General features: G+C 58.8%; 103 protein-coding genes, 4 pseudogenes and 1 riboswitch (2 of these 108 only partly in view). Of the genes and pseudogenes, 48 read left to right on the top strand and 59 right to left on the bottom strand.

The window, feature by feature from the left end:
- A protein-coding gene (locus tag DA792_RS01890) for a LysR family transcriptional regulator (protein WP_107717919.1) crosses the window boundary here: on the bottom strand, positions 1 to 286 show its start. 629 nt of this gene lie to the left of the window's left edge; 286 of the gene's 915 nt are visible here — the first part of the coding sequence; the start codon lies at positions 284 to 286; its stop codon lies off the left edge, out of view.
- A gap of 126 nt (positions 287 to 412) precedes the next feature.
- Between DA792_RS01890 and DA792_RS01885 the strand changes: the two are divergent.
- Positions 413 to 2,106 (top strand): annotated as a pseudogene (locus DA792_RS01885) (FAD-dependent oxidoreductase).
- Between the two features lie 2 nt (positions 2,107 to 2,108).
- On the top strand, positions 2,109 to 2,909 hold the full coding sequence (locus DA792_RS01880) for a sugar phosphate isomerase/epimerase family protein (protein ID WP_107717917.1): 801 nt from the start codon (positions 2,109 to 2,111) through the stop codon (positions 2,907 to 2,909).
- Positions 2,910 to 2,928: 19 nt separating this feature from the next.
- Here the strand turns inward: DA792_RS01880 and DA792_RS01875 are convergent, their stop codons facing one another.
- From DA792_RS01875 to DA792_RS01835, 9 genes are all read right to left on the bottom strand, one after another.
- The gene (locus DA792_RS01875; RefSeq protein WP_107717915.1) at positions 2,929 to 3,945 is read right to left on the bottom strand and encodes a YeiH family protein; all 1,017 of its coding nucleotides are present in this window, start codon (positions 3,943 to 3,945) and stop codon (positions 2,929 to 2,931) included.
- Between the two features lie 6 nt (positions 3,946 to 3,951).
- Positions 3,952 to 5,127 carry a cystathionine beta-lyase gene (gene metC, locus DA792_RS01870; protein WP_107717913.1) on the bottom strand — a complete coding sequence of 392 codons (1,176 nt, stop codon included), beginning with the start codon at positions 5,125 to 5,127 and terminating at the stop codon, positions 3,952 to 3,954.
- 1 nt (position 5,128) lies between these two features.
- The gene (locus DA792_RS01865; protein ID WP_107717911.1) at positions 5,129 to 6,721 is read right to left on the bottom strand and encodes a rhodanese-like domain-containing protein; all 1,593 of its coding nucleotides are present in this window, start codon (positions 6,719 to 6,721) and stop codon (positions 5,129 to 5,131) included.
- 10 nt (positions 6,722 to 6,731) lie between these two features.
- A complete protein-coding gene (locus DA792_RS01860; protein WP_107717909.1) occupies positions 6,732 to 7,337 on the bottom strand; it encodes a cysteine dioxygenase family protein in 606 nt (201 codons plus the stop codon).
- Between the two features lie 35 nt (positions 7,338 to 7,372).
- On the bottom strand, positions 7,373 to 8,926 hold the full coding sequence (locus tag DA792_RS01855; RefSeq protein WP_107717906.1) for a tripartite tricarboxylate transporter permease: 1,554 nt from the start codon (positions 8,924 to 8,926) through the stop codon (positions 7,373 to 7,375).
- A gap of 2 nt (positions 8,927 to 8,928) precedes the next feature.
- Entirely contained in the window at positions 8,929 to 9,414 is a 486-nt protein-coding gene (locus DA792_RS01850; RefSeq protein ID WP_107717904.1) for a tripartite tricarboxylate transporter TctB family protein, read from the bottom strand.
- 96 nt (positions 9,415 to 9,510) lie between these two features.
- Positions 9,511 to 10,461, bottom strand: coding sequence for a Bug family tripartite tricarboxylate transporter substrate binding protein (locus DA792_RS01845; RefSeq protein WP_107717901.1), 951 nt, complete (start codon positions 10,459 to 10,461; stop codon positions 9,511 to 9,513).
- Positions 10,462 to 10,698: 237 nt separating this feature from the next.
- Entirely contained in the window at positions 10,699 to 11,832 is a 1,134-nt protein-coding gene (locus DA792_RS01840; protein WP_159075135.1) for a sialate O-acetylesterase, read from the bottom strand.
- Between the two features lie 7 nt (positions 11,833 to 11,839).
- Positions 11,840 to 12,853: a LysR family transcriptional regulator gene (locus DA792_RS01835; RefSeq protein WP_107717897.1), complete on the bottom strand. Its 1,014-nt coding sequence runs from the start codon at positions 12,851 to 12,853 to the stop codon at positions 11,840 to 11,842.
- A gap of 396 nt (positions 12,854 to 13,249) precedes the next feature.
- Here DA792_RS01835 and DA792_RS01830 point away from each other — a divergent pair, with 396 nt between their 5' ends.
- Both DA792_RS01830 and DA792_RS01825 read left to right on the top strand, forming a co-directional pair.
- Entirely contained in the window at positions 13,250 to 14,737 is a 1,488-nt protein-coding gene (locus DA792_RS01830) for an MFS transporter (protein ID WP_107717895.1), read from the top strand.
- Between the two features lie 65 nt (positions 14,738 to 14,802).
- Positions 14,803 to 16,014 carry an acyltransferase family protein gene (locus DA792_RS01825; RefSeq protein WP_107717893.1) on the top strand — a complete coding sequence of 404 codons (1,212 nt, stop codon included), beginning with the start codon at positions 14,803 to 14,805 and terminating at the stop codon, positions 16,012 to 16,014.
- A 68-nt stretch (positions 16,015 to 16,082) separates the two neighbouring features.
- On the opposite strand, the gene DA792_RS01820 is transcribed toward DA792_RS01825, so the two are convergent.
- On the bottom strand, positions 16,083 to 17,012 hold the full coding sequence (locus tag DA792_RS01820) for a LysR family transcriptional regulator (protein ID WP_107717891.1): 930 nt from the start codon (positions 17,010 to 17,012) through the stop codon (positions 16,083 to 16,085).
- Between the two features lie 99 nt (positions 17,013 to 17,111).
- Here DA792_RS01820 and DA792_RS01815 point away from each other — a divergent pair, with 99 nt between their 5' ends.
- The 17 genes from DA792_RS01815 (at position 17,112) to DA792_RS01735 (ending at position 37,465) form a co-directional block, all read left to right on the top strand.
- Positions 17,112 to 18,269 (top strand): MFS transporter, encoded by a 1,158-nt coding sequence (locus DA792_RS01815; RefSeq protein ID WP_107717889.1) that lies wholly within the window; start codon positions 17,112 to 17,114, stop codon positions 18,267 to 18,269.
- A 26-nt stretch (positions 18,270 to 18,295) separates the two neighbouring features.
- Complete coding sequence (locus DA792_RS01810; protein ID WP_107717887.1) at positions 18,296 to 19,336, top strand: aldo/keto reductase; 1,041 nt, start codon at positions 18,296 to 18,298, stop codon at positions 19,334 to 19,336.
- 96 nt (positions 19,337 to 19,432) lie between these two features.
- Positions 19,433 to 19,852: a glyoxalase gene (locus DA792_RS01805; RefSeq protein WP_107717885.1), complete on the top strand. Its 420-nt coding sequence runs from the start codon at positions 19,433 to 19,435 to the stop codon at positions 19,850 to 19,852.
- Positions 19,853 to 20,024: 172 nt separating this feature from the next.
- The gene (locus DA792_RS01800) at positions 20,025 to 21,698 is read left to right on the top strand and encodes an FAD-binding protein (protein ID WP_107717883.1); all 1,674 of its coding nucleotides are present in this window, start codon (positions 20,025 to 20,027) and stop codon (positions 21,696 to 21,698) included.
- Positions 21,699 to 21,793: 95 nt separating this feature from the next.
- Complete coding sequence (gene wecB, locus DA792_RS01795; protein WP_254679191.1) at positions 21,794 to 23,041, top strand: non-hydrolyzing UDP-N-acetylglucosamine 2-epimerase; 1,248 nt, start codon at positions 21,794 to 21,796, stop codon at positions 23,039 to 23,041.
- 58 nt (positions 23,042 to 23,099) lie between these two features.
- On the top strand, positions 23,100 to 23,921 hold the full coding sequence (locus DA792_RS01790) for a hypothetical protein (RefSeq protein WP_107717882.1): 822 nt from the start codon (positions 23,100 to 23,102) through the stop codon (positions 23,919 to 23,921).
- Between the two features lie 14 nt (positions 23,922 to 23,935).
- A complete protein-coding gene (locus DA792_RS01785; protein WP_254679190.1) occupies positions 23,936 to 25,240 on the top strand; it encodes an FG-GAP repeat domain-containing protein in 1,305 nt (434 codons plus the stop codon).
- A 380-nt stretch (positions 25,241 to 25,620) separates the two neighbouring features.
- Positions 25,621 to 27,309 carry a glycerol-3-phosphate dehydrogenase/oxidase gene (locus DA792_RS01780; protein ID WP_254679189.1) on the top strand — a complete coding sequence of 563 codons (1,689 nt, stop codon included), beginning with the start codon at positions 25,621 to 25,623 and terminating at the stop codon, positions 27,307 to 27,309.
- Positions 27,306 to 28,790, top strand: coding sequence for an FGGY-family carbohydrate kinase (locus tag DA792_RS01775; RefSeq protein WP_107717880.1), 1,485 nt, complete (start codon positions 27,306 to 27,308; stop codon positions 28,788 to 28,790). Before DA792_RS01780 ends, DA792_RS01775 begins: the two co-directional genes overlap by 4 nt.
- A 42-nt stretch (positions 28,791 to 28,832) precedes the next feature.
- Positions 28,833 to 30,110, top strand: a complete 1,278-nt coding sequence (locus tag DA792_RS01770) for an ABC transporter substrate-binding protein (RefSeq protein WP_107717878.1) — start codon at positions 28,833 to 28,835, stop codon at positions 30,108 to 30,110.
- Between the two features lie 165 nt (positions 30,111 to 30,275).
- Positions 30,276 to 31,148, top strand: a complete 873-nt coding sequence (locus tag DA792_RS01765) for a carbohydrate ABC transporter permease (RefSeq protein WP_107717874.1) — start codon at positions 30,276 to 30,278, stop codon at positions 31,146 to 31,148.
- A complete protein-coding gene (locus DA792_RS01760) occupies positions 31,136 to 31,951 on the top strand; it encodes a carbohydrate ABC transporter permease (RefSeq protein WP_107717872.1) in 816 nt (271 codons plus the stop codon). The genes DA792_RS01765 and DA792_RS01760 overlap by 13 nt, the downstream gene beginning before the upstream one ends.
- Positions 31,952 to 31,960: 9 nt before the next feature.
- The gene (locus DA792_RS01755) at positions 31,961 to 33,040 is read left to right on the top strand and encodes an ABC transporter ATP-binding protein (RefSeq protein WP_107717870.1); all 1,080 of its coding nucleotides are present in this window, start codon (positions 31,961 to 31,963) and stop codon (positions 33,038 to 33,040) included.
- A gap of 4 nt (positions 33,041 to 33,044) precedes the next feature.
- Complete coding sequence (locus DA792_RS01750) at positions 33,045 to 34,052, top strand: hypothetical protein (protein ID WP_107717867.1); 1,008 nt, start codon at positions 33,045 to 33,047, stop codon at positions 34,050 to 34,052.
- Between the two features lie 38 nt (positions 34,053 to 34,090).
- A complete protein-coding gene (locus DA792_RS01745; protein WP_254679188.1) occupies positions 34,091 to 34,981 on the top strand; it encodes a sugar-binding transcriptional regulator in 891 nt (296 codons plus the stop codon).
- A gap of 359 nt (positions 34,982 to 35,340) precedes the next feature.
- Positions 35,341 to 35,757 (top strand): universal stress protein, encoded by a 417-nt coding sequence (locus DA792_RS01740; protein ID WP_107717865.1) that lies wholly within the window; start codon positions 35,341 to 35,343, stop codon positions 35,755 to 35,757.
- 49 nt (positions 35,758 to 35,806) lie between these two features.
- Complete coding sequence (locus tag DA792_RS01735; RefSeq protein ID WP_107717863.1) at positions 35,807 to 37,465, top strand: BCCT family transporter; 1,659 nt, start codon at positions 35,807 to 35,809, stop codon at positions 37,463 to 37,465.
- 191 nt (positions 37,466 to 37,656) lie between these two features.
- Here DA792_RS01735 and DA792_RS01730 read toward each other — a convergent pair whose 3' ends face one another.
- From DA792_RS01730 to DA792_RS01710, 5 genes are all read right to left on the bottom strand, one after another.
- Positions 37,657 to 40,218, bottom strand: a complete 2,562-nt coding sequence (locus tag DA792_RS01730; RefSeq protein WP_107717861.1) for a GcvT family protein — start codon at positions 40,216 to 40,218, stop codon at positions 37,657 to 37,659.
- Positions 40,219 to 40,384: 166 nt separating this feature from the next.
- Positions 40,385 to 41,272 carry a bifunctional methylenetetrahydrofolate dehydrogenase/methenyltetrahydrofolate cyclohydrolase FolD gene (gene folD / locus DA792_RS01725; RefSeq protein WP_107717859.1) on the bottom strand — a complete coding sequence of 296 codons (888 nt, stop codon included), beginning with the start codon at positions 41,270 to 41,272 and terminating at the stop codon, positions 40,385 to 40,387.
- A 61-nt stretch (positions 41,273 to 41,333) separates the two neighbouring features.
- Complete coding sequence (purU, locus tag DA792_RS01720; RefSeq protein ID WP_107717857.1) at positions 41,334 to 42,191, bottom strand: formyltetrahydrofolate deformylase; 858 nt, start codon at positions 42,189 to 42,191, stop codon at positions 41,334 to 41,336.
- A 38-nt stretch (positions 42,192 to 42,229) separates the two neighbouring features.
- Complete coding sequence (locus DA792_RS01715) at positions 42,230 to 43,162, bottom strand: electron transfer flavoprotein subunit alpha/FixB family protein (protein WP_107717855.1); 933 nt, start codon at positions 43,160 to 43,162, stop codon at positions 42,230 to 42,232.
- A 19-nt stretch (positions 43,163 to 43,181) separates the two neighbouring features.
- Positions 43,182 to 43,931: an electron transfer flavoprotein subunit beta/FixA family protein gene (locus DA792_RS01710; protein WP_107717853.1), complete on the bottom strand. Its 750-nt coding sequence runs from the start codon at positions 43,929 to 43,931 to the stop codon at positions 43,182 to 43,184.
- Between the two features lie 411 nt (positions 43,932 to 44,342).
- On the opposite strand from DA792_RS01710, the pseudogene DA792_RS01700 reads away from it, so the two are divergent.
- From DA792_RS01700 to fdhA, 6 genes and pseudogenes are all read left to right on the top strand, one after another.
- A pseudogene (locus tag DA792_RS01700) lies at positions 44,343 to 45,388 on the top strand (GlxA family transcriptional regulator).
- 238 nt (positions 45,389 to 45,626) lie between these two features.
- Entirely contained in the window at positions 45,627 to 46,727 is a 1,101-nt protein-coding gene (locus tag DA792_RS01695; protein ID WP_009572627.1) for an ABC transporter ATP-binding protein, read from the top strand.
- An 87-nt stretch (positions 46,728 to 46,814) separates the two neighbouring features.
- A complete protein-coding gene (locus tag DA792_RS01690; protein ID WP_107717849.1) occupies positions 46,815 to 47,900 on the top strand; it encodes an ABC transporter substrate-binding protein in 1,086 nt (361 codons plus the stop codon).
- 168 nt (positions 47,901 to 48,068) lie between these two features.
- On the top strand, positions 48,069 to 49,316 hold the full coding sequence (locus DA792_RS01685) for an ABC transporter permease (protein ID WP_107717846.1): 1,248 nt from the start codon (positions 48,069 to 48,071) through the stop codon (positions 49,314 to 49,316).
- A 12-nt stretch (positions 49,317 to 49,328) separates the two neighbouring features.
- Positions 49,329 to 50,267, top strand: coding sequence for an ABC transporter permease (locus DA792_RS01680; RefSeq protein WP_107717844.1), 939 nt, complete (start codon positions 49,329 to 49,331; stop codon positions 50,265 to 50,267).
- Positions 50,268 to 50,544: 277 nt separating this feature from the next.
- On the top strand, positions 50,545 to 51,732 hold the full coding sequence (fdhA, locus tag DA792_RS01675) for a formaldehyde dehydrogenase, glutathione-independent (RefSeq protein WP_107717841.1): 1,188 nt from the start codon (positions 50,545 to 50,547) through the stop codon (positions 51,730 to 51,732).
- Positions 51,733 to 51,866: 134 nt separating this feature from the next.
- Here fdhA and DA792_RS01670 read toward each other — a convergent pair whose 3' ends face one another.
- The 10 genes and pseudogenes from DA792_RS01670 to DA792_RS01625 form a co-directional block, all read right to left on the bottom strand.
- The gene (locus DA792_RS01670; protein ID WP_107717839.1) at positions 51,867 to 53,276 is read right to left on the bottom strand and encodes an L-serine ammonia-lyase; all 1,410 of its coding nucleotides are present in this window, start codon (positions 53,274 to 53,276) and stop codon (positions 51,867 to 51,869) included.
- A gap of 126 nt (positions 53,277 to 53,402) precedes the next feature.
- Positions 53,403 to 54,671, bottom strand: coding sequence for a serine hydroxymethyltransferase (gene glyA / locus DA792_RS01665; RefSeq protein WP_107717836.1), 1,269 nt, complete (start codon positions 54,669 to 54,671; stop codon positions 53,403 to 53,405).
- A gap of 18 nt (positions 54,672 to 54,689) precedes the next feature.
- A complete protein-coding gene (locus DA792_RS01660) occupies positions 54,690 to 55,244 on the bottom strand; it encodes a sarcosine oxidase subunit gamma (RefSeq protein ID WP_107717834.1) in 555 nt (184 codons plus the stop codon).
- A gap of 13 nt (positions 55,245 to 55,257) precedes the next feature.
- Positions 55,258 to 58,247 (bottom strand): annotated as a pseudogene (locus tag DA792_RS01655) (sarcosine oxidase subunit alpha).
- Complete coding sequence (locus DA792_RS01650) at positions 58,244 to 58,546, bottom strand: sarcosine oxidase subunit delta (RefSeq protein WP_107717832.1); 303 nt, start codon at positions 58,544 to 58,546, stop codon at positions 58,244 to 58,246. Before DA792_RS01650 ends, DA792_RS01655 begins: the two are co-directional and overlap by 4 nt.
- A 13-nt stretch (positions 58,547 to 58,559) precedes the next feature.
- The gene (locus DA792_RS01645; protein WP_107717830.1) at positions 58,560 to 59,813 is read right to left on the bottom strand and encodes a sarcosine oxidase subunit beta family protein; all 1,254 of its coding nucleotides are present in this window, start codon (positions 59,811 to 59,813) and stop codon (positions 58,560 to 58,562) included.
- 361 nt (positions 59,814 to 60,174) lie between these two features.
- Positions 60,175 to 60,537: a dihydroneopterin aldolase gene (gene folB, locus DA792_RS01640; protein ID WP_107717828.1), complete on the bottom strand. Its 363-nt coding sequence runs from the start codon at positions 60,535 to 60,537 to the stop codon at positions 60,175 to 60,177.
- Between the two features lie 90 nt (positions 60,538 to 60,627).
- The gene (locus DA792_RS01635) at positions 60,628 to 62,268 is read right to left on the bottom strand and encodes a BCCT family transporter (protein ID WP_107717825.1); all 1,641 of its coding nucleotides are present in this window, start codon (positions 62,266 to 62,268) and stop codon (positions 60,628 to 60,630) included.
- A 129-nt stretch (positions 62,269 to 62,397) separates the two neighbouring features.
- On the bottom strand, positions 62,398 to 63,492 hold the full coding sequence (locus DA792_RS01630; protein ID WP_107717823.1) for a hybrid-cluster NAD(P)-dependent oxidoreductase: 1,095 nt from the start codon (positions 63,490 to 63,492) through the stop codon (positions 62,398 to 62,400).
- Positions 63,489 to 64,763 carry an aromatic ring-hydroxylating oxygenase subunit alpha gene (locus tag DA792_RS01625; RefSeq protein WP_107717821.1) on the bottom strand — a complete coding sequence of 425 codons (1,275 nt, stop codon included), beginning with the start codon at positions 64,761 to 64,763 and terminating at the stop codon, positions 63,489 to 63,491. The genes DA792_RS01630 and DA792_RS01625 overlap by 4 nt, the downstream gene beginning before the upstream one ends.
- Positions 64,764 to 65,721: 958 nt before the next feature.
- On the opposite strand from DA792_RS01625, the gene DA792_RS01620 reads away from it, so the two are divergent.
- The 16 genes from DA792_RS01620 to DA792_RS01545 all read left to right on the top strand — a co-directional run bounded on the left by DA792_RS01620 (position 65,722) and on the right by DA792_RS01545 (position 79,409).
- Positions 65,722 to 66,135: a DUF2946 family protein gene (locus tag DA792_RS01620; RefSeq protein WP_159075134.1), complete on the top strand. Its 414-nt coding sequence runs from the start codon at positions 65,722 to 65,724 to the stop codon at positions 66,133 to 66,135.
- 116 nt (positions 66,136 to 66,251) lie between these two features.
- Positions 66,252 to 68,309: a TonB-dependent receptor domain-containing protein gene (locus tag DA792_RS01615; RefSeq protein ID WP_107717817.1), complete on the top strand. Its 2,058-nt coding sequence runs from the start codon at positions 66,252 to 66,254 to the stop codon at positions 68,307 to 68,309.
- Between the two features lie 60 nt (positions 68,310 to 68,369).
- Positions 68,370 to 69,026, top strand: coding sequence for a MotA/TolQ/ExbB proton channel family protein (locus DA792_RS01610; protein ID WP_107717815.1), 657 nt, complete (start codon positions 68,370 to 68,372; stop codon positions 69,024 to 69,026).
- On the top strand, positions 69,023 to 69,412 hold the full coding sequence (locus DA792_RS01605; protein ID WP_107717813.1) for an ExbD/TolR family protein: 390 nt from the start codon (positions 69,023 to 69,025) through the stop codon (positions 69,410 to 69,412). Before DA792_RS01610 ends, DA792_RS01605 begins: the two co-directional genes overlap by 4 nt.
- A gap of 3 nt (positions 69,413 to 69,415) precedes the next feature.
- Positions 69,416 to 69,859, top strand: a complete 444-nt coding sequence (locus DA792_RS01600) for an ExbD/TolR family protein (RefSeq protein ID WP_159075133.1) — start codon at positions 69,416 to 69,418, stop codon at positions 69,857 to 69,859.
- Complete coding sequence (locus tag DA792_RS23015) at positions 69,856 to 70,695, top strand: energy transducer TonB family protein (protein WP_107717811.1); 840 nt, start codon at positions 69,856 to 69,858, stop codon at positions 70,693 to 70,695. The genes DA792_RS01600 and DA792_RS23015 overlap by 4 nt, the downstream gene beginning before the upstream one ends.
- 135 nt (positions 70,696 to 70,830) lie before the next feature.
- Complete coding sequence (locus tag DA792_RS01590; RefSeq protein ID WP_107717809.1) at positions 70,831 to 72,888, top strand: TonB-dependent receptor domain-containing protein; 2,058 nt, start codon at positions 70,831 to 70,833, stop codon at positions 72,886 to 72,888.
- 80 nt (positions 72,889 to 72,968) lie between these two features.
- On the top strand, positions 72,969 to 74,030 hold the full coding sequence (locus tag DA792_RS01585) for a hemin-degrading factor (protein ID WP_107717807.1): 1,062 nt from the start codon (positions 72,969 to 72,971) through the stop codon (positions 74,028 to 74,030).
- Positions 74,027 to 74,893 carry a heme/hemin ABC transporter substrate-binding protein gene (locus DA792_RS01580; RefSeq protein ID WP_107717804.1) on the top strand — a complete coding sequence of 289 codons (867 nt, stop codon included), beginning with the start codon at positions 74,027 to 74,029 and terminating at the stop codon, positions 74,891 to 74,893. Before DA792_RS01585 ends, DA792_RS01580 begins: the two co-directional genes overlap by 4 nt.
- A 3-nt stretch (positions 74,894 to 74,896) precedes the next feature.
- On the top strand, positions 74,897 to 75,988 hold the full coding sequence (locus DA792_RS01575; protein WP_107717802.1) for a FecCD family ABC transporter permease: 1,092 nt from the start codon (positions 74,897 to 74,899) through the stop codon (positions 75,986 to 75,988).
- A gap of 2 nt (positions 75,989 to 75,990) precedes the next feature.
- Positions 75,991 to 76,824 (top strand): heme ABC transporter ATP-binding protein, encoded by an 834-nt coding sequence (locus DA792_RS01570; RefSeq protein WP_107717800.1) that lies wholly within the window; start codon positions 75,991 to 75,993, stop codon positions 76,822 to 76,824.
- A gap of 15 nt (positions 76,825 to 76,839) precedes the next feature.
- On the top strand, positions 76,840 to 77,253 hold the full coding sequence (locus tag DA792_RS01565) for a hypothetical protein (protein WP_107717798.1): 414 nt from the start codon (positions 76,840 to 76,842) through the stop codon (positions 77,251 to 77,253).
- Positions 77,250 to 77,861, top strand: a complete 612-nt coding sequence (locus DA792_RS01560) for a MotA/TolQ/ExbB proton channel family protein (RefSeq protein WP_107717796.1) — start codon at positions 77,250 to 77,252, stop codon at positions 77,859 to 77,861. Before DA792_RS01565 ends, DA792_RS01560 begins: the two co-directional genes overlap by 4 nt.
- Entirely contained in the window at positions 77,851 to 78,234 is a 384-nt protein-coding gene (locus DA792_RS01555) for a biopolymer transporter ExbD (protein ID WP_107717794.1), read from the top strand. The genes DA792_RS01560 and DA792_RS01555 overlap by 11 nt, the downstream gene beginning before the upstream one ends.
- Before the next feature lie 3 nt (positions 78,235 to 78,237).
- Entirely contained in the window at positions 78,238 to 78,639 is a 402-nt protein-coding gene (locus tag DA792_RS01550) for an ExbD/TolR family protein (protein WP_107717792.1), read from the top strand.
- On the top strand, positions 78,636 to 79,409 hold the full coding sequence (locus DA792_RS01545; RefSeq protein WP_107717791.1) for a TonB family protein: 774 nt from the start codon (positions 78,636 to 78,638) through the stop codon (positions 79,407 to 79,409). Before DA792_RS01550 ends, DA792_RS01545 begins: the two co-directional genes overlap by 4 nt.
- Positions 79,410 to 79,446: 37 nt before the next feature.
- On the opposite strand, the gene DA792_RS01540 is transcribed toward DA792_RS01545, so the two are convergent.
- The 32 genes from DA792_RS01540 to DA792_RS01390 form a co-directional block, all read right to left on the bottom strand.
- Positions 79,447 to 79,962, bottom strand: coding sequence for a DUF3299 domain-containing protein (locus DA792_RS01540; protein WP_107717788.1), 516 nt, complete (start codon positions 79,960 to 79,962; stop codon positions 79,447 to 79,449).
- On the bottom strand, positions 79,959 to 81,206 hold the full coding sequence (locus DA792_RS01535) for an ABC transporter permease (RefSeq protein WP_107717786.1): 1,248 nt from the start codon (positions 81,204 to 81,206) through the stop codon (positions 79,959 to 79,961). The genes DA792_RS01540 and DA792_RS01535 overlap by 4 nt, the downstream gene beginning before the upstream one ends.
- Positions 81,203 to 81,898, bottom strand: a complete 696-nt coding sequence (locus DA792_RS01530; RefSeq protein ID WP_107717784.1) for an ABC transporter ATP-binding protein — start codon at positions 81,896 to 81,898, stop codon at positions 81,203 to 81,205. Before DA792_RS01530 ends, DA792_RS01535 begins: the two co-directional genes overlap by 4 nt.
- 2 nt (positions 81,899 to 81,900) lie before the next feature.
- Positions 81,901 to 82,488, bottom strand: coding sequence for a DUF2796 domain-containing protein (locus DA792_RS01525; RefSeq protein ID WP_107717782.1), 588 nt, complete (start codon positions 82,486 to 82,488; stop codon positions 81,901 to 81,903).
- 40 nt (positions 82,489 to 82,528) lie between these two features.
- The gene (locus DA792_RS01520; protein ID WP_368074455.1) at positions 82,529 to 83,530 is read right to left on the bottom strand and encodes an ATP-binding cassette domain-containing protein; all 1,002 of its coding nucleotides are present in this window, start codon (positions 83,528 to 83,530) and stop codon (positions 82,529 to 82,531) included.
- Positions 83,476 to 83,988 (bottom strand): ATP-binding cassette domain-containing protein, encoded by a 513-nt coding sequence (locus tag DA792_RS23125; RefSeq protein ID WP_368074454.1) that lies wholly within the window; start codon positions 83,986 to 83,988, stop codon positions 83,476 to 83,478. Before DA792_RS23125 ends, DA792_RS01520 begins: the two co-directional genes overlap by 55 nt.
- On the bottom strand, positions 83,985 to 84,803 hold the full coding sequence (locus DA792_RS01515) for an ABC transporter permease (RefSeq protein ID WP_107717780.1): 819 nt from the start codon (positions 84,801 to 84,803) through the stop codon (positions 83,985 to 83,987). Before DA792_RS01515 ends, DA792_RS23125 begins: the two co-directional genes overlap by 4 nt.
- Positions 84,800 to 85,729, bottom strand: a complete 930-nt coding sequence (locus tag DA792_RS01510; RefSeq protein ID WP_107717778.1) for an ABC transporter permease — start codon at positions 85,727 to 85,729, stop codon at positions 84,800 to 84,802. The genes DA792_RS01515 and DA792_RS01510 overlap by 4 nt, the downstream gene beginning before the upstream one ends.
- Positions 85,726 to 87,084 (bottom strand): ABC transporter substrate-binding protein, encoded by a 1,359-nt coding sequence (locus DA792_RS01505; protein WP_107717776.1) that lies wholly within the window; start codon positions 87,082 to 87,084, stop codon positions 85,726 to 85,728. The genes DA792_RS01510 and DA792_RS01505 overlap by 4 nt, the downstream gene beginning before the upstream one ends.
- A 142-nt stretch (positions 87,085 to 87,226) precedes the next feature.
- Positions 87,227 to 87,529, bottom strand: a complete 303-nt coding sequence (locus DA792_RS01500; protein WP_107717774.1) for a DUF6525 family protein — start codon at positions 87,527 to 87,529, stop codon at positions 87,227 to 87,229.
- Positions 87,530 to 87,569: 40 nt separating this feature from the next.
- Positions 87,570 to 88,781 (bottom strand): zinc metallochaperone GTPase ZigA, encoded by a 1,212-nt coding sequence (gene zigA / locus DA792_RS01495; protein WP_107717772.1) that lies wholly within the window; start codon positions 88,779 to 88,781, stop codon positions 87,570 to 87,572.
- 279 nt (positions 88,782 to 89,060) lie between these two features.
- Positions 89,061 to 89,720 carry an adenosylcobinamide amidohydrolase gene (locus DA792_RS01490; protein WP_107717770.1) on the bottom strand — a complete coding sequence of 220 codons (660 nt, stop codon included), beginning with the start codon at positions 89,718 to 89,720 and terminating at the stop codon, positions 89,061 to 89,063.
- Complete coding sequence (locus DA792_RS01485) at positions 89,717 to 90,499, bottom strand: ABC transporter ATP-binding protein (protein ID WP_107717768.1); 783 nt, start codon at positions 90,497 to 90,499, stop codon at positions 89,717 to 89,719. The genes DA792_RS01490 and DA792_RS01485 overlap by 4 nt, the downstream gene beginning before the upstream one ends.
- Positions 90,496 to 91,473, bottom strand: coding sequence for a FecCD family ABC transporter permease (locus tag DA792_RS01480; protein ID WP_107717766.1), 978 nt, complete (start codon positions 91,471 to 91,473; stop codon positions 90,496 to 90,498). Before DA792_RS01480 ends, DA792_RS01485 begins: the two co-directional genes overlap by 4 nt.
- Positions 91,473 to 92,324: an ABC transporter substrate-binding protein gene (locus DA792_RS01475; protein WP_439099355.1), complete on the bottom strand. Its 852-nt coding sequence runs from the start codon at positions 92,322 to 92,324 to the stop codon at positions 91,473 to 91,475. The genes DA792_RS01480 and DA792_RS01475 overlap by 1 nt, the downstream gene beginning before the upstream one ends.
- Positions 92,311 to 94,170, bottom strand: a complete 1,860-nt coding sequence (locus DA792_RS01470) for a TonB-dependent receptor plug domain-containing protein (RefSeq protein WP_107717761.1) — start codon at positions 94,168 to 94,170, stop codon at positions 92,311 to 92,313. The genes DA792_RS01475 and DA792_RS01470 overlap by 14 nt, the downstream gene beginning before the upstream one ends.
- 130 nt (positions 94,171 to 94,300) lie before the next feature.
- Positions 94,301 to 94,514, bottom strand: a riboswitch (cobalamin riboswitch).
- Positions 94,515 to 94,630: 116 nt separating this feature from the next.
- Entirely contained in the window at positions 94,631 to 95,230 is a 600-nt protein-coding gene (locus DA792_RS01465; protein WP_107717759.1) for a glutathione S-transferase family protein, read from the bottom strand.
- Between the two features lie 119 nt (positions 95,231 to 95,349).
- Positions 95,350 to 96,147 (bottom strand): DNA-binding transcriptional regulator, encoded by a 798-nt coding sequence (locus DA792_RS01460; protein ID WP_107717757.1) that lies wholly within the window; start codon positions 96,145 to 96,147, stop codon positions 95,350 to 95,352.
- Between the two features lie 38 nt (positions 96,148 to 96,185).
- Positions 96,186 to 97,028: a fumarylacetoacetate hydrolase family protein gene (locus tag DA792_RS01455; protein ID WP_107717755.1), complete on the bottom strand. Its 843-nt coding sequence runs from the start codon at positions 97,026 to 97,028 to the stop codon at positions 96,186 to 96,188.
- 4 nt (positions 97,029 to 97,032) lie between these two features.
- Positions 97,033 to 98,526, bottom strand: a complete 1,494-nt coding sequence (gene mhpA / locus DA792_RS01450) for a bifunctional 3-(3-hydroxy-phenyl)propionate/3-hydroxycinnamic acid hydroxylase MhpA (RefSeq protein ID WP_107717752.1) — start codon at positions 98,524 to 98,526, stop codon at positions 97,033 to 97,035.
- 2 nt (positions 98,527 to 98,528) lie between these two features.
- Complete coding sequence (locus tag DA792_RS01445) at positions 98,529 to 99,509, bottom strand: VOC family protein (RefSeq protein ID WP_107717964.1); 981 nt, start codon at positions 99,507 to 99,509, stop codon at positions 98,529 to 98,531.
- 106 nt (positions 99,510 to 99,615) lie between these two features.
- On the bottom strand, positions 99,616 to 100,626 hold the full coding sequence (locus DA792_RS01440) for a TRAP transporter substrate-binding protein (RefSeq protein ID WP_107717750.1): 1,011 nt from the start codon (positions 100,624 to 100,626) through the stop codon (positions 99,616 to 99,618).
- 21 nt (positions 100,627 to 100,647) lie between these two features.
- On the bottom strand, positions 100,648 to 101,949 hold the full coding sequence (locus DA792_RS01435; protein ID WP_107717749.1) for a TRAP transporter large permease: 1,302 nt from the start codon (positions 101,947 to 101,949) through the stop codon (positions 100,648 to 100,650).
- Positions 101,949 to 102,434, bottom strand: coding sequence for a TRAP transporter small permease (locus tag DA792_RS01430; protein WP_107717747.1), 486 nt, complete (start codon positions 102,432 to 102,434; stop codon positions 101,949 to 101,951). The genes DA792_RS01435 and DA792_RS01430 overlap by 1 nt, the downstream gene beginning before the upstream one ends.
- Positions 102,435 to 102,668: 234 nt before the next feature.
- Entirely contained in the window at positions 102,669 to 104,303 is a 1,635-nt protein-coding gene (locus tag DA792_RS01425; protein ID WP_107717745.1) for an AMP-binding protein, read from the bottom strand.
- Between the two features lie 81 nt (positions 104,304 to 104,384).
- Entirely contained in the window at positions 104,385 to 105,158 is a 774-nt protein-coding gene (locus DA792_RS01420; RefSeq protein ID WP_107717743.1) for a transporter, read from the bottom strand.
- A gap of 146 nt (positions 105,159 to 105,304) precedes the next feature.
- Positions 105,305 to 105,835 (bottom strand): flavin reductase family protein, encoded by a 531-nt coding sequence (locus DA792_RS01415; RefSeq protein ID WP_199908049.1) that lies wholly within the window; start codon positions 105,833 to 105,835, stop codon positions 105,305 to 105,307.
- 11 nt (positions 105,836 to 105,846) lie between these two features.
- Positions 105,847 to 106,623, bottom strand: coding sequence for a hypothetical protein (locus DA792_RS01410; RefSeq protein ID WP_159075132.1), 777 nt, complete (start codon positions 106,621 to 106,623; stop codon positions 105,847 to 105,849).
- The gene (locus DA792_RS01405) at positions 106,599 to 107,276 is read right to left on the bottom strand and encodes a carboxylesterase family protein (protein WP_159075131.1); all 678 of its coding nucleotides are present in this window, start codon (positions 107,274 to 107,276) and stop codon (positions 106,599 to 106,601) included. Before DA792_RS01405 ends, DA792_RS01410 begins: the two co-directional genes overlap by 25 nt.
- 10 nt (positions 107,277 to 107,286) lie before the next feature.
- The gene (locus DA792_RS01400; protein ID WP_107717734.1) at positions 107,287 to 108,474 is read right to left on the bottom strand and encodes an acyl-CoA dehydrogenase; all 1,188 of its coding nucleotides are present in this window, start codon (positions 108,472 to 108,474) and stop codon (positions 107,287 to 107,289) included.
- Positions 108,471 to 108,887, bottom strand: a complete 417-nt coding sequence (locus DA792_RS01395) for a nuclear transport factor 2 family protein (RefSeq protein WP_107717732.1) — start codon at positions 108,885 to 108,887, stop codon at positions 108,471 to 108,473. Before DA792_RS01395 ends, DA792_RS01400 begins: the two co-directional genes overlap by 4 nt.
- A gap of 152 nt (positions 108,888 to 109,039) precedes the next feature.
- Positions 109,040 to 109,468, bottom strand: coding sequence for a cupin domain-containing protein (locus tag DA792_RS01390; protein ID WP_107717730.1), 429 nt, complete (start codon positions 109,466 to 109,468; stop codon positions 109,040 to 109,042).
- A gap of 227 nt (positions 109,469 to 109,695) precedes the next feature.
- Here DA792_RS01390 and DA792_RS01385 point away from each other — a divergent pair, with 227 nt between their 5' ends.
- Positions 109,696 to 110,700, top strand: coding sequence for an AraC family transcriptional regulator (locus DA792_RS01385; RefSeq protein WP_107717728.1), 1,005 nt, complete (start codon positions 109,696 to 109,698; stop codon positions 110,698 to 110,700).
- Positions 110,701 to 110,775: 75 nt separating this feature from the next.
- On the opposite strand, the gene DA792_RS01380 is transcribed toward DA792_RS01385, so the two are convergent.
- The gene (locus tag DA792_RS01380; protein ID WP_107717726.1) at positions 110,776 to 111,195 is read right to left on the bottom strand and encodes an acyl-CoA thioesterase; all 420 of its coding nucleotides are present in this window, start codon (positions 111,193 to 111,195) and stop codon (positions 110,776 to 110,778) included.
- 391 nt (positions 111,196 to 111,586) lie between these two features.
- Here DA792_RS01380 and DA792_RS01375 point away from each other — a divergent pair.
- The 4 genes and pseudogenes from DA792_RS01375 to DA792_RS01360 form a co-directional block, all read left to right on the top strand.
- Positions 111,587 to 113,868 (top strand): annotated as a pseudogene (locus DA792_RS01375) (bifunctional salicylyl-CoA 5-hydroxylase/oxidoreductase).
- Positions 113,865 to 114,608 (top strand): SDR family NAD(P)-dependent oxidoreductase, encoded by a 744-nt coding sequence (locus DA792_RS01370; protein WP_107717724.1) that lies wholly within the window; start codon positions 113,865 to 113,867, stop codon positions 114,606 to 114,608. Before DA792_RS01375 ends, DA792_RS01370 begins: the two are co-directional and overlap by 4 nt.
- A complete protein-coding gene (locus DA792_RS01365) occupies positions 114,605 to 115,045 on the top strand; it encodes an acyl-CoA thioesterase (RefSeq protein ID WP_107717722.1) in 441 nt (146 codons plus the stop codon). Before DA792_RS01370 ends, DA792_RS01365 begins: the two co-directional genes overlap by 4 nt.
- 14 nt (positions 115,046 to 115,059) lie before the next feature.
- Positions 115,060 to 115,343: the 5' portion of a RidA family protein gene (locus tag DA792_RS01360; protein WP_107717720.1), read on the top strand. The gene runs 145 nt beyond the window's last position; 284 of the gene's 429 nt are visible here — the first part of the coding sequence; the start codon lies at positions 115,060 to 115,062; its stop codon lies beyond the right edge, outside the window.

The raw sequence follows: 115,343 nt of genomic DNA, 5'->3' as shown, positions 1-115,343 counted from the left end.
GTTGAACGTTTTCGCCTTTTTGCAGGCTCTCAAGAGACAGTTGCAGGTTTTCAACGCCTTTATATACGGCGCGGATTTGGTCGAACACGGTCTGCGCCTCGACGGAGGGGACAAAAAGCCCGGAGCGGCGTTCAAACAGCCGCAGGTTCAGCGTTTCTTCGGTGTGTTTGATCAACCGGCTGACGCCCGGTGCCGACACGCCGAGGTACTCCGCCGCGCCCATAATCGTGCCGCGCAACATGACGGCGCGAATGACTTCGATTTGTCTCAGGGTGATATCACGCATGGATGGGTCCTCATCGGGTGCTGACGCTAGGCTATGAATAACACAATGTTAATGTTGAAATATACATGATACTTGACGTTAATTCATGCAAGTATGAAAAGTCTTTCCAGTTTGGAGGAAAATATCATGACTGCTCACGCGATCCCTTCCCAAGAGACCTTCGATTTGATCGTGATCGGGTCCGGTGCGGGCGGGCTGAGTGCCGCCGTGACCGCCGCGCACATGGGGCGCTCCGTTGTCGTGCTTGAGAAAGAGCCCGTGATGGGCGGGACCTCGGCCTGGTCTGGCGGATGGATTTTTGCACCCCGTAATCCGGTGGCACAACGCGCGGGCATCGTCGAAGATATCGACGCGCCGCGTCAATATATTAAGGCCGTCACGGGCAACTATTACAAAGAGGAAAAGGTCGAGGCCTTTCTTGATGCAGCGCCGAAAATGGTCGCCTTTTTCGAAGACAACACCGCCCTGCAATTTGACGGCGGCTTGGTTATCCCCGACACCTATGGCCATCAGCCGGGTGCGGGCATGGGCGGGCGATCGGTGATTGCCAAACCCTTTGATGCGCGGGCTTTGGGCGCGAGCGTGAACATCCTGCGCAAGCCTCTTAAAGAGACCTCGTTCAAGGGCATGACGATTCAATCCGGCCCTGATCTTAAGGCCTTTATGACCATGACGCGCTCCGTCAAATCCTTTGCCTATGTGACTGGCCGGGTGTTGCGACATTTTCGCGATCTCGCGCTTTACAAACGCGGCATGGATCTGCGCAATGGGGCGGCTTTGATTGGACGCTTGATGAAATCGGCCAAGGATGCAGGGGTCGATCTTCGCGTGTCTCAATCCGTCTCTGATTTGGTTTTTGAAGGGGGCGCATCACAGGCGTGCGCCTGAAGGATGGGCCAATACTGATCAGCAAATGTGGTGTCGTTCTGGCCTGTGGCGGTTACGGTCACGATCTGGCGCGTCGCGCGGAAACCTTTGAGCGCAATGACGAAAACCTGACCCTCGCCGTGCCCGCGGCAACGGGCGACGGGCTGCGGCTTGGCGAAGCTGTCGGCGCCGTGATGGATCTCAATCTGGCCAGCGCCACCGCCTATTGTCCGGTTTCGCATGTTGTGTGGCCGGACGGGTCCAAAGGCCCGTTTCCGCATATCATTGATCGCGGAAAGCCCGGTGTGATCGGGGTGTTGGCCAATGGCAACCGGTTTTGCAACGAGGGCCTTGGCTATCATGATTATGTGACATCCATGATGGATGCGGTCGCGGCCGATGCCCCGGCGCGCTCTTGGCTGGTCTGTGATCATCGTTTCTTGCGTCGTTTCGGGCTAGGTGTCGTGCGGCCTGCGCCGGTGCCCTTTGGCTATTGGGTCAAATCCGGCTACCTCAAAACGGGCAAGACGATTGCCAGCTTGGCCAAAGCCTGTGGCATTGATCCGTCCGGGTTGGAAACAACGGTGACGCAGTGGAATGAGGGCGCGCAGCGTGGCGAAGATCTGGCCTTTGGGCGCGGCAGCACCGCCTATATGCGCCTTCAGGGCGATCCCGAATACACCCCAAATCCGAATGTCGCCCCGATCAAGCAGGGTCCGTTTTATGCGGTGGAGGTTGTGCCGGGCAGCTTTGGCACTTTTGCTGGCCTGAGCACCGATGGATCAGCCCGCGTGTTGGACGCGCAGGGGCAGGTCATCACGGGGCTTTACGCGGCAGGCACGGACAATGCGAATGTGTTTGGAGGGTTTTATCCGGCGGGTGGGATCAACCTTGGGCCTGCCATGACCTTTGGTTTTGTGGCCGGGCGTCATGCCGCCACACAGGAGATTTGATCATGCCCCGTCCCTTAAATGCCGCCCATCTTACCGCCATCGACCTTGACCCGCCGCATTTCATCGAAGCCGCCGCCAAAGCCGGGTTTGATGGCGTGGGACTGCGGTTGTTGCGCGTGACGGACACCTCCCCCGGCTATCCGCTGTATGACGATCTCGCAATGCTGCGTGCCACCAAGGCTGCGATGGCGGCCACTGGGCTCACGGTCGGGGACATCGAGTTTCTTAAGGTGACGCCCGACACGCGGGTTGCGGACTATGAGTGGTTGTTTGACGTGGGGGCGGACCTTGGGGCGCATCACCTGATCACTGCCCCTTATGACCCTGATCTGTCGCGATTGTCCGACACGCTGTCTGCGCTGGCGGAGGCGGGTACATCGCGCGGCGTGGCGATCATTCATGAGTTTTTCCCTTGGACCAATGTGCCCGATCTCGCCACCGCGTTGCGGGTGGTGGAGGCGGCCGGACCTGAGGTCCATCTCCTGGTCGACAGTTTGCACTTTGACCGCTCAGGCTCCTCGCTTGCTCAGCTTGCGGCGATTTCGCCCGAGCGTCTTCCCTTTGCGCATCTGTGTGATGCGCTTGTGGCCGAGCACTATACAACCGATGAGTTGCTGTTCACTGCGCGTGAAGCACGGCTTGCGCCGGGCGAGGGCCAGATTGATCTACGCGCTTTTGTGGAGGCTTTGCCTGACGATCTGCCACTGTCGCTTGAGGTGCCTATGGTCTCTGCGGACGGGCCGGAGGCGGTTTTGGGCCATGTGTGCGAAGTCACACGGAATTGGCTGGCTCAGGGAGCCTGATTTATCAGGGGCGGCCAGGTTAGAGGCACATCACCACGCCCAGCACGAAAAGTGCGAGGAAAACGGTTTCGGCCACGATCATCATGATGGCGGTGCCTCCCACGGCGATGATGCTACGCGGTGAGGTTTTTATCCCGACGGCCGCAATGGCAACCAAAAGCGCCCAGCCGGACAGTTGGGTCAAAAGCGAGCGCAGCACGTCTGGGATCACGCCAAGGGAGTTGAGCAAGGCCAGTACGGCAAATCCGATCAAAAACCCCGGCAGAACTTGTGGTCGATGTTTCTCGCCTGAGGCCAACGCCTGACGCACGCGCAGGGCCAGCAAAAGCACCACCGGCGCGAGCATGGAAACGCGGATCAGTTTGACCAAAACGGCCACTTCCCCGGCCTCATCAGAGACGGAAAACCCGGCGCCGACGACTTGGGCGACATCGTGGATGGAGGCCCCAAGGAAAATCCCGGCGGTCTCGGCATCAAAGCCAAAGAGCTCGACCAAAACCGGGTAGAGGATCATCGCCAAAGTGCTCAGCACCGTGACGCCCAAAACGGTAAAGGTCAGATCGCGGTCATCGTTGTCACGTGCGGGCAAAACGGCGGCAATCGCCATTGCGGCAGAGGCCCCGCAAATGGCAACCGACCCGCCGGTCAACAGACCGAAATCCGTGTTGCGCCCGAGAAGTTGCGCCAAAAGCATGCCAAAACCGATGGTGAGAAACACGCCCAGAATGACACAGGCGATCACCCCCGGTCCCAGATCGCGCAACATTTCCCAACTCACGCGCACACCCAAAAGCGCCACACCAAGGCGCAGCACAGTGCGGGCGGTGAAATGAATCCCGGCATGGGTGCGCGGATCATCGGAGAGAAAATTCATCGCGATCCCAAGCAAAAGCGCCAAAAGCATGGCGGGGGCACCGTAATGTTCGGACAGGAATTTTGCGGCCACAGCGACAAGGGCTGACACCAGAAAGCCTTTTATATTCGCTTTGAAAAACGTTGAGAGGGTCACAGAGGCCTTAGAAGATCTGAGCTGCATCCGAGTTTACCCTTTTGCCGTCGTCGCGGTGAGCGCCATGGTGAGCGCCATGTCCAAATCTGCGATCAAATCGTCCACATGCTCAAGCCCCGCATGAAAGCGGACGATCTGAGCCTCGTGGGGCAGTCCGGCCAAAGAGGCGCGGTTGCGCTCCGGCGCGATTGGCATGGCGAGGCTTTCAAACCCGCCCCAACTGCTGCCGATACTAAACAAAGTCAAGGTGTTGAGCAGGGCGTCGGTGTCGATCCCCGGCGCAAAGACCACGCTCAGCAACCCATTGGACCCGCAGGCATCGCGTGCCCAGATGTCGTGCCCCGGATGATCAGGCAAGCTGGGATGCAAAACACGCAACACCTCAGGACGGTGGGAGAACCAGCCCGCAAGCGCGCGTGCATTGTGGTCATGTCGGTCCAGTCGCAAAGGCAACGTACGCATGCCGCGCAGCGTGGCATAGGCGTCATCAGGGGCGAGAATTTGCCCGGTGAGGTGGCTGGCTTTGCGCAGTTTTGCGGCGGCATCGCCTCGCGCGCTGACCGCGCCCATCATCACATCGGCATGTCCGCCTAGATATTTTGTGCCAGCAATGATCGACACATCGCACCCCAGTTCCAGCGGGCGATACAGCCAGCCGGAGCCATAGGTGTTGTCCGCAACAACGACGAGACCGGCGGCATGGGCTGTGTCGCACAGCGCGGGCAAGTCCATGATTTCATAGGTTTGCGATCCGGGGGATTCGACGAAAACGAGACGGGTGTTGTCTTGGATATAAGGTGTGACATCCCTGGTGCCGGAGGGAAAGAGATCATAGCTTACGCCAAATTCTGACAAGATCTCGTCGCAGAGGGTTTTCGTCGCGCCAAAGATCGTATCGACCAACAAAAGATGATCGCCGGGGCGCAACAGCGCCATCAGAGTGGCGGAAATCGCGGCCACGCCGGTCGGATAAAGCCACGCTCCGTCGCCGCCTTCAAGATCGGCGATCGCCTCCATCAACACATGGGCCGTGGTCGTGCCACGTCGCCCATAGGACAGCACAGAGTCGTCGGTGTCCCGTGCCTTTTTGGTGGCGCGGTAGCTTTCGACCGTATCGTGCAAAATGGTTGAGGCGCGTACAACGGGCGGGTTTGCCGGGGTCGGGCGGGCGGTTTGCCCGTAGTGGCAGAGTTTTGTTTCGCGTTTCATATCACACGGCCTCCGGTTCTGTCGCCATCAACGGATTAAGCGCAGCTCGTTCTTGATCGTCGAGTTGGCCCAGCAGGTTTAGCTCCCACGCAAGATACTGGCGTGCGGATTCAAGATTGTCGTTGTGGCGATCATGCACAAAGAACAAAAAGTCGATGCAGGCCGCTTCTTCTGGGATGTAGGGCGTGGACACCACTGTGTACCCTGCCGCGTGCCATTGTTCCGGCGTGCTCACACAGCCAGAGACATCCGTCGCACCAAGTTCGGTCAACCGCTGCATCACGCCGAACACGAGATCGGTGCTTTGCCCGATGACGATGATCGGGGCGGTGCCTGCGTCTGTTGCGCTCAGGCGCGCCCGCGTCACCCATGTCGACCCCTCAATATGGGCCTCGCGATAGCTCATCCCACGGGAGGCATCATAGAGCCGCGCACCTTGTGACACCGCCTGTGCCACATCGGTCAGGGCAATCTGTTGGGACAACGACACAGTCGGGCGGGGTTCTGGTCCGGCCTCAGAGCCTGAGCGCGCATCGGCATCCAAGAGATAGACCTCATGCCCCATGCCCATCAGCCAGACCGCAGTGCCCGCCGCGCGCAGACCGTTATCATCGCTGAGCACGATCCGGGCCTTGCGCGTGCCAAAGACCTCATCGGTGGCCTGCACCAACTGTCCACCCGGCGCATGGCGTGCGCCCGCCCAATGCGCGCTCAGATACTCCTCTTCGGTGCGCACATCTAAGAGAGCGGTGGTGCGGGTTCTATCCCGGCACATGGCATCAAAATCAGAGGGTGACACCGTGGTCAGGTTGAACCGCTGGATCAATGTTTTGGCCCGCTCTGCGGCCAGCGCCTCGGCATCTGCGCTCAGGGCGGGCTGTGGCTGTGGCACTTTGCCGTGACACAGATCTAACCCCGCCAAACGCCAACCTTGGGTGCCATTGCGCAGGGCAAACACAGGGTTTTTTAAGCCGATATTGCGCAAAGACTGCGCGCCGATGATCGAACGGGTCCGCCCGGCACAGTTGATCACAACCGGCGTGCTGTCATCCGGGACAAATTCCGGCAAACGATAGGCCAGTTCGGCATTGGGACAGGAGTGCGCCCCCGGCAAAGACATTTTGTGAAACTCTTTTGGGCTGCGGCCATCGAGCACAACCAAAGGCGCGCCCGCCGCCTGCATCTGGCGCAGCTCTTCGGCGGATATGGAGGGGGTCTCATTGGCGTGTTCGACCAATTCGCCAAAGCTTTTGGACGGGACATTGACGCCTTTGAACATCGTATATCCCGCCGCCGACCATCCCGGCGCCCCGCCATCGAGCACCCGCAGGTTGCTATAGCCCATCTGCACCATCCGCGCATGAACCAGGTCGGCCACACCATCGCCGTCATCCATCAAAATGCAAAGGACGTCGCGGCGCGGCACCAACACCGGCGCGCATGTTTCGATCACGCTATAGGGCGCATTCACACAGAAAAACGGGTGGCCTTCACCATATTGCCCATGTTCACGAACATCGAGAAAGGCATATTCTTCTGAGCCCGCTAAAATTGCTTTTAGCGCGGTGGCGGAAATCATTTCAATTGGCATCATCTGTTCCTGATCAGGTCCGTGTTTTCACGCCAACGGCCATGATTTTGTAAGTGTTGTTGTCCAAATCAAAGGCTTTGCGCTCTGACAGGGTCTCAAGCGGGCGACCATAGAAATGCAGGTGACGGATGATCTGATCCCCTTGGATTTCAACGCTGTGAATGTCATCGGGCATCAGCGCCACAGAGGTGCCGGGGCGGATCTCGACGATCTCGCGCACGGCGAGTTCGGCATGGCCTTCGGTGCCGCCATCATCCAAACGATCATACAGCGTGTTGTGTTCGCTGCCTTGCACGGCGGCCACACAAGCCCAAGTGGTGTGATCGTGCGGCGGGATTTTTTTGCCGGACCGCATGACGTTGAGATAGAGCGAGATGCCCGTGCCTTCTTCGGCACCGATCAAATAGCGCGCCTGACGTTCATCGCCCTCGGGCGGGGCATAGGTGGGGTCGGTCCAGAACGCGGTTTGCGCGGCCAGATCCGCCACATCTTGCCGGATGTGATCAAGCAGATCGCGGGTCAAATCTCCGCCCTCAAGGCGCGCGCGGGTGGTCGCGATGAGCGCGCGCACCGCCTCTGCACGCGTGGTGGCAAGATCAGGGTTGGGTGTGATGGACATGAAAGGTCCTCCTTGAATAGAAATAGAGTGCGGCGTCAGGAACGCTGTCCTTTGGCGAAGCGGTTGGCGCGCATGTGGCGCAGACCGCGCAGCGCGGGGGCGACCCACATCAACAGAGCGGCCAGCAACATGATTGCGCTGATCGGGTGATTGACCGGGTCGATAAAGACGAACCAATCGCCACGAGAGATGGAGAGTGAATTGGCGATGGAGGCTTCCATCTGTCCGCCCAAAACAAGGCCAAGAATGGCGGGGCCAAGCGGGATGTTCGCGATCTTCATGAGATAGGCGACGGTGCCTGCGCCAAGGGCAACCCAGATGTTGAACAGGTTGTTGCCATCGGAGTAGGCCCCAAGCAAACAGAGCAAAACGATGACGCCGACCATGACATTTTTAGGGATGGAAAAGATCACCCGCGACACGGTGCGGATCACGATATAAGCGGCGGGGCCCATGATGATGTTGCAGGCCAAAAAGGCGACCATGATCATCCAGGCAATGTCGGCGTGTTGGGTGAACAGCAGGGGACCGGGCACCAGACCGTGCAACGCCATTGCGCCAATAAACAGCGCCGAGGTCGAGTTGCCCGGAATGCCCAGCGACAAAAGCGGCACCATGGAACTGGCGGTGACGGCATTGTTGGCGGCTTCGGGCGCGGCGATGCCTTCGGGCGCGCCTTCATCCCAATTGGCTTCGCCCTTGCGGCCCGCGAAATGTTTGCGAAACCGCCGACCGGCCTGATCATAGGCGATGTAAATGGCCATCAGCATCCCGGCACCGGGCAAAACCCCAATAAAGTTGCCGATTGCCGCACTGGTCAGCCATGTCGGAATAAGGCGGCGGATCAATCCACGCCCAAGGCGCATCGACCCGATCGCGGGCAATTTTTCGGCCTCGGTCTTGTCGCGGCGCTCTTTTGCCTGATCGCGCAGAAGGTCGAACACAGCCGCCACACCAAAAAGGCCAACGAGCATCGGCACGAAGGGAATGCCTTCGATGAGGTTGATGCTGCCAAAGGTGTAGCGCGGATAGCCCGTCACCTGACTGTAGCCGATGGTGGAAATCAAAAGGCCCAGCATGGCGGAAATCACGCCCTTAAGGACATTTCCGGACAGAAGACCCACCACACTGGACAGCCCCAAAATGGTCAGAGCCGCGTTTTCGACATAGCCAAAGCGCAGGGCGATCTTGGCCAAAGCAGGGGCAAACACCAAAAGCACCAAGGCGCTTAAAATCCCGCCAACCACAGAAGACACCATCGCAATCGACAGCGCCTGACCGGCTTGTCCTTTGCGGGCCATGGCATTGCCGTTGATCGTGGTCAAAAGGGCAGAAGCCGTGCCGGGCACACGGATCATGATCGCGGGGATCGCCCCCCCGGCGGCGGCGGCGCAGTAAATCCCAACCATCAAGGCCAAGGCTTGTTCTGCCGGAAGGTTAAAGGAAAACGGGATAAAGACTGCGAAAGCAATATTGTCATTCACACCGGGGATGGAGCCGACGACCAGACCGGCGAAGACGCCGATGGTCAGCATCATCAAAACGGCAGGCTGCAAAAGTTCGGAGAAGCCGAGAGCAATCTGATCCATGGTTAAAGCCCCGGCGCGATAAAGGAGAGGAAAGACGGCGGAAGATGCACGTTCAGCACCATCACAAACAGGCCATAGGCCACAGCCGCGATCACAGAGGAAATCACCAAGGCCCGCAGCGGGGTTCTCAGCCCAGACAGCCACAGCATCGCCATCATCAACGCGATCGTGGACAGCAAAAAGCCCAAACCAAATGCCAGCCCCAGTCCCCAGAGCACGATGGCAATCACAGCCAAACCGATGGTGCCGAATTCATGCAGCGGCAGGGGGCGGTGTTCGTGGGACGAGAGGGCCTGTAAAAAGACGCCGCCGCCCGCGAGCATCATGATGATCGAGACCACCAAAGGAAAGGTTCGGGAGCTGGGATCAAAGCCTATGGCGAGATATGCAGCCCCCGCCCCGAAGGCAAACAGAACGGCCCCCGTCCAAACATAGACGTCGCTCAGGACACGCCGTGTGGCCCTTTCGGATTTGACAGAAGTCGGCATGACTACCTCAACACAAAGTTTCAAGACGCCAATCACGTCCGCCGCTCGGTTGGGCGGACGTGATCAGCATAAGCAGGATAGGTGTTTTAGCCTGCGTTATTTCGCGAGGCCGTTGTCCTCAATGATCGGCACAACCTGATTGGAATAGGCGGTGATGATCGTCTGGAAACTTGCCGCATCGCGATAGATCGCATCAAAACCGGCCGCTGCCATCTTTTCTTGGTAGGTGTCGTCTTCAAACACCTTTTTGAGAAGATCGGACAAGAAAGACACGGTGTCGTCCGAGGTGCCCGCAGGTACAGCCCAGCCTCGGAAGGTCGCCCAGATCGGGATGTTCAACCCGGCTTCTTCAAAGGTCGGCACATCTGGGAAATTCGGATCGCGTGCATCCGAGGCAATGGCCAGAATGCGCACAGTGCCCGCTTCGGCGTGGACCATCGCTTCGCCCATTGGCCAGAATGCGCCATCGGCATGACCGCCGACAACTGCTTGAAGCTGTTCGCCAAAGCCATTCGCGGGGATGTAGTTGAACTCAAGACCCGCTGCAGAGGTCAGCGCGAGACCGGCCATATGGTGCGACGTGCCGATCCCGGCCACGGTGATGTTCAACGGGCGCTCTTTGGTGGCGGCAACAAAATCGTCAATGGTTTTATACGGAGACGAGGCCGGGATGGCGATCACTTCCGGGTCGAGATTATAGGCAGCAACCGGCGTGAAATCTTCGATTTTATAGGGCGCGCCTTTGAGTTGAGGATTGGTCACAACCGAGCTGGTCATGGCCAAAACCGTGTAGCCATCCGGCTTGGCCCTTGAGACAAAGCTCTGCCCCACAACGCCGCCACCACCGGCACGGTTTGACACGACAACACTCACGCCATCGAGGTATTTGTTTGCAGCTTCCGCAAGCAAGCGGGAGGTGACATCGACACTTCCGCCCGGATCGAACGGCACGACGAGATCAATGTCCTGCGTCGGATAATCCTGTGCCGATGCAGAGGCGAGCAGGCTGGTTCCAAGCGCGGCACCGAGAAGTAGAGATTTGAGCATGTGGAGTCTCCCATTGGTTTGAGGCCTTATGTCTTACGGTCCCCTTATCGAGAAGACGTTAGGTCGGAAAAATCATTAGGTATATTTAGAAATTATACAAAATACATAAGAGATACTAATGTATTGAGGGACCGTCGCGCATCGGTCCTCGCAGCCGTCGCGCAATATTTCAACGCTCAGGAGGATGATAAATTCGACAGTAAAGCTAGGGTGGCCATCGTGGCATCGTCAGGGCCGTTACCCGGACCGATCCCGATCATGGTGATCCCAGTTGATGGGGAGATCAAAGGCCACGGACCAGTTGAAAAGTGGCCACCCATCGAGGGCGCACCGCTCCGTATCAGAATCCCGCAGGCACCCACGCGCCCCATCAAGCCGACCTGACAGTCCGGGTGTACCGTTGTAAAGCGCGTAGCTGACCCGTGCACTGCGCGCGGCAGGACGGTCAAGCACGAGACGGATGCGGCTTGGCCCAGCGGGTTCCACTGCGATGATATGGCTGTGTGGGTCATGGAGCGAAAACCCATACTGGCCGGGATCGCACACATGCTCGGTATCAAAACACAGCGGTTCCACGGGCACGTCAAAGTCGATCAAAACGGTGCTGTCCATCTGGGTCAATCGGCGCGGTTGAAGCGGGTGCCAGTCTTTGCCCTCCTGCGCCAACCGACGATAGGCTTTGGCAAAAAGGGCACCATGCCGACGGGTCGAGGCGGCATCAATATGGGCCCAATCTATGTAGTCATACTGATATTTTGGCCCCACCAGAACAAGTTGAGGATGGGTCAGCGCGGCCTGAAATTGCATCTGGGGCGTGCGAAAATGGCGTCGATCCCCGCTGCAATAACCAGAAATGCTTGAGGTCTGACATATCAGCATGGGCATTGGTTCGGCTGTGTCAAAGATGTCCGCGAGCGCAGAGGCAAAATCCTGATGCCATTGCGTCAGGATGCGGTCGTAGTCCGCGGTGCCTTGCGCCCCGTCGGTTTCACCATGCAGCACCAAAATTGCGCCAAACTGGGCGTCCGGCACATGAGTTTTGGCCGTCTGGGCTTGGGCGATCAGCTGTTCAAAGACGTGGCTTGGCCCGCCTTTGCGCAGCACGGCATAGGGCTGACCGGCCCAGCCTTGCCCGGCGAGAATGAGCGGGTCAGACGAGGTCTGTAAGAGCTGAGCGGCAAAGCCGCTGGCGATGGTTTCCGTCCCGGTTTCGCGCAGAGGACCAAGACGCGCGGTCAGCGGTTGACCCTGCCCGCCGACAGGGCCGCCGCCAAAACACAGAGCCTGCTCCTGCGCCACGGGATCAACCGTCATCGCAGGAGCACGCCCTGTCGCAAGGCTCTGGCCCGTGATCAAAAACAAATGCGTCACTTGGATCTCACGGCAGAGGGCGGGTTGATTTTGCCGTCCGCGCCGCGTTCTCGGTGGCGCTGAACACGGTGGCTTTGGGGCAGGCGGGTTCTCTCAAAAAGGCTTTTTCAAGCACTTTGGCCTGCACTCCGAGATAATGCACGAAGGCTTTCAAAAGCGGCGTTTGATAGGTGCGGGACGGGTAGACCGCATAAATTTTACGTTCCGGGGAGCGCCAGTCTGGCAGGACATTGACGATGTGACCAGCATCAAGTTCGGCCCGTGCGCTCCAGATCGAGGAATAGGCAAGGCCTGCATCGGCCATTGCGGCGGCTGTTGTGGCATCCCCGGAGCGGGTGGAAATGCGCCATTTCACCGGGATGGTGACGGTGTCTTGCCCGTTCGAAAGCCGCCAGTCTGTGATCGGGGGAGTGCCAAAAACCACACATTCATGGGCGGAAATATCCTGGGGGCGCGCAATCGCAGGCGCGTTGCTCAGATAGCCGGGAGAGGCGCACACAATCCGATAATCCGTTGCGATCGCCACCGCGATCAGGGAAGAATTCGGCAAAACCGCCTGACGAATGGCGAGGTCAACACCGGAATCAATCAGGCTGACGATGCCATCGTCATCAAGCAAATGGATGGACACATTGGGGTGTAACGCCTGAAAGCCAAAAACGATTTTGGCCAGAAACAAGCGGGCAAAAGAGGTGGACGATGTGATCGTGAGAGACCCGGAAATTTCATCTTTGCGCGATTGAATGCTGTTTTCGGCGCGTTGTATTCCCTCAAGAATGACCCGGCATTGTTCGTAAAAATCCTGTCCGCTCTCGGTCACCGACAAGCTTCGGGTTGAGCGCGTGATCAGGCGCACCCCCAATAGATCTTCAAGCTTTGACAGTCGTTTGGAGACCAAAGCGAGGGAGAGGTTGAGGTCGCGTGCCGCCTGCGACAGCGACCCTGCCTCGACGATCGTTGTGAAGATGGTGAGATCCTGGATGCTGTTGATGTGCGTTGAATAGGGGGTCTGTGCTCGCATCTCGACGTCTCCTAATAAACTGACTTTACACAAATTTCACAAAATGAGGCGCGCAACGCGACCTGTGGGAGATGACTATACTCAATACGACCAGAGTACCAAATTGCTCAGTTCTGCAAAGACCCTATCCATTATTTGATGTGCCCTTGAGGGAAACGCGCGCGGTTCAGGGCGGGAATGCCTTGTGAATGGGCAGGTTTTCGATGGACCGCCGCTGGGCCAGACCAGCCCGTCCCGCATTGTTGCTGAATCGTCAAGAATGCCTCGCCAAATGAGTGGCTACTGACCAAGCGCCCCGCAGAGATACTGAAGTCACCCGGAGGCCCCACCCCTGATCGGTGCGGCCGGATCACTCTGCGCTTTGGCGTAGATTTCTGTCATTCGAAAGGGATCGAAATGCCCACAGATGCCAACCCTGAACTGAATGCCGCCAAACTGGCGGCCCCTGATACCAAAATGACATCAAAGCTTTGGCGCACGCTTGTCATTCTTTTGCTGGCCCAATTTATGATGGCCGTCGATTTTTCCATTCTCAACGTGGCGTTGCCCGAAGTTGGCGCTGCACTTGGGTTTTCCTTGGGCGGGATGCAGTGGATTGTCACATCCTTTGCGCTCACGGCCGCCGGGTTTACCCTGTTTTTCGGACGGCTTGGCGATTACCTTGGTCGGCGAAATCTCTTTATTGGCGGGATGGTCCTTCTTGGCATCTCCTCGCTTGTGGGGGGCATGGCCGAAAGCCAAACCGTGTTGTTGTCGGCGCGTGTTATGCAGGGCCTGTCCACCGCCATGGTGACGCCCACCGCCCTCTCTTTAATGACCACCTCTTTCCCCGAGGGACCATTGCGGGACCGCGCTTTGGGCATGAACGGGGCGATCATGTCCGCCGGGTTTACCACCGGGGCTGTTCTCAGTGGTGTGCTTTTGGATCTTTTGAGCTGGCGTTGGTTGTTCTTTGTCAACGTGCCCATTGCCGCCATCGTCGTGGTGTTTGCGCCCATGTTGATCAAAGAGCCCGCGCGCGATCCCGGTGCCCGTAAGATGACGTTGGATATGCCCGGTGCGATCACCGTGACCGCCGCCGTTTTGTCGCTGGTCTACGGGATCACGGCGCTTGGCAACCACGGTTTGGAGGCCTTCCTTGGTATCGAATCCATGGTTTTGAGTGTGGTTCTGTTCGGTGTCTTTATTGTCATTGAAAAACGCTCGGCGGAGCCGCTTGTGCCGCTCAACATTCTCAAACGTCGCTCGGTTGCCTTGGGCAATATCACCGGCCTGCTGGCGTTTGCGACGGAAACATCGCTGGTGTTCCTCATGACGCTTTATCTGCAAGAGGTCTTGCAACAGTCGGGAACAGTGACCGGTCTGGCCTTTGGTATCCTTGGGGCAGGGACCGTGTTGGGCGGTGTGATGGCCTCGCGGGTGATCTCTCTGATTGGTCATCGTGGCACACTTCTTGCCGGGTTCGCGCTTCAGGCCGTGGCCACAGCGGCGCTGATCCTTTTGACCACAAACCCCGGTTCGATCCCGCTGATGCTGATCGCCACCTTCCTTGGCGGCATTGGCAACATGTTGGCCATTGTCGGCTTTATGACCGCCGCGACCTCGGGTCTGCCGAACAAACAACAGGGGCTGGCCACCGGGCTTGCCATTCTGACCCAGCAATTCGGGATCACCATTGGCATTCCCATCATGAGCGCGATTGTGTCGGCGCGCATACTCTCTCAGCCTGATCTCGATGCTTTGAGTGCACCCGAGCGCATATTGGGAGGTGTGCTTTTTGCCATCGCGATCAACGTTGCGCTGGTGGTGCTGGGCTTTCTTGTGGCGCTGCTGCTTCGGCCAGATCGAGCGCCAGACGGCGCTGAGACCGTCCCACAAAACTAACGCCACTGCGGGCGGGTCCGAAAGGTCCCGCCCGTTTCCTTTTATCCCTCAAACAGGAGCTTACCATGACACGACCCACCCCCACATCAGGACCGTTTCGCAGACCGAAAGACGCCAAATCGTGGATGTCGTCCAGCCGTGATGGCGATCGCTTGCCTCGGCTTCCTTCTTTGACCGGATTGCGCTTTTTTGCGGCTTTCGCGGTCTTTCTATTTCATGTCACCCTTTTTACCTCGCCCTTGCCGCCTTATCAGCCGACGAACCCGTTCGGCGCGACGCCCGTGGGAGAAACCCTTGAGCAGCTCTTTCGTCAACTCGGCTATGTCGGCGTAAGTTTCTTTTTCATTCTGTCCGGCTTTGTGATCACTTGGGCCACGCCCCAATGTTTTTCGATCCGCGGCTTTATGTGGCGGCGTATGCTTAAGATTTATCCGCCGCATGTCGTGGTCTGGGCGATTTCGCTTGTGCTGTTCGCCGGTGTCTATACCTCGCCGCAAACCGCCATTCTCAACCTGACGCTGTTCAGCACGTTCAGCACGGACCCGACCGTCTATGTCAGTGTCAATCCGCCGTCCTGGTCCCTTTCAAGCGATATGGTGTTTTATCTGCTGTTTCCTGTGCTCATGCCACTGGTTCGCCTGATCCCAGACCAGCGCCTTGGGCAAAGCCTGCTTGCGCTGCTTATGGGGATGTTGGCGGTGATCCTGATCACCACATATCTTGTGCCAAGCGAACCCAAATCGCCGATTTCACCGATTTCCGGCACGCAGTTTTGGTTCAACTATATCTTTCCACTGCCGCGGATGTTTGAGTTTGTAATCGGCATGGTGGCGGCGCGGATGTTGGTGCTGGGTCGGTGGCCCCGGATCGACCTGTTGTCCTCTTGCGTGATGTTGATCGCCTCCATCGCGATCGCCAAGCATCTGCCGTTTCTCTACACCTTTGGCATTTGTTATATCTTGCCGCTGACCGCCCTGATCACCGAATGCGCGGCACGGGATCGTGAGGGGCGCTCTCCGGTCTTTTTGACCAACAGGCTGACCCTCTGGCTTGGCCAAGTCTCCTTTGGCTTCTACCTCTTTCAGGGGGTCAGTATCTTTTGGTTGAGCAAACAGCTTGGGCTACAGGATCTCTCTGTTCTGGGCGGAATGGCCGCCATCGCGCTTTATTTTTCAGCGTCTTTGTTGGGCGGCTGGATTTTGTTCCGCTTTGTCGAAGAACCGTCGATGAAGCTGGCGCGTTGGGTTTTGTCGCGGCGCAAAATGCGCACAGCGTAACGCGCTTGCGCCGGAGTAGTCGACCGGGCTGATGTCTCGGACGGAGCGGGCATCCAAACGGTTGCCCGTTACGCGTCATCGCGGCGCGGGGACGGTTGGTCGACGCGCCCATAGCGCGCCAGATAGTCGAGAAGCACCCGAATGCGCGCCGGTACGGCACTGCCGATGCCGAGCCGGACCGCATGAAATGGCTCCAAATCGCCCGGATTATAACTTGGCAAAACCTCGACCAAACGACCGGCTTTCAGGTCATCTTCGATGGTGAACCGAGCCAGCCGGGCAAGGCCAAGACCGCTCAAGGCCATGTGCCGCACCCCTTCGCCATCGCTGGCCTGAAGGCGCGGGTCGGCGTTGAGGTCCATCACCTCGCCGTTGAGCGCAAAAGGCCAGGGTTTGCTTTTGCGTCGATAGGCAAATCCGATCAGTGTGCATCCCGCCAAATCTTCCAGACATTGCGGCATCCCGGCGCGCGCCAGATAGGCGGGGGCGGCAACGACCAACCGCTGTGAGGCGCCTAAGGTGCGCGCGACAAGAGCCGAAGAGGGCATCTCCCCGGCGCGGATGGCAAGATCGGCCTGGGCCTCGATCAGATCAACGACATGGTCAGTCTGGCTGACCGTGATGGAGAGTTGCGGATATTTGGCGATCAAATCGGGGAGGATCGGATACAGCCGGTGTTGGGCATAAGAGGCCGATGTGGTGATATGCACCGGCCCGGCTGGGGTCCGTCCCGCTCCGGCTTCACGCTCTGCGGTGTGAAGGGCGGCCAGAATTTCAAGCACCCGTAAATGCAAATCCCGGCCTTCACTGGTCAGGGTCAGCGCACGGGTTGAGCGCAGGACGAGCACAGCCCCGACGCGTTCTTCGAGCCGGGCAATGGTTTTCGAGATCGCAGACGGCGTCAACCCAGACGCGCGCGCCGCCGCCGAAAAGCTGCCTTCCGCGACAACCAGTGCGAAAATTTCCAAGGCCCTAAGCCGTCCGGGGTCTCCAAGCATTGTGCCTACACTTCATAAATCCTGTTCCTTAGAGAGGTATACTCTAAAATCAGCCATCATGACAGGGTGAGTGACATCGTCGTTCCATGGAGGACCAAAATGCCAGCTGCTCTCATCGCTCTCGCCCTCGGTGCCTTTGGCATCGGGGTTACTGAATTCGTCATCATGGGGCTGCTCGTTGACGTTGCGGACAGTCTCTCGATCACCATCGCCACCGCTGGCACGTTGATTTCTGGCTATGCGCTTGGGGTTGTGTTTGGCGCGCCAATTTTGACGATCCTGACCGCGCGCTGGCCGCATCGTCAGGTTCTTTTGCTTTTGATGGGGATTTTCATCCTCGGGAATCTCGCCTGTGCTGTGGCGCCAACCTATCAAACGCTTTTGGCGGCGCGGATTGTCACCGCCTTGACCCATGGCACATTCTTTGGCGTCGGCTCAGTGGTCGCGCAAAGCCTTGTGTCGCGCGAGCGTCAAGCCTCCGCCATTTCCATTGTCTTCACCGGGCTCACCTTGGCCAATGTTTTGGGCGTGCCGTTTGGCACATGGCTTGGGCAACACACTGATTGGCGCATGACCTTTTACGCGGTTGCGGCCATTGGTGTTGTCGCCGCTGTGGTGATGGCGGCGGTGCTGCCGCGCAGCCATGCGCCAACAGAAATCAGCGATTGGCGCGAAGATTTGACCGTCTTGCGCCGGGGGGGCGTGTTGCGCGGATTGTCGATGACCGTGTTGGGTTACGCGGGCGTTTTCACAGTCTTTACCTATATCGCTCCGCTTTTGACACGGACGGCGGGCCTGCCTGAGGCGGCTGTGTCGCCAATCCTTTTGGGCTTTGGCTGTGGCTTGGTGTTTGGCAATGTTCTTGGCGGACGCTTTGCTGACCGGGCGCTTGGGCCAACCGTTCTGGGCAGTTTGGGTGTTTTGGCGCTGGTGCTGTTTGGGTTTGGATTTGCGGCGCAGGGGCAGGTGAGTGCCATTGTGTTGACCATTGCGCTTGGGGCTGCGGGCTTTGCCACGGTCGCCCCGCTGCAAGCCTGGGTCATGGCACAGGCCACCGGCGCGGGCCAAGCCCTTGTGGCCTCCTTCAACATCGCCGCTTTCAATCTGGGCAACGCGCTTGGCGCATGGGTTGGGGGCTCTCTTTTGGCGGCAGGGTTTTCATATGAGGACCTGCCCTTTGCCGCGGCTGTGTTTCCATTGGCCGCGCTTTTGCTCGGCACCATCTCACTGCGCCGCGATGCTCGCGTTCCGGTCTAACACCTCATTTCTAAAGGACTATTATTATGGACTATCGTCAATTGGGCCAATCCGGTCTGCGCGTCCCCGTTCTGAGTTTCGGCGCGGGCACTTTTGGGGGAACCGGCCCGCTGTTTTCCAATTGGGGTCAGACGGAGGTGGATGAGGCGCGCGCATTGATCGACCTGTGTCTCGAAGCGGGGGTGACCCTGTTTGACACGGCGGATGTGTATTCCGCCGGACGGTCCGAAAGCATTCTTGGGGCGGCCCTTGAGGGACGGCGGGATGCGGTTTTGATCTCGACCAAGACGGGCTTGCCGATGGGTGACGGCCCCGACGACTGGGGCGTGTCGCGCGGGCGCCTTGTGCGGTCGGTGGAGGCGGCCTTGACGAGATTGCGCACAGACCGCATCGATATTTTGCAGCTCCACGCCTATGACAGCCACACCCCGCCTGAGGAGATTTTGACCACCATCGACATGTTGGTGCGGTCCGGCAAAGTGATCCATTGGGGGGTTTCAAACTATCCGGGTTGGGCGCTTATGCAGCTTTTGGAGCGGGCCGATCAGATGAACGTGCCGCGCCCTGTGGTGCATCAGGTTTATTACTCTTTGGTGGGACGGGATTATGAATGGGACCTCATGCCGCTTGGCGCGCATGAGGGTGTGGGGGCGATGATTTGGAGTCCGCTTGGATGGGGCCGTTTGACGGGCAAATTGCGCCGTGGAGGTACGGTGCCCGCCGTCAGCCGATTGCATGAAACCGCCTCCATGGGCCCGCCGGTCGATGACGCGTTGCTCTATGACGTGTTGGATGTGCTGTTTGAGATCGCGGCGGAAACCGGGCACAGCGTGCCACAGGTGGCGATCAATTGGCTCACCCGGCAACCCACGGTTTCGAATGTCATCATCGGCGCGCGCAACCGGGCCCAACTTGAGGATAATCTTGGGGCCGTGGGGTGGTCGCTTGAACCAGAACAATGTGCGCGTTTGACCCGCGCTTCGGAACGCGATGCGGCCTATCCGGCGGCGCAATATCGTCGCCAGGAAGGTTTTGGCCGCCTGTCTGCGCCGCTTGTGACGGCTTAGGCCGGGTCGCGCCAAAGAACCACCCGAGAGACAGGTGGGGGCGGAGGTCGCCCCCATGATTTTGACAGCACCGCGAGAGGCGGCAAGGATATTTCAATGATTGAACTTGACCATGTGACACTTCGGACCGCGCATTTGGCGGCAACACGCCAATTTTTTATGGACCTTTTTGATCTGGAGGAGGGGGAGCGGCCCCTTGAGATCCAACAAATTCCGGGGCATTGGCTGTATTCCGGCGATGCGCCGGTGGTGCATCTCATCGGCAGTTATGGTCGCGGCACTCCTATTGATGGCGAAATCATTGATCACATTGCCTTTCGCAGGCGGGGCTATCACGATTTCATCGCACGGCTCAAAGCGCGCCGTTTGCCGTATTCTTGTATGTCACTGAAAGGCCTGGCCGAGCATCGCGTGTTCTTGCGTGCCCCTGGCGGGCACTTGATTGAAACGGTGTTTCGCGGCGAAGACGCGCGCCGGGCCTTTGATGATCTTGGGTTAGAGCCGACCTACGGCTGACCGCATGCCGCGTCACAGGGGCATTCGCAGGTGCAGCAATCACGTTTTGGAAAGGATGTCTCAACACGGGGACGACTACTCGAGATTTGGGAATCGACGTTTCATGAGGGCAGGGCGGTTTTGCAAAGCCCGACAGGAATTTTACGTCATCCCAATCTCGAAGGAATGTCCTATGACCACAGTGTCCCGTCGCAGCTTTATTGGCTCCGCTTTCGCCGCAGGGGCGGCCGCATCCGGGGTGGCCATCCGGCCCGCTTATGCCGACACATCAGCCGTCGCCCCCGCGCCACTTGCTGTGCAAACCGGACAGCGGATCACGGCAGAAGACGCGCGTTTTCAGGCGCTGCGCACAGGCAACAACCAGCGGTTTTTGTCGACACCAGACTATGTGCGCATGATCCACACGCCACAAGATGCCCTGCTGGCCACCCAAGAGGCGCTTGATTTGGGTAAAAAATTTACCGTCCGCTCCGGCGGACATTGTTTTGCTGATTTCGTCTGCAATCCCGAAACCGAAGTGATCCTTGATATGGCCCCGATGCGGGCGGTTGGGTTTGATGAGACGGTTGGTGCGTTTTATGCCGAACCGGGTGGGATGCTGATTGATGTCTATGAACGCCTTTATAAAGGTTGGGGTGTGACCCTACCGGCGGGCATTTGTTACTCGGTCGGAGTGGGCGGGCATATTGTTGGCGGCGGTTACGGGCTTTTGTCGCGCAAATATGGCCTGACCGTGGATCACCTCTCTATGGTGGAGGTGGTTGTCGTGGACGAAGATCGGCAAGCGCATCTGGTGCGCGCCAGCTCGGACCCGGAGGATCCGAACCATGATCTGTGGTGGGCGCATACCGGAGGAGGGGGCGGCAATTTCGGCGTTGTCACACGCTACTGGTTCCGCACGCCCGGCGCCGAAGGCAGCGATCCCGGCGCGCAATTGATCCGCCCCCCGGCCGAAGTTCTGGTCAGCGCGGTTGCGTTTGACTGGGATCAGTTGACGGAGACAAATTTTACCCGGCTGATCGAAAACTTCAGCCATTGGCACGCCCGCAACAGTGCCCCTGACAGCCCCTACACCTCCCTGAGCAGCCTTTTTAATGTGAGCCACCGGGCCACGGGGGCCATGGGGATGTTCACCCAAGTGGATGGCGACGATCCCAATGCCGCCACTCTTCTTGCGGACTACATGTCGGCGCTGCTTGAGGGCACCAACATCGTTCCGCGCCCGATGCTCACCCCGATCGGTGAACTTCCCGCGATGCCGGATTACCTCGAAGGGGCGCGTCTGCCCTGGCTTCAGGCGACCAAACTTGTGGGTTCGAACAATCCGACCATCACCAACCCGACATCGCGCGGTGGTCACAAATCGGCCTATATGAAACAGGGCTTTGATCGCCGCCAAATTGCAGCGCTTTACAAACACATGAGCCGTGAAGATTTCACCAACCCCGACACGATGTTGGTGCTGTTTTCCTTTGGCGGCGCGGTGAATGCCCAAGGTCCGGATGCCACCGCAAACGCGCAGCGCTCCTCGATCTATAAAATGTGTTTCCAGACCTTTTGGAGCGATCCAAAGGACGATGCCTTTTATCTCGGCTGGTTGCGCGACATTTACGAAGACGTTTTTGCCGCAACGGGTGGTGTCCCGGTGCCCAACGAACAGATGGACGGGTGCTACATCAACTATCCCGATCGCGATATGGCCGACCCTGCGCGCAACCGCTCCGGCGTGCCATGGTCCACGCTCTACTACAAAGACAATTACCCGCGGTTGCAAAGCGTCAAGGACCGCTACGACCCCGGCAATGTCTTTTCCCATAGCCTCAGCATTCGCAACTCCTCGACCTGACGGCGACACTATTCGGACTGAAACTCTGCGTCACACGTTGCCCCAGCCAACGGTGTCTCTCACCGTGCCTTCCTCCCCCCTAGAAAGGACCTCCCATGAAAGATTCTGTGAAAAACACTATGAAAAACTCCGAGAAAAACCCCGTGAAAAACGTCGCTTTCGTTTTTGGAACCCGCCCCGAAGCCATCAAAGTCGCCCCGGTGATCCGGGCGATGCAGGACCGGTCGGACATGCGCCCCATCGTGATTTCCACCGGGCAGCATCGCGATATGTTGCAATCGGCCATGACGGAATTTGACCTCAAGGCGGATGCCGATCTCGACATTATGAAACCGGGGCAGGGGCTTGATCAAATCACCGCCCGGATCATCACCGGACTGGGTGCCCCGCTCAAGGACTTCGGCATCGACGCGGTTGTCGTCCATGGCGATACCGCCTCGACCTTTGCCGGAGCGCTTGGTGCTTTTTACAACCGTGTGCCTCTGGTCCACCTCGAAGCAGGGCTGCGCAGTGGCCATATTTCATCGCCCTTCCCCGAAGAAGCGAACCGCAAACTGGTCTGTCAAATCTCTGATCTGCACCTTGCCCCGACTTTGGTGAGCGCCGACAATCTGTTGCATGATGGGGTGGACCCCGACCGCATCCGGGTGACGGGCAACACCGTTGTCGATGCGGTCCGTTGGGCCGCCGCCCAGCCAGTGCCGGAGCATCAAGACGACCCGCTGGCCTTTCTTGACGGCCCGGACACCCGCCCCATTATCATCGCCACCGTCCATCGCCGCGAAAGCTGGGGCGCACCGATGCGCGAGATCGCCCAAGCGCTTGTCGATATTGCCCGCACCCATGATGTGCGCATCGTGATGCCGCTGCATCTCAACCCGGTGGTCCGTGAGGCGATCCTTCCGATTGTGTCGGGCGAAGACAATATTTACCCGATCGAACCGCTGCCCTATCGCCAGTTTTGCCGCCTGATGATCAAGGCGCATCTGATCGTTTCGGACAGTTCTGGCGCGGAAGAAGAAGGCCCCTCCCTTGGCAAACCCACGCTTGTTTTGCGCGATGTGACCGAACGGCCCGAGGCGATCACTGCGGGGGCCGCCGTTCTGATCGGGCGGACTCGGCAGGCGGTGCGAACCAAAGTGAGCGCGCTTTTGACCGATCACATTCTCTATGACGGCATGACCCGCGCCAGCGGCGTCTACGGTGATGGTCAGGCCACGGCGCGGGTTTTGGAGGCGCTTTCGGACCTGTTCACCGGGGTCATTTCAAATGCCATTCCGGGGATTGACTTCGGGGCAATGCCGGGCAAACCGCAGTTCGCCCAGACTCAGCCCGCCGCCTGATCTGACAGGGTGTCGAAGCCGGGGGAACCGGCTTCGACGGTTCGCGAAAGGAGATGAAATGACCACGCTCACAACACCGCAAAGGGACTTTGGTCTGACTGGGGAGCAAACAGATGGTGACATCCGAGCGCTGAGTTTCAGCACGCCCAATCTGCCGGTCCGGGTGTTTCAAAACGGGGGGCATGTTGAGATCGGCAGCCGCGCCATCGTGGTGAACCCTGGTGTGACCCCCGTGCCGTTCTATCCGTCGGGCCTACGGGACCATATTGCGCCGCTTGGGGCCGCGTTTTTGCGCGAGGTCTCGCTGCGCAGCGACACGACGCTTGTCACTTTGGCGTTGGATCGGCTGTCGGCGCCGGCTGATCTGTGTTCCGCGCCCGGATGGCGCAGGCTGGATACATTGCCGGGCATGGCGTCTGTGTCGGGGGCTGCGGGTCTGCCCCTGTTTCGATCCCCCCGAGATCGGGTGACAACGATTCAGGCCACCCCGGATCGCCTTGCCCCGACCCTGCCGCCGGGTCCGCCGCAGTGTTGGGGCGTGTTTATGAACCTTTGGTTTGCACCTGCGGGCACGGCCTGTCTGATCCACAACAGCCACCCGTTTCTTGAATACCATGTGCAAATTTCAGGGGATGGCGCGATGCAAAAATTTCGCCGCAATGACCTGAGCACTTTGTATGAAAATCAATATCTCGCCCCCGGCGCAGCGCACGGCATTTATGCGGTTCAACCCGCTGGGGACGGCAGCTTTCTTTACCCATGGCACCAGTATGTCGCACGCACCGATTGCCTCTGGCTTGCCGTTGAACTTGTGCCCGAGGGCCCCGCGCCAAGGCCGCAGACATCGGACACTCACACTGGGCAGTGTTGCCACCACTAAAGGAGACGACAGAGATGAATATTCAGAAAACCCCCGCCCGTCCGACCCCCGAAGCCGGGCCTCAGGCAAAGACATCCCCGCTTATGATTCCGGTGTTTGAACCCGAATTGGTGGCGGATCATTTGCGCGACGGCTATTGGCTTGAAGCGCCGGATCTCAATCAGGATGGCAAGCCGGATCTGTTTGGATACGGGCTGCGGCTTGGTGAGATTTATTGGTATCAAAATGGCGATTGGACCCGTCGTTTGATCACGGATGGCGTCAGAATGCCGGTTGGGGGCGACTACGCCGATATTTCCGGCAATGGCTATCCCGACCCGATCATCTGTTACGATCTTTACGGCGACATCGGCACCATTGTGGATGCAAAAGAGACCGGGGGCAAAATCGACTGGATCGAAAATCCGGGGCCGGGAGTGGAAGAGGCCAAGCGATGGACACGCCATTACATTGGCCGCGCCACCGGGATGCATCGTTTGCGCGCCGGGTATTTCACCCAGACCGAGCGGCTTGAGATCATCGGATTTCCAATTGTGACCAAGGGCAACGTACATGGGGTGCTGCCGCTGGTGATGTTCACCCAGCCCGACGACCCTCTGACGGCGCAGGAGTGGCCGATGACCACCATCGACGACATGAGTTATCGCATGTTGCACGGGGCGGAGAAAAAGCGCGGGCTCATCCCCGGTTCGGATCGGGACTCTGTTTTGGTTGCCTCGGATGAAGGGGTGACGTGGATTTACTATGATGCGGACACAGCCACATGGCAGCATGTGCGGATCGGCGAAGGCGAAACCACACAGTTCGAAGAGACCGGGTTTAAGGGCAGTGGCGATCTTGATGCGGGGCGCATTGATGGTGTTCCAATGAGCTATGCCGCCGCCATCGAGCCGTTTCATGGCAATACGGTTGCCATCTATACCCGTGACCCCGAAAGCGATCCGGCCACCGCCCGTTGGACCCGCCAGGTGCTGGACGTTTACGGCGATCCAAATGAAAATGGCGAAGGGCCCGGCCATCAAATCCTCTGTGCGGATTTCGATGGGGATGGCGATGAAGAATTCCTTGTGGGGTTGCGGGGTCCATGGCCATGGCAGGGGGTTATGTATTACAAAATGGTCGATAAAAAAGCCGGCGTGTTCGCCAAGTGGCGCGTTTCCGATGATTCCGTGGCGCGGATCGCCATGGCCGATTTCAACGGGGATGGACGACCGGATTTCGCCACGATTGCGTATTCCGTCGACAATTATTATCGCGCCAAACAGGCGCGGTTGATGGTGTTCCGCAACCGCATTGGCGATGACGAACTGTCTCGGTGACGGTCTGCTTTTTGAGCTTTCTTCGACCAATCTGAGTTATCAAAATCCCTTTGGCCGGACGTCGAACCGTTTGGCCAAAGGGATTCTACCCGGTTTGGGTGATCGCGCACAGCGTGGTTTTGGTCCACATGCCGTCTTTTAGCCGCTGTACCAATGACCGCCAACAGCGGCGCGCCACTCTGTTGCGCTATGCAGGACGTAAGTGGAATTTATCAAAGTAAGCATTTGTTTTATTAAGCAAGAGGATCGCTTTTTGGGCCGGGTTTGAGCGGCCGTTTTCTGGGCGATGCCCTGCATTTGGTCAGAGTGACTTGCCGTATTTTATTTATTTTTTGTAAAGTGCTATTTACAAAAAATAAAAAATAGGCTGTTCTCTCCGCATGAAACAAAATTGCGCCATACCCTCTGACACACCCCCCTTGCGTCACACCAGCAAGCACCGGCTTGCTGGGTTGCAGGGCCCTGATGTTTTGATCCTTGGCGGTGGGGTGAACGGTGTGGCGACACTGCGCGATCTGGCACTCAACGGGGTGTCCTGCGTGCTGATAGACCCGCATGATTTTTGCCAAGGCGCGAGCAGCGCCTCAAGCCGTATGGCCCATGGCGGGCTACGGTATCTTGAGGGGCGCGAATTTCGGCTGGTGGCGGAATCGGCGCGCGAGCGTAATCGCCTCATTGCCCATGCCGGGCATCTTGTGAAGCCGCTGGAAATTGTCGTGCCGCTTGAGCATCTTTTGGGTGGTTTCGCCCGTGCGGTGCTGCGGTTCTTGGGCTTTGCCCGTTTGAGTGGCCCGCTGTCCTTGGCCGCCCTTGAGGGCGCGTTGCGGCTCTATGAGGCCTTCGGTCGCCGCGAACATCCGCTGCCAAATCATAAAACCGTTTTGCGCCGGGCCCATTTCCCAAAAGGCCTGCGCCCGCAAACCCGCGCCGTGGCGGCCTATTTTGATGGGCAGATCACCCAACCCGAAGGCTTGATGTTTGAAATGCTGGGTGAAGCGATGGGGCAGGGGCCACAGATCGCAGCGCTCAACCATGTCAATTGGCACAAAGACGGTGACGCAATTGTCGTGACGGATCGGTTTGATCGCACGCAATACCGCATCACGCCGAAGGTGATCGTCAATGCCACGGGCGCGTGGATCGACGATGTGAACGTCAAGCTGGGCGGTCAAACGCAGTATCTGCGCGGCGTCAAAGGCGCGCATTTGGTGTTGGATCATGCCGCACTGCATCAACGCATGGCTGGGCGCGCCTTTTATTTTGACGATGGCACCGGGCGGATGATCATCACCCTTCCTGTGGGCGAAAACATCCTTGTCGGGACCACCGAAGTGGAGACCAAGGACGCGGAGGATCGCGGCATTTCAGAGACCGAAATTGCCTATCTCTTGCGTGCCATTGATGGGCTTTTCACCGATATTGCGGTGGATCGGAGCCACATCGTGTCGATGACAACCGGCATTCGTCCGCTGCGCGATGGCGGTGGGTCGGCCACCAGCGCGGCCCGCGATCATGCGCTTGAAGAGGATCGTTTTTCCGGCTGCGCAGCCCCGGTTTTGTCGCTTGTGGGCGGCAAATGGACAACCTTTCGGGCCTTTGGTGAAGAGGCTGCGGATCGCGTGCTGAAACACTTGGGCCGCAGGCGAGAGGTTTCCACCGCGCAACGCACTTATCCCGGTGCCGCGCCTTTTGCGCGCGACGCGATGACGACGTCAAAAGACATCACCACGCGTTTGATTGCCCGGTATGGGGCCTTGGCCCAAGAGGTTGCGCCGCTTTGCACCGGGCAGGGCAGTGCGCCTTTGGCCGGGGCACCGAGCTATTGCCGGGGTGAGATTATCTGGGCCATTCGCGCCCGCGCCGCCTGTTGCATCGAAGATTTGGTGTTGCGGCGAACCCAATTGAGCCTCGGCCATGGGTTACAGCGCGAGACGCTCTATGATTTGGCCGAAATTTTGGCACAGGAAACGGGACGCGATCCGAAAGATTTGGCGCTGGAAATCACCGCTGTGTTGGAGGACCCGCGCCTGATGGGCACACGCGCGCAGCTTCAGGAGAATGTCGCATGAGCGGTGAAATCCTCATTTCAATCGACGCGGGCGGCACGGCGGTCAAGGTCGTGGCCTATGATCTGATGGGCGCAGAAATCGCGATTGAAACCGCCGATGTCCCCACCGATCACCACCCGGACGGGCGGGTCGAGCGGGATGTCGAGGCCTTTTGGGCTGGCACCACCTCGGCCCTGCGGCGGCTCACGGCACATTGCGCCGGGCGCGAGATTCTTGCCGTCGGGTGTACCGGATTTGGCAATGGTATTTTCCTCTTGGACGAGGCGGGACACGGCACATGTCCGGGCATCGTCTCGGTTGATCACCGAGCGCAGCCTTTGGTGATGGAGCTGACGGCCTGCGGGCGCGCCGATGACATTTCGGCGCAGACAGGTCACCGGCTTTGGGGCGGTCAAACCCTGATGCAACTGGCATATCTGGCGCGTACAGATCCCAAGGTCATGGCGCGCACCCGTTGGGCTTTGGCCTGTAAAGATGTGATCCGGTTCCGACTGACGGGGGAGGCCTTGACCGATCCGACAGAGGCCAGTGGCGGCGGTTTAATGGACGTGGCGGCGGGCACCTATGCGCATTCGGTCTTTCAGGACCTCGGGTTTGAGTCCCATGCCCATCTTTTACCCCCCATCGTGGCCAGCGACAGTATTGCCGGGCGGGTGTCGCGCCGTGCCGCTGAAGAAACCGGATTGCCGGAGGGTACGCCAGTGGCGGGGTCGATGATGGATGTGGCCGCCAGTTCTTTGGGGGCGGGTGCGGTTGATGCGCCGGTTTTAACAATGATTGCCGGAACTTGGTCGATCAACAGTCTGGAAAGCGGCCCACCAAAAGGCAAAGACACACCGATCCTGAACATGCTCTATCGGGGCGGGGATCGCCGATTGATTGCCGAAGGCAGCCCCTGTTCTGCCGCCAATCTGGGGTGGTTCTTGGATCATGCCATGGGCGGGCGCGTTTCCGTGTCTGAGGCCAATTCATTGGTTGCCAATAGCCCGATCGAAACCCGCCGCTGTCAGTTTTTGCCCTATGTGTTTGGACCCGATCCGCGGCGTGGGACCTTTGTCGATCTGGGCGCGAGCGATGATTTGGGGACAATGTTGCGCGCTATCTTTGAAGGGGTTGTGTTTCAGGCGCGACGCCATGCCGAGGATGCTGTTGCCGTGGCGGGTCAGCCGTTTCCAGAAACGATCCGGCTTGCGGGCGGGGCGTCGAAATCTCCGGTCTGGGCACAGGTGTTTGCCGATGTCTGCCAACGCAATGTGGAGGCGGTGCGCGCCTCTGAGGTGGGCGCATTGGGCGCGGCGATCTGTGCCGCTGTGGCCTGTGGTGCCTATGCCGATTTGGCCGAAGCCACCGCACAAATGACCGGCGTGGCCCGCACACACCGACCCGACCCGGCGTTGGGTCCGTATTACGAAAAGAGGTTTCACAGCTTTTGCAGGCTCGATCACGGGCTGGCAGCGCTGTTGGAGGAGGAGAACCCGTAACCCGGGTCAAACGTTCAAAAGAAACACCAGGGAGGAAAGAAAATGCGAAAGACACATCTTTTGTTTGGAACCGCGCTCTGTGCGCTGGCCACGCAAGGCTACGCGCAGGATAGCATGGCCTGTAAAGGCGAATTGCCAGCGCTCAATGTGATTGCTCAGGGCATGCCCGCAGTCACCGCACTTGATGCTCATCTGTCTGAATTCAATGACAAATGGGGCACTGAGGTGAAAATCACCATGTTGGGGGAAAACGAGCGGCGCGCCAAAGCACGCCTTGATGCCTCCACTGGGGCCGGCTCCTATCAAGTGATCTATATCGACGAGGCCAATTTGGCCGAATATGTCTCCGCCGACTGGATTTATCCGCTCGCGGACGTGGTGCCTGAAAGCTATGATTTGGCCGATTTCCGCACCGATTTGAGCAATGTCGCCACGGTCGATGGCGTGCAATATTTCGCGCCTTTTGTGGGTGGCGGCGACGTCATGATGTACCGCAAGGACCTGTTGGAGGCCAAAGGCATTGCGGTGCCGAAAACGCTTGATGAATTGGTCGCAGCGGTCAAGGCGCTCAACGATCCTGAGGGCGGTGTCTATGGATGGTCGGCCCGCGGCCAACGCGGCTCCGGCATGAACGTGTGGCGCTGGACGCCGTTTTTCCGCGCCGAAGGGGGCGAATGGCTTGACGGGGATATGCCTGCGTTCAACTCTGAGGCGGGGGTGAAAGCGACCGAAGTTTACATGGATATGATGCAGTCCTCGCCTCCCGGCGTGGCGACGTTCAACTGGTCCGATTCCGTTGAGGCATTCCGCGGCGGTCAGGTGGCGATCTTGATCGAATCCGATGTGTTTGGCCCCTGGATGGAAGACCCGGAAAAATCGTCCATCGTTGGCAAAGTCGGCTATGCCCCGCCGCCTGATCCGCTGCCGTCTGCGGGCTGGTCGCATGGCTGGGCCGTGTCGAAATCCGGCGCTGCGGAAGACTGTGCCAAAACAATCGCGGGCGATTTTGTTGGCTGGGCCACCTCGAAAGAGATGGAACAAAGCCGGCTTGCCGCTGGGATTGCCTCCGACATTGGCCGTGTGTCCACCTTGCAAAGCGACGGGTTCAAAGCCCTCGTGCCGCAAGAATACATTGATGCGCTGTTGGACACGGGTCCGAAAACCAGCCTGTTGATCATGGCAAGCCCGGTTTGGCCGGAAATCGGGGATACGCTTGGCCTGACGCTTGAGGAACTCTTTGCGGGCACCCGTGACGATGTTCAAGCGGCCTTGGATGAAGCCGCGTTTTTCGCCGAAGAAAGCCTGATGCGCGTCAAATAACGCGATCTCTTGCCGCCGCACAGGAGATCTGTGCGGCGGTTCCCTTAGTCCCAAAGCGTTTCGGCATGTTCTCCAGATTGGATCAGTGCCGAAACGCACACAACATCAATAGGTTACATGCGTTTCGCGCCAAGATTTGCCGCGCAACGCTTTAAAGGACATGTCATGACCCGAAAAAGGTTCGTCATCCTGTCGCTCGTGCCCGCCATCGGCCTGTTGGCCACGCTGGCAGTGGTCTCGATTGCCGGGGCGGTGTGGTTCGCGCTTATGAACCGCACGTTGCGCTCGCCCGATTACGAATTTGTCGGCGCCTATAACTTTTTGCGTCTGTTGCGCGATCATCGGTTTTTCAATGCGTTGGAAATCTCAGCACTTTGGGAGCTGGTGACAGTGACCGGCACATTGGTTGTGGCTCTGCTTTTGGCGGTGCTGATCTTTGAGACGGTGAAAAAGCCGCTTTGGCGCAATTTGATCTGTTTCGCCTTCCTCGTGCCGGTGCTTTTACCGCGCGTGGCGGCGGCGTTCATCTGGCGGTTTCTCTATTCCCCGTCCTTGGGGGCGATCAATTATCTGCTCAGTCTGGTGGGCATCGGCCCCGTCGAATTCCTGGCCGATCCGTCCTTGGCGCTCGTCTCAGTGGCCATCGTCGACATCTGGCAATGGGGGCTGTTTTTCACCGTCATTCTGCTCAAATTGATGGAAACCCTGCCGCGCGACCCGGTCGAAGCCGCCAAGCTCGACAATGCGCGCACTTGGGAAATCCATGCCTATATCACTCTGCCGATGCTCAAAGGTCCGCTGATCAGTTTGGCGCTTGTGAAAGCGGTCGAAAGCCTGCGCTCCTTTGATTTGATCTTTGTGATGACAGGCGGCGGACCCGGCACGGCGACCGAGACGCTGGACCTTTATGCCTATCAAATGGGGATCAATATGGGCGGTCGGATTTCCTATGCCTCAGCGATGTCCATCCTGTTGCTGATCGTGACGACAGTGGCCTTCACCATCATCTGGAAAGCGGGGAAAAAATGGGCAAACTGATTTCCACCACTCTGACGCGGGCCCTACTTGGGCTGTTGATTATCGTTGCCTTGGGGCCAATCCTGTGGACCGTTTTGGGGGCGTTCAAAGAGTTGCGCGACATCGTCACCCCGGTGCCAAAGCTGATCTTTGAACCGACCTTGGACAATTTTGCCACCATCCTGCGCAACCCGACGATCCGGGATGGGTTGATGCATTCGGTGATCGTGGTCTCGGCCTCTGTGTTGATCGGCGCTTTGCTTGGCATTCCGGCGGCGCATAGTTTGGCGCGCCACGCCCGGCGTTGGGGCGATGATGTGCAATTCTTTGTGCTCTCGCTGCGCTTCATGCCACCCGTCGCCATCGCGATCCCGTTCATCGTGATCTACCTTGATCTTGGCATCTATGACACGCTCTTTGGCCTGATCTTGGTCTATCTGATCACCACGATTTCAACCGTGATCTGGTTGGCTGTGCCGGCATTTGAACGGGTGCCGCATGACATCGAAGAAGCCGCCGCCATGGAAGGCTGTGGTCCGGCCGAAGTGTTTTGGCGCTTTTCCTTGCCGCTGGCCGCACCCTCGTTGTTTGGCGCGCTGGTCTTTACCTTTGTGCTGGTCTGGAACGAGCTGTTGCTGGCGCTCACTTTGGCCGCCCAAAACGCCACGCTTCCGGTGGTGGCCGCCTCGATCACATCGCTTGGCAAAGAAGTTCCGTGGGGCGTGATCAACGCCGCGACCGTTCTTCTTGTTTTGCCTCCCCTCGTATTCATCGGCCTGCTCATGGGGCTGCTCAACACCATGGTCCGCAGCGGCCCGAAATAGGACACTTCAATGGCACATATCCACTGTACCGACATCGTAAAATCCTATGGCGCTCACCCCGTCATCAGCGGTCTCAACCTCGACATTCCGAACCATGAGTTCGTGGTCTTTCTCGGCCCCTCCGGCTGTGGCAAATCGACCATGTTACGGATGATTGCGGGGTTAGAGGAGGTCACTGGCGGGCGTATCGAAATTGGTGGCACCGATGTCACCGACATGCCTCCGGGCGAGCGCGGCGTGGCGATGGTGTTTCAAAGCTACGCGCTTTATCCGCATATGAGCGTGGCGGACAACATCACCTTTGGCCTGCGTCGTCAGGGCGTATCTAAGGCCGACATCGCCCCGCGTCTCAAACAGGTGGCGGAGGTTTTGGGGCTTGAAAACTTCTTGGACCGGCGGCCCAAAAACCTCTCCGGCGGACAACAGCAACGGGTCGCCATGGCCCGCGCGATGATCAAAACGCCAAAGGTGTTTTTGTTTGACGAACCGCTGTCCAACCTTGATGCCAAGTTGCGTGAGAAACTGCGGACCGAAATTCGCCGGATGCATCTCAAGCTCAAAACCACGACGATTTTTGTGACTCATGATCAGCTTGAGGCCATGACCATTGCTGACCGTATCGTGTTGATGCGCGACGGGATGATCGAACAAATGGGCACGCCGGACGAGATTTTTGAACGGCCCGCCTCGCGCTTTGTCGCGGATTTCATCGGCACCCCGGCAATGAATTTTGTCACCGCCAAGCTCGAAGCGGGGCTGATTGCTTGCGCTGGCAGCATCCGCATGCAGCTGTCCGAGGCGGAGTTTCCAAGCCTGAAACCAGGCCAAGAGGTCGAATTGGGCCTGCGCCCCGCGCGTATGGATCTTTGCGCGCCGGGCAGTGCCAATGCACTCACCGGCGAGGTGGTTTTGGTCGAAAATATGGGGGCCGAAGGCCAGGTGATCACTGAGGTGGACGGGGCCGAAATTTCCTTTGTCACCCAAGGGTTTCGCGATCTGTCGATCGGCGACACCGTCCATTTCGCCATTCGCCCCGACCATATCCACGTTTTTGACCCGAAAACGGGTCGCAGCCTGCGCAAGGACTGATCCAATGACGACGACACGCTATAGTGAAAAACTGGCCCGCCTGCGCGCGGGTATGGGCCGCAAAGGCGACTACATGATCGCGGATGCCAAGGATGCTGATGTCACCGGCGGGGTGCCGGCCACCGGACCGCGCCGCGATGCGAACGGGAATATCGTTGGCGCACGCACGCGGCCTGAATTCCTCGATCAAATCCGCAAGGTGATTGATCAGGATGTGGTCGACATCATGCTGACCTCTGCCGGAAATATGGACGTTTTGGCCACCAGTGGGGCCTTTGATGGGCGGGCCATTCAACCGGCGTTTCGGGCCAATGAAACCACCTGTGTCTGGGCCAATGTGCGCCACGCGGGCTATGCCCAAACGCCGTCGCGCCCGTATCGAGGGGCCAATCTGGCCTTTGCTCCGGCGGATTTGTGCCTTTATTCGCTGACCTTTAACAATGACACCGAAGCGGATGCTCGCGCGTTGGAGGCCTATGCCGCCTTTCGTCGGGAGACCCGCGCGGCGGGTGTGGCGCATTTTCTTGAGGTGTTTAATCCCAATGTGCCGGGTGCGGTGGGCGAGGCCGAAGTTGGGGCCTATGTCACCGATTGCATCATTCGTCTGATGTCGAGCCTGACCTCCACTGAGCGCCCCGAGTTTTTGAAGGTCGCCTATAATGGCCCGAAAGCGATGGAAGAGCTGGCCGTGCATGATCCTTCGATGGTGGTCGGTGTGTTGGGTGGGGCGGGCGCAACCCATCGCGATACCTTTGAATTGATTGCACAATCCGAACGCTATGGCGCACGCTTGGCGCTGTTTGGGCGCAAAATCAATCAAGCCGAAGATCAATGTCGCCTGATCCAATGGATGCGGGTGGTTGCCGATGGCGAAGTCTCACCCGAAGAGGCGGTCAAAGGCTATCACGGCGATCTGGAAACCCTGGGGCTGCGGCCAGACCGCCCCTTGGCCGACGACATTCAGATCACGGCGGATGTGTTGCGCTTTGACGCCGCCGCTCTGTCCGTCTAATTTACGCCGACCCGCAATTTTCGCAGGAGCACGCCACCATGGCCCGCGCCAATCATCCCTCTGATCGCACCGTCGCAGAAACGGCGTGGCTCTATTATATCAAAGGGCTCAATCAGGGTGAAATCGCCAAGAAAATGAACCTGTCGCGGCCCACGGTCGTGACCTATCTGCGGCTGGCGCGGGAGCGGCAGATCGTGGGGGTCAAGATTTCCGGGATGCATTTTCGGGTCAATGAATTGGCCGATGCTCTGTGTGAAAAATTTGGTCTTGAGAGTGCCTTTGTGGTGCCCGAAGAGATCAACGCGGTCGAAACGATGCAGCAGGTCTGCGAAGCGGCGGCGCAGTTTTTGCCGGATTTTGTCGCGCCGGGCGATACGCTTGGCGTGAGTTGGGGACAAACCGTGTCCTTTGTCTCCGAACGGGTGCCATGGTGGCCGATCCAAAATCTGGTGGTGCGTCAGCTCATCGGTTCCTTGGCCAATCCGCTTTTGCCGACCTGTGAAAGCTGTACCACCGAGATCGCACGACGGCTTTCGGCGCAATGTATCAACCTGAACGCCCCTGCGGTTTGCTCTGAGGCGGGATTGGCCGAAAAGTTGCGCGCCGAGCCGATCATTGCGGAACAACTGACTCACCTGAAAGACTGCAACAAAGCGATTTATTCGCTCAGCCCCTGTACCGAAGACACCCATGTGGTGCAGTTCAACATCGCCACAAAAACCGACATTGCCGACTATGTTGCCAAGGGTGCGGTGGGCATCATTGCGGGACGGTTCATTGACGCGCAGGGCGCGCCGGTTTTGGGCGATTTGGACAAGCGGATGATCGGTGCCGATCAGGTGGCGTTGCGCAATATGTCTGGGCTTTTGGTGGTCAGCGGATTGCACAAACACGCCGCCACGCGTGCCGCTTTGCGCGGGGGTATGTGACCCATGCGGTGCTTGACATGGCGCTGGCTGAGGCGCTTGTCCATGACGCGGCGGGGAACTGACGGCATCTTCTGTTCCTCCGATCGGACGGATTTCCAAAACACTGTACGCGTTTGGATCATGCCCTGAGCACAGGTTATCCGGTGGGCTCAGAGCGCAGGCGTTTGAATTTATCTGACATCTCATTTGCTGATTGGCCTGAAAAATGTAAGACTTGTTCTGCATGACGGCCGTTCTGGGTGCCCACCATTGGTGGGTAGTTTCCTTGATCCTGTACCGGGCAGAAGTTACCCGGGGATTATCGGGCGCATGTGTCGCTTAGCCGATGCGGGGAGATGACAAGCAATAAAGGAGAGACAATGTTTAAGAAAATAGTCGTGCCAATCGACATATCCCATGTGGACAGATTGCAAAAGGCGCTCCGCGTGGCCGGAAGTCTTGCACAGGCGCACAATGCCAGCATTTGCTATATCGGTGTGACAACACCAATGCCGAGTTCGGTCGCGCATACGCCGAAAGAATTCGAAGCAAAACTTGCAGCATTCGCAGAGCAGGAAGCCAAAAAATATACCATCAACACCGAAAGTCATATGATCGTCAGTCAAGATCCGGCGGTTCAAAAAGATCGCGAGCTTGAAAAGGCGATCACCACACTGGGGGCGGATCTCGTGGTGATGGCCACACATGTGCCAAATGTGACGGACTATATTTGGTCAGGCCATGGGGCGCATCTTGCGGCACATAGCGACATCTCCGTCATGCTTGTGCGCGAATAAGCCCCCTTCAAAATAATCACCACTTCCAAAAGGAACGAAAGGAGGCTTTATGGCCGACCAATCACCTCAGGACCTTACACCAGAAGGTATCCCTTCCCCTGAAGGGGACGTTGAAATTATTGAGACGGATTACGAAATCGGACAAGATAATGTGGAAGGCAATCTTGGGCCTTTCGGGTTCGACATCCACAATCCGGTTTTTATGGTCTCTGGCCTTGCAATCATGGCCTTTGTTTTCTACGCGCTGGCGTTGCCGGAACAGTCCGGGGCCGTGTTTAGCTGGTTGTTTTCATCAGTCACCAAAGGCTTTGACTGGTTCTTTATCGGTGCCGCAAATATCTTTGTGCTCTTTTGCCTTCTTCTGATCATAACGCCCTGGGGCAACGTGCGGCTTGGTGGCACCGAGGCCACCCCGGACTACAGTTATATCGGCTGGTTTGCGATGCTGTTCGCCGCCGGTATGGGCATCGGGTTGATGTTCTACGGTGTCTCGGAACCGATGAGCCATTTCTCGTCCTCTTTGGGCGGGACGGCGATGGAGAACGGTGTGCGCACGGACTGGGCGCCGCTTGGTGCCGCGGCTGGAAACGAAGCGGATGCGGTGCGTCTTGGCATGGCTGCAACGATTTTCCACTGGGGCCTGCATCCTTGGGCGATTTATGCCGTCGTGGCTTTGGCTTTGGCGCTGTTCAGCTATAACAAGGGCCTGCCTCTCACCATCCGATCTGCTTTTTACCCGATTTTTGGAGATGCGGTTTGGGGTTGGGTTGGCCATGTCATTGACACGTTGGCCGTATTCGCAACGCTTTTCGGGCTGGCAACATCCCTGGGTTTTGGCGCGACACAGGCCAATGCGGGTCTGAACGAATTGTTCGGTCTGCCCGTCGGGCCGACCACTGAGGTGCTATTGATTTCAGGCATCACGGCAATTGCGCTTGTCTCCGTGCTTCGTGGGCTTGATGGCGGTGTCAAAATCCTGTCAGAAATCAACATGGGTCTGGCGTTCTTGCTGCTCGTTTTTGTTCTGTTGATTGGGCCGACGGCCTATCTCATCAAACTCTTCGGCAGCTCCCTGATGGCCTATGTCGAATATCTTCCGGCGCTGTCGAACCCGATTGGGCGCGAAGATGTCAACTTTAGCCAAGGTTGGACGTCCTTTTATTGGGCCTGGTGGATCAGCTGGTCGCCTTTTGTCGGGATGTTCATCGCCCGTGTGAGCCGGGGTCGGACCGTGCGCGAATTCGTTGTCTGCGTTTTGTTGATCCCCTCGCTGGTCTGTGTGCTGTGGATGTCCGTTTTTGGCGGCACGGCTCTCTATCAGGTGATCAATGATGGGTACACGGCGGCGCAGGACGCCTCTCTTGAACTCAAACTTTTCAAGATGTTGGATGTCTTGCCTCTCAGCGCGATCACCTCGCTCGTCGGGATCGTTCTGGTGGTGGTGTTCTTTGTCACGTCATCGGACTCGGGGTCGCTGGTCATTGATACGATCACGGCAGGTGGCAAAGTGGACGCACCGGTTCCACAGCGTGCCTTTTGGTGCATCTTTGAAGGGGCTGTTGCCATCGTCTTGTTGTTGAGTGCGGGCGGGCTGCAATCGTTGCAATCCATGGTCATCTCGACAGGCTTGCCGTTTACCGTCGTGTTGTTGCTGATGTGCTTCGCAGTGGCGCGCGGCCTGCATGCAGAGCGTAAAATAAAAGACTAAAGCGTCACGCCTTTCACCTGAGACGGGAAAGGCGGAACGCTTTACCACAACGGGCTGGGGCTGCGCAGGCGGCCCCAGTGCCCCTTTCCTGACGGTCAGGACGCTGACGGTCAGGACGACGCGGCGATCCCCCACCCATATGAAAAAGGGGCGCACGCAGCGCCCCTTTGATGTTTAACCACGGCCGCGCCTTAGCTGCGCGGTTTGGTGTTTTCCGGGTCATAGAGCGGTGCGTAGCCGACACCTGCGACTTCAACCGGATAGGTCTCGTCAAGATAGGTGACGTTGAGCTCACGCCCGAGCTGACAATAGTCCCAGGGCAGATAGGCCAGCGCGATGTTTTTGCCGACAGTCGGACCGAATGCGACGGAAGACGTGAAGGAGCGGCGGCCCAGCTCGTCGATCAGCACCTCGCCCGTTTCCGGGTCCATCACCGGCAGGGTGGTGTTCGGATAGCGTTTCACGCCATTGCTGTCGGTGTGCTCTTTCATCACAAGGGTACACAGCATCGCCGGTTGGTGCTCGCGCCCACGGTATTCGATGTGTTTCTCTTTGCCGCGGAACTCCGCTTCTTTCACCTTCGGACGCGACAGGTCAGCCTCGTAGAGGTTGTACATCGTGTTCAGATCGGCGTTTTGCAGGCGCAGGGATTTCTCCAGACGACGCGAGTTGGCGTAGGTTTCGACCCCCACGGCCAGAACACCCTCAGCCCGCAGCGCGTCCCAGACGGCCAGACCGTCATCAAAGCGCATGTGAAGCTCCCAGCCTTGCTCACCGACATAAGAGATGCGGAAAGCGGAGACTTTTTTACCCGCGATCTCGATCGTTTTGATCGCCGCGAAGGGGAAGTTCTCCACGTCGAGCATATCGGGATCGGTCACGACTTTTTTGAGGTTCTCACGCGCGTTCGGGCCCCAAATGCCAACCGTTGTGTAATCCTCGGTCACGTCCGTGATGGTGACGTCGAGACCGCGATCTTGGGCCATACGCTTCATATACATCAGATCACGCGGACCGGCGTCAGCCCCGTTCACCAGACGGCAGCGGTCTTCCATACGGAACACCGTAAAGTCGGCGCGCACCATGCCCTCGTCATCGAGCATGTGGGTGTAGATCCCTTTGCCGATCATGTTGTCACCACCGATTTTAGCCGCGCAAAGATATTCCATCAATGCAACGTGATCGGGACCGGAGATGTCGGTCATGTGGAAGTGCGACAGGTTGATCATGCCACAATCCGCGCTCATCTCAAGCTGTTCAGCGTTGGACACGCGCCAGAAGTGACGGTTGTCCCATTCGGCTTCACGCACAGGCACCTGATCGGCGTATTTTTCGAGAAGATGCTCGTTGGCTGCGTAACCGTGCGCCCGTTCCCAGCCGCCAAGTTCCATGAAATAGCCGCCGAGTTCGACTTCGCGCTCATAGAAAGGCGAACGACGGATGCCACGGGCATTCGCGAACGGTTCGCGCGGGTGGACCGGCGGGTTGTAGATTTTCGCAGCGGTTTCCTCGCAACGACCCCAGATGTAGTCTTCGGTCAGTTGGTAGTCGTTGAAACGCGCGTAGTCGATGCCGTTGTGGTCGACATCCGTGCGGCCCTTGGTCATCCAGTCGGCGATAAGTTTGCCCATGCCGGGACCGTCTTTGACCCAGATCGCAACGGCGTACCACAGGCCGCGCAGCTTGCGGCTTTCGCCCATCGACGGACCGCCATCGGTGGTGGTTTGCAAGAGGCCATTGAACGAGTGAGCTTCGTTGAAACCAAGTTCGGCAAGGATCGGGGTCAGCTCCATGGCTTTCTCAAGCGGCTCGATCACGTCCTCAAGGCTCAGGTCGCGCATGGACGGACCCATGCGGGCCTCTTCTTTTTCAAGAATGTCGCGCGGATGCACCATGCGCACGTCTTTCTCGTAATAGTAGCCCCATTCCATCTGACCACCCTCGGTGGTCGCGGGATCGCCCGTGTCACGCATATAGGCGGAGTTGCCCTGATCGCGCAGCAGCGGACGGCCAATTTCAAGACCAGTACCGGCAAATTCATCGTAAGGTCCGAAGAAGGTCAGCGGGTGGTCGACCGGCATGACCGGAAGGTCTTCGCCCGCCATTTCGGCAATCAAACGGCCCCAGAGACCAGCACAGACCACAACGTAATCGGCCATGATCGTGCCACGGTGGGTTTTCACACCAGTGACGCGGCCGTTCTCGGTGATCAGCTCCAGAGCTGGGGTGTTGGCGAACACCTTGAGCTTGCCGCTTTTCTCGGCGGCGTCGATCAATTCGCCTGCGACGGCCTGGGAGCGCGGCACCACGAGACCGGCATCCGGGTCCCACATGGCACATTCGATCTGGTCTTCTTCGAGAAGTGGGAATTTCTCTTTCGCTTCTGCGGCGGTGATCATGCGGACGTTGGAGCCGAACGCACGACCACTGTCGCAGCGACGCTTGAGCTCGGTCAGACGATCGTCATCGCCTTTGCGGCACACTTCGATCCCACCGATGCGGGAGTAACGGCCCATCTTCTCGTAGAAATCCATCGAGTACATGGTGCTCCATGTGGACAATAGATCGTGGCTGGTGGCGAAACAGAAATCCGACGCGTGGCCGGTCGACCCGATGTCTGTGGGAACGGCGGATTTGTCGATGCCGACAATATCATCCCAGCCGTTTTCAATGAGATGATGCGCGACGGAGGCGCCGACGATACCGCCGAGACCGACGATGACAACTTTGGCCCTGTTGGGGAACGAAGACATATCTCTCAATCCTTCTTTTCGAGGTGCTTGTCTGTGGAAAGCGCGGGGAAATTGCGCCGGGATTCACGGGGGAAAGGGTCGGCCCCGAAACCGACAAGAGCCGCGCGACGGGATACACCCGTCGCGCGGCCAGAATCTGTGCCGATCTTCATATCGTCGCAGGGCGTCATGCACCCAACTCCGGAACTGGATAAGTCTTGCGCCGGTAAGCGGCGATCAGCGTGTTGTGCATCAGCGTCATGATGGTCATCGGACCGACGCCACCCGGAACAGGCGTGATGGCACGGGCTTTTTCAGACGCGGCGGCAAAGTCGACATCCCCCACGAGGTACTTTTTCCCATCGCGGATGACGCGGCTGGTGCCGACGTCGATCACAGTGGCGCCGTCTTTGATCCAGTCGCCTTTGATCATTTCGGCGCGACCGACAGCGGCCACGACGATATCGGCCTTGCCGACTTTTTCCGCCAGATCAGCCGTGCGTGAATGCGCCATGGTCACGGTGCAGTTTTCCGCCAACAAAAGCTGAGCCATCGGTTTGCCGACGAGGATCGAGCGCCCGACAACAATCGCATCAAGCCCGCAGAGAGACCCAAGCTGATCCTTGAGCAGCATCAGACAGCCCAATGGCGTGCAGGACACGAGACCGGGCAGACCCGAGGCCAGATAGCCCGCGCTCAGAGGATGCAGGCCGTCGACATCTTTGGCCGGGTCAATCGCTTCGATCACCTGAAGGCTGTCGAGGTGGTCGGGCAGGGGGAGCTGAACGAGAATGCCGTCCACGGCCTCATTGGCGTTCAATTCCGCGATGAGCGACATCAGTGTATCCTGCGTGGTCTCTGCGGGCAGGCTATGTTCGAAACTTTCCATGCCGAGCTTGCGGGCCATCAGGCCTTTGCTGCGGACATAGATTTCACTGGCCGGGTCAGAGCCGACCAGAACAACCGCAAGACCGGGCGCGCGGCCTGTCTTGTCAGCGAATGCAGCCGCTCCTGCAGCAATCCGATCCCCGAGACCTGCGGCAAAGGCTTTTCCGTCGATAATATGTGCCGTCATGGACGCACCTCCTTGAAAAGTCAAAAAGGGACCGGCGTGCCGGCCCCCTCCCGGACAGGGATTACGGAGTGAAGACGACGGTGCGGTTGTCATTCATCATGACACGACCTTCGAGGTGATATTTCACCGCACGGGCCAGAACGCGGGATTCGATGTCGCGACCAGTTGCGACGAAATCCTCGGCGGACATGGTGTGGGTGACGCGTTCGGTTTCCTGTTCGATGATCGGGCCTTCATCAAGATCTGGCGTCACATAATGCGCGGTCGCCCCGATGAGTTTGACGCCACGGTCATAGGCTTGGTGATAGGGCTTCGCGCCTTTGAAGGACGGCAAGAAGGAATGGTGAATGTTGATGATCATGCCAAAGAGCTGGTTGGACAGCTCGTTGGAAATCACCTGCATGTAGCGTGCAAGGATCACCAGTTCGGCCCCGGTTTCCTGAACGAGAGCGGCAAGTTTATCTTCCTGCTCGGTCTTGTTCTCTTTGTTCACCGGCCAGCAATGGAAGGGAATGCCTTCCTGTTCGGCGACTTTGCGGGCGTCTTCGTGGTTGGACACGATGGCCGCCACTTCGGCGTCAAGCCAACCAGTTTTGATCTGGTACAAAAGGTGCAGCATCGCGTGGTCGAATTTCGACACCATGATGATGATCTTCGGCTTGCGGGTCTCATCCTCGACCTTGAGTTTGAGGCTGAACCGATCAACCGCCGGTTTCAGGGCCAGTTCAACACTGTCCTTGGTGACAGACTCGGGGAAAAGGCAGGACATGCGCAGGAAGAATTTGTTCGTCTTGCGATCCCAGAACTGGTTGGATTCAGCGAGGTTTGCCCCGCGGGAGGACATGGCCGCACTGATGGCGGCAACGATGCCCGGCTGGTCGTCACAGGCGACGCGCAGAATGTAGGAATTGGAGCTCATATGTGTGGTTCCGTTCATAAATGTCTGAGAGGCGCGCGTCACAGTTGACGCTCAAGCTCGGGCAGGATGTCGAAGAGATCGCCAACGATGCCATAATCCGCCACTTGGAAAATTGGGGCGTCTTCATCGGTGTTGATCGCCACGATGATTTTCGAATCTTTCATCCCTGCGAGGTGCTGGATTGCACCGGAAATGCCGCAGGCAATGTAGAGATCGGGGGCGACAACCTTGCCGGTTTGACCAACCTGAAGATCGTTCGCCGCATAGCCCGCATCCACAGCGGCGCGGGACGCCCCCACAGCGGCACCGAGTTTGTCGGCCAAAGGTGTGATGACCTCGTTGAATTTCTCTTCAGACCCAAGAGCACGGCCGCCGGACACGATGATCTTGGCGGAGTTCAGTTCCGGGCGATCGCTTTCCGTCTGGATGTTCTTGATGAAGGAGGACAAATCGCTGCCCTCTGAGGGCGCGTCGATGGAGCTGACCTCTGCGGAGCCGCCGTCCGTTGTGGCGGCAAAGCCTGCGGTGCGCACGGTCAGAACCTTGGTCGCATCCGTGGATTGCACGACTTCGATGGCGTTGCCAGCATAGATTGGACGTTTGAACGTGTCGGCGGACACCACTTCGGTGACCTCGGACACCTGCATCACGTCAAGCAGAGCCGCGACGCGCGGCAGCACGTTTTTGCCGTTGGTCGTGGCCGGGGCCAGAACGGTGTCATACTCAGGTGCAAGCGAAACGATGAGCGCTGCGGCGGCTTCGGCCAGACGCTGTTCGAGCGCCTCGCTTTCGGCCAACAAGACCTTGCGCACGCCGGTTAGTTTTGCCGCGGCTTCGGCGGCGGCAGACGCACCTTTGCCCGCGATCAAAATATCGACGTCGCCGCCGATTTGGGATGCAGCCGTCAGAGCCTTTGCGGTTTGCTCCGACAGGCTCGCATTGTCATGTTCTGCGAAAAGAAGAATAGCCATGTTGAAAGGTCCCTCTGGGTCAGATGACGTTGGCTTCGTTTTTGAGCTTGTCGATCAGCTCGGCGGCAGAGGACACTTTGATCCCCGCGTCGCGTTGCGTCGGCTCTTCGACGCGCAACACGTTCAACCGATGCTTGACTGTGACGCCATAATCGCCGGGGTCTTTTGTCTCGAGCGGCTTTTTCTTGGCCTTCATGATGTTCGGCAAAGAGGCATAGCGCGGCTCATTGAGACGCAGATCGGCGGTCACAATGGCGGGGAGTTTGACCTCAATGGCCTGAAGGCCGTCGTCGACCTCGCGGGTGACTTTCGCGGAGCCATCGCCCAGCTCGATCTCGGAGGCAAATGTGGCCTGCGACCAGCCGAGAAGAGCAGAGAGCATCTGGCCGGTTTGATTGGCGTCGTCGTCGATTGCCTGTTTGCCGAGGATCACCAATTCGGGGGCCACGTCCGCCACAACACCTTTGAGGAGTTTTGCGACGGTGAGCGGCTCAACAGGGCCGTCGACGGTGATCAGAATGGCACGGTCGGCACCCATGGCGAGCGCGGTGCGCAACACGTCTTGGGCCTGTGCCGGACCAACGGATACGGCGATGATTTCATCCGCCTTGCCCGCTTCTTTCAGACGCACGGCCTCTTCGACGGCAATCTCGTCAAAGGGGTTCATGGACATTTTGACATTGGCGAGGTCGACACCGGAATTGTCCGCTTTGACGCGGATTTTCACATTATAATCGACCACCCGTTTTACAGGAACGAGTACTTTCATGTTTCCCTCTTCTGTCGGCCCGAAAAGCAAAGTCTTCGGGGTGGCCCTCACCTATGGCGAGGCCTTTGAATTATTTCCAAGATTGGGGAGCAGGGTGCCGAAGCGATGCTCCCGGTGGCGTTCCCAGTCTGGCCGGGTTTGCCATGCCGATCACCAGATCTTTGGCTATCTTTGGAGCGCAGGTGCAGCGGTGTTCGCAAACGTTCGGACAGACCGCCAGTGTCAGCGGTTGTTTGCGATCCTGTTGACCTGCCCTCCCGACATCACCTGTCGTTTTTCACCAAGAGACCCGGATTACGGCATCGTAAGGAGCAACATGACGACTTTTTGCGTCGAAAAATAGAATGTTTGCGTCAAAGCGAGATTATCGCTACGACAGATATATGGGGTTTCCTGTTTGGAGAGACAAAGATGACGACTCCGTCTTCACAAGACTCAGTTTCGCCACCGCGCACAACAAACTTGCGTGCGCTCAAGGCGAGAGGCGAGGGACCGCGCCTGTCCGTCGGTTTTATCCTTGCGCGCCGCTTTACGCTCTGTGCCTTTGCCAATTTCGTCGATGTGCTGCGTCTTGCCGCCGATGATGGAGATCGCAGCCGTCCGATTCTCTGTGACTGGACTGTGTTGTCCGACACGATGGACCCTGTGCAATCGAGCTCTGGCATCACGGTCCAGCCGAAGGAGCGTTTGGGCGATCCGCGGCGGTTCGATTATATCGTCGTGGTGGGGGGCTGATGGATGAAACCCCCAGTTTGGGGCAGGCCTATCACCGTTTTCTGCATCAGGCCGCCGATGCGGGCATTCCGTTGGTCGGGGTGTGCACCGGTGCCTTTTTCCTGCACCAGGTCGGGTTGCTCAACGGCTATCGCTGTTGCGTGAGCTGGTTTCATCATTCTGATTTTCTAGAGCAATTCGAAGGTCTTAGCCCTGTCGCGGATCAGATTTTCGTGGTCGATCGCGACCGCCTGACCTGTTCGGGTGGGGTGAGTTCGGCGCATTTGGCGGCCTATTTGGTGGACAAACATGTTGGCCGCTCACAGGCCAGCAAAAGCCTGCATATTATGATCATCGACGATGCGCTTCAGGCGGAAAAACCACAGCCGGGTCTGCCGCTTGATCTCAAAACACAGGACCCGATTGTCCAGCGTGCACTGTTGTTGATGCAGCAAAACATCGACACGCCGATCTCGGTTCAGGACGTCGCGCTACGGATGGGCAACAGCAAACGCCAGATTGAACGCCACTTTCGTTTGGCCCTGAACACGTCACCACAGGCGGCTTTTCTCGACATGCGATTGGATTTTGCCAAGCACTTGGTCGAGAAGACGCAAAAGTCGGTTGCACAGATCGCTGTGGACTGTGGTTTCTGCGATTCTTCGCATTTGAGTCGCATGTTTCGGCGCCGTTACGGTGATACGCCCCAGTCTTTTCGCCAATCGTCGTTCGTGGAAAATTAAAATTTAGCTGCACGGTTGGGCTTGGCTGCTCTTAAAAGCGACGTATTTGCTCAAAAATACATCTCTTTTAAGACATGCTGGGACGTCTCTTCGCCAATTGTCGTGATGATACCGTTATTGTGACGCATATCTACTCCCTGTGCAATTTCCATCTTCCAATACTCACCCCAATCTTCGCCGGCGGGTCTCATTGGCTCAGCACGGCTCAACAATAAAAAACTCGGGGAGAGTTTGGGTCATGGTTGCATCAAGCGACAATGCGTTCGTGTCTTTCGAACATGTACAGAAAAGCTACGATGGCGAAACCCTCGTGGTGAAAGACCTCAACCTGCAACTGGCCAAGGGCGAGTTCCTGACCATGCTTGGACCGTCAGGCAGTGGCAAAACCACCTGTCTGATGATGTTGGCCGGGTTTGAAACGGCGACCCATGGCGAGATCCGCCTCGATGGTCAGCCGATCAATCAGGTGCCGCCGCACAAACGCGGCATCGGTATGGTGTTCCAGAACTACGCGCTTTTCCCGCATATGACGGTGGGTGAAAACCTTGCCTTTCCGCTTGAAGTGCGTGGCATGGGCAAATCCGAGCGTGAGACAAAGGTCAAACGCGCGCTTGATATGGTGCAGATGGGGGCCTTTGCCAATCGCCGCCCGGCCCAGCTTTCGGGCGGTCAGCAACAACGGATCGCATTGGCCCGCGCTTTGGTGTTTGACCCCAAGCTGGTGCTGATGGACGAACCGCTCGGCGCCCTCGACAAGCAGTTGCGCGAACATATGCAATTCGAGATCAAACACCTGCACGAGAGCCTCGGCATCACCGTCGTCTATGTGACCCACGACCAAGGCGAGGCGTTGACCATGTCGGATCGCGTCGCGGTGTTCAACGATGGCCGCATTCAACAGCTCGCACCACCGGCAGAACTCTATGAGCGCCCGGACAACAGTTTTGTTGCGGGTTTCATCGGCGAAAACAACAAGCTGCCCGGCGTGATCGAAGAGCTGAACGGCGACCGTGCCGTTGTGTGTCTTGAGAATGGCGAACGGATTCATGCGACAGCGGTGAATGTCCGCGCAAAAGGCGAAAAGACTTTGGTGTCCATTCGTCCGGAACGTGTTGAATTCAAACCCGAACTGATCCCCGAAGGATCTCACACCATCGACGCGGAAGTGCTCGAAGTGATTTACATGGGGGACATTTTGCGCACCCGCATGAAGGTGGCGGGCCATGATGAGTTCGTCTTGAAATGCCGCAACACCATTGACCAGGTTCCGTTGTCTCCCGGCCAACGTATTCGCATTGGTTGGAATCCCCTCGATGCACGCGCGCTGGACATGATCTGAGTTTTCTTCGCTTCGGTCAAACCGGAGCGAGGCAAGAGACGCGCGGCTTGAACCGCGCGAAAGTCCCGATCCAACATGGAGAGAAAAATGAACAAGAAGACTCTTTTCGCGCTGACCACGGCGCTTGGTGGCCTTGCGCTTCCGGCACTGGCCGATGACATCACCATCATGAGCTGGGGTGGGTCTTATTCTGCGGCGGAAACCGAGGCGTATTACAAACCCTTCACCGCAGAAACTGGCATTGGTATTGTGTCCGTCGACGCCGACAATCCCGCCACTCCGGTGAAAGCCCAAGTGGATGCGGGCAACGTGACCACCGACGTGGCGCTGTTCCTGGTTTCCGATGCTGTGCGTCTGTGTGACGAAGGTCAATTGATGCCGATTGAGGCCTCGATGCTGCCTGATGGGGTCGATGGCACCCCGGCGATGGACGATTTCCTCGAAGGCACGCTGAGCGAATGCATGGTGCCGAACGACATCTATGCCACCGCCGTTGCGTTTGACGCGTCGCAATACGCACAGGGTGCTGCTCCGACCTCCATCGCCGATTTCTTTGACATCGAGAAATTCCCCGGCAAACGCGGCGTTTTGAAAAGCCCGAAAGTGGTTCTGGAAATGGCGCTGATGGCCGATGGCGTGCCTGCCGATGAGGTCTATGACTTGCTCGACACCGACGAAGGTGTGGATCGCGCGTTCGCGAAACTCGACACCATCAAGAATGACGCGATCTATTGGGAAGCCGGCGCACAGCCGCCGCAGCTTTTGGCCGATGGCGAAGTGGTGATGACCATGTCCTACAACGGCCGGATCTTCAACGCCGCCGTGAACGAAGGCAAACCTTTCGAAGTGCTCTGGGACGGTCAGGTGTTTGAGTGGGAAGGTTACGTGATCCCCGAAGGTGCCCCGAACGCAGAGGCTGCAATGGAGTACATCAAATTCGCGACCTCCAGCGCCTCTTCCGCTCGCTTCTCCGAACGCATCTCCTACGGCACGCCGCGTAAATCTGCGGCGCCGCTTGTGGGCAATGTCAACGGCACCGACATTCCGATGGCGCCGAACCTGCCGACCTACCCGGCGAACATGACCAACGCGTTGGCCTCTTCTGCTGATTTCTGGGTCGACCGTGAGACCGAGCTGGGCGAGCGTTTCAACGCATGGCTTCTGTCCAACTGATCCGACACCGGATCGAAACCTTGCCGGAGGGCGTCTTTCCCCTCGTTCTCCGGCAAACCGGCGAAAGTGCTTTGAGCTCTTTCGCCGCACCGTGTTCTGACTCGGACGTCAACAAGTGGCCCCAAAATGGCGCGCCGCTTTGGCGCATAAAGCAAGATAGGAAAAAGGATGTCTGACGTCGCTTCTCAGTTGACCACCGCGGACGGGCGCCCACTCAAGGCCGCTTTGGCCACGGCACAGGCGCGGGCCAAACGCCGTGCCTTCTTTCTGGTCCTACCGTTGCTCGCATTCATTATGATTACATTCGCCGTGCCCATTGGCCAGATGTTGCAGCGCTCGGTGTACAATGACGGTTTTTCCCAGACCGCCCCAGCACTCACGGCATGGTTCGCGGCCAACCCAAAAGGGACAGTGCCCGATGAGGCGGCCTATGCGGCTTTGGCCTCAGATCTCAACCTGATGAAAGAAACGCGTATGGCGGGGGATGCCGGCACTCGGATCAACTATGTTGTGTCTGGCACGCGCTCGCTCTTTACCAAATCGGCGCGCAAGGCCGCGGATTTTGAGCCGCCTTATATGGCTGCGCTGCTTGATATTGATGAGGATTGGCAAGACCCGCGTGTCTGGAATGCGATGCGGACCGCCTCCAACCCTTGGACGTTGGATTTTTACACCATCGCCTTTGACCGTGAACGCGATGCGGAGGGCAAACTCGTCAAAGTGAATGAGAACCAACGCATTTACGTCAAGCTCTACATCAAAACCTTTGTTGTTGCTGCGGTCATCACGGCGATCTGCCTGCTCTTGGCTTTCCCGGTCGCGCATTTGCTGGCAACCCTGCCGATGGCCAGGGCCAACCTGTTGATGATCCTCGTGCTGTTGCCATTCTGGACCTCGCTTCTGGTGCGAACGACAAGTTGGATTGTGCTGTTGCAAGGCCAAGGCGTGATCAACAGCATCCTTGTGTCGCTTGGCATCATTGGTGACGATGGCCGTATTCAGATGATCTACAACCAGACCGGCACGATTATTGCCATGGTGCATATCCTGTTGCCCTTCATGGTGTTGCCGCTCTATTCCGTGATGCGTGTGATCCCGCCGAGTTACACCCGCGCGGCCCGTAGCCTTGGCGCGACGAGCTGGACGACCTTCCGGCGTATTTATCTGCCACAGACCATCCCCGGCATTGGGGCTGGCGTGCTCTTGGTCTTTATCCTCGCGGTTGGCTACTACATCACCCCGGCGTTGGTCGGCGGTGCGGATGGTCAGCTTTTCTCGAACATGGTGCAGTTCCACATGACCAAGGCGAATTGGTCCATGGCGGCGGCTCTGGCGACCATGCTTCTGGTCGGGGTTCTGGTGCTGTACTGGCTCTATGATCGCCTGATCGGCATCGACAAATTGAAACTCGGTTAAGGAGAGAGACTGATGGCCCTTCCGACCTATGCCTCCCCACTCGAACGCGCGTGGCATGCCACCTATCTGGTGATCTGCGTTCTGGTGTTCGTCTTCCTGATTTCGCCGATCCTTGTCATCGTCCCGTTGTCCTTCAATGCGGAGCCGTATTTCACCTACACGGAGAAAATGCTGAGCTTTGATGCCGAGGGCTATAGCATGCGCTGGTATGACTCGCTTTTGACCTCGGGGATGCAGGCCTCCGAAGCGGTGCGTGATGGGGCGTGGTGGTCCGATCTGTGGCACAATGCGGATTGGGTGAAAGCGGCGAAGAACTCCGTGATCATCGGCTTTTGGGCAACGATCCTGTCAACCGTTCTGGGCACATTGGCCGCACTTGGCCTGTCGCGCCCGGAAATGCCATGGCGGCGGACGATCATGGCCATCTTGATCAGTCCGATGATCGTGCCGATCATCATCGTTGCAACCGGGATGTTCTTTTTCTATTCGAACCCCTGCGCCATTTTCGGCGTTGAATGCGGTCGGTTGACCTCGACCTACACCGGCGTCGTTTTGGCCCATGCCGCTCTTGGCATTCCGTTTGTGATCATCACTGTAACGGCGACGCTGTCGGGTTTTGACCAGTCCCTGATCCGGGCTGCGGCAAGCCTGGGCGCCAATCCGCGCCGCACCTTCTTCAAAGTGGTGATGCCGCTGATCCTGCCGGGTGTGATTTCGGGCGGTCTCTTTGCCTTCGTCACCTCCTTTGACGAAGTGGTCGCGGTGCTGTTCATCGCGGGGCCCGATCAGCAAACCATCCCGCGTGAAATGTGGAGCGGCATTCGCGAACAGATCAGCCCCGCGATCCTTGCTGTGGCAACAATCCTTGTGGTGATCTCGATTGCGCTTTTGACAGTCGTGGAAATTCTGCGCCGCCGGTCTGAACGGCTGCGAGGGGTTGCTGCGCATTAAAGCGCATGTAGCAGCGGTATCTTGCCAAAGGCATCTGTCCTGATTGCGCGCCTTTCCGCTGGGAAGGGCGCGTTTTTACATCTGGCGCAAATGTCCTGCGCGTTTGCCTCATCTCTCCGCGCCTCGACCCGGCATGACACTGTCTGCTGAACGGACGCGCGTGCGGCCAGTCCGCAACGTGCAAAGGGTTGGCCCGCTCTGGGAGGACGGAGCGTTCGACCCTGTGACATGTGAAGTAAGAGGGCGGCCTAGCGCGCCCGCAATGGGAGGATATATCATGAGTTCCAACAGAGGTGTCGTCTACATGGGCCCCGGCAAGGTCGAGGTTCAGGACATTGCAGACCCGACCATGGCCGCGCCGGATGGGCGCAAGCTCGGTCACGCCGTGATCCTGAAAGTGGTTTCCACCAACATCTGTGGTTCCGACCAGCACATGGTGCGCGGCCGCACCACTGCGCCCGAGGGCCTTGTCCTTGGTCATGAGATCACCGGCGAAGTGATTGAAAAAGGCTCTGACGTTGAGATGCTTGAGATCGGTGACATCGTCTCCGTGCCGTTCAATGTCGCCTGTGGCCGGTGCCGGTGCTGTAAAGAACAGGACACGGGCGTTTGTCTTACCGTGAACCCTGAACGTGCAGGCGGGGCCTATGGCTACGTCGATATGGGTGGCTGGGTCGGCGGTCAGGCGCGTTATGTCATGGTGCCTTACGCGGATTTCAATCTTCTGAAGTTCCCGGATCGCGATCAAGCCCTCGACAAGATCACCGACCTGACGATGCTGTCCGACATTCTTCCGACGGGTTTCCACGGTGCGGTTCAGGCCGGTGTGGGCGTTGGTTCCGTCGTCTATGTCGCGGGCGCGGGTCCCGTTGGTTTGGCTGCGGCGGCCTCTGCCCAAGTGCTGGGTGCCGCTGTGGTTCTGATCGGTGATTTCAACAAAGAGCGTCTCGATCACGCCGCCAAGATGGGTTTTGTCCCGGTCGATTTGAACAAGGGCGATCGCCTTGGCGAGATGATTGCTGAAATCACGGGGAGCCCCGAAGTGGATGCCGCCATTGATGCCGTGGGCTTTGAAGCCCGTGGTCACACTGGCGGCGAACAACCCGCCATCGTGCTCAACCAGATGATGGAAATCACCCGCGTCGCAGGGTCCATCGGCATTCCCGGTCTTTACGTGACCGAAGATCCGGGCGCGGTGGACGAAGCCGCCAAAGTCGGCAGCTTATCGTTGCGTTTCGGTCAGGGTTGGGCGAAAGCTCAGAGCTTTCACACCGGCCAGACTCCGGTGTTGAAATACAACCGTCAGCTTATGCAGGCGATCCTGCATGGTCGTTTGCCGATTGCGAAAATCGTGAATGCTCAGATCATCTCTCTCGAAGACGCCGCTGCGGGCTACGATGCCTTCGATCATGGGGCCGCGAAGAAATTCGTCCTCGACCCGCATGGCATGCTGAAAGCAAGCTGAGCCGGGTGCGATATGACACGAAAAGGGCGGCCCCATGGGTCGCCCTTTTTCGTGTGGGTTGAGCGAAAGAGGGACACAGAAAAACGCGCGAAGGCAAAGCTGCGCGCGTTTTGAGGTCTGTCACACCGGAAAGATCAGCACTCAGGCAAATTGACCGCGATGCCGCCTGTGGACGTCTCTTTGTATTTGAGGTTCATGTCGCGCCCGGTTTCCAACATCACCTGAATACAGTTGTCGAGCGGCATGAAATGCGTGCCGTCGCCGCGCAGGGACAGAGACGCCGCCGACACTGCCTTGATCGCGCCAAGCGCGTTGCGTTCGATGCATGGCACCTGAACAAGCCCGGCCGCGGGATCACAGGTCATGCCAAGATGATGCTCCAATGCGATCTCGGCCGCGTTTTCCACCTGTGCGTTGGTGCCGCCCAACACCGCGCACAGTGCGCCCGCCGCCATCGCCGCCGCAGATCCGACTTCGCCCTGACATCCAACTTCCGCACCGGAGATCGAGGCGTTGTGTTTGATCAACCCACCAATGGCCGCCGCGACCAACAAGAAATCGCGCAGTTTCGCGTCGGTTGCCCCGAGACAATGGTGGCGATAATAGCGCATGACCGCTGGGACCACGCCGGCCGCCCCGTTGGTGGGGGAGGTCACGACCCGGCCACCGGCGGCGTTTTCCTCGTTCACCGCCATGGCGTAAACGCTCATCCAGTCGTTGGCGACATGCGGCGCGGTGATGTTGAGACCTTGTTCGGCCTTCAGGGATTCATGGATGCCCTTGGCGCGGCGTTTGACGTTCAGCCCGCCGGGGAGGATGCCGTCTTGGGCAAGGCCACGGTCGATACATTCGTTCATGGTCGCGATGATCCGGTCGAGTTTCGGCTCCAGATCGGCACCATAGACTTTGCGCTCATTGGCGCGTTTCATTTCGGCAATGGTTTTGCCGGATGTGATGCCCATATCGAGCATCTCTTTGGCGGAGCCAAAGGGGTAGGGGAAGGCCCGTGCCGCTTTTTCGTCATGCAGGCTTTGAGTGCCGCTTTTCTGCGCAGCCAACTCTTCGGCGGTGACGACAAAGCCGCCACCAATGGAATAGAAGGTGCGGGTTTGATAGGCGTTACCCGCCTCGTCAAAGGCTTTCAGGATCAACCCGTTGGCATGGCCTTCAAGCGGCGGACCCCAATCGAACACGAGATCCACGTCAGGATCGAAGGCAAGCGTGCCCAGACCACCCAGATGCACGACCTTTTCGCGCCGGACCCGGTCTTCGATCTCGTCGATGGTGTTGGGGTCGAGGGTCTCTGGCGTATAGCCGCAAAACCCAAGAAGGACGGCGCGGTCCGTGGCGTGGCCCTTGCCGGTAAAGGCCAGGGAACCATGCAGACTGGCGCCGAGACGGTGAAGTTTGCCCGCGCCGGGAATATTGAAATTCCGGTCGTGGAGTTCTTCGATGAACCGCGCGGCGGCGACCATCGGCCCCATCGTGTGCGACGAAGAGGGCCCGATGCCGATTTTAAAAACGTCGAAGACAGACAGGAACATGGGTAGCCTTTCGCAAATCGGGCCTGCGTGATCTACCACAGGCCCCAGAGGTCAATCAGGCGATCAATCTATGATCAGCATGTGGTCGGGCTGCGCGGCAACCCCCTGCGGGATGCCGCGTTTGGATTATGCGCCGTAGATCGGGAAATCGGCGCAGAGTTTGCGCACTTCGGCGAGAACGGCGGCTTCGACAGCGGCGTCACCTTCGGGATTGTCCGACAAGGCGTCGAGCACACGCAGGATCAGCGACCCGATCTGTTCGAACTCGGCCTCTTTGAACCCGCGCGTGGTGCCCGCAGAGGTGCCAAGACGCACGCCGGAGGTCACGAAAGGTTTTTCCGGGTCGTTCGGGATCGAGTTTTTGTTACAGGTCAGGCCAGCCCGTTCCAAAGCGATCTCGGCCACTTTACCGGTGACGCCTTTGGGACGCAGATCAACAAGGACCATGTGGCAATCGGTGCCGCCAGAGACGATGCCCAGACCGCCGACTTTGAGAACGTCGGCCAGAGCTTTCGCATTTTCGATCACTTGACCCGCATAATCCGCGAAGGACGGCTGAAGCGCCTCGCCAAAAGCCACGGCTTTCGCAGCGATGACATGCATCAGCGGGCCACCCTGATTGCCCGGGAAGACGGCGGAGTTCAGTTTCTTCGCAATCGCTTCGTCATTCGACAGGATCACACCACCACGCGGACCGCGCAGCGTCTTGTGCGTGGTGGAGGTGGTGACATGGGCGTGCGGCACCGGGTTCGGGTATTTGCCACCGGCGATCAGACCGGCGTAATGCGCCATGTCGACCATCAGATAGGCACCAACCTCGTCGGCGATCTTGCGGAAGCCTTCGAAGTCGATGACACGCGGGTAGGCGGAGGCCCCGGCGACGATCAGTTTCGGTTTGGTTTCAAGCGCTTTCTCGCGCACCTTTTCCATGTCGATCAGGTGGGTTTCGGGGTCGACCTCATAGGAGACAACATCGAACCATTTGCCGGACATGGTCACAGGAGACCCGTGGGTCAGGTGACCGCCGTGGGCCAAGGACAGACCCATGATACGGTCGCCCGGTTGCAGAAGGGCGAGGAACACCGCCTGGTTGGCCTGCGCACCGGAATGCGGCTGCACGTTGGCGTATTCGGCACCGAAGAGTTGCTTCAGCCGCTCGATGGCCAGAACTTCGACCTTATCAACAAACTCGCAGCCACCGTAGTAGCGCTTGCCGGCGTAGCCTTCGGCATATTTGTTGGTCAGAACGGAACCTTGTGCGGCCATCACGTCCGGGGACACGATGTTTTCGGATGCGATCAATTCGATCTGGGTTTGCTGACGGTCGAGTTCCTCGCCGATTGCGGCAGATACGGCGGCATCTGCGATCTCTGGTCTTTGCAGGCGGTCAAACATGCGGATGATCCTTCAGGTTCAGGCGAGTTCGGCGGCGAGTTCTTTCGCACCGGTCTCAAGGGTTGAGGCAAGGAAAGGGGCGAAGCTGTTCCAGACATCCATGCGGAAACTGGTCTCGGCATCGCGCCACAGAACGACGGTGGCACCGTCAAAAAGCGTGCGGCGAGCCTGACCCACCTTGATGGTGGATATGTCACGCGGACAGCCGATGCTCATCAGATCAACGGCTTTCGGGCCTTCGATCTGAAAGGTGATCTCGCGTCCGGTGATTTCGGTCATCGAATGCGGCAGAGACGGGGCGAGGGCCGCCAAAGCACCTTGCAACTTTTCGATCTGATCGAGCGGCACGAGCAGGGTCCACTCATCGGGGCCGAGGCACACGAGCTCAATCCCGTCAGTTTTGGCGCAAATGCCGATTTGGGTCGGCAAGCTGACACCAATGGCCTTGCCGATCGCCGCAAGATCGCCGCGCGCGCGCAGTGAAATCCGTCCGGTCATTGGGGTGACGGCCACATGGGCGGCGGCGGTATCCACCACGACGGACGGGGCCAGAGAAGAGAGAGGCTTGGACATGTCTGACCTCCAATCAGATTTTCAAACGAGCGTTTGCAGGATCGACAAAGACGGTCCCGGTGATTTTCGCGGCAATGGTTCGCTCGGGCATCGGGATATAAACCGTCTCACCCATTCTCGAATGGCCCCTTCGACCAGGGCCAACGCGATCGGGTGACCCGTTGTGCCTTGGTGATAAGACGAGGTCACGTGACCGACCATTTTCATCGGGATGGGCTGGTTCGGATCAAAAACGATCTGCGCCCCTTCTTCGAGACAGGACTGGTCCTCGGTCACAAGGCCGACAAGCTGTTTGCGGTTCTCCGCAACAAGGTCCGGCCGCTTGAGCCCGCGCATCCCGACAAAGTCGGCTTTCTTGGCGCCAACCGCCCAACCCATCGCTGCGTCATAGGGGGTCACCGTGCCGTCCGTGTCCTGACCGACGATGATGTAGCCCTTTTCAGCGCGCAGCACGTGCATGGTTTCCGTCCCATAGGCGGTGATGTCATATGCCTGACCCGCCTCCCACAGGGTTTCCCAAAGCGCGCGACCGTAAGGGGCGGGCACGTTGATCTCGAACCCGATTTCGCCGGTAAAACTCACGCGCCACAGACGGGCGGGATAGCCCGCAACCTCAACTTCGACGCAGGACATGTGCGGGAAATTGTCTTCGGTCAGGGCGAAATCCTTGACGAAGGGCTGAAGCAGTTTCGCGGCATTCGGGCCGTTCACCGCAACGGTGGACCATTGCTCCGTGGTCGAGGTGAGCCAGACATTCAGGTCGGGCCACTCGGTTTGGAGGTAGTCTTCCATCATGGTCAGAACCCGCGCAGCCCCACCGGTGGTGGTGGTCACGTGGAACCGATCGTCGGAAATGCGGGCGATCACACCGTCGTCGCGGATATAACCGTCATCGCCCAAAAGAAGACCGTAACGGCACTTGCCCGGTGCGAGCTTCATGAACGGGTTTGTGTACATCCGGTTGACGAATTCCGCCGCATCGGGACCGACCACTTCGATTTTGCCCAGCGTAGAGGCATCAAAGATGCCCACGGAGGCCCGCGTCGCCGCACATTCGCGCGCCACGGCTTGGTCCATGGTCTCACCCGCTTTCGGGAAGTAACGCGCCCGGCGCCACTGGCCCACGGGTTCAAACACGGCCGCGTTTTCTTCGGCCCAACCGTCGATCTGGGTCTTGCGGACCACTTCGAAATGATCGCCACGGTGATAGCCCGCAAAGGCCCCGAACGTGGTTGGCGTGTAGGGCGGGCGGAAGGTCGTGAGACCCACCTGCGGTTGCTTTTTGCCCAAAGCGTCCGCGGCGATGTTCAGGCCGTTGATGTTGGACATCTTGCCCTGATCGGTTGCCATGCCGTTGGTGGTGTAGCGTTTCACATGCTCGATGGAGCGCATGCCTTCGCGGACGGCGAGACGCAGGTCTTTTGCGGTCACGTCGTTTTGGAAGTCGACAAAAGCTTTCGCTTTGCCCGCGCTGCGGTCGGTCGGCAATTCCCGCATGGTGATGCCTGTGCCAACGCGGTCGTCCGCGACGGTGTAGTCAGAGACCGTCGCCTCGACCCCCAGTTTGCTCAGAGCTTCACCAACACGTACAGATCCGTCTTTGAGCGCGGCTTCAACGCCCCAAAGTCCGCGCGATGCGCCGGTGATGATGCAGTCTTCTGGTGTATCCTTGGGCAGGAACGTGGTCAGATCGTCATCCCACGTCAGGCTGCCCTTGGTGTGGGAGAACAGGTGCAGCGATGGGGTCCAGCCGCCAGACATCAAAAGCGTATCGCATTTGATCCACTGGCCGTTGCCGACATGGGTGCCGTTGACCGGGTTCACCCGCACCGTGTTGACGCGCAGGCGACCGCCAGTTGCCGTAACCGTATGGCCAAGTTTAACAGGGATGCCGCGGGTGCGGGCCTCGGCCTGAAGATCCTGACGGACCTGCGGCCGGGTGTCGACAATGGCCTGCACATAGGCGCCAGCCGCCTGAAGATCAAAAGCGGCGTACCATGCGCTGTCATGCGAGGTGACGACGACGGGGCTTTCCCCGACTTTGACGCCATAGCGATGCAGGTAGGTCTGCGCCGAACCAGCGAGCATCACGCCCGGACGGTCGTTGCCGTGGAACACCAACGGCTTTTCAAGCGCACCCTGAGCCAAAACGACCTGTTTTGCACGCACACGCCACATCCGCTCGCGCGGTGTGTCTGCGGGCAGAGTGGGCAGGTGGTCGGTCAGTTTCTCGACCATGCCGATCATGTTTTCGTGGTAGTAACCGATCGCCGTGGTCCGGGTCATCAGCTTGACGCCGGCCTCTTTCAGGGTGGCCAACTCGTCTTCGAGCCAGGTCCACGCCGATTTGCCGTCGATCTTGGACTGCGGTTCGGACAAAAGCGTTCCGCCCATTTCCGAGTTCTCGTCCACCAACACGACCGACAGGCCCTTGCCCGCTGCTTCGCGTGCGGCGGCAATCCCGGCGGGCCCCGCGCCCACGATCAGCAAATCGCAGTAAAGATAGCGCGAGGCATAGGTGTCCGGGTCTTCTTCAGACGGCGAGACACCGAGACCGGCTGCGGCGCGAATGAACGGCTCATAGACCTTGTCCCAAAAGGACCGCGGCCACATGAAGGTTTTATAGTAAAAGCCCGCCGAAAACAGCATGTAAGCGGCGTCATTGACGGCGCCCACGTCCCATTTCAGGCTGGGGAATTTATTTTGCGAGTTGGTCTCCAGACCGTCCCAGATTTCCTGCACCGTGGCGCGGGTGTTCGGTTCGAACCGGCCCGGTCCGCGACGTGTCCCGATCAGCGCGTTCGGCTCTTCGGATCCGGCGGCGATGGCCCCACGCGGACGGTGGTATTTGAACGATCGGCCCATCAGGTGCACGCCATGGGCGAGCAAGGCAGAGGCGACGGTGTCGCCCTTCAGACCTGTGTACGGTTTGCCGTCAAAGGTGAAAACGACGGGTTGGGAGGCGTCGACGCGACCGCGTCCACGAAGGCGATGTTTGCTCATTTGCTGTCCTCCAGAAGCTTGGCCAAATCCGGGCGCGGTTCGCCAGCTTTGTAGGTGATGTAGAAACGGTCGGTGATCGTATTGCGCACCGCGTTGAAGAACCGGCCACAGCCATGGGCATGGCGCCAGCGTTCGAAATGCGGGCCTTTCACGTTGTCACGAATGAAAAGGAACGCGGCCCATTCTTCGTCTGTCTGCTCCGAGGGGAACTCTGGACGGACAATATGGGCTTCACCGGCATAGGTGAATTCCAGTTCGGGCAGGGTCTCGCCGCAATAGGGACAATGAATCTGAATCATTTTATGTCACTCCTTAGTGGGCCACGGCGGCGGCGGCGGCTTCGTCGATCAGCCGGCCGGTGCGGAAACGATCCAGCGTGAAAGGCGCGTTGATCGGGTGCGGTTCGTCTTTGGCCACGGTCCAGGCAAGCGTGTGGGCGGCGCCGGGCGTGGCTTTGAACCCGCCGGTGCCCCAGCCACAGTTGACGTAGAGGTTTTGCACCGGGGTCTTGCCGATGATCGCGGAACGATCCGGCGTGTTGTCTACAATCCCGCCCCATTTGCGCAACATGCGCATCCGGTTGAAGATGGGGAAGACCTCGGAAATTGCGGCAACCGTGTGCTCGATCAGAGGCAAACCACCACGCTGGGAATAAGACACGTATTGGTCGGTGCCGGAGCCGATCACCAATTCACCTTTGTCAGACTGGCTGCAATAGGCGTGCACGGCGTTCGACATCACCACACAGGGGAAGATCGGTTTGACCGGCTCGGAGACCAGCGCCTGAAGCGGCGTGCTTTCAAGCGGCAGACGCACACCTGCGGTTTCCATAACCATGGAGTTGTGACCAGAGGCCGAGACGGCAACCTTTTTGGCTTTGATAAAGCCTTTTTCGGTTTCGACCCCGGCGACGGAGCCGTCAGGGTGCCGACGGATGGCGGTGACGGCACAGTTTTGAATGATATCCACGCCACGTTCGGCGGCCCCACGGGCATAGCCCCAAGCCACGGCGTCGTGACGGGCGGTCCCGGCGCGTTCTTGTAACGCACCACCCATCACCGGGTAGCGGGCATCGGGCGCGATGTTGATCGGCGGGCAGTAGTCTTTGCACTCTTGCGGAGTGAGCCAGCGGTTGTCCACACCGTTCAAACGGTTGGAATGCACATGACGCTTAAAGCTCTGCACGTCATGCACCGTGTGGGCCAGCATCAGACAGCCGCGGTTGGAGTACATGACGTTGTAGTTCAGTTCCTGGCTCAGGTCCTGCCACAGATCCAGCGCGTGGTCGAACAAACGCGCGCTTTCGTCGTAGAGGTAGTTCGAGCGAATGATCGTGGTGTTCCGGCCCGTGTTGCCGCCGCCGAGCCAGCCTTTGTCGATCACGGCGACATTGGTGATGCCGTGCTGTTTGGCCAAATAGTAGGCGGCGCCAAGCCCGTGGCCACCAGCCCCGACGATGACGACGTCATATTCGGTTTTCGGCTGGGAGTCCGGCCATTGCTCGGTCCAGTTTTTGTGCCCGGTCAGGGCGTTTTTAACAAGGTTCAGTGCATTGAAGCGAGTCATCGTGCAACTTTCTCTCTGAGAGAAGGGATTGGACGATGATTGCGTCTTCAACGGGCGAATAATCGGATATTTGCGCCACACATAATGAAGGTATGCGTCATCGTCACGTTTTTGTCGTCTTCGTCGAAAATCCTAAGGGGCCGGCTCTGTTCTAATCCAGATATTGCATAGAATTTTGGCATAATCTCCCTTGGTTTTCTTGGTTTTTGACCACAAATGAGAGCGACTCGCGGCCCGCGCCCGAGGCAGGACACATTCAGCGAGAAAGATCTGTAGCGGGCCGTAATTCTGCGACGCAGCGGAGGTGCCCGATCCTGTTTGCAGGTGCCGCATTTGTTCTGTGATCGGCATGCGCATGATCTTAACGCTGGCGTAAGATTTCAATGCCGACATGGTCCAGGCTGGCTTGGATCGGGGCCGAGGGTTTGCGCACAGTAACGCGCACAGAGCACACCGTGGTGAATTGGCTCAAAACCGCCTGCGCAATGCGTTCGCCCAACGTTTCGATCAGGTTGAACGGGCCGCTGTCGGAGGTGGTTTGCGCCAGTCGGCACAGGGCATCGTAACAGGCTGTGAGGCTGTAATCATCGGCCTCACCCGCAGGGGCAAGATCGAGCTCACAGGCCAGATCAATGTAAAACCTTTGCCCGATGCGTTGTTCCTCGGGCATCACGCCGTGAAAGCCGTAGAGGCATAGATTGCTGATAAAAATCCGGTCAGACATGGGGGCCTCGGCGAAAGAGCAGGGGAAATGAAAACGCCGCCGGCATATACATCCGGCGGCGAGAGAGGGGCTGGGGAAACGCCCGTTAGATCAGCGCGGTTCTGAGGCCAGGCCACGCCAGATGGCGACACACATGACCAAAAGCACCACGGTAAAGGGCAGACCCGTCGAGATCACCATGGACTGCAAAGTCCCAAGACCACCGGCTGAGAGCAGCAGAACGATGGCAATGACCCCTTCGAAAAGGCACCAGAACACACGCTGGGGTACGGGGGCATCCACCTTACCACCGGCGGCGATGGTGTCGATCACCAGAGACCCGGAGTCGGAGGAGGTCACGAAGAAGACGATGACCAGAATGATCCCGATGAAGGAGGTGATAGAGGTCCAAGGCATGGCGTCGAGCATGGTGAAAAGCTGCAATGGCAGAGCGGCTTCGGCCACGGCGGTGTAGCCGTCACGGACAACCTGACTGATTGCGGAACCACCAAAGACGGACATCCAGGCCACACAAACGAGAGAGGGCACGAGAAGTACGGAGATGATGAATTCGCGCACGGTGCGACCACGGGAGACGCGGGCGATGAACATGCCCACGAACGGTGACCAGGAAATCCACCACGCCCAGTAGAAGGAGGTCCAGCCCTGAGCAAAGTTGACGTCTTCACGACCGATTGGGTTCGACAGCGCTGGCAGGTACTTGAGGTACGCGCCAAGGAAGTCGAGCATGTCAGTGGCCAATAGCAGGGTCGGCCCGGCGATGAGGACGAACGCCCAGAGCACGAAGGCGACGCCCATGTTGATCTCGGAGAGCAGTTTGACCCCGGCTTCGAGGCCGCGGATCACAGAGAACAGCGCGATCGCAGTGATGCCACAGATCAAGATCACCTGAGACGTGTCGCTGATCGGCATGCCGAAGAGTTTGTTGAAGCCAGAGTTTGCCTGAGCCGCTCCAAGCCCGAGAGACGTGGCGAGACCAAACAGGGTCGCGAACACGGCCAGAATGTCGATGACGTGACCCGGCCAGCCCCAGACGCGCTCCCCGAAGATCGGGTAGAAGGCGGAGCGGATCGTCAGTGGCAAGCCCTTGTTATAGGAGAACAGAGCAAGGCTCAGGGCCACGATGGCGTAGATCGCCCAAGGGTGCAGCGCCCAGTGGAAAATAGACGCAGCCATGCCGAGACGGATCGCTTCGGCTTCGTTGCCCATTGCGGCACCCAGTGGGGCCCAGTCGGTGCGGATGCCGTTTTCGCCAACGACGACGCCGCCCAGAGACGAGGAGAAGTGGCTCAGTGGTTCCGACACACCGTAGAACATCAAGCCGATGCCCATACCGGCCGCGAACAACATCGCGAACCAGCTTGTGTAGGTGAAATCGGGTTTGGCATCTGGGCCACCCAAACGGATTTTGCCATAGGGGCTGATGACAATCACAAGGCAAAGGATCACGAAAATATCCGCTGCGCCGATGAAGAACCAGTCGAAACTTTTGGTTACGAAAGAAAACATCGCACTGAACGTGCTGCCAGCCAGTTCGGGAAACAGCAGCGTGAAAACAACAAATGCGATGACAGTCAGAGCCGAAATCGGGAAAACCGGGTTGTGCAGGTCAAAGCCGAACGGCCCAAGAGAGCCTTCGATATTGTCCTGACCAATGTCGTAATCGGTGTCGATGGCACTCTCTGGTGGTGCCTCGTAGGGCGTTTGTTCAGAATCATTTGGGGCAGTCATGGATATCCCTCCATTGTCGGTTACGCGGGTACACCCCGCCGTTAGGTCTCTTGATGGACCTTTGTTCAAAATTTGCGGGCAGGCGTGTCATTTGGCGAACCGCAGACACGCATGACAAAAAGTGACGTGTTAGAGTTCGACCTCGACATCGGACAGTGGCGTCGAGCAGCAAATCAAAATTTTGCCCTGATCAATCTCGCGTTTGCGAATGCCACCACCGTGTTGCATGTCGACGTCTCCCGAGAGCAATTTTGACTTACAGGTGCCGCAAATGCCGCGCTGGCAAGAGGACATCGGCAAAAGCCCTGCCTCTTTCGCCGCCGACAGGATGGTCATGCCGGGGCTGACCACGACGACATGTCCGGTCTTGGGGAAGCTGACGCGATAGGTTTCGCCGCTGATCTCGGGGGCAGAGGTCGGATCCTCAATGGTTCCCGCCGTTTCAGCCCCGAAATCAAAGCTTTCCTCGAAATACTGGTCCATATTGAACCCGGCGTCTTGGAGCATGGCGCGCACGCCCTCCATGAATCGCGCAGGACCACAGCAGAAGATTTTCCGCTCTTTGTAGTCCGAGGACATCATCGCAAGCATCTGTATGTTGAGCCGCCCGGTGTACCCGCTCCAGCTGTGATGTGCCGACGTGGTGTCGCAGGTGAACGCGAGGCGCAGCGTCGGGTTCTGGCTGGCCAGAAGCTCAAGTTCTTTGTGGAAAATAATGTCCGATGGGCTGCGTGCGGCATGAATGAAATGCAGATCATATGGCTCTGACAAATCACAAGCGGTGCGTGTCATCGACATCATCGGGGTGATGCCGCTGCCTGCGGAAATGAACAGGAGCTTCTCTTCTGCGTTGGCGTCGGTGGTGAAATCACCACTTGGACCTGCGACGTTGATTTCCTTGCCCGGCAGCATGTTGTCATGCAGCCAGTTTGAGCCCGGTCCACCAGGGACGCGTTTGACCGTGATCTCAATCCGGTAGGGGCGCGCGGCAGAGGCGGAAATCGTGTAGCTGCGCATGATCATACCGTCGACCGGCAATTCAAAGGTCATGTGCTGTCCGGGATAAAAACGGAAATCCCGCGGTTCGCGTGCCGAAAAGACGAAGGTCTTTACATCGTGGGTCTCCTGCCGGACCTGGCGGCAGACGAGAACATCGTCCACCTCCGGATCCCACATCGGTACGCCCGTTGCCTCGGTCAGGTTTTCGTTGCCCGGCGCGCTCATTCTGCCGCTGCCGTGGTTTGGGTCTGATCGAAATACGCTTTCAAACGGCCGATGTACCATGCGGCGAAAGATTCAACATGCGGCTCGGTGAAGCGTGAATACGGCCCCGGTTGATACCCCGTTTGCGCGCTGCCCAGTTGCGCAAGGCGCACAAGATCGGCATCTTGTTGGTTGGTGTAGGTCCAGACCTGTGTGAGGTTGTCGAGGTTGTAATCCTGACCTTCGATCGCATCCTTATGCACCAGCCAAGTGGTCCGCACCAAGGTGCGATCCGCGGACAAGGGGACCACGGAGAAGGTGACGATGTGATCTGACATGAAGTGATGCCAAGAGTTCGGATGGGTCCAGAAACTCAGTCCACCAAGTTTGGCATTGTCGAAGTTACCAAGAAGTTTCTTGGAGGCAATTTTCGTGTCGACAGTGTGGCTTTCGCCTTCCCACATCAACGGCAAACGCATGGTGCGGAACCCCGTGACATCGGACAGGTGTTCTTCTTCAGAGGAGGGCAGGCCGCATGCTTCCCATTTGGCGTGGTTGTCCCGAACATCCTGCGCGTATTTTTCAACATCGGCGGAGCGGCGTTCGTCCAACTCGTCGGGGGAGAAGCCAAAGCCGAATTCGGACAGCGGTACGGTCAACTGCGGGTGGTTGCCTTCGCAGTGGTAGCACTCGCGGTTGTTTTCCATCGTCAACTTCCAGTTGCCTTCTTCGATCAACTCAGATTGGAAAGCCACTTTGGTGTTTTTGATGTCATGCGGTGCGATGTATTTTTCCATCGTTTCCGCCATGCGGTCCATATCCGCCGGGGCGTCTTTGGCCAAACAGATAAAGATCAGGCCCGCGATAGAGCGCACATGTACTGTTCTCAGACCATGGCAGGATTTGTCGAACTCCTTGCCCATGTGCTCCGCCAGGATCAGTTCGCCATCCTCGTTATAGGTCCAGCCATGGTAGCGGCAGACGATGTTGCCGATGGTGGTGGATTTCTCATCCACAAGCTTGGCACCCCGGTGGCGACAGACGTTGTGGAACCCGCGGATGTCTTCATCATCACCACGCAGCAGCAACACGGAGACTTTGCCAATCTCGACCGTGATGCAATCGCCCGGCTCAGGCAGTTCCGGTTCGGTGCCCACAAAGATCCAGTGGTTGCCAAAGATCACCTCAATATCGAGGTCCAGAATGTCAGGGGAGTTGTAAAACGGCGCTTCAAGGCTTTGGTAAGCCGTACGGCGTTCGACCAGAGCGGGGATATTCAGGGGATCACGCATAATCATGGACCTCGGCTACAGTATATGGCTGGGAGAAGGGGGATCGACGGAGCACGTGTGCTGTGCGATCCGAATAAGAATTCAAAAGAGCGTTTGCGCCGCCCATTCTCTGGAAAACGTCGAGGCATAAGCCGGACACGAGAGAGGCGATTTGTCTCATCTCGAAGGAGACCGATGGCGAGTATGTATGACTATAGGAGCGTTGAGCGCGGCTCGCGCCAAGATTTCGCGTTGCAGGGATTGCAAAACGCTCTGCTTCCCCCGCCGCATGCAGGGTTGCCATCTGTCTGAACGTATAGGATCTGCGCATCGCGCAGGCTCCGGCAAGGGTTGTCCGCTGCACCCCATGTCTCCCTGTTTGTGATGGCAGGTAACCTGCTCTTACGCTTCATCCCCGTTATCTTCGGGTGATCTCGGTATCATTTGAAAATAGTAAAAACGCGGGGAGAAGGGGTAAGTCAAATGGCCGGTACTTTTGCGACAGGGGGTGTCTGCGCCCTACATTTCTTTGAAAACCACGTTCTTTTTATGGCTCTAAAATAAGCAGGCTCTGGGGTGCGCAGCACTCCCTTTTCGTATTTATGTATTGTTCATCATATGCGCATATGAAGCGCGAATCACGCGGATGAGACCCTAAGGCACACTCTGACTGTGCGCGCGTGTGTGGATATCATTCACGCGCGTCGACCTGCCGCGCATTCGTGTTGCGCCATCCGCATGGAAACCCACCTTGCGGTCGAGGCGATAGGCCTGTTCTGGCCGACAGTGCGAGCACCCGGTGATGTTAATTGATCTGATAATGAAGATTATGTATTTTAAAATATGCAGATTGCGCCCAAATTGCCAATGCTATCCTGTGGTGTGTGGCGTGGTCTCAGCAACACATCTGCATGTGTAGATGCTGACGCAGTCCACATTGTCGTTGCAAATGTTTCACCTTCATCACATACGCGTTTTCATGGAGAACCGTTTTTGGAATATGAGAGCTTTGCGCGGTTTTTGGGCCGTCTGTCTCTCTATTCTGCTGACCGTTCAGATCAGCATCGCCTTTCAACCGGACGCCCGTGCGGATGTGATCCTGGCGGACTCCGAGGTCTTGCTGCAATTGTGCGGCACACCCGGCACTGCAAAAACGCTGATCTTTGACACCAACACCGGAACGGTTCGGGACGTTCCGACGCGCGATGGCACGCAAAGCGCGGAGTGTCCGTATTGCGTTGTTGGCGCGGCCTTTTTCGTGGCTGACATCACAGCGCCTTGCCGCACAAGCCAAGCGCGTAGCACCGACCTTCCCTTTTCAGTCGCTTCATTCGTCACCGCAACACGCCGCGACTTTAGCCGCAGCACCCGCGCGCCCCCTCTGTTTGTCTGATCTCCGAAACGGCCCACAAGGACCTTTCCGGCCCACGTGACCGATCTTTTCGGACCTCACGGACCAAGACAAAACACCTCCATTTCCCACCAAATCTCGCAGAGGGATATACAAATATGACCGCCAAAATCACGGTGCGCCTCGGCGCGACCGCTCTTTTGATGAGCACCATCTCCACAGCGGCCTTTGCCCAAAATGCCGATCTCACCCTTGACCCGATCACCGTCAAAGACGCGCAAGCCATCGTCCAAGACGGGCAAAGCACGGCCTTTGACCCTGCTCTCTTGCCCGTGCCTGCGGGCCTTGATGGCGGCGCGCTTTTGTCCACCATCCCCGGCGTCTCAGCCAGCCGGATGGGCGGGCATGGTCTCGACATCATCATTCGCGGCATGCAAAAGAACCAGCTCAACATCATCGACGCAGGCAGCTTTACCTATGGTGGCTGTCCGAACCGGATGGACCCGCCAACCTCGATCGCGGCCTTTTATCGGGCGGATAACGTGATTGTCGAACGCGGCTATGCCAGCGTCACAAACGGTCCGGGCGGCTCTGGCGGCACGGTGCGCCTAGAACGCGCCGCGCCTGAGTTTGAAACGGGTCGTATTTTTAGCGGTTCTTTGGCTGTCGGTGCCAATTCAAACGGCCATGGCGCGTCGATTGCCGGAACGGTGGCCGTTGATCTGGGCCGCGGGTTTTACGCCGAGTTTTCCGGCGAGCGGAAACAATCCGACGATTACGAGGACGGGGATGGCCGCGACGTGCGCAGCGGTTTCACCCAGAAAAGCGCGGGCCTGACCTTTGGCTATGACAAGGATGGGGTCGATCTTGCGCTCGATATCGAAAAGGACCGCGCCGAGGATGTTAAATTTGCGGGCGCGCAAATGGACAGTCCGTTGTCGGAGACGATGACCTATCGTTTGCGTGGCGGCCTCGACATTGACATGGGCGCTCTGACGCGGATCGAAGGCGTGCTGTTCAGCTCCAATGTCGATCACACGATGGACAATTTTACGCTGCGCACCCCTACGGCGATGAAGATGCTCGCGCCGACCACCTCCGACACCTATGGCGGCAAGATCGAGGGCCAGTTTGAATTTGGTCAGACCAAGGCCAAACTCGGCGTCGATTTCCAGTCGAACAATCGCCGTGCGCTTGGCTATTCCAGCATGGTGGGCATGCCGATCAACCTCGACAAACCGTCTTCGCTGAGCTGGCCCGATGTCACCATCGCCCAGCTTGGAATTTACGGCGAAACCGAAACGGCGCTCTCAGAGACCTCAACGCTCAAACTCGGCCTGCGCTATGACCATGTCCGCGCCAGTGCGGGTGAGGCGGATGTTGTTGTGGGCGGCACCACGGCCAATGACTACTACACGATGGTTTATGGCACGGATTTTGCAGAGGCCCGAACCGAAGACAATATCGGCGGTCTGATCCGGTTTGAACACGAGCTGTCCCCGGAGACCAAACTTTTTGCCGGGCTGTCGCGTTCGGTGCGCACCGCCGATACCAACGAACGTGCTTTTGCCCGCGGGATGATGGGCGTGCCCTCGTATGTCGGCAATCCCGACATCAATCCTGAGAAACACACCCAGTTCGACATCGGCCTCGAAAGGCAGACCGAAACCTACGGTTTCACCGCCACCGCCTTTTATGACCGGGTGTCTGATTACATCCTTCAGGATCACATCAGTTGGCCGGGCGCGATGAAAGGCGTGACCACCTATCGCAATATCAATGCCGAATTGGCCGGGGTCGAGCTTTCGGGGCAATGGAACTTGGGTCAGGTGCTTTTGGCCGGAGATATGAGCTACACCTATGGTGGCAATCGCTCCGATGGTGGGGCGCTTGGGCAAATCCCGCCCCTGCAAGGCACGATCAGTGCGACCTATGACGCCGACATCTGGCAGATCGGCGCACGCATCAATTGGGCGAGCAAGCAGGACCGGATTTATACCGTCCTCGATGCGGGTGAAACGGCGGGCTATGCGACGCTTGATGTCTTTGGGACCTATGCGCTCAACGAGGACGTGTCGCTTTTGGCCGGGATCGACAATCTGTTCGATAAATCCTATGCGACACACCTCAGCCGTTCAAACACCTTTGACACAACGGTCGAAAAGGTCAATGAACCGGGTCGCAACGTCTATGTTGCCGTGCAGATGCAATTCTGACCTTCGCGTTTCGGGCGTGCCGCCTGTGTGGCGCGCCCTCTTTGTTGAAAGGACATCACCATGGATGCTGAAAAACTGGGGTTTCTGATCGCGGGCGGTCCCGCCATTTGGGCGATCTCTGCGCTGTCCGTGATGACCGTCGCTTTGATCCTGTGGAAATGTTGGGATTTTGTCCGATCTGGTCTGTGGGTCGGCGGGCATGTCACCGAACAGGCCGTGCAGCTTTGGCAAGCGGGTGAGACGGATGAAGCCCGCGCCACCTTGGCCCAACGTCGCAGCGTGAGGGCCCGTCTGGCCTATCGCGCGATGCAGGTCCAAGCGGCCGAGCATTTGCCCGACGCCTTGGCGCGCGAAGAGGTCGAACGCACCGCACGCGGGCTGTTGAAACGGGCGGCCACGGGGCTGCGCGGTTTGGAACTTGCTGCCACCATCGGCCCGCTTTTGGGGCTTTTGGGCACCGTGATGGGGATGATCGCCGCGTTTCAGGCGTTGCAAACCGCAGGCGCGCGCGCCGATCCGGCGCAGCTTGCGGGTGGGATTTGGGAGGCTCTTCTGACCACCGCTGCCGGTATGGCCGTGGCGATCCCGGCGCAGATTGCGCTGACGTGGTTTGACACTGCGATTGACGGCGTGCGCCATGATTTGGAAGACATCGCAACGCGGATCTTCGTGCCGCTCCCCAAAGACACGATCGCCCCTGACGAGACCCGGCCATGAGTGCCTTTGCCTTTGCCCACCCACGCCGCACGCGTCATCCCGATTTGACGCCGATGATTGATGTCGTGTTCTTGCTTTTGGTGTTTTTCATGTTGGTGTCACGCTTTGGCACCCAAGGCGTCTTGCCCTTGACCCCCGCTGGGGGCGCGGCAACCGCGTCTTGGGAGGGTCCGCCGCGTGTGGTCGATCTCTATGCCAATGGCGACATCCGGCTCAACGGCGAAGAAGTCTTTGCCGAACATTTGTCAGGCTGGCTCCAGCCCTTGATGCCCACCCCGGACTCGGCGGTGATCATCCGCACCCATGACGCCGATCTGCAACGGCTTGTGGACACCGTTGATCACCTTTCAAAGGCCGGGATCACTCGTCTGATCGTGATGGAGTAACCCGTGAACCTGTCCGGCCCGCCAAGAAAACGCGTCACGACGGGGCTTTTGCCCATGATCAATGTCGTCTTTCTGTTGCTGATTTTCTTCCTGATTGCAGGTGAAATGCAACCGCCGGAACCGTTTGACATCACCCCGCCCGAGATCGCCGAAGCGCAGGAGGCCGAGGGGGTGTTTTCGCTATTCCTTGATCCAGCGGGCCAATTGGCCTTTCGCGATCTGGTCAGCTCTTTCGAGGCCCGCCAAGCCATCCTGAGTGCGCTTGACACGGACCGGCGCGCCGGATGTGACAGCGGCCAGTGCGACACCGTGGTGCTGGTCCATGCCGACCAAAGCACTCCGGCGCATTTCGTCGCGCAATTGTTGCCACAACTGGGTGCGCTTGGGTTTGAACAGGTCAATCTGGTCACGTCGGGCCTTCGGTCATCCAAGGGGGAGCGGCCATGACGCGCGCGGCTGAGGTTTTGCTTTGTGTTGGTCTGTCGCTTGGGGCGCATGTTGCGTTGATGAGCATAGCGCCGCGCATGAGCGGGGCCGAAGCACAGGGCGATGCTGGCACGCAGCTGGTGAGCATGGCCGCCTCAACCGCAGCACTTGAGACCCTTGTAGAGCAATGGGATGGTTTTGCGCCGCCAGAGAGTCTGACCGAGATCGCGCCGCCCGCAACTCCGACAGAGGCTTTGGATCTGCCGCAAAGAGCCAACGCCTTCCCGATGGCTCTTGATGCGCCGCCGATGACGATGACAAACCTCAGCCCGCTTGCGCCGCAAAGCCCCGATGTCGTGCCCCCGGAGGGGTCAGAACCGCCCAAACCGCCTGCGCCCCCTCCCCCGGCTGCGCCAAAATCCACCCCCGCGAAACCCGCACCCTCTCAGCCGGTGAAACGCCCAAATGCAACCCAATCGGAGGCGCAAAAAGCGGCGGGAGCAGGCGGGCAAACCGCACGCGGCACCAAAGGCACGTCACAGGGCGCCACCGCCGATGCCGGTCAGCGCAAACACGATCTCAGCGCATGGGGTGGCGGCATTCGTGCCGCAATTGAGCGCAAAAAACGCTACCCCTCTGCGGCGCGAGGAGCCAAAGGCAAGGTCGTCTTGCAGATTTCCGTGGCGCGCACAGGGGCACTGCGGAGCGTGTCCGTTGCACGGTCTTCAGGCAATGCCCTGTTGGATCAAGCGGCACTCGCGGCCGTTCAAAGCATTGGCCAGTTTAAACCTGCGCCGCGGTCGCTGACACAAAACGCCTATTCATTTAGCCTGCAAATCAACTTTGCACCGCGCTAACGTCTGAGCTTCAATAGGGTCTTCAGCGCGGCAAATCTTATTCTTGACAAAAACAGTCGCCTTAAATACTTAAACGCAACAGACGCAAGCTCCCCTTTGGCAGCCAGCATTTCCAGGCACCTTGAGGGGATACTTATGATCACGCACACGAGCCTGCGGGCTCTTGTGACGGCTTTGGCTGTCACGCCCGCATTCGCCCTGCCGAGCTTTGCACAAGACGGCACCGGCACGTCCACCGATTTCACCACCGATTCACCCTATGGCGCGTTCATCGGAACCGTCACGCTGGGCGAAAGCCTGCGTGGTATTCAAACCGACACCGCGACCTCAGAGACCGAAATCTCGCAAGAGGAATTGGACGCGCGACAGGCGTCGACCTTGGCCGAATTGCTCGGCACCATCCCCGGCGTGACCCTGTCCAACGCGGCCAGCCCGCAAGGTTCCTCTATCAACATCCGCGGACTTGGCGCCGATGCGGGCACCTACGGGTCCAACACCAAAGTGTCCGTTGTGATCGACGGCGTGTCCAAGGGCCAAGAGGAACTTTACCGCCAAGGCAGCCTGTTGACGATGGAACCAGAGCTGTTCAAATCGGTGCGCGTGGTGCGTGGGCCCGGCGAAAGTTTTCGGTTTTCGGCTGGTGCCATCGGCGGCACAGTCGAAGCCCAAACCAAGGATGCGGCTGATTTTCTTGAGGATGGCGACAGTTTCGCGCTGCGCCAGAAACTCGCCTATGAGAGCAACGGCGACGGGGTGCTGAGCAGCACCATTCTGGCTTTTGCACCGGATGACAAACTCGATGTCTTGGCCTTTTACGGCTATCGTAAAAACGGCGATTACACTGACGGAACCGGCACAGAACAGGCCGATACGGGGTTTGAACTGCCCTCAGCGATGCTGAAACTCAAATATCGCGCGAGCGATGAGTTAAGTTTCACCGGATCGGTGTCCAAATCGCAAAACCGCCTCAAAGACGTTAGCTTTGATTACATCGGGTCTTCGTTTCCCGTCCGCGTCGATGCCGACATCGAGGACACCACCGCCTTTTTGGCGCTCGACTATAATCCGCTCTCGACCGACCTCGTGAATCTGACGGCGAAATTGACCTATTCGGACGAGTTGATTTCCAACGTCTCGGATACAACGTCTTCGGATATTTACAACGCCGACAACCGCACCAAAGGCCTGGCGTTTTCTGTCGAAAACACAGCGCTTTTTGCAACCGGCAGGGTCGATCATTCGGTCTTGACCGGGATCGAGATCGGCAAAAGAACCCGCACCTCAATCAGCGACACCGGCACCAACGCTGGGTCCACCCCCGGTGGTACGGATGAATATGTGGCACTTTATGCCACTGATGAGATGACCTTTGGCGCGCTGACCTTAACCCCGCAACTGCGCTACGAGCATCAGACCCTGACCTCGCGCGACAACGAAGCCCCCTATCGCGGTGTTCCCGGCCCGGCAAATGGCACCACGTTCAAAAAGGACGCTTTGGTTGGGGCGCTTTCTGCCCGCTATGCCGTCACCGATCGTTTCGCGGTCTTTGGCACGCTGGCCTATAACGAGAACTTGCCGATCTTGGACGATCTGCGCTCAGATTTGATCACGACTTCGGAAAAGGCCACAACCGTCGAAGTCGGCGTCTCTTATGATGCCTCCGATGTCTTCGGCGCGGGGGATCGGGTGCGGGCGAAACTGACCGGGTTCAAAACCCATGTTTGGGACAACACCACCTACACCACGGCCAGCTTTGCCTATGGCGATGTGATTGATCTCAAAGGGCTGGAATTCGAGGCCTCTTACGTCACCGGGGCCTATTACGTTGATTTCAACGCCTCGATGACACGCGGCGAATGGGGCACCGGCGAGGATTTCAACAACGCCCCGGCAGACACCGCACAATTGACGTTGGGCAAACGGATGTTTGACACGCAACTCACTCTCTCCACCGAAATCCTCCACGGATGGAGCAACTCCCGCACCACAGGCACAGACGGGGCCACGGCCCCAAGCGATAGCTACACGACCGTGGGTCTGAGCGCGGCCTATATCCCCAACAAGGGCTGGGCCGAAGGTGTCGCATTCCGCGCCTCCGTCGATAATCTCTTTGACGAGGATTACCGCCCCTATCTGAGCAGCCGCACGGCACCGGGGCGCACTGTCACGCTGTCTCTGACCAAAACTTTCTGATCAAATTTCTGATCTTTGCGCGCGTTGGCCCCTTTGCGGCCTCCAACGCGCGCCCTAAACGCACACTAGGACATTACACTATGACCCAACATCTTACCCCCTCCGACATTCGTAACGCCAAGGCTGATGCCACCAATATCCGGGACCGCGATCTCGCCGAAAAACTCGGCATTTCTGAGGCCCAATTGGTGGCCGCCTTCACCGGCACCCATGGTGCGCATCGTGTCACCCGCATTGCGCCTCACCCCGACGACGTCATACCGCGCGTCACAGAGCTGGGCGAGGTGATGGCGCTGACCCGCAATGCGTCCTGCGTTCACGAACGCGTTGGCACGTTTCTGGAGTACCGCGCCGGGCCGCATGCCTCGATGGTGCTGGGGCCGGACATCGACACGCGCATTTTTCCCAAACATTGGGCCTTCGGCTTTGCCGTTGAAGTACCCACTGAGACCGGCAGCCGCAAATCGCTTCAGTTTTTTGATCATGCGGGTGATGCGTTGCAAAAAATCTATTTGCGTGACAGCTCGAACCATGCGGCTTGGGGGCCGCTGGTGTCCGATCTCGCCATCGCGGATCAAAGCGACACACTCCCCGTCGCCCCCCGTGCGCCGGTGCAAGGTGCAACGATGAATATGGACAAGCGCGACGTTTTGCTCAGCGAATGGGCCAAGATGAGCGACACGCATCAATTCAACCGGATCACCAGCAAACTCGGCATGAACCGCCTTGGCGCCTATCGTGCGGCTCTCGGCACCGCGTGGGTGCGTCCGGTTGCGTCGGACCGTGTTGAACCTTTCCTGAATGCGGTGTCCAAGGCGGGTCAAAAGGTGATCCTGTTTGTGGGCAATCCCGGCAATATTCAGATCCATTGGGGCAAGCTTGAGACGATCAAAGTCATGGGGCCCTGGCTCAACGTGCTGGACCCGATGTTCAACCTGCATCTGCGCGCGGATCATGTGGCCGAGGTCTATGTGGTCGAAAAACCGACCAAACGCGGTCCGGCAATTTCGCTAGAAGCCTTTGATGACAAAGGCAATTTGATCTTCCAATGTTTCGGTCAGCGCGACGGTGACACCGATGATCTTGCCACATGGCACGGCATTCTGGCTGCCCTGCCGACCCGTGAGGAGGCCTTGGCATGAGGTCTACCTTTTTTGCCCTCGCGCTCGCGCTTCCCACAGCGGCCGCTGCGCAAAGCTATCCCGATGCGCAGGCCATTGTCGCGATTGGCGGGCCGGTGACGGAAACCATTTTCGCCCTTGGAGAAGGCGCACGGGTGATTGCCCGTGACACCACCTCGCTCTACCCCGAGGCCGTGACGGCACTGCCGGATGTTGGCTACATGCGCCAATTGTCGGCGGAGGGGGTGCTGTCCGTTGGTCCCGATCTGATTGTCACCCGCGACACGGCGGGACCGCCCGAGACGCTTGATCAACTGCGCGCGGCCTCGATCCCGGTGGTCAGCATCCATGACAGTTTCACCAAAGAGGCAGTTTTGGACAATGTGACAGCCATCGGTGCCGCGATTGGTGCAGAAGAGGCGGCGGCGACATTGCACGCCACAATTGCCACACAATTTGTGAACCTTGAGGCCTCTCTCGCCAAACAAACAGAGCGGCCCCGCATCCTGTTCATCCTCTCGAACCAAGCCGGGCGGCTCAACGTCGCGGGTGCGCAGACCGGCGCGAATGGCATCATCGAGATGGCGGGCGGTGAAAACGTCATGGCCGCTGCGTTCAACGGCTACAAGATCATGGGCGACGAGGCGCTGATCGAAGCCGCGCCGGATGTCGTGGTGATGATGACGGGCGAGGCGGATCACGAAGGCCGCGCCGACGAGATCTTTGCCCTGCCCGCTTTGGCGCAAAGTCCCGCCGCGGCTCACGGTCGGTTTGTCCAAATCGACCCTGCTGCGATGGGATTTGGCCCGCGCACCGCGCTCTTTGCGCAAAACTTGCATGACGCGCTTGTGGAAACGCCCTCCCCCAGCAAGGCGGCGGACTGATCCATGGCGTTTATGCCCTCGCGTCTCGCCCTACGCCGCCCCACCACAGCGCTTGCTGGGGATCGCCAAATGCGGGCGCTCGCCCTGCGTATGGCGTTGGGTCTCTCGTTGCTTTTGGTGATGTTGCTCAGTCTCGGTTGGGGCGCGGCCTCCGGCATTGACGTGCCCGGTGCCTTGGCCGCGAAAGCCGGGATCGGCACAGCCAGCCTGCGCGATATGGCCATCGTTTGGGACATTCGGATGCCCCGCATGGTCACGGGCGCGCTTGTTGGTGCGGCCTTGGCGGTGTCTGGCACCGTCATGCAGGGGCTGTTTCGCAATCCTTTGGCCGATCCCGGCCTTGTCGGTGTGAGCGCAGGCGCGGGGTTTGGAGCGGTGGCCGCCATCGTTTTGGGCGGGTTTCTTCCGGCCGCGATCCAAGCCGCCACGGGGGCCGCTCTCATTCCCTTCGCCGCGTTTTTGGGCGGTTGGGCGTCAACGCTTGTCCTCTATAAAATCGCCACACGCGGCGGGCACACCTCTGTTGCGACGATGCTTTTGGCGGGCATTGCCTTGGGCGCGCTCACCGGAGCAGTCACCGGGTTCATCGTCTATCGCGCCAGTGATGATCAATTGCGCGACCTGACCTTTTGGGGCATGGGCTCGGTCGCAGGCGCCACTTGGGCCAAACTCCTCGCCGCCGGTCCCATCATCGTGCTGACCTTGATCAGCGCGCCGTTCCTGGCGCGTGCGCTGGATGCTTTGGCCTTGGGCGAACCCGTGGCCAAACACCTTGGTGTTGATGTCCAGCGGATGAAACGTCTCGCCATTCTCAGCGTCGCAGCCTCGGTTGGGGCCTGTGTCGCGATCACGGGTGGCATCGGGTTTGTGGGCATCGTCGTGCCGCATCTGCTGCGTTTGGTGCAAGGCCCGGTGCACCGTCTGCTCCTGCCCAATGCCGCCATTTTGGGCGCGATTGTGGTGCTGTTGGCCGACATGATCAGCCGCACCGTTGTGGCCCCCGCAGAGCTTCCCATCGGGATTGTGACCGCCGTGTTGGGCGGGCCGTTCTTTTTGTGGATCTTGCTCAAAAACCGCGCGATTTTGGAGATGTAACCATGCTTGAGGCTCATAATATCACCGTCGCCTACGGTGCCCGCCGGGTTCTGGATGGGGTGGATTTCACCGCCAAAGCCGGGGAAATGACCGCCATCGTCGGCCCCAACGGATCGGGCAAAACCACCTTGCTCAAGGCCATCACCGGCGAGATCGGCGCAAGTGGTGTGACCCGTCTGGATGGGCAAAGCATCGCACAGATGTCTCCAGCTGACTTGGCCACGCGCCGCGCCGTATTGCCGCAATCGGGTCATGTTGCCTTTCCCTTTACGGTTTTGGAACTGGTGCGGCTGGGCTTAACACGCGGCTTTGCGACCTCTAGCGCCACGGCACAAGACACCCTGCCCCATCAAGCCCTCGCGCGGGTGGGATTGAGCGGGTTTGAAGCCCGCTCCGTCCAAGAGCTATCCGGCGGCGAGCGGCAACGGGTGCAATTGGCGCGGGTTTTATTGCAAATATGGGAACCCGTTTTGGACGACACGCCGCGGTGGTTGTTTCTCGATGAACCTGTCTCGGCGCTCGATATTGGGCATCAGTTGGTGGTCATGCAGATTGCCCATGATTTTGCCCAAATGGGCGGTGGGGTTGTCGCCGTCATGCATGATTTGAACCTCACCGCCATGTTTGCAGATCGGGTGACGCTGTTGGACCAAGGCCGGGTCAAAGGTGTTGGCACCCCGAAAGAGGTGTTCACCGATGCACATCTTTCGGCCTGTTACGGCTGTACTCTGCGCACCAACACGCCGCCGCCCTTTGGCGGGCCGTGGATTTTGCCACAAGCCGCCTCGCATCACCCCAATCACATCCGCACCTCCGCCGGTGCCCCTCACTCTTGATCTGATGGAGATGACATGATCTTCCCACCAAACCGTTTGATCCCAATGACCTGCGCGCTTTGTCTGAGTGCGGGCGTTGCTGTCGCTTTTGACGCGCCTGTCGTCGAATTGAACACCGCGACAGCCGCGCAGGACGCTTGTCGATTGACCTTTACCGTGACCGCCCCTGCGGGTCTGAGCGCGCTTGAAACACAGACGGTGCTGTTCGACCAGGCGGGTGGCGTGCGCGCCTTTACCCTGTTTGATTTCGGCACCGTGCCCGAGGGCGGGTTGCGGGTGCGGCAATTCGATATACCGCAAACCCGTTGTGACGATGTCGGCATGATCTTGTTCAACAGTGTCGAGACCTGCACCACCTTTGCCGGCAACGCCTGTGGGGGGGATATTTCCTTCACCTCGCGCAGTAACACGATGGAGGTGCAACAATGATGTCCCACACTCTGCTTCGTTTGTCCGAGCTGATTGACTTGGGCGGGCCGGTTGTGGCCCTTTTGATTGGGTTTTCCGTGCTCGCGCTGGCCTGTATCCTGTGGAAAGCACTGGTGTTTTACGTCAACGGCATCGGCGCGCAGGTGTCACGTGGATTTGGTCGCGACATTGTGGTTCAGACCCAAACCGCCAAACGATCCGGGCGGACCGAGGCCGATATTCGCGCCCGCGCAACCGCGCGGATGGAGCGGGATTTCGAACGCGCCGGGCGGGGTCTGCGCCTGTTGGATATCATCGCGCAGGTGGCCCCCCTGCTTGGGCTTTTTGGCACGGTTTTGGGCATGATCACCGCCTTTCAAACTCTGCAATCGGCGGGCGGCACAGCCGATCCTGCGGTGCTTGCAGGCGGGATTTGGGTCGCTTTGGTGACCACGGCGGCGGGTCTGATCGTGGCGATGCCGACCTCGATGGCGCTGTCGTGGTTTGATGGTTGTCTGGAGCGACATGAGCGCGCGTTGCGGGACGCGTTTGAGGAGGTTTTGATGCCCGACATGTTCGACACGTCCGCCTTATCCGAGCGCCTGATGGAGCCGGTCCATGCCGGGTAATCCGCGCGCGTCACGGGGGCGGCTTTCGCTCACCTCGCTGATCGACGTGATCTTTCTGCTGCTGTTGTTTTTCATGCTGTCCTCGACATTTTCGAAATTTGGTGAGGTGAATTTGACCGTCTCCGGCGGCGCGGCGTCACCCGATTTCGACGACACTCCGGTGGTCTTTGCCCGGCTCGATGCCGGTGGTGTTTTGATCAACGGCCGTAGAGCGGCATTGGCCGATGTCAGTGCTGCCGTTGATCCGTTTCGCCGCGACGGCCACGCCCGCCTGTTGTTGTCGGTGTCAAAAGACGCCGACGCGCAGGGGTTTGTCGACGTGGTCCATGTGTTGAGTGCCCTGCCCAACACAAGATTTGCTGTTTTGGAGTGAACCATGCGTCGCCTGTCCACCCGCCGCACGTCTCGCACAGAGCCGACATTGCCGCTGATCAATGTCGTGTTCTTGATGCTGATCTTTTTCCTCGTGGCGGCACAGGTCGCTCGCCCCCTGCCCTCGGAGGTCACATTGGTGCGCACCGATGATCCCGATGTGGTGCCGCCGCCTGATGCCTTGGTGCTGATGCAGGACGGTTCCTTGATGTGGCGCGGGACAGCGACGACGGTCGAGGCCTTTGTGACGGCGACCACGGCTGACACATCAGCACCCTCTGGCGGCTTGCGCATTTTGCCCGATGCCCGCGTGCCCGCGCAGACCTTGGTGGCTTTGGCGCGCGACATCGCCATCGCAGGTGGCGGCACAGATGTCCGGCTGATGACCGAAAGGGCTTTGCCATGAAAAAAACTTGGTTTTTTGGCGCGCTTTGTGTCTCTGTCGGAGCGCATGTCTTTGCCGCCGGTTGGATGCCCGCCGCACCCGCGCCGATTTTGGATGGTGGCGCGGTGGCGGGTGATGTGGCGCTTGGGTTGGGGTTCGAAGACTTGGTCGCAGGTTCCGTGCATCCGGTTGTTCCGATGGAAACGCCGCCTGTTCCTGCGACTCAAACGCCTGAGGTCTCGCGCCCGGATATGCGCACCCCGACCGAAGCCCCCGCCCCGCCCAAGGCGCTTGTGCCCGACAGTCCGCGTGTGACAGCACAAGCCCCACAGGAGCGCATAACCGCGCAAGCACCGCCACCAAAATCACCACCAAAGCCCGCTGCAAAAACAACAACGCAACCGCCCGCCACATCTGGCAATGCCGAAACACATGCCAAAAAAGGCGCAGCAACGGCAACGCCGGGCGGCACAAAAGCACAGGCATCGCAAAAACCCGTCAAATCCACGGCATCGACCGCCGGAGATGGGGCCGTTCGGTCCTATCAAAGTCAGATTTTGCGCAAAATCGCGCGGGTGCCAAAACGCTCTGCGGGCGCGCGGGGCAAAGCGATGGTGGGTCTGACCATCACCGCCTCGGGCAGGATTTCAAACGTGGCGATTGTGCAAAGTTCGGGCCACGCCGGGATCGACAAAGTCGCGCTTGCCCAAGTCCAACGCGCTGGCCCGTTTGCACCGACACCAACAGGACAACCGATCAAATTTGTCGTGCGCTTCGAGAGCAAAGGCTGAGCCGGACTCTTTTGAGGGACCAGACAAAGGCATGCCGCTACCAGTCGTAAAGCTCGATCTTACGCGCCACGATCTCATAGCCAATCTCGGCGATCTCCGTCGATTGCAACCGGGCGTTCAGCCGGCCGTAGACCCATATCGCATCCAACAGCTTGTCCAAGGGCCAGGGCGTTTGTGAGGTCACATAGACCAACTGATTTGCCGGTGGTGGCGGCACGTGGATGCAAGCGCCCGTATAGGGTGCCAAGATAAATGCGCTCACGCCCTCTGCTCCGATCTCCAACGGAACGATGTAGCCCGGCAATTTGACCGATGCGCCATCCAGCGCCGTGTTCAACTTGGTCGCGTTCTCGTCAAAGATTGGGTTCCATGTGTCGTTTTTCTCATCAAGCGCGCCTTCGCCGATGATTTCGGAATAGGGCACGCCGGGCGGGATCAGCTCCTCCCAGGTGAGGTCCTGAAACGGCATGGCAAATGCCATACGCGGGAGCGCAGCGGTTGCGAGGGCAAGACAGCCGAACTGTCTGCGCGTGAGGGGGAGCTGTGTTTTCATATCCGCACCATCATGCCATCCGCGAGCGACAAGCGATAGGCCCTCAGCGCCGGAATAAGGCTGGTGAGCGCCGCCGCGCCGATGACGACACCAAGCGCCAAGAGGTCGCGCAGCGAAGGTGGCTCAATCGGCAACCAAATCCCAAAGGCGGCGTCCACCCAAGGCTGTCCAATCACGAGGCCGAGGTACAAAAGCCCGAGGCCAAGCAAAGCCGCCACCACCGCCATCAGCGTCGCCTCAAGCACCAAAAGGCCCAAAATGGTGCTGGGCCGTGCCCCCATCGCGCGCCAAATCGCCATTTCTCGTCTGCGCTCATTGAGGCTTGAGAAAATCATCGCCATCATGCCGATCAGTGCCGTCACCACCACCATCGCGGACACGCCGATCAGGGCGGTTTCGGCCACCCCGACGATTTGCCAAAGTTCCTGAAGCGCCACTCCCGGTAGGACGGCCAACACAGGTTCCTCGGGATAATCGTTGACCCAGCGTTGCAGGCCAAAAACCTGTAACCGCGACTTGACCCCAACCAGGGCCGCCGTGATTGCCGTAGGCGTCAGGTCCATGTCGCGAATGACCTCGCGCGGCGTGATCTGGCCGGACTTCGCGCCCGTTTGCCAATCGACATGGATGGCCTCAATCGCCTCAAGGCTGACGATCACCGTTCGGTCCACCGGCGTCCCGGTTTTGGCGATGATGCCCGCAATCCGAAACGGTTGATCGTCATGGGCGGTGAAGGAGGCAAGCCCATGCGACACGATGATCGGATCGCCGACAGAATAGCCCAAACTGGCGGCCACATCGGCACCGATGACCGCATCGTAAAGGTCTTCAAGCCCGTGGCCTTCGGGGATCTCTAACGCCCGGCCGCCGCGGTATTTGTAATGTTCAAAAAACCCCGATGTTGTGCCCATGACGCGAAACTGACGATGGCTGTCCCCCAATGAGATTGGCACGATCCAATCCACCTCGGGGCGGGCTTTGATGTCTTGATAACTGTCCCAAGTGACGTTGTTGGTGGCATTGCCGATGCGAAAAACGGAATAGAGCAAAAGCTGTACCGACCCGGAGCGCGCCCCGACAATCAGGTCCGTGCCCGAGATCGTGTCGGCAAAACTGGCGCGTGCGCTGGTGCGGATTTTCTCCACACCAAGGAAAAGCGCCACCGAAAGCGCGATGGCCAAAATCGTCATGCCAACCGTGAGGGCGCGCGCGCGCAAAGACCCGATGGCCAGACGCAAGATCATGCTGCGCTCCTTTCCGTGTTCACAAGATCGACAAGGTGGAGCACCCGGTCAAACCGCGGGGCGAGCCGTTCATCATGGCTGACCATCAACAACGACGACTGCGCCTCGGTTGTGCGGTCAAACAACAGGCGGAGAAAACTGTCTTGGGTCGCGGCATCGAGCGCCGAGGTGGGTTCGTCAGCGACGATCAAAGGTGGTGCACCGATCAGGGCGCGCGCCACCGCGACGCGTTGTTGCTGACCCACACTCAACCGCCCCGCTTGGATGTGCAAAACATCGCCCGGCAGGCCAAGTGCTGTGCACAGCCGGGCGGCTTCTGTCACCGCGACCCCGGCGCGGGTCCGCCGTTTGGGCGCAAAGCGCAGCGGCAAGAGGATGTTGTCGATGACCGTCGCGTAGGGCAGCAAATTGAACTGCTGAAAGATCACGCCGATCTGTTCGGCCCGGAACCGGTCGCGGCCGCCCGTACCTAAGGTGCCAAGGTCGGAGCCACCAACCAAGACCCTACCCCGCGTGGCGGGGACGATGCCGCAGATCAGAGACAGAAGCGTGGATTTCCCCGACCCGCTGGCCCCGAGCAGCAAAACCCGTTCACTTGGCGCCACCACAAAGGCCGGACATGTCAAAGAAAACCCGCCCTGCCCCGGCCAGGAAAAGGCAACATCATCAAGAGCAAGGGCGGGTGTCGTCATGTTTAGTCCAATGTCAATTCAGCGGTCGAGCGGCCGATTTCCGCCGCGCCTGCGCCATGGGCGGTGATATAGCGTGCCTCAATCTCCTGCGCGTTTTCAAAGCGTTCGAAGAAGGGGAAGCCAAGGGTGGTGAGCTTTTCGGGGTGGCTACAGGCAAAGATGTAGCGCGCGTGGAATTCGCTATGTGCTCCGGCCTCCGTGTGATCGTGGCCCTCTCCCTCATCATGGCTATGCGCATCGGTCGCCTCGTCGTGATCATGGTCGTGATCGTTGTCGCCCGCGTGAAGATGGGCCAACACTTCGGTCACCCGACAGTCCGCAGCCTGAGGCAATGATATGACATTTTCCGGCAGCAATATTGCCCGGATCGCTGCCTCGACTTTATCCTTATCCGCATCCGTTTTGGCGGCGTATTCAAAGCCGACAAGATCCATACCGGGGGACATAAGGTTCATCTCGACGATCGTGCCTTCGACGGCCAAATCCAACGTGCTGACGCCATGGACATGGGCGTCCAGTTCGCGGGTCTCTTGCGCCCAAAGCGGTGTGGCGGTGAGGGCGACCATAAGGGCAAGGCGGGTGGGTTTCATAAAGGGTCCTTTCGGGGTCATATAAGTCAAAATATGGCGGTTATTGCAACGCAGATGCGGTCTGGCGTTTGGGCGGCGCTTTGGTGTGGCGCACCGGCATGCCTAACGGCAGGATGGTGTCGGCGGTGCTGCGGATCAGCGCCGCATCATGGCTGACCAACATAAGGGCCACGCCGTCTTGCTCGGCGGTCTCCGTCAAAAGTGCGATCACTTTGGCTTGGGTGATCGGGTCCAGTCTTGAGGTTGGCTCATCCGCGAACAGAAACGCGGGTTTGCGCAATAACACCCGCAACAACGACAGGCGCTGAAGCTCGCCGCCCGACACCGCGCCGGGTCTGCGCCGCAACAGGCTGGGGTCCAGCCCGAGACGGTCCATAAGGGCGTCGATCTGCTGCGTTCGTCCGCCGATCAGCGTCACCATATCCATCATCGTGTTGCCAATCGTGCGTTTGCGGGGAAAGCCTGCGACCGGGTCTTGGTACAGCTTTTGAAAGGCGTGAGGCCGAACATCAGGGCGCCGCAAAATAGCCCCCTCCGTTGGCGCAACCAGCCCAAGGATTGCGTCCCCGAGCGAGGATTTCCCGCATCCCGAAGGCCCGGTAACGCCGAATATTTCCTCCGGTTTGATGTCCAACGTGACGCGCTGAAACAGGGTTTGTTCGCCGCGCACCACGGTCAAATCGCGCAGACTTACGACAGGGTCGTGGGACTTGATCCCTGAGCGTCGTTGCGGCCAGTTTTCGGGATCGGCGGCGAAAAGTTCCTTGGTGTAGTTGGCTTGCGGCGCGGCAAAGACGCGCTCTGTTGCACCGCTTTCCACGACCTCGCCTGCGCGTAAAACAATCATTTTCCCGCCGATCTGACGCGCCAGAGCTAGGTCATGGGTGATCACCATCAACCCGCCAGTCTGGCCCATTTCATTGAGCAAAAGCTGTGCCACCTCGTCGCGACGCGCGGCGTCCAATCCCTTGGTGGGTTCATCTGCAATCACAATCCGCGCGCCGCCTGCCCGCGCTGCGGCAATCGCCACGCGTTGTGCCATGCCGCCGGACAGTTCATGCGGAAACCGCCCCCGGCCCCGGACAGACCCAGCGCAGAGAGATCGGTGTTCGCGCGAGACAGGGCCTCGGATGCGCTGAGACCGCGCACCAACCGATGTGCCTCTGCAATCTGACCCTGTGCGCGCATCAGCGGATCAAGCGACAGCCAAGGCTCCTGTGGCAACACGCCGATGGCACGGCCCCAAAGGCCGCGAAACTGATCCGGAGCGGCGGCATTGAGGATATGTGCCCCGATGGCAACGCGCCCCTTGGCGCTCAGGTCTTCGGGCAGCGTCCCCATAAGCGCTTGCGCAATCAGGCTTTTGCCCGACCCGGTTTCGCCCAGAATGACCAAGGGCTCGCCCGGATCAAGATGCAGCGACAGCTGCGCCACAAGCGGGGTGTTTCCATCGCGCACAGAATTGCGCACGCAGAGGTCTTCGGCACTCAAAAGGCTCATGTTGCGCGGCTCCCGGCCATAAGGGTGAGGCCCAAAAGCAGGGCAAAGCTCGCTACAACCGGCGAGAGCAACGCCAGCGGTGCTTCGCGCCAATAGGGCAATAATTCGACCATCATCAGACCGAGTTCCGGCGTTGGTGCGCGCATGCCCACATGGACAAACCCGAGGGCTGCAATGGCCATGATCGCCGTGGCGGTGCCAAAAGCGGCGGCTGTCAACATCATCGGTGCGATTTCTGGCCAGATGTGAACCCGAAAGAGGTAGACGGGGCCGAAGCCCAGCAACCGCGAGGCTTGCACGGCAGGGGAGGCCAAGGTGTCGCGCGTGGCGGCGCGGGTGAGCCGAAAGAATTCGACCCAAAGCACCAGCGACAGCCCAAGCCAAAACCCCAATGCGGTTGCGGGCACCATGGCGAGAATGATCAAGACCAAAAGCAAACCCGGCAGGGCCAAAAGCGCGTCGGCCAGCATCGACAAAATCCGATCAACCCAGCCGCCTTTGGCCGCCGCAAGCGTGCCAAGGACAAGTCCCAAAGCCCCCGCCGTGGCCACCGCCGCCAAGGCGATCAGTGGCGAGAGGTGCAGGGCGTGGGCCAAACGGTGAAACACGGAGCGACCAAGGTGATCATAGCCCAAGGGGGCCAAGGCGTCGGGACCTGAGAGGGCCTTGATCAAGGATTGTGCCAAAGGATCACCCGGAACGACCCATGGACCCAGAAAGGCCAGCAGAGCGACCCCCAAGACGAGACTTGCACCAATGCTGCGTGACAGCGGCAAAGCCGCACGGCGCGGCGCGGAAAGAGCAACCACGCTCATGCCGCCACCCTCGGATCAAGTCGCCGTACCGCGAGATCAATCGCGGTATTGACGAGGACAAAACCAAGCCCCAGCACCAGCGCCGTGCCCTGAACCATCGGAACGTCGCGCGAGAAAATGGCATGGACCAGCGCGTGACCGATCCCGGGCCAGCCAAAGATCGATTCGACGATGATCACGCCTTCGACGAGCGTCACGAATTGCAGGCCCAGATAGATGATCAACGGCACCGAGACATGACGCAGCCCGTGGCGCAGCAGGGTTTCGCGTTCAGACAGGCCTTTCCACTGGGCAAACCGCCAAAACGGCATATCCGCGATCCGAGCCATCGCATCGCGGGTGATCCGGGCATTCACAGCGGCCAGTCCAAGCGCAAGCGTCAGGCTCGGGAGGATGAAATGGCGCAGATCACCATGGCCCGCAGCGGGCAACCAACGCAGTTGCACCGCAAGGATCACGATCAGCACCAGCGCCAATAGAAACTGCGGCATGGCCTTGATCCCGGTTGAGGTGATCAGCAAGACACGGTCCAAAAGCCCGCCGGGCCGCAAACCCGCGATCACGCCCAAAGGCGGTCCGATCAACAGCGACAGCAAAAGGGCCGCGCCCGCCAGAGAGGTCGACGCACCAAGTTGATGCGTGATCTCCTCCATCACTGGCCGTCCCGACACGAGGGAGGTGCCAAAATCAAACCGCACCAAATCGCCCAGCCAGTGTAAAAATGCCGGAAACGCTGGGCCATCAAGGGCCAGTTCTGCACGCACGGCGTCGGCGCTTGCGGCATCGACATTGTCATAGCCATAGCGTCCCGCCGCGATCCGCCACGCCGCGTCTCCGGGCAGGCTGCGCATCATCATGAAGGTCGCTGTGCCAATCAGAAGCGCAACCATGAGCGCCTGAATCAGCCGCGTTACCACCGCGTTCATTGCGCCCACCGCATGTTTTGCAGGCCAAAGGAGCGCTCATAGGGATCAATGGTTGCGCCTTCGACCCGGTCAGAGACGGCAAGTGTGAGTTGATACCATGCGACCGGAATGATCGGCAGGTCGGCGTGCAAAATGGCCGCTGCCGCCCTGCGGTCCTCAGTGCTCTCTTCGCCGCGCGCGATCGCCCGCACCAGGCTGGCAAACTCTGCATTGTGCCAATTCATTGCGCCCCAATCACCATTGTCGACATAATCGGACAGCACGGTGCCAATCGGGTCCGGGATCAGAGAAAAATTGCGGGCGATGAGGCCGAGATCAAGGGACCCGCTTTGATGTCCGGCGGGAATTTCAGAGGAATTGGTGGTGTTGATCGTCACATCGACGCCAATGGCACGGAATTGTTGTTCCAACACGGCGGCAATCAAAGGCAGTTCAGGGCGATCCGCATAGGTGGTCAATGTCAGGGCGAATCTTGCGCCGTCACGGGTCAAAATGCCGTCTTCCTCCGGCACCCAGCCCAAATCCGCCAAGAGGCGCTTTGCGGCCTCAACGTCATAGCTCAACGGCGCGAGACCCGCGTCATGCCAACCTGCGACGGAGGGTGGGAAAAGCTGAGATGCGCCTTCGGGATAGCGCAAAACCGCCTTGGCGATGCCGGTGCGATCAATGGCAAGGCTCAACGCGCGGCGGGTTTGGGCGTCTGAAAGGAAGGGATGACCGGCGTTGACCTTGATCAGCAATGTGCGGGGAATGGGGACGGACAAAACCTCAACCGCATCGAGCATCCCTAAACGTGAGACACTGGCCGGATCGAGGCCAAAGACGAACTCGGCCTCGCCGGACTCGGCCATCAACGCGCGGGTTTCGACCCGGCTGACGCCCGAATAGGTGACATCCGAAATATGCGGCGACGGCCCCCAATATCCGTCAAATACCGTGGCGTCGAGGCTCAGCGGTGGCTCCAATGCGGTGATCCGATAAGGCCCGGTGCCGATGATGGCGACCCCTGCCCCATCGGCGGCGTAGGAGGCCGGTGCAAGAATTTGCGACCGGGCTTCGGCCAAAAAGGCCGGAAGGGCGGCCATAGGGTCGGACAGGGTGAGGATGACCTCGTCTTCTCCGGCCTCAAGCGCGGTGATTGGTAGCCCTGCCAAAGGCCCGGGTTTGCCGCGTGCGATGGTCAGTGCGTTGACCACACTGTCGGCGGTCATCGCCGTGCCATCATGAAACATGACGCCCTTGCGCAGGCCAAAGGTCCAGACTAACCCATCCTCGGACACCCGCCATTGCGTGGCCAAACCCGGTGTGAGCGTGCCGTCGGCATCGGCGTTGACGAGGGTTTCCGCCACGCCCATGCGCGAAAAAATATGTCCGCTGGTTGCGGGTTCGGGGCTTTGATTTCGAAAGCGGCGACAACGTCAAGCGTGTCATTGGCATGGCCTAGGCTTGGGAGCGCAAGGCAAAGGAGTGCGGCGGCTCTGCTCAGAAAAGGTCGTGTCATGTGGGGCGGTCCTGATGTGTGAGAGGGGTGGCGGCCTTAGAGGCTGCAAATGCATAGGTGCTGTCGCGGGCGAGGGTTTTTTGTTCGGCGCGATCAAGGCGCGCTAATATCTGTGCAAGCCCTTCGCCCCGCGCCTGTGCCCGCCGTACGATTTTGCGACAGGATGCGGGTGACCACGGCAATGTGGCCTCTGACAACCACGCGCGCACGGGGGCGGGCAAGTTGTCATAGGCGCGCATCGGGTCTTCACTGCGGCGTTTGGGTTTAAGGCCCGTGGTGCCTCGGTTCGTCGCTCTCATCGCGCCGCCTCCGAGGCCTCTGGGCAATGGCGAAGAGGGCTCATGCCACCGCCGCACGCCGCCAGACCGGAAAGGGATCAGGCAAATCGGTCCGTGCATCGGGGCTGGCGGCCAGATGTTCGGGCACAAGGCAGGCGTCCAAACGCGCCTTGAGCGTGGGCCAGTCGATCCCCGAGCCGATAAAGACGATTTCCTGCCTGCGGTCGCCCCAAGGTTCGGCCCAATGCGCGGTCATATAGTCGCGCGCGCTGTCATTGTCCGGCCAGCGGTCTTTGGGCACCGAGGCCCACCATGTGCCAAGAGGTTTGACCGACGACAGCGCCCCGGCAAGCGAGAATTCCGCCACCCAATCCGGCTGTGTCGCGATCCAGAAATGGCCTTTGGCGCGGATCACGCCGCTCATCTCACCGTTCAATACCGCCATGATTTTCTCTGGTTCAAACGGTCGGCGGGCGCGGTAGACATGGCTGGTGACGCCGTATTCTTCGGTCTCGGGCACATGATCGGCAAAGCCATAAAGTTCCTTGGCCCACATCGGATGTTCATGCGCCTTCTCAAAATCAAACAACCCGGTGTCGAGGATCGCTTCCGTCGGCACCTCACTGTGATTGGCCTCGATGATCCGTGCATCGGCGTTCAGGCTGCGGATGATTTTGCGCGCGGCGTCTACCTGCTGCGGATCGGCGTCACCGACCTTATTGAGGATCACCACATCGGCAAATTCGATCTGTTCGACCAAGAGGTTGACCAAGGTGCGTTCGTCTTCGTCGCCCAGCGTTTCGCCCCGGTCGCGCAGGAAATCATGGCTGGAATAATCCCGCAGCAGGTTCACGGCATCGACCACGGTCACCATCGTATCGAGGCGCGACACATCCGACAGGCTCTCGCCGGCCTCATCCCGAAAATCAAAGGTCGCGGCCACGGGCAGAGGTTCAGAAATTCCGGTCGACTCGATCAACAGGTAGTCAAACCGGCCATCCTCGGCCAGCCGCCGCACCTCTTGTAAAAGATCGTCTCGCAGGGTGCAGCAGATGCAGCCATTCGACATTTCGACCAATGTTTCATCTGTATGGCTGAGGTTTGCCCCCCCCTCGCGCACCAGATCGGCGTCGATGTTGACCTCTGACATGTCGTTGACGATCACCGCCACGCGCCGCCCCTCGCGGTTGTTCAACACCCGGTTCAAAAGCGTGGTTTTCCCCGCGCCGAGAAAGCCGGACAAAACGGTGACGGGAAGGCGAGGATCGGTCATGGGGCATCTCCTGTGGTGCACAACATGTCAAAATCTGCGCGGGGCAGCCTTCGGCATGATATGTTACTTTATAACGTAACAGTTCAGATAAAGGAAATGTAATAACATGACAATACCTGCGTGATCAGAACCTGAATTTTTGCCAACACTCAGCACAACGGCGCAGGTAAGCCGTTTGTTTTCATTCATACAGCAGTCAAAATTGACGCGACACCGCTTTGGATGACCCAAAGATCGCCGTCAGGCCTATGCAAACTGAGGTGGATTTTGATGGCCGTTTTAGGAAAAATACTGGCGATCAACCAGCCAATCCTGCGCGCCTTGAAGCGTGGCACGATAGACGGCGGCGCCAATCGCTTCGCCCGCCGCCGTGTGCAGGCCAGCATAATCGTCAGACCCCTGTGGCGCGGCAATCGCGATACAGTCGGTGCCGGTCCCCGTGGCCATGCCCGTTGCGGCGCCACCCTCAAGCGGCAGGGCGGCGTCAAGAATGGCTGTGGTGCGGGCCTCGGCGATGATTGTGAGGGCCTCAATCAACCCGGCCTGCGACAGGCCATGGCTTAGCCGCACCGCGATGTTGATTGTGCCCCAGGCCCCCTGAGGGCGCACCACCCGCATCCCCACACGTTCGGCATTGGACAGGCCAACGGTGGCCACGCACGTAGCGCAAACCCCCTCCACCACCGCCTCAGCATGTTGAAAACGGCGCACATCGCGCGAGGTTAAAAAGGCCACGGCGTCCTGTGCTCCAAGCCCCGCCAATTCCTCCAAAAGCCATGCGCGCGCATCCAATGTTTCGGTCAGATCGGCGTTGCGCACCTCGCGCCACAGAATGCGCCGCGCGGTGACAAACCCCGGACGGTTCAGCGCCCAACTGAGCACCTGCATTTCCTGCCCAAGATCGAACGACAGCCATGGTCGGGTCAGTTCGACACTCATTCCAACACCTCGAGCGGCTGAAACACCGGACCTTTGGGCGTGGCTTCGAACCAGGCCGAAATGCCGAATGTATCGCGCAAAAGCGCGGGCGTCAGCACCGTGGTGGGCGCACCATCGGCAACGATACGCCCCTGATCCAGCACAATCAGCCGCGTGCAATGGCGCACACCAAGACCCAGATCATGCAGCGACACGATCACCGCGCGTCCCTCTGCCAGCCCCTCTGCCCCCTGTTCGGCGGCAAGCGATGCAAAGGTGCGCATGGTCGAAATTTGATGCGCGGGGTCGAGCCCGGCAATCGGTTCGTCCGCCATCAAAAGCGGCGCCTCCTGCGCCAGAGCGCGCGCCATCAAAACGCGGGCCTGTTCGCCCCCCGACAGGGCCGTGACGATGCGATGGCGGAACGCGGCCAGCCCCATCCGCTCAAGCGCCCGATCCACCGCCGCGCGGTCCTCGGCCGTGGCGCGCTGCCCCGGCGTCAAATGCGGCGTGCGGCCCAGCGTCACCAATGTTTCAACCGACACCGGCCACGCGATCTCACGCGATTGCGGCATCCACGCGGCGGCTCGGCCCCGTGTCCGTGGGGGCAGTTGCGCCAAAGACGAATGTCCCTGATGCGGTAAAAGCCCCAAAATAGCGCGCATCAGCGTGGTCTTTCCCGCGCCATTTGGCCCGATCAATCCGACGACTTCGCCCTTTTGTACGGTCAGGGAGACGTCTTGCAACACCGCCCTGCCGCCAAGCGAAACGGAGAGCCCTTTGACAGAGAGCAACGTCATAGCCCTCTCCGCGTGCGATAAATCAGATGCAGGAACAGCGGCGCACCGACCAGTGCCGTCACCACGCCAAGTTTCAGGTCGCGCATGGGTAAAATCACCCGCACAACACTATCCGCCGCCAAAAGCATCACCGCACCTCCAAGGGCTGAGGCCCAGAGAAGCCGCCCGGGACGGGCGCCGACCAAGCCACGCAGCATGTGCGGCACCACAAGGCCGACAAACCCAATCGCGCCCGCAACGGCGGTGGAGGCGCCAACCACACAGGCCGTGCCAAACACCAACAACAGGCGCAGTTGAACAAGGTTGATCCCCATCGCTTGCGCCGCATCTTCACCCAATGTCAGCGCATCAAGCCCCCGGCGCATCATCGCCAACATCCCCAGCCCCAGACCAATCAGCGGCAGCGCCAACCAGACATGGGTCATCGACCGATCAGCCAGAGAACCCATCATCCAAAACACGATGTCATTGGCCGCGAAAGGATTAGGCGACAGGTTCAAAACCAAAGAGGTCAAGGCCCCGGCAAGGGCCGAAATCGCAATGCCCGCAAGGATCAGCGTCAATGACCCGCCGCGAGGGCCCGCCAAAGCCAACACCAAGACCACCCCGATCAATGCGCCCGCCAGCGCCGACAACGGCAGCGCCAGCGTGGCGGTGGCCGCTATGCCAGTTTGGATCGCAATCACCGCGCCCAAAGCCGCTGATCCCGACACGCCGATCAGCCCCGGATCGGCCAATGGATTGCGCAGATAGCCCTGCATCGCCGCCCCTGACATCCCAAGAGCGGCCCCGATCATCAGCGCCAAAAGCGCACGCGGCAGGCGGATTTCACGCATCACCAGCGGTACGGGACCATCGCCGCCAAAGACCAGCGCGCGCAAACTGTCCAGTGGCGCAATGCCTGCCGGGCCGATCATCAAGGCCACGCCAAAAAGCGTCCCCATCAGGATCAAAAGGATCACATAGAGGCGCATCAATCCTCTCCGTTTGTCAGCGTATGGCGCAGGCTTACCATCTGCGCGACCGCGTGCAAAACATAAGGCGTGCCGCAGACCCAATCGCTATCGGACACGCTGGCGTTTGCGCGTCTGTCTTGGGTGGCGCGCAGGGCGGGATGGCTCAGGATATCTTCGGCGCGCGAGCCGCCCGGATAGGGCCGGCTGGTGATCACCGCTTCGGGGGCTTTCATCACCAACACCTCAAGAGGCATGTTGCCGCCCCAGGCATAGGTCGGCTCGTCGGCCAGATTGGTGAACCCTGCCGTGGCCAAGATTTGTCCCGACAGGCTTTGCGCCCCTGAGGTATAGCCGTTGGCCTCATAGAGCACGGCGGTGGGGCTACGACCGCCCTCATTTTGAAAGGCTTTCAAATCCGCGTCATAGGCCGTAATGACCTCTGCGGCTTTGTCCTGTTGGCCCAAAACATCGCCCATCCGCGCGATCTGTGCGGGCACGTCGTCCAGTGTGGTGACAGGCGCGAAAATCTCGACCCGTATGCCCAGACGTTGCAATAAGGCGACGGTGGCGCGAGAAGTATATGCCCCGGCAACCACCAGATCAGGCTGCATCAGATAAATCTCTTCGGCCTGACCGCGGTTGGCGGGATAGGCTTTGGCCTCGTCCGCCATTGCGGACGAGCGCGGATCTGAGGCTAAGAAAGACACCGATTTTAATTGTCCCTGTGCGGCCAGCATCATCGCAAGCTGATCGGTGCACAGGTTCATCGAGACAACGCGTGCGGGGGCCTCCGCGTGCGTCATGACGGGGGCGCTGCATATCAGCACCCCCGACAGAGCGAGACCAAAAATGGCCCTAGAACTGCGCATTGAGCCCGACGTAAACGGCGCGGCCCCGCGTGGCATAGCCCCAAACATCGGTGGTCTCCGCATCAAAGAGATTGTCGACCCGCCCGGTGAGTTGCACATGATCTGTCAGATCATAATGCGCCGCCACATTGACGGTGGTGAAGCTGGGCAGTTTGACCGTTTGATAGCTCCCCCAGTACTGCGTGTCGTAATTGCCCGCCACATGGCGCAGATCGGCCGAAACCGAGCCGCGCCCGCCAAAGGCGTCAAGCGTGCCGCCAAGTGTCAATTCGTGGCGCGGACGGCGGATTTCGACGCTTTTGTCGGGGTTTTCGGCCTCAAGATAGGTGTAGCCTAGACGCAGAGACAGCGCGTCGGTGGCCTCAAGCACACCTGCAATCTCAACGCCGCGTCGATGACTGTTCCCGATCTGGTTGATACTCGTGTAGGTTCCTGGCCCAGTGTTGAGGTCCGTGATCTCATCCTTCAGCCGCTCGTAAAACAGGGTCACATCCACCGTGCCGCGATCGCTAAAAATCGGCAGTTCGACACCGAGATCATAGCTGAGATTGCGCTCGGGTTGCAGGTTCGGGTTCCCAGTATAACCAAAGGCGTCGGCATAGAGTTCGAAATAGGTGGGATTGACCACCCCCTCGCCCGCAGAGCCATGTAAGCGCACACCATTGTCCATGAGATAGGACAGGCCGAGGTTCCATGTTGTCGCATCCTTGAAGACATCGTTGTCGTCGAACCGCGCTCCGGCTTGAACATCAAACCCTGAGGCAAAGCTACCGCGATATTCGAGTGCCACGGATGTTGCCGCGCGGCCATAGGCCGGGTTCGAGCTGCTGTCATCTTCGCGATGTTCCAGCAAAAGGTTCACAAGTTGATCCGCCTGATCCACCGCGCCGTCAATGCCATAGCTGAGCCGGTATTTCACCGCGTCAGTGGTGGTTTTGGTGGTGGCCCCGCCATTGTTTTGCAACTGATTGCGGGTGGTTTCAACGGCCAGACGGTGGGTCAATCGCCCCTCCATCATGCTGTATTCGCCAAAGACGCCAGCAGTCAGCTCATCACGATTGGCATACTGGCTGGGATCATCCATCATATAGCTGTCCGCATCGCTCGCCAGCCAATTTGCGCTGTCATATTCGTAGCGTTCCTCAGAGCGGCGCAGGGTAAAGCCCAGTTTCAGAGCGTCCGTCGCCTGATAATCGCCCGACAGGATCGCGGTGGAGCGCGTCAGCCCGTCCTTTTCACCACCATCGCCCGATTGATCAAAGCCCGGATCATCCATGTGTGACAATGCCAAAGACACACCGCCACGCGCGTCCCTGCGTGCCACAAAGGTGCTTGCGGTGGTGCCGGAACCAACCTCAATGCGACCATTCAGTGTTGTGCCCTCGCCGCCTTTGCGGGTGATGATGTTGATCACACCGGCGGAAGCATTTGAGCCGTAATAGACCGATTGCGGGCCGCGCAGCACTTCGATGCGCTCGATATTGGCGGTTTCCAGACCGCTGAAAATATATTCCCCATCGCCCCCGGCGGCGGCAATGCCGTCGATCAGGACCAGCGTGTGGTTGCCCTCGCCGCCACGCATACGAACTTGGGTCGAACTGGGACCAGAGCCACTGACCGATACACCGGGCAAAGCGCGCAGCGCGTCCTGCACCGTGGTGATGCCGCGATCCTTGATGTCATCTGCGGTCACGACACTGACGGCGCGGCCATATTTTTCGGCGGCAATCGGGGATAGCCCGCCGGTGACGATGATCTCGTCCAAAACGAATGTGTCCTGCGCGACAACCGGCGCGGAGAGTGAGAGCAGGCCAGCGGATGCGGCCAAAACGGTAAAGCGGTTCATGTATATCCCTCGAAAACGCCCCTTGAAGGTCGCGGATGTGAACAATGTCAGTCGAGGGAAAGTGACCCCCCGCAGACGGTGAAATCACCACATGCGGAACGTCCGCAGCCCGGCACGCCCCACGCGTCCGAACAGGGTGAGCACCTTGGCAGGTCTCCTGACTCACGGGTCTTAGCTGGGCCGAACCTTCCCGTCGCCCAATGTGCGACAGTGGCATTTTCCGGCTTCGCTCTCCGCCTACAGTTGCGGGGGCAGTTGTGGACTTGGCACCCATTGGGTGAACCGAACCACATTCCCTTTTAACCGGACGGAGAACCGCCCGGACCAAAGCGGGTTTTTCCTAATGGGAATCATGGGCGCTGTGAAGCCTAAAAACGGGGCTGATCCATGTTTGCGCTCCCACGCCCGTTTGCGTGCAACAGGCTGTTATACGCTAACCAGCATCGTCCAGTGCCACATGTCACGCGAGGCTTGCGACAATCGAAGGCCGCTGTGACAGCCGGTCGACATAGGCCTGAAGGGCAGCCGGAAGCTCGACGCCAATCCGGTCGTGCCATGACAAAAGATAATAGGCGGCAGCATCTGCGATGGTGAACCCGTCGAACAGATAAGGTCCGTCGCCGAGTTGACGGGTGAGGCGATCAAACCCGTCGGTCACAACGCCCTGCCCGTGCTGACGCAACTCCGTCTGAACCGTCGGATCGGAGGTGAATTTCTGCGGCATCATGGCAAACACCGACCCCCGCATATGCAGGCCAGAGACGATATGTTCGGTCAGTTCCATCACACGCACCTCCTGCTCCAACGCTTTGGGCAACAGCGCCGCATCTGGAAAGCGGCGGGCCAGCCAATAGGCAATCACCGGAAATTCGGTCAAAACATCGCCATTCGGCAGCAACAGCGCCGGCACCTTTCCCTTTGGGTTCAGCGCCAGATAGGATGCGCTGCGCTGCGCGCCCTGTTTCAGGTCCGTGACCTCCACCGTGTAGGGGCACCCGATCTGTTCGAGCAGAATACGAATACCCAGTGAGCAGGAGCCCGGAGAATGGAACAGTTTCATTTTGCGCATCCCTATAATTTGACTCTGAGGTAGATCAGGGGCGGAGAAAGGCAAACCAAAGCGTGCCCCTGTCCATCCATCAGACAGTGCACATGCGGTGTTTGCCGTGGGCTGGGCGGTCAATCCGGCAAGGACCCGGCGATTTTATCGGCAAGCTCTGAGAGAGCTGCGGTGAAGGTCTCGCGCGCTTTGCCGGTGCTCATGGCGCTGCGAATCCAGATGATCGAGACACAGCCCAAAACATTGCCGCCCGATCTGATCGGCACGGCAAGCGATGCTGTTTGCGCGCGAAATTCGCCACTGTCGCGGATGGCGACGCCACGTGCGCGGGTCTGTTCAAACAATTGCTCCAACCAGCGCGGTTCCAAAAACGGAACATCCTCAGGATCATTGAGCCGACGCAGATGTTCTAGGATCAAAAGCCGTTCCTCATCCGAACAAAAACTCAGATAGGCCCGCCCCGCCGAGGTGCGCAACACCGGTAATTTATACCCGGTCATGCCCCGGTCAATCGACAGCGGAGACCGGCCATGGGTGGTCTCCTGAATGACCATCGCTGCATTGTTGTAAATGGTCAGATCAAGCGGCCAGACAAGCCGTTGACCATATTCGGCAAACAAAGGCCCCGCCGCCTGTGACAGTTCAGAGGTCAAGGCATAGCCATCGCCCAAAGCGGCGGCAAATCGCGTCACGCGCACATAATTGGAGGTGGCGGAAAAGGCGACATAGCCCAATTCCTCCAACGTTTCCAAAAGCCGGTAGACGGTCGGGCGCGGCAGGTTCAGCGCCTTGGCAATTTCACCGGGTCGGGTTTCGCCCATCCGGTTCACATAGCGCAAAATGGCAAGCCCACGCGCAAGCGCGCGCACGGACCCGCCAGAAGAGGTCGCAGAGGTGTCGGAACCAGAAGCCATCATCGCCTGAGACTGCCACACTCCGACCCTGTGCGTAAGCCTTAGACTTCCGCTTTGACCGGGTTGGACAAAATGCCAACGCCTGACACTTCGACTTCACAAATATCACCGTCTTTCATGAACAGCGGCGGTGTGCGACGCGCGCCAACCCCGCCCGGCGTACCGGAAACAATCACATCGCCGGGCAACAGCGGCAGGATGGTCGAGCAATAGGCAATCAAACGCGGGATCGAACAGACCAGCATATCGAGCGTGGTGTCTTGTACGGTTTCGCCATTCAACCGGGTTTGGAGACGCATTTTGGTGTGATCTTCGATCTCATCCGCCGTCACCATCCACGGGCCAAAACCGCCCGTCCCGGCAAAGGTTTTGCCCGGCATGAATTGATGCGTGTGCTTTTGCCAATCGCGCACGGACCCGTCGTTGTAACAGGCATAGCCCGCCACATAATCCATCGCATCCGCTTCCGAAATGCGGCGGCCCTCTTTGCCGATGATCACGGCGACCTCACCCTCATAGTCGAATTTATCCGATTCAAGCGGTTTGATCAGCGGCGCATTGTGCCCGATCTGCGACCCCTGATAGCGCGCAAAAAGCACCGGGTTCGGGGTTTCTTCGCGGCCGGTTTCCTCGATATGGGCATGATAGTTCAAGCCGACACAGATGATTTTATCCGGGTTCGGGATCACCGGATCATGCGCCACATCGTCAAAGCCATAATCGGCATCCGCAGAGACCAGGGCTGCGGCGGCCGCCATGTCGCCTGTGGCCAAAAAATCGCGTAGCGTCGGCGCGCCAAAGCGTTTGCCGAGATCGACGATGCCAGCCTCAGTGACGAGACCATAAGAGGACGTGCCGTCCTTGGTAAAAGAGCAAAGTTTCATTGGTTCAGACCCGTTCAGGTTGTTGCGTTTCGATAGGATTGGGGAGCACGAGGGCCAAAAGCGCCGTCAGCTCCTCTTTTGTATTGGCCCCGCCCAGCGTGTGGCGGTCGGGGCGAAGCACGGTGGCGCGGGCACCAAGCCGAGCAAGGTGATCCGCGGCGTTTGAGTGGTCCGTTGTGACCAAGGCGACACCGTCGGGCAGGTTCAAACCCTGCGCCACATCGGCCTGGGCGACGACAACGAATTGATGGCGATACACATCATCCATCAACTGCCCGTCGCTCAGGCGCGGTTGACCGAACAAACGCCCGGCGAGGTCGCCAACGCCGATCCCTTCGCCCAAAGGCGGCGCGATGCTGTTCATCCGGGCCGAGCCATCGGCGCCTGGAAAAGCGGCGCGCAGGGCGGCTTCGGTGCCCGCAGTGTTGATCAACCCGCCCAACCGCACGGCGGTTTGGATATACTCGCGGGCATTGGGTTTGCGCTCACTTTCATAGCTGTCCAGCAATGCCTCTGCGGCCTTGCCCGTGACTTTACCCTGACAAATCAACGCCAATTTCCAGTACAGATTGGCGACATCGCGGGTGCCCGCACACATGCCCTGCCCCATGAACGGCGGGGTTTGGTGACAGGCATCACCGGCCAACAAAAGCCGCCCCTTGCGCCACTCATCCGCAACGAGAGAGTGGAACACATAGACCGCTGTGCGCTCCAAATCGGCATCCTCGGGCGTCAACCAATCGACAAGCAACGCCCACACCCGCTCCGGTTTGGAAATCTCATTTGTATCCTCATCGGGCTTGACCGTGATTTCCCACCGCCGCCGCATCCCCGGCACCCGCACATAGGTGGCGGGACGATCAGGGCGGCAATATTGGATCGAATGATCGCCGAGCTCGGGCTTGTCCTGTTTCAGGATCGCATCGACCACCAGCCAACGTTCGTGAAATCCGTAATCCTCCATCCCGGTCTCAATATAGCGCCGCACCAGCGAGCGCGCGCCGTCACAACCGACCACATAGCTTGCGGTGACGCGCTCAACCTTGCCGCAGGACATGTCTTCGAACCGCAGTTCCACCACATCGCCTTGATCCGCAATGTTAAACACATCGCAGCGGGTGCGAATGGTGACCTCTTTGCGGACGGTCAGACTGGTGCGCAGCACCTCTTCGAGATCGGGCTGGTGAAAGCGGAAATTCGAGCGCCAACCTTGCGGCCCTTCGCCCTGTGGGCGCGGCCAATCCAGCAAAAGTTTGCCGTCAGCATCGACAAATTGCATCCCCGGATGCAGCGCCGTTTTGGGTTCCATTTCGTCGGCGATGCCGATCCACTGAAACACCCGCATCACTTCGGCGTCAAAATGCACCGCGCGCGGTAGGTGATAGGCCGCGCTTTCGCGATCCAAAACCAGCGTTTTTACCCCGCATTGACCCAAAAGATGAGCCAAAGTTGCGCCCGCAGGGCCATAGCCCACGATGGCGACATCATAGTGTTCCATAGTTATTTTCCCTGTTTGGTCAGTTCGCCGAAAAGCCATGGGCAATCGGCCACGGGTGGCGCACGCCGGCCCCGTGCAGCAGCATCCAGACGCATATCGCGCAGGCGTTTGCGCCCACCTTCTTCGGTGAGATAAAGCCGTTCATGGCCCCAAAAACTCGGGCCATCATGGGTCTGATGCGGCTCCCATGTGTCCGGCTCAATCAACCGCCCGCCCCAGCCGTTTTCGACAAAAAAGCCGGAGGGCGAATGGGCGTAGTAGGAGGTCATGTAATCATTGGTGTGACGGCCCAGTGTGTAGGCGACACGACCCTCCTCCATCTGCGCCAAATCATAGCCTTGGCCCAGATCATCGAGATTTTGGAATTCGACCATGAAATGGTGAAAGCCAAGCTGCCCCGAGCCGACCATGGCAAAGGAATGGTGGCGATTGTTGAGGTGAAAAAAGTACAAACCGTAAGGTTCCAACCCGTAATCCGAGACGTGAAAGTCCAACAGATCACGGTAAAACGGCATCATCACGTCGATGTCTTTGACGTGCAGCACGGCGTGCCCCATGCCCAAAGGCCCGGTCATAAAGCCGTCAATCGGACGCCCCGGCACAAACGGATCGGTGGCAATCATCGGTTTGTAAAACAGCTCAACCCGGTTGCCACCCGGATCTTTGAACCAAATCATGTCTTCGACAAACCGACGATCCGCGAGTTCTTTTGTGGCCATCGTGACGGCCACGCCAGCGGCATCCAGACGAGCGGCGTAGGCTTGCAAATCCTCTTTGGCTGCGACCTCGAACCCCAGAAACGCCAGCGTTTCACCGGGTTCGTCAGAGACCAAAAGCCGCTGAACCTTGTCATCCATGCGAAACGCCACGGCTTTGCCGCCACGGTCGATCTTTTGCATGCCCAGCAGTTTGCCGGCAAAATCTCCCCAGTCGTCGAGCTTGTCAGAGCGCACACCGAGATAGCCCAGAGCAATAATTGCCATGGTGTTCTCCATCATTTGTTCAGGAATACCTCATTTTATAGGCGAAATGGCCCAATCCCGAGGTGTCATCTCCGCCCGTCCGCAGTGTGGACAGACGGAGAGAAGATCAGCGCGCAGAAACCTCGCGCGCGCGGGTCAGCACAGCTTCGGCTGCTGCCGGATCGGCCTGCTCGGCCACCCATTTGGCCGGAGCCTCCGCCAATGCCGCATCCCATGCCGCGTGGCCTGCCTCATCGAGTTCGACAAAGGTGACTTCACCCGCCGCCCGAAACGCCGCTTCGACCTCGGCATCGGTTTGATCGACGACGGAAGCAATCCATTCGGCCGTGGCACGCCCGGACATCTCATCCAGCACGGCTTTGTCCGCGTCCGACAGGCCCTCATAGGTGCGTTTGTTCATCAAAACGGCCATGGGCGAGGAGGTGAAACGCGCGGTGGTGATATAGGGAGCCACTTCGTTCAGCCGGAAGGTGCGGTACGCATCCATCACCCACACCGCGCCAGACACCACACCGCGTTCGAGGTTTTCATAGACCTGCGGTGCCGGAATAGACACGCCTGACGCGCCCAGAAGATCAAACAGGGTCGAACCAAATTTCGACGGGGTCCGCAGTTTCAAACCGTTGAGATCGGCAGGCGTGGCGGCAGCAGCGTCCGTCATGAAAAAGCGGTAGCCCGGCGTGGTGAACAGAGCGATCACTTTGTAATCGGCATATTCCGCGCTCAATGCGCCGTCCTCGGCCAGCGTGTTGAGGATCTCGGTGCCCTGCGCCGACGTTTCAACAAGTCCCGGCACTTCGACCACGCCCGTCATCGCAAACAGACCCGGCGTGTAGGTCGGCACGACCAGCGCCACATCAGCCACGCCCGCCTTGACCAATTCCGCCTGTGCTGGCGGTGCACCAAGGATGGAGCCGGGATAGAGTTTGAAGGACGCGCCTTTGGACAGCTTCGGGTTGACCTCGTCGATCCAGGCTTGCAGCACTTTTGACGAATAGAACCCCTGTGCCGGCTCAAAAGACGACACACGCATTTCGCGCGCCTGCGCCATCGACGCGGTAAAAGAGACACCTAGGGCCAGCGCCACAGTGGTGGCTTTGAGTAGAGTTTTGATCATAGTTTCCTCCCGTTTTTCTGATCAGATCGCATGATAGGGCAGCCAGATGACAAGCGCGGGCAGAGCGATGATGATCCCCACGCGAATGAAATCAGCGATGACAAATGGGGCCGCCCCTTTCCAAAGCTCGGTGAGCTTGACGTCCGGTGCGACGGTTTTAAGGACAAAAAGATTCATGCCGACGGGCGGGGTAATCAGCCCCATTTCCACCACCATCACGGCGAAAATCCCGAACCACACAAGGTCGATTCCTGCCGCCTGCGCCACGGGCACAAACAACGGCACGGTGAGCAACAACATCGCCAGACTGTCCATCAACGTGCCCAAAACCAGATAGATTGCCAGCATCAACAAGATCACCAAAAGCGGTTGATCCAAAATGCCGGAAAACAGGCCAGAGAGGGAAAAGGGCAGGCCAGAGAGGGCAAGGAAAAAGTTGAACAGGTTCGCCCCGATCAACACCAGATAGAGCGCACCACAGGTCATCGCCGTGTCCATGATCGCGGACATGAAGCCCTCAAAGGACAACCGCCGCGCCAGCAATCCATAGGCCAGAACCACGGCGGCCCCGATGGCGGCGGTTTCATTGGCGGTGAACACGCCTGAATAAAGTCCGCCCATGATCAGGCCAAAAATACCAACCGGGGGCAGCAATTCTTTGATCGCGCTGCGCCGCTCTGGCCCTTCGGCCCGCACCCGTTGAGGCGCCACAGACCAACCCATCCAAATCGGCACCCAAATCGCCAAACAGTAGAGCAGAACTGCCAAAAAGATCGGTCCGGCCGTGGCCAAAAGCAGGTCCCGAATGGATTGTTCGGCGATGAAAGCATAGATCACCAACACCGTTGACGGTGGGATCAAAATACCAAGTGTCCCTCCTGCGGCCACCGACCCGGCGGAAAGCGAGCGCGAATATCCGGCGGCTTTCATCTCCGGCAAGGCGATCCGGCCCATGGTCGCGGTGGTGGCCAAGGACGATCCCGAGATCATCCCAAATCCCGCCGACGCGCCAATCGTCGCAAGAGCAAGCCCGCCACGACGGTGGCCGATCAGCACGGACATGGAGTGATAGAGTTTCGTGGACAAGCCACTGCGCGCGGCCAAATTGCCCATCATCACAAACAGCGGCAACATGGTCAGCGTGTAGTTGGTCAGACTGTCCCATGTCGTCGTCGCGCCAATCGTCATGGCACCGGGCAAGCCGATGATCATCGCCGATCCAAGCACACCGACAAGACCAAGGGCCACAGCCACAGGCACTTCGAGAAAGATCATCACGATCGCGGCAAAGAACCCCATGCCGCCTAAGAGCATCCCACTCATCACCAATCCTTCTCATTTTTCACGGAGAACCAGAGCGCCGCGACGGCGGCGACAAGAGCGGCCAAAAGGGTCAATGTCACCACCATCAGGGCCATCGGCACTGGCACGCCCAAATCAGCAGTGGTTTCAGGAGAGCCCAGTTTGGACAGGGTGTTTTCGGCCAAAATCCAAAACAACAGCCCGGCAAAAATGAGCGAAGCGATACTGCCGACAACGCCCAAAGGCCGGGTGAACCGGTTGGGCGACAGTTCGGACAACAGCTTGGCCGTCACATGGGTCCGTTTCGCGTAACAGACCGGCATCGACAGCAACGCCCCCAAGCCGATGGACAGGGATGTCAATTCAATGGCAGCGGGCACATTGAGCCCCGCCACTGCGCGCAAAACCACATCGGTCACGGTCACCCCAGCTCCAAACAGAAAGCAGGATGCGGCGGCCGCCAAGAAGAGGTTTGATATGTGCTTTTTATGTTGTCCGTTGATCATTCTGCACGCCCTTTAGAGCTTTTATGTGCAGCAAAAATCCATCCCCTGCGCTGTCGCGCAAAGGGAAATCTGTGCGTTTCCACGGCGTTCCTCCCAACGCTAAGTCATCGGGAGACTATAAGTCGCGCCGGCGTGGGAAAACAGGCTCACCAACAAGGCGTCCATCAGGCGGACAGGTGTGGCAGGCCTATGATCGCACGCGGCGGGCGCTTCCGCTGCACCCGCCTTTGACGGTTATGTGGCCGGACTGTCCGCGCGTTGTTTCAAACGAAAGCGTTGGATCTTACCGCTTTCCGTTTTTGGCAAAGCCGTGGTGAAAACCACCGAGCGTGGGTATTTATAGGGCGCAACGGTCGCCTTGACGAACTCCTGTAATTCCATGGCGGTGCTGTCAGTCGCGGCCACGCCATCGCGCAGCACGACATGCGCCTGTACGATCGCACCGCGGGCCTCATCGGGGACACCAATCACCCCGCATTCCAACACATCCGGGTGCGCCAGCAAGGCGGATTCAACTTCGGGACCCGCGATGTTGTACCCGGACGACACAATCATATCGTCTGAGCGCGAGGCAAAGTGGAAGACCCCGGCATCATCTTGGATGAAAATATCGCCGGGGAGATTCCACCCATCGCGCACGAATTTTGTCTGTCGCTCATCATCCAAGTAACGACAGCCCACCGGACCTTTCACGGCCAAATGACCGGGCGTGCCCCGCGGGACCTCGTTCATTTCATCATCAACAATTCTTGCAATATAGCCCGTAAGTGGCGTGCCAGTGGAGCCGGGTTGTGCAGACCCAAATCGGTTCGACATGTAGATGTGAAGCAACTCGGTTCCGCCAATGCCATCAAGGATTTCGCGGCCCGTTTTATTGACCCAAGCCTCAAAGACCGGCGGGGGCAAAGTTTCTCCGGCAGAAACCGCGCAGCGCAAACTGGACAGGTCGGCCCCGTCTTCCATCGCCAAAAGCATGGCACGATAGGCGGTGGGTGCTGTAAAACAGATCGTGGCCTGATGCCGCTCAATGATCTCGATCAACTGCGCGGGCCCGGCCTGTTCAAGCAAGACCGCCGAGGCCCCAAAGCGCAGCGGAAAGATTGCCAATCCGCCAAGACCAAAGGTGAACGCCAAAGGGGGTGAGCCGACGAAAATGTCTTCGGGCTGCACATTGAGCACCTCTTTGGCATAGGCATCCGCGATCACCAAAAGGTCTCGGTGAAAATGCATCGTCGCCTTGGGCACGCCGGTGGACCCGGAGGTGAACCCCAAAAGCGCCACATCATCGCGCCCGGTTTTGACCCAAAAGGGCTCAGTCGATTTGCGGGCGGCAACGTGGTCAAGAGCCCCATTGAGCCCCGCCGTGCCGTCAAATGACACAATATGCTCCAAAGGTGCGCTCGCGCCCAAACAGGCCTCCAACTCGTCCAACATCCGCAGGTCGCACAGCGCCAAGCGCACCTGCGCCTTGTCCAAATATTGCATCAACTCTTTTTTGCGCATCATCGGCATGGTGTTGATCACAACCGCCCCCGCCTTGGTCGCGCCAAGCCAACAGGCCACAAGCGCGGGCGTATTGGCCGAACGGATCAAAATGCGGTGCCCCGGTTTGATGCCATAGTCTTCGACCAAGGCGCGGGCGATTTGACTGCTCCACTGGGCCAGCTCCGCATAGGTGCGACTGCGGCCTTGGCCGATCAAAGCAATGCGATCGCCAAAGCCCTTTTCGACCATCCGGTCGGTGAGCTCATAGGCGGCATTCATGTGGTCGGGATAGGGGAAAGCGTCCAACAAATAGTCGGGCTGATGGTCGGGTGCCGGAAGATTGTCCCGGCAAAACGTGTCTACATGTGCGCTAGGTCCAAGCATTCTTGGTCTCCATTGGGGGGCAGGACGGCAAAACCGGTCAGCGGCGCGCGGCAAAAACCACTCCGCGCGCCTTTGGTCCGATCAGAACAGTTTGAGAAAGCGGATTTCCGCGACGACGTCGTTTTTGAACCCGTCTTGCACAGAGAGGTCCTTGGCCAACATGCCCTGCACTTGGACGGTCGGGCTTACGAAGGTGTTGGCATAGACGCGGATCTGATCGCGGCGCGTTTTCAGGCCCGAATAGACACCGTCATAGTTGATGTCGCCACCAAATTGGCCGGAGTAACCGACAGAGAGCGATTTGGTTTGGCCGAATTGTTTGCGAAAGGCGACCTGAACCTGAGAGGCGGGATCGCGTGACACGTCCACGCCGCTTTCTGTGTGATCCATGCTCAAAGCGACGTCTGCGGTGGCATCCAGATAGACACCATTGCCCAACCCTTGAATCAGCGCGACTTGTGGGGTGAACACCCATGCCCCGCCGCCCAAAGAGACTTCGCCAAACTCATAAGATCCGCTTGGCGCGGTCAAAAATGCCGTGACGCCGACCGTCGTTCCGGTGTCCGGGTTGGAGGGTTTGACGGGCCAATAACTGGCGCCGAATGTCAGGTCGCCAAGGCCCTCGGACGTGGGTTGTGCTGCCCCGCCGATCTGAGCCGTGTCAAACCCGCCCATTGGCAAAACCATTTGAAACAAAACCGGCTCATTGCCGATCTGCGTGTAGTGCAGCCCCCGCAAAACGGCGACATTGGCGGTGACTTCGGAGGCGGGCACATCAACCCCGCCAAAGTTCAATTCGGTCGCGCGGGAGTGCTGGAGGTAGAGCAGGCCGACGTTGGTGCCAGGCGGCAACATGGCGTAATCACCCGGTGCAACGTCAACCGCCAGTGCTGGCAGTGCGGCACAGGCCGTGAATGCCCGAGAACGAGGGTTTGTGCGAAGTGTTTCATGAGAGATCCCTATTGGTCATATGTTGGACGATGCTGGCTTTTGCTGCCAGCTTATGGGGGTGAGCCGGTTTTCCGGCCTTCTTGCCCAAGGCCTCGCCAGCGCCGGTCCAGATAAACCAGCGTTTCTGAGCTATGGGGTGTCGTCGCGGCGGCACAGGCACCTTCAAGCAGCTGTGCGGTCACAAGGGTCGCCGCCTCAAGCGGCAGACGCGTTTGAATTTCGCCTCGAAACCATGTGCCAATTTGGCGATAGCGTGGTTCCCCCGTCGGCAGGGTTTCCCAATCGTGATCCGCACCAAAACGGGCTTGCCCCGGCTGAGCACACAGGCTGGCCAGATCCAGATCCTCGTAGCGCGGAAAATGGATCACCACGGTCTGGGCCGTCAAAAGAGCGGCGGCTGTGGCGGACTGATTGGACAGAGAAAAGGCGATCACCGGCGGGGCGGCACTGACGGAAATCAGCGAGCTGACCGTCATCGCAACAGGCCCCGTCTCTGTCGTCGCCGTCAAAATCGCGACCCCAGCCGGGTGATTGCGAAAGGCGGTGCGAAACGCGTCGGCCATATCGGATATATCAGTCATCTGAACTCCTTTCAAAGGATGTGGCATTCGGTCGGGAGCGGTGTCCCAATGCGGCGGTTCAACGGTTGTGAGGTGTTCAAAACAAAGGCGGCCAAGTCCGCGCGCATCTCTTGACTGAGGGCCTCAAAGGCCTGCGAGGACCAGCCGTTGAGCATCGGCGCGTCATGCCAATCTGCGGGGTTTCCAAATTGGAATGGCAGATCGAAACAATGTGCCGCCCCGACGCCGGGCAAGTCGCTCCGTGCTGCGAATTGTCTTCGGATCACTTTGCGACCGCGCCCCTCCGCCGCCTTGGCAATAGCCTCGGCAAAGGCCCCAAAACTCAACCACGAGGCACGGGTGACGGTCTCGACCCAGTCCTCTGACCAGCCATGTGGCCAGTCTTGCGGCCAGCCCTGTGCACAGGCCCGCGACAGGATTGGCGGATCGGACTGGGCGCGCAGGGTCGAAAGGCGTGCGACATCCTGCTTTGATCCCGCTGCCAACTGGGGCAAAAAGACGGACATCTCATGGTCGGTCACCCGCACATACAGCGCCGAGACATGCAGGGGCGTCTCCGCCGCCGCCACGGGCCAAACCGGCAAATACATCGGCGCCATTGCACCGGGTGGCGACGTGTGATGCGACAACACCTCGGCACCTGCGCGTAACAAAGCCACCTCTTGCGGGTCTCCTTGACGCTGCATCTCCTCACAGCGTGCAACAGTATCGCGGGTGAAGGCGCTGCGATGCGCCCCACTCCAAGGGCTGATCTGTGGGATGCTCAAAAGCGCAACCTGATCAAACACGCCTTTGGCTTTCGGCCACCCAGCCAAGGCCCAAGCGTACCATGCCCCGCCGATTGTCCGGCCAGAGTGATCCGATTGGCATCGCCACCAAAATCGCAAATATGGTCTTTGACCCACTGCAATGCAGTGAGAATATCCCCCATTGGGCGGTGATCAGAGGGGTCTTGATCCGCATCCTCTTCGAGATGGCCATTGGGGCCAATGCGGTAGTTCAACGTCACAACCACCATGCCCTCCGCCGCCAAGGCCGCGCCGCGATACCACCGTGCCGCGCCGCCGCCACTCACCCAAGCGCCGCCGTGCAAGAACACCATCACCGGAAGGTCAGTGCCGCCCTCTGGAGTCCAGACGTTGAGATAAAACGCCTCATCCGACTGTGGATTTTCGCCAATGCCCGGCCCCATGAGGGCCTCAAGGCGGCTGGGGAGTTGCGGAAAGACCGGAACCTCGGTCAGGTGGCGCACATCCAATTGCCCTGATGCGGGGGTAACGGCAGATCGGGGTGTGTCCGGTTTGGACAAGCGCCCATAGCGGATGCCGTAAAAACATTCGACGCCGCCGCATGTGGTGCCTGTGACCCCGGCACGCGACAGGTCTTTTTGTGGCAGGGCGGCGGGGCCGCCCTGTATGTGAAGGTCAAATGGATCAGACACGGAGCCGCCCTCAGACGAGAGGTGTCGGAGGGGAGACGCCAAGAAGGCTCGCGCCGCCGATCTCATAACACAGCGGGCTGGCCGCAATGGCATGGCGCGCGCCGGTGTTTACATCGCGCCACAGACGACCCAGGGGGCTGAACTCGGCAAAGGTCGCGGTGCCGTGCAACGTGGCGAGATCGTTCATGACCTCACACAGATTGGCCGTGGCATGCGCGCCGTAATTGCGCACACGGGCGCGATCCGCCATCGACAAAGGGTCGGTGCCAAGGGCCGCTGCATCAATCAAATCAGCGGCGGCCTGAAGGCTCATTTCGGCCGTGTCAATCTTGGCTTTAGCGGCCCCGATGGATTGGACAAAAGCCCCAGAGGTGTTTTGCGGATGGTATTTGGAATAGGTGATGGGGCGTTTGCCCGCCGCTGCAATCACATAGTCCAAGGCCGCCTTTGCCCCCCCAAGCGGACCAGAAATGATCACGGTCGGGAACATTGAAACCGGCGTCAACCGCTGGAGGAAATGCGCCTCACCCGACATCTCAAACTCTGGCCCAAGGATCGTACCCGCCGGAGCGATTTGATCCGCCGGAACCAAGACATCTTTGGCAATGAAATTGTTGCTGCCGGTGCCGCGCATCCCGATGCTGTACCATGTGTCCTTGATGGTAAAACTGTCCTTGTGCAACAGGACATAGCCCGGCGTTGGCTCCGCACCTTCGGCCTCATACACATCCAATGCGCCGATGGCCCATTCGGAATTGAGGATGTTCGAGCCCCACGGCCATTCGCCGTTGATCCGGTAGCCCTCGCCCTCGCGTCGGGCTGTGTTGCCGGAATTGACAATCACGGAGGCCATGCGAACGGGTTTTCCACCGGCGTAAACGCGGTTCCACGCCGTGTCTGGAAAACGCATGGCAAGCTGGGCCGACACACTTGAAATCACTGAAATCCACGCGGAACTTGGGCAATACATGCCGATCGTGCTGGTGACATCCAACAACATACGCGCTCCGCCCTCAAAGCCGCCATTTTGCGCCAGTGAGTTGATCCCAAAAACGCCAGTGGTTTCGAGCGCCTCAAGAGAGGCCTGGGTGACACGGCGGCCTTTGTCGGTTTCGACGGCATTGTCGCGCAGGATCGGGCCGATGGCGTGAACTTTGGCGATGATCTCTTGGGTGATGTCTTTTTTATAGGCGCTCATGCCGACACCTCCGCAAAACCAAAGGCGCCGTTGACGGCGGCAAGATCCATGATTTCACGCACCTCGACAATTTTGCCGTCGCGCACGGTGAACACATCGACCAATTCGACATCAAGGATCTGACCATTGTGTAAGGTCGCCGTTTCGGCCAGATGCAAAAAGCCCACGCCTGCGTCTTCGTCGGCATAAAGGCCTTTCACGACCATGTTCAGCGTGCCGGGTTTAAAGGCGTCTCCCAAGCCACCGAGGAGCTCGCCAAAGAACCCGTCCCAGCCGGAATAGGTCTTTGCGATCGGGCATGTTTTGCCAACCACGGTCCATGTCACGTCTTTGGACATGATGGTTTTCAGGGCGTCGATGTCCTGAGTGCTATGGCCTTGCCAAAAGGCTTCGATGATAGATTTTACAGTCATTTTTAATGTTCCCTGGTGTGTTTGAGGTCTTTTGAGACACGTCGGATTGATCCCCGAAGTGGCTTCGGGGTCCGATTTTGATTTTGATGTAAATGAGGGTGCGCCTATCTCAGCGGTGGCGCATGTGGTCGTTGACCTGAACTTGGCTCAGGTCAGACAAACCGAATTTCGTGCTCTGCCCCAAGGCGGACGACTTCGGCCGGATCACTCAAGCCATCAATGGCGACCATGTAATCGTACATCCGCGCGACCGGCGAGACGACGACCAACGCCCGCGCCAACGCGCCGGAACGGTTGTGTAGAGAATGCGGAATACCCATCGGCAAAGTCACGGTGTCACCGACCCCGGCTTTGATCACCTTGCCTTCGGTTTCAAACTCCATCTCCCCTTCGAGAATGTGCAAAATTTCATCCTGTGTGTCGTGAACATGGGTCGGCACGAAGCTATCGACGTTGAATTCCGCATGCATAAGCATCGCGCTGTCCGACACATGCAGCGGCAAATAAGGCTCGCCCAAAATGGTCCATTTTTGGTTTTTAAAGCTGTCGCCCGAAGGGGTGATCCCTTTGCTGAAGTCCATGATTTTTCTCCACTGTTGCGTGTTTTTTAGACCCCAAACGCACGGCCTTAGGGATGTGATCTCTGTCGGGCTCTGCGCCAGAAAGCCCCGTGTTTGATACGGTTTCTGATGACAGAGAGGATCACTTAAGCCCCTTGACGGAATGTGCGTTCGAGTGCCTTTATGCTTTAAGGTTGAAATGAATCAGCGGGCGGGGATATCCGTTTTCTGCAGGGATTGTTCAGATCATGCGAAAAAATCACATTTCTGATGACAGCACGGCCGCTATTCCGATCGCTCGGCACATGCTGCTTGAAACGGACGACATAGATGCGGCCCACGCACAGGTCACAGAAGTGTTTTGCCCTCATAAAATTGATTTCTCAGGCCGCGGGCGGGACCTGTTCTTTCGACAAAGTTTTGCCTCCATGGGCAGTGTGGCCCTCAGCTATGTTCGGTATGGCGCGGATGTGGAGATTGATGCGGGCGAACCGGGCGACTGGTTCATGATCCACTCCACCGACCAAGGCCAATGTGCGATGCAGATCGGCGCACATGACGTACACGCCACGACCGGGACCGATGTCGTCAGCTCCGCCACGACCCGCCTCAAGATGAAATGGATCAACAATTGTGGGCAATTGGTGCTCAAAATTGAACGTGCCGCCCTTGAGCAACATTTGCGTTTGATGCTCCATGATGACCTGCGCCGCCCGATTGAGTTTGTCCCAGATCCGACAGCGACCAACACCTCAAGCTATCGCAGATTGATTGAATTCACCGCCAGCGAGGCCGGACAGACAGAGAGTTTTTTCCGTTCAGACCTTGGGTCGAAACATCTCGAAAATACGCTGATGACAGCGGTTCTGACCAGTTTTCGCCACAGCTATTCCGAGCGTCTCGAAACGCGCGGCGCGCAGGCGGCTCCACGCCATGTGCGTTTGGCCGAAGAGTTTATTCGCACGCATATTGAGGACCCGATTTCTGTGATTGAAATTGCGGCTGCGGCCTCGGTGAGTGTGCGCACCCTGTTTGATGGCTTTAAACGGTTTCGAGGCACGACGCCGATGGCCTATCTCAAAACCATCCGACTTGAAGCCGTGCGCGCCGACTGTATCACTGCCGGGCCCGAAGCCTCGGTGACCGAGATCGCATTGAAATGGGGGTTCACAAATCTCGGGCGCTTTGCGGACAGCTACCGCAAACGATATGGCGAACTGCCCTCCGACACGCTGCGCCGCCGGGGGAAGTGAGCGCCGATTTTAGCGTTCCTGCCGGGCCGCGCACCCAACGGATCAGAGCGCGCAGCCACAGGTAAAAGCCGTCGTTTACGCCGCCAATTCAGGATGGAGATATTTCTCCAACCCGGCGCGGCAATCATCGGGCCAAGGATGGGATTTATGATCCTTGGTCGAGGTCATGACGATGAGTTGTTCGATGGTCCAAATCACGTCCTCACCGACCTTCACCACCGTGTATAAGTCGAGAGAAGATTTGCCGATCTTGCGCACATGCACATTAAAATCGAGCACATCCCCGTACACCGCAGGTTTTTTAAATTCGATGGTCATTTTGACACTGGGCAGACCCAAATGGCGGTCAAACATCAGTTCCTTCCATGTGACCCCGAAAGAGGCAAACATGGCCTCATTCACATCAACCAACATCGACAGATAGGCCGGGTGATAGGCGATGCCGGTGAGGTCGCAATCGCCAAAACGCATCGGCTTTGAGATCGTAAAGGGCATAGGGTTTCCTTTCAGTTGAGCGGCCGCAAGAGGCATGCGTCGCATGTGTAAAGATGGGCGACACCCCAGGTTTGCGCCCTCTCTTTTTATTTATGTTTAAAATGTATTGCGATGTCAAACACCGCGTGAATCGGTGGAAATATCAGCTCTTTATGGGTCAACACTTCACTCTAGATAGAATTTATCATGCTACTAGATACAGCTAATTCAGCGGGTTATTCCATAATTTATGAAATAATCTCATACACTTATGAGATTTTAGCGCATTCCATATCCACAACCAGCTCATTGTCGCTTCCCTGTTGACAGAAAGCTGCGGTCAATTTAGCTTTATATTTAAAGTATATTGGCGGTGACACGCATCAGCCCCCTCAGTCAAAGGATAACAGCAATGAAGATAGCGATTCTCGGCGGCGGCCCTTCCGGTCTGTACTTTGCGATTTCGATGAAACTGCGCGACCCAAACCATGACCTCACGATCTATGAGCGCAACCGCTTTGATGACACCTTTGGCTGGGGCGTTGTGCTTTCCGATGAGACCATGTCCAACTTTGAGGACAACGACCCGATTTCCGAAAAAATGATCCGCGACAACTTTGCCTATTGGGATGATGTCAAAACGGTGCGCGGTGATGAGGCGATGACCTCAGGCGGTCACGGGTTCTGTGGTATCGGACGCAAAAAACTTTTGCTGGTGCTGCAGGAGCGCGCGCGCGACCTTGGCGTCACCTTGCAATATGAGACTGATCTCACCGACGAAAAGATCGCTGAACTGAAAGAAGCCAACGATTTGGTGGTGGCCGCAGATGGCCTCAACTCCAAAACACGCACGATCTATGCCGATCAATTTCAGCCCGAGATTGATATGCGCCGGAACCATTTTGTCTGGCTTGGTACGCATCAGAAATTCGATGACGCCTTCACCTTTATTTTCGAGAAAACCGAACATGGTTGGATCTGGGCGCATGCCTATCAATTTGACGATGACACGGCGACGTTCATTGTCGAATGCGGCCCCGACGTGTTTAAGGCCTTCGGCTTTGACACGCTGAACCAACAAGACAGCATCGCGCTGTGCGAAAAGATTTTTGCCAAGCACCTTGGCGGCCATGCCTTGATGACCAATGCCAATCACATTCGCGGCTCGGCCTGGATTCAATTCCCGCGCGTCACCTGTGAAAACTGGTTTTTTGAAAATGTCGTTTTGCTCGGGGATGCCTCCGCCACTGCGCATTTTTCCATCGGCTCCGGCAGCAAACTTGGGATGGAAAGCGCCATCGCTTTGGCCGATGAACTCAACTCCGGTGCACCGCTTCGGGACGCGCTGCAAACCTACCAAGACGAACGCAAACTCCAAGTGCTGCGCGTCACATCCGCGGCGCGCAATTCGACGGAATGGTTTGAAGAGGTCGAACGCTATCTGACTTTGGACATGATGCAGTTCAACTATTCCCTGCTCACCCGGTCCCAACGGATCAGCCACGAAAACCTGCGGTTGCGCGACCCGGAATGGTTGGCCTCGGCCGAAGCCTGGTTCCAAAAAAAGGCGGGCAGAAATTCAAACCGCAGCCCGATGTTTGCGCCGTTCAAGCTGCGTGAGATGGAGCTTGCAAACCGCGTCGTTGTCTCACCGATGGCACAATATAAGGCCTCTGAAGGCATGCCGACCGACTGGCATTTTGTGCATTACGCCGAGCGCGCCAAAGGGGGGCTGGATTGGTGTTCACCGAAATGCTCTGTGTCTCCATGGAGGGGCGCATCACCCCCGGTTGCCCGTGCATCGGACCGGACCAAGTGCCCGCCTGGTCGCGCCTGACCGATTTCGTTCATGCCGAAACACCTGCGAAAATCTGTGCGCAAATCGGCCATGCGGGCCGCAAAGGCTCCACCCGTTTGGCTTGGGATGGGATCGACCAACCGCTCACAGAGGGCAATTGGGACCTGCTTTCCGCCTCGGCGCTGCCGTTGATGGAGGGCAATGTCGTGCCCAAAGCAATGGATCGCGCCGATATGGACAAGGTCAAAGATCAATTCGTTGCCGCAGTGAAAGCCGCAGCAGAGGCCGATTTCGACATGATCGAAATGCACGCAGCCCACGGCTATCTCTTGGCCTCCTTCATCTCGCCGGTGACCAACAAACGGTCTGATGAGTATGGCGGATGCCTAGAGAACCGGATGCGGTTCCCGCTTGAAATCTTCCACGCGATGCGGGCGCATTGGCCCGAGGCCAAACCGATGAGCGTACGGATTTCGGCCCATGACTGGATGGGCGACGAGGGCGTTCACCCCGAAGAGGCCGTCGACATTGCGCGACTGTTCAAAGAGGCCGGAGCCGATGCGATCAACGTTTCGTCCGGTCAAACGGACAAGAAAGAACAGCCGATCTATGGGCGGATGTTCCAAGTGCCTTTCTCCGACCGTGTGCGCAATGACGTCCAGTCGCCGACCTTGGTTGCGGGCAATATCTACGAACCCGATCACGTCAATTCGATCTTAATGGCCGGTCGCGCCGATCTGGTCCTTTTGGCCCGTCCGCATCTTGCCGATCCGTACTGGACCCTTCATGCGGCAGTTGAGCTTGGCGACACCGAACAGGCATGGCCCGCCCCCTATGAAGGGGGACGTCGTCAGGCCAATACGCTTGCTGAACGCGCGAAAGCGATGGCGTCATGAGTCTAGACGGAAAAGCGGCCTTTGTGACGGGAGGCGGCTCCGGTGTCGGGGCTGTCATCGCCCTGCATCTGGCTCAGGCCGGAGCACAGGTCACGATTTGCGGACGCCGCCGTGCGCCGCTTGATGCTATGGCGGTCCAACATCCGAACATCACGGCGATTGTCGCGGACATCACCGATGAGGTGGCGATTTCCGCGGCCATTGCCAAGGCGGCTCCCGACATCGTTGTGGCCAACGCCGGGGCGTCGGAAAGCGCGCCTTTCGCCAAAACCGAACTGGCCGCCTTTGAGCGGATGATGACGGTCAACCTCACTGGCACGTTTCTGACGCTGCGCGAGGGCGTAAAGGCGATGCAGGGCAAGCCATGGGGCCGCCTTATTGCCATCGCCTCGACCGCCGGGATCAAAGGCTATCCCTATGTCGCGCCCTATGCGGCGGCCAAACATGGTGTCGTCGGGATGGTCAAATCCGTCGCCCTTGAAGTTGTGCGCAAAGGCATCACGGTCAATGCGATTTGTCCGGGGTTTCTTGACACCGAAATGACCGAACGCTCGATCGCCAATGTCGTCGAAAAAACCGGGCGCAGTCCCGAAGAGGCCCGCGCCTCTTTGGAGGCGACCAACCCCATGCACAGGCTCGTTCCCCCCGAAGATGTCGCCCGCGCCGTTCTCTGGCTCTGCTCTGAGGGCTCCGATATGGTCACTGGACAATCTATTTCAGTGTCCGGAGGTGAGACATGACCGAGACCTTTTCCATCCGCCGTCAGGTGGAATTCAATCACTGTGACGCCGCCGGGATCGTGTTCTATCCCCGCTATTTTGAAATGATCTCCTCACTCACTGAGCGGTTCTTTTCTGATGCGTTGGATTTTAGCTGGGCCTCCATTGGGCTCTCCGAGGGCTACGGCACGCCGATGGGCAATATCGAGGTCCGCTTTCACGCGCCCTCTCAGCTTGAAGATTGGTTGGATCTTTCGCTTCAGCTTGAGCGGATTGGCCGGTCCTCTGCGACATTCCTGATCACCTGTGCCTGCGAGGGCACGCCGCGGTTCACCTGCAAGGCCACGGTGGTTTACGCCAACATCAAAACCGGCGGCTCTGAACCTTGGCCTGAGACACCGCGTGCAAAAATGTCCCGCTATCTCACGGCCTCCTCCCAAAATGAACGCCAAGATTAAAAGAAAGACGCACCATGACAGCTCTCACACCTCATATGTTCCTCCAGCCAGACGGTTGGGTTCCGGCCAAAGGCTATGCCAATGGTCTTTTGGCCGAAGGTCGGATGGTTTTTACGGGCGGTTTGATTGGATGGAACGCACAGCAGGAGTGGGTGCATCTGGACATGCTGGGGCAATTCCGCCAGACGCTCGAAAACATTGTGGCGGTGCTGGAACAGGCCGGTGCGAAGCCCGAGCACCTTGTGCGCCTGACGTGGTACATCACCAACAAAGAGGAATATCTCGATAACCTGCGGGC

This window comes from Celeribacter baekdonensis, assembly GCF_003047105.1.
GTDB classification, from domain to species: domain Bacteria; phylum Pseudomonadota; class Alphaproteobacteria; order Rhodobacterales; family Rhodobacteraceae; genus Celeribacter; species Celeribacter baekdonensis_B.
The sequence above is the reverse complement of the archived record's forward strand: the minus strand, read 5'-3'. Positions and strand labels throughout refer to the sequence as shown.

What these genes read in the sequence shown, in the direction of transcription:
- DA792_RS01580 (WP_107717804.1), top strand. Translation starts at nt 74,027, where the DNA reads ATGAGGTCTACCTTTTTTGCCCTCGCGCTCGCGCTTCCCACAGCGGCC.
- DA792_RS01715 (WP_107717855.1), bottom strand. Translation starts at nt 43,162, where the DNA reads ATGGCTATTCTTCTTTTCGCAGAACATGACAATGCGAGCCTGTCGGAG.
- DA792_RS01875 (WP_107717915.1), bottom strand. Translation starts at nt 3,945, where the DNA reads ATGCAGCTCAGATCTTCTAAGGCCTCTGTGACCCTCTCAACGTTTTTC.
- DA792_RS01625 (WP_107717821.1), bottom strand. Translation starts at nt 64,763, where the DNA reads ATGCGTGATCCCCTGAATATCCCCGCTCTGGTCGAACGCCGTACGGCT.
- DA792_RS01465 (WP_107717759.1), bottom strand. Translation starts at nt 95,230, where the DNA reads ATGAAACTGTTCCATTCTCCGGGCTCCTGCTCACTGGGTATTCGTATT.
- DA792_RS01635 (WP_107717825.1), bottom strand. Translation starts at nt 62,268, where the DNA reads ATGACTGCCCCAAATGATTCTGAACAAACGCCCTACGAGGCACCACCA.
- DA792_RS01570 (WP_107717800.1), top strand. Translation starts at nt 75,991, where the DNA reads ATGCTTGAGGCTCATAATATCACCGTCGCCTACGGTGCCCGCCGGGTT.
- DA792_RS01475 (WP_439099355.1), bottom strand. Translation starts at nt 92,324, where the DNA reads ATGCGCAGTTCTAGGGCCATTTTTGGTCTCGCTCTGTCGGGGGTGCTG.
- DA792_RS01550 (WP_107717792.1), top strand. Translation starts at nt 78,238, where the DNA reads ATGCGTCGCCTGTCCACCCGCCGCACGTCTCGCACAGAGCCGACATTG.
- DA792_RS23125 (WP_368074454.1), bottom strand. Translation starts at nt 83,988, where the DNA reads ATGAGCCTTTTGAGTGCCGAAGACCTCTGCGTGCGCAATTCTGTGCGC.
- DA792_RS01830 (WP_107717895.1), top strand. Translation starts at nt 13,250, where the DNA reads ATGCCCACAGATGCCAACCCTGAACTGAATGCCGCCAAACTGGCGGCC.
- DA792_RS01565 (WP_107717798.1), top strand. Translation starts at nt 76,840, where the DNA reads ATGATCTTCCCACCAAACCGTTTGATCCCAATGACCTGCGCGCTTTGT.
- DA792_RS01710 (WP_107717853.1), bottom strand. Translation starts at nt 43,931, where the DNA reads ATGAAAGTACTCGTTCCTGTAAAACGGGTGGTCGATTATAATGTGAAA.
- DA792_RS01880 (WP_107717917.1), top strand. Translation starts at nt 2,109, where the DNA reads ATGCCCCGTCCCTTAAATGCCGCCCATCTTACCGCCATCGACCTTGAC.
- DA792_RS01780 (WP_254679189.1), top strand. Translation starts at nt 25,621, where the DNA reads ATGAAACAAAATTGCGCCATACCCTCTGACACACCCCCCTTGCGTCAC.
- DA792_RS01525 (WP_107717782.1), bottom strand. Translation starts at nt 82,488, where the DNA reads ATGAAACCCACCCGCCTTGCCCTTATGGTCGCCCTCACCGCCACACCG.
- DA792_RS01650 (WP_107717832.1), bottom strand. Translation starts at nt 58,546, where the DNA reads ATGATTCAGATTCATTGTCCCTATTGCGGCGAGACCCTGCCCGAACTG.
- DA792_RS01370 (WP_107717724.1), top strand. Translation starts at nt 113,865, where the DNA reads ATGAGTCTAGACGGAAAAGCGGCCTTTGTGACGGGAGGCGGCTCCGGT.
- DA792_RS01590 (WP_107717809.1), top strand. Translation starts at nt 70,831, where the DNA reads ATGATCACGCACACGAGCCTGCGGGCTCTTGTGACGGCTTTGGCTGTC.
- DA792_RS01575 (WP_107717802.1), top strand. Translation starts at nt 74,897, where the DNA reads ATGGCGTTTATGCCCTCGCGTCTCGCCCTACGCCGCCCCACCACAGCG.
- DA792_RS01585 (WP_107717807.1), top strand. Translation starts at nt 72,969, where the DNA reads ATGACCCAACATCTTACCCCCTCCGACATTCGTAACGCCAAGGCTGAT.
- DA792_RS01380 (WP_107717726.1), bottom strand. Translation starts at nt 111,195, where the DNA reads ATGCCCTTTACGATCTCAAAGCCGATGCGTTTTGGCGATTGCGACCTC.
- DA792_RS01695 (WP_009572627.1), top strand. Translation starts at nt 45,627, where the DNA reads ATGGTTGCATCAAGCGACAATGCGTTCGTGTCTTTCGAACATGTACAG.
- DA792_RS01605 (WP_107717813.1), top strand. Translation starts at nt 69,023, where the DNA reads ATGAGTGCCTTTGCCTTTGCCCACCCACGCCGCACGCGTCATCCCGAT.
- DA792_RS01395 (WP_107717732.1), bottom strand. Translation starts at nt 108,887, where the DNA reads ATGACTGTAAAATCTATCATCGAAGCCTTTTGGCAAGGCCATAGCACT.
- DA792_RS01760 (WP_107717872.1), top strand. Translation starts at nt 31,136, where the DNA reads ATGGGCAAACTGATTTCCACCACTCTGACGCGGGCCCTACTTGGGCTG.
- DA792_RS01610 (WP_107717815.1), top strand. Translation starts at nt 68,370, where the DNA reads ATGGATGCTGAAAAACTGGGGTTTCTGATCGCGGGCGGTCCCGCCATT.
- DA792_RS01400 (WP_107717734.1), bottom strand. Translation starts at nt 108,474, where the DNA reads ATGAGCGCCTATAAAAAAGACATCACCCAAGAGATCATCGCCAAAGTT.
- DA792_RS01685 (WP_107717846.1), top strand. Translation starts at nt 48,069, where the DNA reads ATGTCTGACGTCGCTTCTCAGTTGACCACCGCGGACGGGCGCCCACTC.
- zigA (WP_107717772.1), bottom strand. Translation starts at nt 88,781, where the DNA reads ATGACCGATCCTCGCCTTCCCGTCACCGTTTTGTCCGGCTTTCTCGGC.
- folB (WP_107717828.1), bottom strand. Translation starts at nt 60,537, where the DNA reads ATGTCTGACCGGATTTTTATCAGCAATCTATGCCTCTACGGCTTTCAC.
- DA792_RS01460 (WP_107717757.1), bottom strand. Translation starts at nt 96,147, where the DNA reads ATGATGGCTTCTGGTTCCGACACCTCTGCGACCTCTTCTGGCGGGTCC.
- DA792_RS01850 (WP_107717904.1), bottom strand. Translation starts at nt 9,414, where the DNA reads ATGCCGACTTCTGTCAAATCCGAAAGGGCCACACGGCGTGTCCTGAGC.
- DA792_RS01815 (WP_107717889.1), top strand. Translation starts at nt 17,112, where the DNA reads ATGCCAGCTGCTCTCATCGCTCTCGCCCTCGGTGCCTTTGGCATCGGG.
- DA792_RS01505 (WP_107717776.1), bottom strand. Translation starts at nt 87,084, where the DNA reads ATGGGCGTGGCGGAAACCCTCGTCAACGCCGATGCCGACGGCACGCTC.
- DA792_RS01800 (WP_107717883.1), top strand. Translation starts at nt 20,025, where the DNA reads ATGACCACAGTGTCCCGTCGCAGCTTTATTGGCTCCGCTTTCGCCGCA.
- DA792_RS01835 (WP_107717897.1), bottom strand. Translation starts at nt 12,853, where the DNA reads ATGCGAGCACAGACCCCCTATTCAACGCACATCAACAGCATCCAGGAT.
- DA792_RS01545 (WP_107717791.1), top strand. Translation starts at nt 78,636, where the DNA reads ATGAAAAAAACTTGGTTTTTTGGCGCGCTTTGTGTCTCTGTCGGAGCG.
- DA792_RS01825 (WP_107717893.1), top strand. Translation starts at nt 14,803, where the DNA reads ATGACACGACCCACCCCCACATCAGGACCGTTTCGCAGACCGAAAGAC.
- wecB (WP_254679191.1), top strand. Translation starts at nt 21,794, where the DNA reads ATGAAAGATTCTGTGAAAAACACTATGAAAAACTCCGAGAAAAACCCC.
- DA792_RS01515 (WP_107717780.1), bottom strand. Translation starts at nt 84,803, where the DNA reads ATGAGCGTGGTTGCTCTTTCCGCGCCGCGCCGTGCGGCTTTGCCGCTG.
- DA792_RS01445 (WP_107717964.1), bottom strand. Translation starts at nt 99,509, where the DNA reads ATGGCAATTATTGCTCTGGGCTATCTCGGTGTGCGCTCTGACAAGCTC.
- DA792_RS01755 (WP_107717870.1), top strand. Translation starts at nt 31,961, where the DNA reads ATGGCACATATCCACTGTACCGACATCGTAAAATCCTATGGCGCTCAC.
- DA792_RS01530 (WP_107717784.1), bottom strand. Translation starts at nt 81,898, where the DNA reads ATGACGACACCCGCCCTTGCTCTTGATGATGTTGCCTTTTCCTGGCCG.
- DA792_RS01785 (WP_254679190.1), top strand. Translation starts at nt 23,936, where the DNA reads ATGAATATTCAGAAAACCCCCGCCCGTCCGACCCCCGAAGCCGGGCCT.
- DA792_RS01765 (WP_107717874.1), top strand. Translation starts at nt 30,276, where the DNA reads ATGACCCGAAAAAGGTTCGTCATCCTGTCGCTCGTGCCCGCCATCGGC.
- DA792_RS01455 (WP_107717755.1), bottom strand. Translation starts at nt 97,028, where the DNA reads ATGAAACTTTGCTCTTTTACCAAGGACGGCACGTCCTCTTATGGTCTC.
- DA792_RS01425 (WP_107717745.1), bottom strand. Translation starts at nt 104,303, where the DNA reads ATGCTTGGACCTAGCGCACATGTAGACACGTTTTGCCGGGACAATCTT.
- DA792_RS01670 (WP_107717839.1), bottom strand. Translation starts at nt 53,276, where the DNA reads ATGTTCCTGTCTGTCTTCGACGTTTTTAAAATCGGCATCGGGCCCTCT.
- fdhA (WP_107717841.1), top strand. Translation starts at nt 50,545, where the DNA reads ATGAGTTCCAACAGAGGTGTCGTCTACATGGGCCCCGGCAAGGTCGAG.
- DA792_RS01690 (WP_107717849.1), top strand. Translation starts at nt 46,815, where the DNA reads ATGAACAAGAAGACTCTTTTCGCGCTGACCACGGCGCTTGGTGGCCTT.
- DA792_RS01485 (WP_107717768.1), bottom strand. Translation starts at nt 90,499, where the DNA reads ATGACGTTGCTCTCTGTCAAAGGGCTCTCCGTTTCGCTTGGCGGCAGG.
- DA792_RS01775 (WP_107717880.1), top strand. Translation starts at nt 27,306, where the DNA reads ATGAGCGGTGAAATCCTCATTTCAATCGACGCGGGCGGCACGGCGGTC.
- DA792_RS01855 (WP_107717906.1), bottom strand. Translation starts at nt 8,926, where the DNA reads ATGGATCAGATTGCTCTCGGCTTCTCCGAACTTTTGCAGCCTGCCGTT.
- DA792_RS01645 (WP_107717830.1), bottom strand. Translation starts at nt 59,813, where the DNA reads ATGACTCGCTTCAATGCACTGAACCTTGTTAAAAACGCCCTGACCGGG.
- DA792_RS01660 (WP_107717834.1), bottom strand. Translation starts at nt 55,244, where the DNA reads ATGTCCAAGCCTCTCTCTTCTCTGGCCCCGTCCGTCGTGGTGGATACC.
- DA792_RS01620 (WP_159075134.1), top strand. Translation starts at nt 65,722, where the DNA reads ATGGAGAACCGTTTTTGGAATATGAGAGCTTTGCGCGGTTTTTGGGCC.
- DA792_RS01810 (WP_107717887.1), top strand. Translation starts at nt 18,296, where the DNA reads ATGGACTATCGTCAATTGGGCCAATCCGGTCTGCGCGTCCCCGTTCTG.
- DA792_RS01790 (WP_107717882.1), top strand. Translation starts at nt 23,100, where the DNA reads ATGACCACGCTCACAACACCGCAAAGGGACTTTGGTCTGACTGGGGAG.
- DA792_RS01480 (WP_107717766.1), bottom strand. Translation starts at nt 91,473, where the DNA reads ATGCGCCTCTATGTGATCCTTTTGATCCTGATGGGGACGCTTTTTGGC.
- DA792_RS01820 (WP_107717891.1), bottom strand. Translation starts at nt 17,012, where the DNA reads ATGCTTGGAGACCCCGGACGGCTTAGGGCCTTGGAAATTTTCGCACTG.
- DA792_RS01805 (WP_107717885.1), top strand. Translation starts at nt 19,433, where the DNA reads ATGATTGAACTTGACCATGTGACACTTCGGACCGCGCATTTGGCGGCA.
- metC (WP_107717913.1), bottom strand. Translation starts at nt 5,127, where the DNA reads ATGAAACGCGAAACAAAACTCTGCCACTACGGGCAAACCGCCCGCCCG.
- mhpA (WP_107717752.1), bottom strand. Translation starts at nt 98,526, where the DNA reads ATGGAACACTATGATGTCGCCATCGTGGGCTATGGCCCTGCGGGCGCA.
- DA792_RS01615 (WP_107717817.1), top strand. Translation starts at nt 66,252, where the DNA reads ATGACCGCCAAAATCACGGTGCGCCTCGGCGCGACCGCTCTTTTGATG.
- purU (WP_107717857.1), bottom strand. Translation starts at nt 42,191, where the DNA reads ATGAGCTCCAATTCCTACATTCTGCGCGTCGCCTGTGACGACCAGCCG.
- DA792_RS01555 (WP_107717794.1), top strand. Translation starts at nt 77,851, where the DNA reads ATGCCGGGTAATCCGCGCGCGTCACGGGGGCGGCTTTCGCTCACCTCG.
- DA792_RS01845 (WP_107717901.1), bottom strand. Translation starts at nt 10,461, where the DNA reads ATGCTCAAATCTCTACTTCTCGGTGCCGCGCTTGGAACCAGCCTGCTC.
- DA792_RS01365 (WP_107717722.1), top strand. Translation starts at nt 114,605, where the DNA reads ATGACCGAGACCTTTTCCATCCGCCGTCAGGTGGAATTCAATCACTGT.
- DA792_RS01740 (WP_107717865.1), top strand. Translation starts at nt 35,341, where the DNA reads ATGTTTAAGAAAATAGTCGTGCCAATCGACATATCCCATGTGGACAGA.
- DA792_RS01440 (WP_107717750.1), bottom strand. Translation starts at nt 100,626, where the DNA reads ATGATCAAAACTCTACTCAAAGCCACCACTGTGGCGCTGGCCCTAGGT.
- DA792_RS01680 (WP_107717844.1), top strand. Translation starts at nt 49,329, where the DNA reads ATGGCCCTTCCGACCTATGCCTCCCCACTCGAACGCGCGTGGCATGCC.
- DA792_RS01390 (WP_107717730.1), bottom strand. Translation starts at nt 109,468, where the DNA reads ATGGACTTCAGCAAAGGGATCACCCCTTCGGGCGACAGCTTTAAAAAC.
- DA792_RS01535 (WP_107717786.1), bottom strand. Translation starts at nt 81,206, where the DNA reads ATGATCTTGCGTCTGGCCATCGGGTCTTTGCGCGCGCGCGCCCTCACG.
- DA792_RS23015 (WP_107717811.1), top strand. Translation starts at nt 69,856, where the DNA reads ATGACGCGCGCGGCTGAGGTTTTGCTTTGTGTTGGTCTGTCGCTTGGG.
- DA792_RS01385 (WP_107717728.1), top strand. Translation starts at nt 109,696, where the DNA reads ATGCGAAAAAATCACATTTCTGATGACAGCACGGCCGCTATTCCGATC.
- DA792_RS01510 (WP_107717778.1), bottom strand. Translation starts at nt 85,729, where the DNA reads ATGAACGCGGTGGTAACGCGGCTGATTCAGGCGCTCATGGTTGCGCTT.
- DA792_RS01735 (WP_107717863.1), top strand. Translation starts at nt 35,807, where the DNA reads ATGGCCGACCAATCACCTCAGGACCTTACACCAGAAGGTATCCCTTCC.
- glyA (WP_107717836.1), bottom strand. Translation starts at nt 54,671, where the DNA reads ATGTTTGACCGCCTGCAAAGACCAGAGATCGCAGATGCCGCCGTATCT.
- DA792_RS01730 (WP_107717861.1), bottom strand. Translation starts at nt 40,218, where the DNA reads ATGTCTTCGTTCCCCAACAGGGCCAAAGTTGTCATCGTCGGTCTCGGC.
- DA792_RS01520 (WP_368074455.1), bottom strand. Translation starts at nt 83,530, where the DNA reads ATGGCACAACGCGTGGCGATTGCCGCAGCGCGGGCAGGCGGCGCGCGG.
- DA792_RS01540 (WP_107717788.1), bottom strand. Translation starts at nt 79,962, where the DNA reads ATGAAAACACAGCTCCCCCTCACGCGCAGACAGTTCGGCTGTCTTGCC.
- DA792_RS01860 (WP_107717909.1), bottom strand. Translation starts at nt 7,337, where the DNA reads ATGTCCATCACACCCAACCCTGATCTTGCCACCACGCGTGCAGAGGCG.
- DA792_RS01490 (WP_107717770.1), bottom strand. Translation starts at nt 89,720, where the DNA reads ATGAGTGTCGAACTGACCCGACCATGGCTGTCGTTCGATCTTGGGCAG.
- DA792_RS01770 (WP_107717878.1), top strand. Translation starts at nt 28,833, where the DNA reads ATGCGAAAGACACATCTTTTGTTTGGAACCGCGCTCTGTGCGCTGGCC.
- DA792_RS01560 (WP_107717796.1), top strand. Translation starts at nt 77,250, where the DNA reads ATGATGTCCCACACTCTGCTTCGTTTGTCCGAGCTGATTGACTTGGGC.
- DA792_RS01865 (WP_107717911.1), bottom strand. Translation starts at nt 6,721, where the DNA reads ATGATGCCAATTGAAATGATTTCCGCCACCGCGCTAAAAGCAATTTTA.
- DA792_RS01630 (WP_107717823.1), bottom strand. Translation starts at nt 63,492, where the DNA reads ATGAGCGCGCCGGGCAACGAAAACCTGACCGAGGCAACGGGCGTACCG.
- DA792_RS01430 (WP_107717747.1), bottom strand. Translation starts at nt 102,434, where the DNA reads ATGATCAACGGACAACATAAAAAGCACATATCAAACCTCTTCTTGGCG.
- DA792_RS01470 (WP_107717761.1), bottom strand. Translation starts at nt 94,170, where the DNA reads ATGAACCGCTTTACCGTTTTGGCCGCATCCGCTGGCCTGCTCTCACTC.
- folD (WP_107717859.1), bottom strand. Translation starts at nt 41,272, where the DNA reads ATGACGGCACATATTATCGACGGAAAAGCCTTTGCCGCAGGTCTCGGG.
- DA792_RS01420 (WP_107717743.1), bottom strand. Translation starts at nt 105,158, where the DNA reads ATGTTGCCGCCTGGCACCAACGTCGGCCTGCTCTACCTCCAGCACTCC.
- DA792_RS01745 (WP_254679188.1), top strand. Translation starts at nt 34,091, where the DNA reads ATGGCCCGCGCCAATCATCCCTCTGATCGCACCGTCGCAGAAACGGCG.
- DA792_RS01500 (WP_107717774.1), bottom strand. Translation starts at nt 87,529, where the DNA reads ATGAGAGCGACGAACCGAGGCACCACGGGCCTTAAACCCAAACGCCGC.
- DA792_RS01435 (WP_107717749.1), bottom strand. Translation starts at nt 101,949, where the DNA reads ATGAGTGGGATGCTCTTAGGCGGCATGGGGTTCTTTGCCGCGATCGTG.
- DA792_RS01750 (WP_107717867.1), top strand. Translation starts at nt 33,045, where the DNA reads ATGACGACGACACGCTATAGTGAAAAACTGGCCCGCCTGCGCGCGGGT.
- DA792_RS01415 (WP_199908049.1), bottom strand. Translation starts at nt 105,835, where the DNA reads ATGACTGATATATCCGATATGGCCGACGCGTTTCGCACCGCCTTTCGC.